105 protein-coding genes, 1 tRNA gene, 2 pseudogenes and 1 riboswitch are annotated in these 106,106 nt (G+C 70.8%); of the genes and pseudogenes, 76 read left to right on the top strand and 32 right to left on the bottom strand.

Features of this window, described 5'->3' with window-relative positions; translation table 11 throughout:
- Positions 1-192: 192 nt before the first annotated feature.
- Positions 193-384: a DUF397 domain-containing protein gene (locus ACFHWS_RS17710; protein WP_416568580.1), complete on the bottom strand. Its 192-nt coding sequence runs from the start codon at positions 382-384 to the stop codon at positions 193-195.
- The gene (locus tag ACFHWS_RS17705) at positions 381-1,163 is read right to left on the bottom strand and encodes a helix-turn-helix domain-containing protein (protein ID WP_416556538.1); all 783 of its coding nucleotides are present in this window, start codon (positions 1,161-1,163) and stop codon (positions 381-383) included. Before ACFHWS_RS17705 ends, ACFHWS_RS17710 begins: the two co-directional genes overlap by 4 nt.
- A gap of 128 nt (positions 1,164-1,291) precedes the next feature.
- Between ACFHWS_RS17705 and ACFHWS_RS17700 the strand changes: the two genes are divergently transcribed.
- The 6 genes from ACFHWS_RS17700 (at position 1,292) to ACFHWS_RS17675 (ending at position 4,273) form a co-directional block, all read left to right on the top strand.
- On the top strand, positions 1,292-1,603 hold the full coding sequence (locus ACFHWS_RS17700) for a hypothetical protein (protein ID WP_416568579.1): 312 nt from the start codon (positions 1,292-1,294) through the stop codon (positions 1,601-1,603).
- Positions 1,604-1,607: 4 nt separating this feature from the next.
- Entirely contained in the window at positions 1,608-1,859 is a 252-nt protein-coding gene (locus tag ACFHWS_RS17695) for a hypothetical protein (protein WP_416568578.1), read from the top strand.
- A gap of 51 nt (positions 1,860-1,910) precedes the next feature.
- The gene (locus ACFHWS_RS17690; protein WP_416568577.1) at positions 1,911-2,234 is read left to right on the top strand and encodes a DivIVA domain-containing protein; all 324 of its coding nucleotides are present in this window, start codon (positions 1,911-1,913) and stop codon (positions 2,232-2,234) included.
- 11 nt (positions 2,235-2,245) lie between these two features.
- Positions 2,246-3,022, top strand: a complete 777-nt coding sequence (locus ACFHWS_RS17685; protein ID WP_416568576.1) for a GOLPH3/VPS74 family protein — start codon at positions 2,246-2,248, stop codon at positions 3,020-3,022.
- Between the two features lie 274 nt (positions 3,023-3,296).
- Positions 3,297-3,680: a helix-turn-helix domain-containing protein gene (locus ACFHWS_RS17680; RefSeq protein ID WP_416556533.1), complete on the top strand. Its 384-nt coding sequence runs from the start codon at positions 3,297-3,299 to the stop codon at positions 3,678-3,680.
- Positions 3,677-4,273 carry a PIN domain-containing protein gene (locus ACFHWS_RS17675; RefSeq protein WP_416556532.1) on the top strand — a complete coding sequence of 199 codons (597 nt, stop codon included), beginning with the start codon at positions 3,677-3,679 and terminating at the stop codon, positions 4,271-4,273. Before ACFHWS_RS17680 ends, ACFHWS_RS17675 begins: the two co-directional genes overlap by 4 nt.
- Before the next feature lie 120 nt (positions 4,274-4,393).
- Here the strand turns inward: ACFHWS_RS17675 and ACFHWS_RS17670 are convergent, their stop codons facing one another.
- The 3 genes from ACFHWS_RS17670 to ACFHWS_RS17660 all read right to left on the bottom strand — a co-directional run bounded on the left by ACFHWS_RS17670 (position 4,394) and on the right by ACFHWS_RS17660 (position 5,475).
- Positions 4,394-4,651 (bottom strand): hypothetical protein, encoded by a 258-nt coding sequence (locus tag ACFHWS_RS17670; RefSeq protein WP_416556531.1) that lies wholly within the window; start codon positions 4,649-4,651, stop codon positions 4,394-4,396.
- A 130-nt stretch (positions 4,652-4,781) separates the two neighbouring features.
- A complete protein-coding gene (locus tag ACFHWS_RS17665) occupies positions 4,782-5,246 on the bottom strand; it encodes a type II toxin-antitoxin system VapC family toxin (protein ID WP_416568575.1) in 465 nt (154 codons plus the stop codon).
- A complete protein-coding gene (locus ACFHWS_RS17660; RefSeq protein WP_282233253.1) occupies positions 5,236-5,475 on the bottom strand; it encodes an AbrB/MazE/SpoVT family DNA-binding domain-containing protein in 240 nt (79 codons plus the stop codon). The genes ACFHWS_RS17665 and ACFHWS_RS17660 overlap by 11 nt, the downstream gene beginning before the upstream one ends.
- Positions 5,476-5,671: 196 nt before the next feature.
- Here ACFHWS_RS17660 and ACFHWS_RS17655 point away from each other — a divergent pair, with 196 nt between their 5' ends.
- Positions 5,672-6,451: a hypothetical protein gene (locus ACFHWS_RS17655; protein WP_416568574.1), complete on the top strand. Its 780-nt coding sequence runs from the start codon at positions 5,672-5,674 to the stop codon at positions 6,449-6,451.
- Complete coding sequence (locus ACFHWS_RS17650) at positions 6,448-6,813, top strand: GntR family transcriptional regulator (RefSeq protein WP_416556528.1); 366 nt, start codon at positions 6,448-6,450, stop codon at positions 6,811-6,813. Before ACFHWS_RS17655 ends, ACFHWS_RS17650 begins: the two co-directional genes overlap by 4 nt.
- Before the next feature lies 1 nt (position 6,814).
- On the opposite strand, the gene ACFHWS_RS17645 is transcribed toward ACFHWS_RS17650, so the two are convergent.
- From ACFHWS_RS17645 to ACFHWS_RS17635, 3 genes are all read right to left on the bottom strand, one after another.
- A complete protein-coding gene (locus tag ACFHWS_RS17645; protein WP_416556527.1) occupies positions 6,815-7,279 on the bottom strand; it encodes a DUF2809 domain-containing protein in 465 nt (154 codons plus the stop codon).
- Positions 7,280-7,313: 34 nt separating this feature from the next.
- Positions 7,314-8,105: a phosphotransferase family protein gene (locus ACFHWS_RS17640; protein ID WP_416568573.1), complete on the bottom strand. Its 792-nt coding sequence runs from the start codon at positions 8,103-8,105 to the stop codon at positions 7,314-7,316.
- 97 nt (positions 8,106-8,202) lie between these two features.
- Positions 8,203-8,412: a hypothetical protein gene (locus tag ACFHWS_RS17635; protein ID WP_416568572.1), complete on the bottom strand. Its 210-nt coding sequence runs from the start codon at positions 8,410-8,412 to the stop codon at positions 8,203-8,205.
- 165 nt (positions 8,413-8,577) lie between these two features.
- Here ACFHWS_RS17635 and ACFHWS_RS17630 point away from each other — a divergent pair, with 165 nt between their 5' ends.
- The 4 genes and pseudogenes from ACFHWS_RS17630 to ACFHWS_RS17615 all read left to right on the top strand — a co-directional run.
- The gene (locus tag ACFHWS_RS17630; protein WP_416568571.1) at positions 8,578-10,479 is read left to right on the top strand and encodes a M14 family zinc carboxypeptidase; all 1,902 of its coding nucleotides are present in this window, start codon (positions 8,578-8,580) and stop codon (positions 10,477-10,479) included.
- A 139-nt stretch (positions 10,480-10,618) separates the two neighbouring features.
- Positions 10,619-10,683, top strand: a riboswitch (cobalamin riboswitch).
- Between the two features lie 123 nt (positions 10,684-10,806).
- A complete protein-coding gene (locus ACFHWS_RS17625) occupies positions 10,807-11,778 on the top strand; it encodes an ABC transporter substrate-binding protein (RefSeq protein ID WP_416568570.1) in 972 nt (323 codons plus the stop codon).
- 16 nt (positions 11,779-11,794) lie between these two features.
- Entirely contained in the window at positions 11,795-12,907 is a 1,113-nt protein-coding gene (locus ACFHWS_RS17620) for a FecCD family ABC transporter permease (RefSeq protein ID WP_416556522.1), read from the top strand.
- A 68-nt stretch (positions 12,908-12,975) separates the two neighbouring features.
- Positions 12,976-13,752 (top strand): annotated as a pseudogene (locus ACFHWS_RS17615) (ABC transporter ATP-binding protein); the annotation flags it as partial.
- Between the two features lie 12 nt (positions 13,753-13,764).
- Here the strand turns inward: ACFHWS_RS17615 and ACFHWS_RS17610 are convergent.
- Positions 13,765-14,532 (bottom strand): VOC family protein, encoded by a 768-nt coding sequence (locus tag ACFHWS_RS17610; RefSeq protein ID WP_416556521.1) that lies wholly within the window; start codon positions 14,530-14,532, stop codon positions 13,765-13,767.
- 224 nt (positions 14,533-14,756) lie between these two features.
- On the opposite strand from ACFHWS_RS17610, the gene ACFHWS_RS17605 reads away from it, so the two are divergent.
- Positions 14,757-16,361 carry an alpha/beta hydrolase fold domain-containing protein gene (locus tag ACFHWS_RS17605; protein ID WP_416568569.1) on the top strand — a complete coding sequence of 535 codons (1,605 nt, stop codon included), beginning with the start codon at positions 14,757-14,759 and terminating at the stop codon, positions 16,359-16,361.
- A gap of 16 nt (positions 16,362-16,377) precedes the next feature.
- On the opposite strand, the gene ACFHWS_RS17600 is transcribed toward ACFHWS_RS17605, so the two are convergent.
- Together ACFHWS_RS17600 and ACFHWS_RS17595 are read right to left on the bottom strand one after the other, a co-directional pair.
- The gene (locus tag ACFHWS_RS17600; RefSeq protein ID WP_416568568.1) at positions 16,378-17,370 is read right to left on the bottom strand and encodes a hypothetical protein; all 993 of its coding nucleotides are present in this window, start codon (positions 17,368-17,370) and stop codon (positions 16,378-16,380) included.
- Positions 17,371-17,462: 92 nt separating this feature from the next.
- The gene (locus ACFHWS_RS17595) at positions 17,463-19,589 is read right to left on the bottom strand and encodes a HelD family protein (RefSeq protein ID WP_416568567.1); all 2,127 of its coding nucleotides are present in this window, start codon (positions 19,587-19,589) and stop codon (positions 17,463-17,465) included.
- Positions 19,590-19,888: 299 nt separating this feature from the next.
- On the opposite strand from ACFHWS_RS17595, the gene ACFHWS_RS17590 reads away from it, so the two are divergent.
- Entirely contained in the window at positions 19,889-20,761 is an 873-nt protein-coding gene (locus ACFHWS_RS17590; RefSeq protein WP_416556517.1) for a menaquinone biosynthetic enzyme MqnA/MqnD family protein, read from the top strand.
- A 17-nt stretch (positions 20,762-20,778) separates the two neighbouring features.
- On the opposite strand, the gene ACFHWS_RS17585 is transcribed toward ACFHWS_RS17590, so the two are convergent.
- Both ACFHWS_RS17585 and ACFHWS_RS17580 read right to left on the bottom strand, forming a co-directional pair.
- The gene (locus tag ACFHWS_RS17585) at positions 20,779-21,714 is read right to left on the bottom strand and encodes a hypothetical protein (RefSeq protein WP_416568566.1); all 936 of its coding nucleotides are present in this window, start codon (positions 21,712-21,714) and stop codon (positions 20,779-20,781) included.
- A 67-nt stretch (positions 21,715-21,781) separates the two neighbouring features.
- Entirely contained in the window at positions 21,782-22,768 is a 987-nt protein-coding gene (locus ACFHWS_RS17580; RefSeq protein WP_416568565.1) for a serine hydrolase, read from the bottom strand.
- 368 nt (positions 22,769-23,136) lie between these two features.
- On the opposite strand from ACFHWS_RS17580, the gene paaA reads away from it, so the two are divergent.
- From paaA to paaE, 5 genes are read left to right on the top strand one after another with little or no spacing between them, the layout of a single operon-like run.
- The gene (paaA, locus tag ACFHWS_RS17575; RefSeq protein ID WP_416556514.1) at positions 23,137-24,270 is read left to right on the top strand and encodes a 1,2-phenylacetyl-CoA epoxidase subunit PaaA; all 1,134 of its coding nucleotides are present in this window, start codon (positions 23,137-23,139) and stop codon (positions 24,268-24,270) included.
- Positions 24,267-24,569 carry a 1,2-phenylacetyl-CoA epoxidase subunit PaaB gene (paaB, locus tag ACFHWS_RS17570; RefSeq protein ID WP_416556513.1) on the top strand — a complete coding sequence of 101 codons (303 nt, stop codon included), beginning with the start codon at positions 24,267-24,269 and terminating at the stop codon, positions 24,567-24,569. Before paaA ends, paaB begins: the two co-directional genes overlap by 4 nt.
- Positions 24,566-25,351: a 1,2-phenylacetyl-CoA epoxidase subunit PaaC gene (paaC, locus tag ACFHWS_RS17565; RefSeq protein WP_416556512.1), complete on the top strand. Its 786-nt coding sequence runs from the start codon at positions 24,566-24,568 to the stop codon at positions 25,349-25,351. Before paaB ends, paaC begins: the two co-directional genes overlap by 4 nt.
- Positions 25,345-25,854 carry a 1,2-phenylacetyl-CoA epoxidase subunit PaaD gene (gene paaD, locus ACFHWS_RS17560; RefSeq protein WP_416568564.1) on the top strand — a complete coding sequence of 170 codons (510 nt, stop codon included), beginning with the start codon at positions 25,345-25,347 and terminating at the stop codon, positions 25,852-25,854. The genes paaC and paaD overlap by 7 nt, the downstream gene beginning before the upstream one ends.
- The gene (gene paaE / locus ACFHWS_RS17555; protein WP_416568563.1) at positions 25,854-27,026 is read left to right on the top strand and encodes a 1,2-phenylacetyl-CoA epoxidase subunit PaaE; all 1,173 of its coding nucleotides are present in this window, start codon (positions 25,854-25,856) and stop codon (positions 27,024-27,026) included. Before paaD ends, paaE begins: the two co-directional genes overlap by 1 nt.
- 26 nt (positions 27,027-27,052) lie before the next feature.
- Here the strand turns inward: paaE and ACFHWS_RS17550 are convergent, their stop codons facing one another.
- From ACFHWS_RS17550 to ACFHWS_RS17535, 4 genes are all read right to left on the bottom strand, one after another.
- A complete protein-coding gene (locus ACFHWS_RS17550) occupies positions 27,053-27,214 on the bottom strand; it encodes an AAA family ATPase (protein ID WP_416556509.1) in 162 nt (53 codons plus the stop codon).
- A 16-nt stretch (positions 27,215-27,230) separates the two neighbouring features.
- A complete protein-coding gene (locus tag ACFHWS_RS17545) occupies positions 27,231-28,550 on the bottom strand; it encodes a glycosyltransferase (RefSeq protein ID WP_416556508.1) in 1,320 nt (439 codons plus the stop codon).
- Positions 28,551-28,648: 98 nt separating this feature from the next.
- Positions 28,649-28,837 (bottom strand): hypothetical protein, encoded by a 189-nt coding sequence (locus tag ACFHWS_RS17540; protein WP_416556507.1) that lies wholly within the window; start codon positions 28,835-28,837, stop codon positions 28,649-28,651.
- A 350-nt stretch (positions 28,838-29,187) separates the two neighbouring features.
- Positions 29,188-30,663, bottom strand: a complete 1,476-nt coding sequence (locus tag ACFHWS_RS17535) for an ArnT family glycosyltransferase (protein WP_416568562.1) — start codon at positions 30,661-30,663, stop codon at positions 29,188-29,190.
- 2 nt (positions 30,664-30,665) lie between these two features.
- Here ACFHWS_RS17535 and mqnC point away from each other — a divergent pair, with 2 nt between their 5' ends.
- The 21 genes from mqnC (at position 30,666) to ACFHWS_RS17430 (ending at position 54,145) form a co-directional block, all read left to right on the top strand.
- Complete coding sequence (gene mqnC / locus ACFHWS_RS17530) at positions 30,666-31,856, top strand: cyclic dehypoxanthinyl futalosine synthase (RefSeq protein ID WP_416556505.1); 1,191 nt, start codon at positions 30,666-30,668, stop codon at positions 31,854-31,856.
- Positions 31,857-32,316: 460 nt separating this feature from the next.
- Positions 32,317-33,030 carry a demethylmenaquinone methyltransferase gene (locus ACFHWS_RS17525; RefSeq protein ID WP_416556504.1) on the top strand — a complete coding sequence of 238 codons (714 nt, stop codon included), beginning with the start codon at positions 32,317-32,319 and terminating at the stop codon, positions 33,028-33,030.
- Between the two features lie 245 nt (positions 33,031-33,275).
- Complete coding sequence (locus ACFHWS_RS17520; protein ID WP_416556503.1) at positions 33,276-34,547, top strand: geranylgeranyl reductase family protein; 1,272 nt, start codon at positions 33,276-33,278, stop codon at positions 34,545-34,547.
- A 136-nt stretch (positions 34,548-34,683) separates the two neighbouring features.
- On the top strand, positions 34,684-35,049 hold the full coding sequence (locus ACFHWS_RS17515; RefSeq protein WP_123607118.1) for an NADH-quinone oxidoreductase subunit A: 366 nt from the start codon (positions 34,684-34,686) through the stop codon (positions 35,047-35,049).
- 10 nt (positions 35,050-35,059) lie between these two features.
- Positions 35,060-35,737, top strand: a complete 678-nt coding sequence (locus ACFHWS_RS17510; protein ID WP_123607119.1) for a NuoB/complex I 20 kDa subunit family protein — start codon at positions 35,060-35,062, stop codon at positions 35,735-35,737.
- 31 nt (positions 35,738-35,768) lie between these two features.
- Positions 35,769-36,515: an NADH-quinone oxidoreductase subunit C gene (locus tag ACFHWS_RS17505; RefSeq protein WP_416556502.1), complete on the top strand. Its 747-nt coding sequence runs from the start codon at positions 35,769-35,771 to the stop codon at positions 36,513-36,515.
- Positions 36,512-37,834, top strand: coding sequence for an NADH-quinone oxidoreductase subunit D (locus ACFHWS_RS17500; RefSeq protein WP_282233277.1), 1,323 nt, complete (start codon positions 36,512-36,514; stop codon positions 37,832-37,834). Before ACFHWS_RS17505 ends, ACFHWS_RS17500 begins: the two co-directional genes overlap by 4 nt.
- Positions 37,831-38,829, top strand: a complete 999-nt coding sequence (gene nuoE, locus ACFHWS_RS17495) for an NADH-quinone oxidoreductase subunit NuoE (protein WP_416556557.1) — start codon at positions 37,831-37,833, stop codon at positions 38,827-38,829. Before ACFHWS_RS17500 ends, nuoE begins: the two co-directional genes overlap by 4 nt.
- Positions 38,826-40,178: an NADH-quinone oxidoreductase subunit NuoF gene (nuoF, locus tag ACFHWS_RS17490; protein ID WP_278173310.1), complete on the top strand. Its 1,353-nt coding sequence runs from the start codon at positions 38,826-38,828 to the stop codon at positions 40,176-40,178. The genes nuoE and nuoF overlap by 4 nt, the downstream gene beginning before the upstream one ends.
- Positions 40,178-42,721, top strand: a complete 2,544-nt coding sequence (locus tag ACFHWS_RS17485) for an NADH-quinone oxidoreductase subunit G (RefSeq protein ID WP_416556501.1) — start codon at positions 40,178-40,180, stop codon at positions 42,719-42,721. Before nuoF ends, ACFHWS_RS17485 begins: the two co-directional genes overlap by 1 nt.
- Complete coding sequence (gene nuoH / locus ACFHWS_RS17480; RefSeq protein ID WP_416556500.1) at positions 42,718-44,067, top strand: NADH-quinone oxidoreductase subunit NuoH; 1,350 nt, start codon at positions 42,718-42,720, stop codon at positions 44,065-44,067. The genes ACFHWS_RS17485 and nuoH overlap by 4 nt, the downstream gene beginning before the upstream one ends.
- A gap of 1 nt (position 44,068) precedes the next feature.
- Positions 44,069-44,662 (top strand): NADH-quinone oxidoreductase subunit NuoI, encoded by a 594-nt coding sequence (nuoI, locus tag ACFHWS_RS17475; protein ID WP_123607126.1) that lies wholly within the window; start codon positions 44,069-44,071, stop codon positions 44,660-44,662.
- Positions 44,659-45,414: an NADH-quinone oxidoreductase subunit J gene (locus ACFHWS_RS17470; protein ID WP_278173315.1), complete on the top strand. Its 756-nt coding sequence runs from the start codon at positions 44,659-44,661 to the stop codon at positions 45,412-45,414. Before nuoI ends, ACFHWS_RS17470 begins: the two co-directional genes overlap by 4 nt.
- Positions 45,411-45,710, top strand: a complete 300-nt coding sequence (gene nuoK, locus ACFHWS_RS17465) for an NADH-quinone oxidoreductase subunit NuoK (RefSeq protein ID WP_123607128.1) — start codon at positions 45,411-45,413, stop codon at positions 45,708-45,710. Before ACFHWS_RS17470 ends, nuoK begins: the two co-directional genes overlap by 4 nt.
- Positions 45,711-45,722: 12 nt before the next feature.
- Positions 45,723-47,642, top strand: a complete 1,920-nt coding sequence (nuoL, locus tag ACFHWS_RS17460) for an NADH-quinone oxidoreductase subunit L (protein ID WP_416556499.1) — start codon at positions 45,723-45,725, stop codon at positions 47,640-47,642.
- Positions 47,639-49,174 carry an NADH-quinone oxidoreductase subunit M gene (locus ACFHWS_RS17455; RefSeq protein ID WP_123607130.1) on the top strand — a complete coding sequence of 512 codons (1,536 nt, stop codon included), beginning with the start codon at positions 47,639-47,641 and terminating at the stop codon, positions 49,172-49,174. The genes nuoL and ACFHWS_RS17455 overlap by 4 nt, the downstream gene beginning before the upstream one ends.
- Complete coding sequence (gene nuoN, locus ACFHWS_RS17450; protein ID WP_416556497.1) at positions 49,171-50,727, top strand: NADH-quinone oxidoreductase subunit NuoN; 1,557 nt, start codon at positions 49,171-49,173, stop codon at positions 50,725-50,727. The genes ACFHWS_RS17455 and nuoN overlap by 4 nt, the downstream gene beginning before the upstream one ends.
- A gap of 45 nt (positions 50,728-50,772) precedes the next feature.
- Positions 50,773-51,831, top strand: coding sequence for a polyprenyl synthetase family protein (locus tag ACFHWS_RS17445; protein ID WP_416556496.1), 1,059 nt, complete (start codon positions 50,773-50,775; stop codon positions 51,829-51,831).
- Between the two features lie 243 nt (positions 51,832-52,074).
- Positions 52,075-52,869 carry an IclR family transcriptional regulator gene (locus tag ACFHWS_RS17440; RefSeq protein ID WP_416556495.1) on the top strand — a complete coding sequence of 265 codons (795 nt, stop codon included), beginning with the start codon at positions 52,075-52,077 and terminating at the stop codon, positions 52,867-52,869.
- Between the two features lie 92 nt (positions 52,870-52,961).
- Positions 52,962-53,456: a sigma-70 family RNA polymerase sigma factor gene (locus ACFHWS_RS17435; protein WP_233606748.1), complete on the top strand. Its 495-nt coding sequence runs from the start codon at positions 52,962-52,964 to the stop codon at positions 53,454-53,456.
- Positions 53,456-54,145 carry an anti-sigma factor family protein gene (locus ACFHWS_RS17430; RefSeq protein WP_416556494.1) on the top strand — a complete coding sequence of 230 codons (690 nt, stop codon included), beginning with the start codon at positions 53,456-53,458 and terminating at the stop codon, positions 54,143-54,145. Before ACFHWS_RS17435 ends, ACFHWS_RS17430 begins: the two co-directional genes overlap by 1 nt.
- Before the next feature lie 72 nt (positions 54,146-54,217).
- Here the strand turns inward: ACFHWS_RS17430 and ACFHWS_RS17425 are convergent, their stop codons facing one another.
- On the bottom strand, positions 54,218-54,604 hold the full coding sequence (locus tag ACFHWS_RS17425) for a phage holin family protein (RefSeq protein ID WP_416556493.1): 387 nt from the start codon (positions 54,602-54,604) through the stop codon (positions 54,218-54,220).
- Between the two features lie 381 nt (positions 54,605-54,985).
- On the opposite strand from ACFHWS_RS17425, the gene ACFHWS_RS17420 reads away from it, so the two are divergent.
- From ACFHWS_RS17420 to ACFHWS_RS17405, 4 genes are all read left to right on the top strand, one after another.
- Complete coding sequence (locus ACFHWS_RS17420) at positions 54,986-55,303, top strand: WXG100 family type VII secretion target (protein ID WP_282233287.1); 318 nt, start codon at positions 54,986-54,988, stop codon at positions 55,301-55,303.
- Positions 55,304-55,387: 84 nt separating this feature from the next.
- On the top strand, positions 55,388-55,681 hold the full coding sequence (locus ACFHWS_RS17415) for a WXG100 family type VII secretion target (RefSeq protein ID WP_278174719.1): 294 nt from the start codon (positions 55,388-55,390) through the stop codon (positions 55,679-55,681).
- 144 nt (positions 55,682-55,825) lie between these two features.
- Entirely contained in the window at positions 55,826-57,622 is a 1,797-nt protein-coding gene (locus ACFHWS_RS17410) for an SseB family protein (RefSeq protein WP_416556492.1), read from the top strand.
- The gene (locus ACFHWS_RS17405; protein WP_416556491.1) at positions 57,619-57,984 is read left to right on the top strand and encodes a hypothetical protein; all 366 of its coding nucleotides are present in this window, start codon (positions 57,619-57,621) and stop codon (positions 57,982-57,984) included. The genes ACFHWS_RS17410 and ACFHWS_RS17405 overlap by 4 nt, the downstream gene beginning before the upstream one ends.
- Positions 57,985-57,997: 13 nt before the next feature.
- On the opposite strand, the gene ACFHWS_RS17400 is transcribed toward ACFHWS_RS17405, so the two are convergent.
- Both ACFHWS_RS17400 and ACFHWS_RS17395 read right to left on the bottom strand, forming a co-directional pair.
- The gene (locus tag ACFHWS_RS17400; protein WP_416556490.1) at positions 57,998-58,936 is read right to left on the bottom strand and encodes an alpha/beta fold hydrolase; all 939 of its coding nucleotides are present in this window, start codon (positions 58,934-58,936) and stop codon (positions 57,998-58,000) included.
- A gap of 124 nt (positions 58,937-59,060) precedes the next feature.
- On the bottom strand, positions 59,061-60,281 hold the full coding sequence (locus ACFHWS_RS17395) for an IS110 family transposase (protein ID WP_416568561.1): 1,221 nt from the start codon (positions 60,279-60,281) through the stop codon (positions 59,061-59,063).
- Positions 60,282-60,562: 281 nt separating this feature from the next.
- Between ACFHWS_RS17395 and ACFHWS_RS17390 the strand changes: the two genes are divergently transcribed.
- Positions 60,563-61,801 (top strand): C45 family autoproteolytic acyltransferase/hydolase, encoded by a 1,239-nt coding sequence (locus tag ACFHWS_RS17390; RefSeq protein ID WP_416568560.1) that lies wholly within the window; start codon positions 60,563-60,565, stop codon positions 61,799-61,801.
- Here ACFHWS_RS17390 and ACFHWS_RS17385 read toward each other — a convergent pair.
- From ACFHWS_RS17385 to acs, 3 genes are all read right to left on the bottom strand, one after another.
- Positions 61,791-62,276, bottom strand: a complete 486-nt coding sequence (locus ACFHWS_RS17385; RefSeq protein WP_416556435.1) for a hypothetical protein — start codon at positions 62,274-62,276, stop codon at positions 61,791-61,793. The genes ACFHWS_RS17390 and ACFHWS_RS17385 overlap by 11 nt on opposite strands.
- A gap of 65 nt (positions 62,277-62,341) precedes the next feature.
- Positions 62,342-64,720, bottom strand: coding sequence for an immune inhibitor A domain-containing protein (locus tag ACFHWS_RS17380; protein ID WP_416556486.1), 2,379 nt, complete (start codon positions 64,718-64,720; stop codon positions 62,342-62,344).
- A gap of 303 nt (positions 64,721-65,023) precedes the next feature.
- Positions 65,024-66,988, bottom strand: a complete 1,965-nt coding sequence (acs, locus tag ACFHWS_RS17375; protein ID WP_416568559.1) for an acetate--CoA ligase — start codon at positions 66,986-66,988, stop codon at positions 65,024-65,026.
- Between the two features lie 157 nt (positions 66,989-67,145).
- Between acs and ACFHWS_RS17370 the strand changes: the two genes are divergently transcribed.
- Entirely contained in the window at positions 67,146-67,913 is a 768-nt protein-coding gene (locus tag ACFHWS_RS17370) for an oxidoreductase (RefSeq protein WP_416568558.1), read from the top strand.
- Between the two features lie 43 nt (positions 67,914-67,956).
- On the opposite strand, the gene ACFHWS_RS17365 is transcribed toward ACFHWS_RS17370, so the two are convergent.
- Positions 67,957-68,757, bottom strand: a complete 801-nt coding sequence (locus ACFHWS_RS17365) for an HAD family hydrolase (protein WP_123604345.1) — start codon at positions 68,755-68,757, stop codon at positions 67,957-67,959.
- Positions 68,758-69,283: 526 nt separating this feature from the next.
- Between ACFHWS_RS17365 and ssd the strand changes: the two genes are divergently transcribed.
- The 3 genes from ssd to ACFHWS_RS17350 all read left to right on the top strand — a co-directional run bounded on the left by ssd (position 69,284) and on the right by ACFHWS_RS17350 (position 71,120).
- Positions 69,284-70,375, top strand: a complete 1,092-nt coding sequence (ssd, locus tag ACFHWS_RS17360; RefSeq protein WP_416556438.1) for a septum site-determining protein Ssd — start codon at positions 69,284-69,286, stop codon at positions 70,373-70,375.
- A gap of 137 nt (positions 70,376-70,512) precedes the next feature.
- Positions 70,513-70,806, top strand: coding sequence for a type II toxin-antitoxin system RelE/ParE family toxin (locus tag ACFHWS_RS17355; RefSeq protein WP_416568557.1), 294 nt, complete (start codon positions 70,513-70,515; stop codon positions 70,804-70,806).
- Positions 70,806-71,120: a helix-turn-helix domain-containing protein gene (locus ACFHWS_RS17350; RefSeq protein WP_416556440.1), complete on the top strand. Its 315-nt coding sequence runs from the start codon at positions 70,806-70,808 to the stop codon at positions 71,118-71,120. Before ACFHWS_RS17355 ends, ACFHWS_RS17350 begins: the two co-directional genes overlap by 1 nt.
- A gap of 69 nt (positions 71,121-71,189) precedes the next feature.
- On the opposite strand, the gene ACFHWS_RS17345 is transcribed toward ACFHWS_RS17350, so the two are convergent.
- The gene (locus ACFHWS_RS17345; protein WP_416556441.1) at positions 71,190-71,378 is read right to left on the bottom strand and encodes a DUF397 domain-containing protein; all 189 of its coding nucleotides are present in this window, start codon (positions 71,376-71,378) and stop codon (positions 71,190-71,192) included.
- Positions 71,375-72,229: a helix-turn-helix domain-containing protein gene (locus tag ACFHWS_RS17340; protein ID WP_416556442.1), complete on the bottom strand. Its 855-nt coding sequence runs from the start codon at positions 72,227-72,229 to the stop codon at positions 71,375-71,377. The genes ACFHWS_RS17345 and ACFHWS_RS17340 overlap by 4 nt, the downstream gene beginning before the upstream one ends.
- Positions 72,230-72,456: 227 nt before the next feature.
- Here ACFHWS_RS17340 and ACFHWS_RS17335 point away from each other — a divergent pair, with 227 nt between their 5' ends.
- The 9 genes and pseudogenes from ACFHWS_RS17335 to ACFHWS_RS17295 all read left to right on the top strand — a co-directional run.
- Positions 72,457-72,642: a hypothetical protein gene (locus ACFHWS_RS17335; protein WP_416568556.1), complete on the top strand. Its 186-nt coding sequence runs from the start codon at positions 72,457-72,459 to the stop codon at positions 72,640-72,642.
- Positions 72,643-72,667: 25 nt separating this feature from the next.
- Complete coding sequence (locus ACFHWS_RS17330; RefSeq protein WP_416568555.1) at positions 72,668-72,847, top strand: hypothetical protein; 180 nt, start codon at positions 72,668-72,670, stop codon at positions 72,845-72,847.
- 5 nt (positions 72,848-72,852) lie between these two features.
- Positions 72,853-73,035, top strand: coding sequence for a hypothetical protein (locus ACFHWS_RS17325; protein WP_281552073.1), 183 nt, complete (start codon positions 72,853-72,855; stop codon positions 73,033-73,035).
- A 280-nt stretch (positions 73,036-73,315) separates the two neighbouring features.
- Positions 73,316-74,566: a TadA family conjugal transfer-associated ATPase gene (locus tag ACFHWS_RS17320; RefSeq protein WP_416568554.1), complete on the top strand. Its 1,251-nt coding sequence runs from the start codon at positions 73,316-73,318 to the stop codon at positions 74,564-74,566.
- The gene (locus ACFHWS_RS17315) at positions 74,563-75,375 is read left to right on the top strand and encodes a type II secretion system F family protein (protein ID WP_416568553.1); all 813 of its coding nucleotides are present in this window, start codon (positions 74,563-74,565) and stop codon (positions 75,373-75,375) included. Before ACFHWS_RS17320 ends, ACFHWS_RS17315 begins: the two co-directional genes overlap by 4 nt.
- Complete coding sequence (locus ACFHWS_RS17310) at positions 75,375-76,076, top strand: type II secretion system F family protein (protein ID WP_416556447.1); 702 nt, start codon at positions 75,375-75,377, stop codon at positions 76,074-76,076. Before ACFHWS_RS17315 ends, ACFHWS_RS17310 begins: the two co-directional genes overlap by 1 nt.
- Before the next feature lie 131 nt (positions 76,077-76,207).
- Entirely contained in the window at positions 76,208-76,336 is a 129-nt protein-coding gene (locus tag ACFHWS_RS17305) for a DUF4244 domain-containing protein (RefSeq protein WP_233606454.1), read from the top strand.
- Positions 76,333-76,773 (top strand): TadE family type IV pilus minor pilin, encoded by a 441-nt coding sequence (locus ACFHWS_RS17300; protein WP_416556448.1) that lies wholly within the window; start codon positions 76,333-76,335, stop codon positions 76,771-76,773. Before ACFHWS_RS17305 ends, ACFHWS_RS17300 begins: the two co-directional genes overlap by 4 nt.
- Positions 76,770-77,108: pseudogene (locus ACFHWS_RS17295) on the top strand (Rv3654c family TadE-like protein); the annotation flags it as partial. The gene ACFHWS_RS17300 and the pseudogene ACFHWS_RS17295, both read left to right, overlap by 4 nt.
- A gap of 108 nt (positions 77,109-77,216) precedes the next feature.
- Here ACFHWS_RS17295 and ACFHWS_RS17290 read toward each other — a convergent pair.
- Positions 77,217-77,429, bottom strand: coding sequence for a hypothetical protein (locus tag ACFHWS_RS17290; RefSeq protein ID WP_416568552.1), 213 nt, complete (start codon positions 77,427-77,429; stop codon positions 77,217-77,219).
- Between the two features lie 100 nt (positions 77,430-77,529).
- Entirely contained in the window at positions 77,530-79,980 is a 2,451-nt protein-coding gene (locus tag ACFHWS_RS17285) for a DEAD/DEAH box helicase (protein ID WP_416568551.1), read from the bottom strand.
- A gap of 153 nt (positions 79,981-80,133) precedes the next feature.
- On the opposite strand from ACFHWS_RS17285, the gene ACFHWS_RS17280 reads away from it, so the two are divergent.
- The 13 genes from ACFHWS_RS17280 to ACFHWS_RS17220 all read left to right on the top strand — a co-directional run bounded on the left by ACFHWS_RS17280 (position 80,134) and on the right by ACFHWS_RS17220 (position 95,178).
- Complete coding sequence (locus ACFHWS_RS17280; RefSeq protein WP_123604332.1) at positions 80,134-80,505, top strand: STAS domain-containing protein; 372 nt, start codon at positions 80,134-80,136, stop codon at positions 80,503-80,505.
- A complete protein-coding gene (locus tag ACFHWS_RS17275) occupies positions 80,502-80,939 on the top strand; it encodes an ATP-binding protein (protein ID WP_278173352.1) in 438 nt (145 codons plus the stop codon). The genes ACFHWS_RS17280 and ACFHWS_RS17275 overlap by 4 nt, the downstream gene beginning before the upstream one ends.
- Before the next feature lie 261 nt (positions 80,940-81,200).
- Complete coding sequence (locus ACFHWS_RS17270; RefSeq protein ID WP_416556451.1) at positions 81,201-83,594, top strand: sodium-translocating pyrophosphatase; 2,394 nt, start codon at positions 81,201-81,203, stop codon at positions 83,592-83,594.
- 114 nt (positions 83,595-83,708) lie between these two features.
- Positions 83,709-84,254: a hypothetical protein gene (locus tag ACFHWS_RS17265; protein ID WP_416556452.1), complete on the top strand. Its 546-nt coding sequence runs from the start codon at positions 83,709-83,711 to the stop codon at positions 84,252-84,254.
- Positions 84,245-84,928 (top strand): hypothetical protein, encoded by a 684-nt coding sequence (locus tag ACFHWS_RS17260; RefSeq protein ID WP_416556453.1) that lies wholly within the window; start codon positions 84,245-84,247, stop codon positions 84,926-84,928. The genes ACFHWS_RS17265 and ACFHWS_RS17260 overlap by 10 nt, the downstream gene beginning before the upstream one ends.
- Before the next feature lie 376 nt (positions 84,929-85,304).
- The gene (gene topA, locus ACFHWS_RS17255; RefSeq protein WP_416568550.1) at positions 85,305-88,196 is read left to right on the top strand and encodes a type I DNA topoisomerase; all 2,892 of its coding nucleotides are present in this window, start codon (positions 85,305-85,307) and stop codon (positions 88,194-88,196) included.
- A gap of 252 nt (positions 88,197-88,448) precedes the next feature.
- Positions 88,449-89,120, top strand: a complete 672-nt coding sequence (locus ACFHWS_RS17250) for a TetR family transcriptional regulator (protein ID WP_416556455.1) — start codon at positions 88,449-88,451, stop codon at positions 89,118-89,120.
- Between the two features lie 202 nt (positions 89,121-89,322).
- Positions 89,323-91,392, top strand: coding sequence for a dTMP kinase (gene tmk / locus ACFHWS_RS17245; protein WP_416556487.1), 2,070 nt, complete (start codon positions 89,323-89,325; stop codon positions 91,390-91,392).
- Positions 91,393-91,403: 11 nt separating this feature from the next.
- Positions 91,404-92,609 carry a DNA polymerase III subunit delta' gene (locus ACFHWS_RS17240; protein ID WP_416556488.1) on the top strand — a complete coding sequence of 402 codons (1,206 nt, stop codon included), beginning with the start codon at positions 91,404-91,406 and terminating at the stop codon, positions 92,607-92,609.
- A gap of 96 nt (positions 92,610-92,705) precedes the next feature.
- Complete coding sequence (locus ACFHWS_RS17235; RefSeq protein WP_416556456.1) at positions 92,706-93,032, top strand: YbaB/EbfC family nucleoid-associated protein; 327 nt, start codon at positions 92,706-92,708, stop codon at positions 93,030-93,032.
- 1 nt (position 93,033) lies between these two features.
- Entirely contained in the window at positions 93,034-93,384 is a 351-nt protein-coding gene (locus ACFHWS_RS17230; protein WP_416556457.1) for a hypothetical protein, read from the top strand.
- Positions 93,384-94,109 (top strand): hypothetical protein, encoded by a 726-nt coding sequence (locus tag ACFHWS_RS17225; protein ID WP_416556458.1) that lies wholly within the window; start codon positions 93,384-93,386, stop codon positions 94,107-94,109. The genes ACFHWS_RS17230 and ACFHWS_RS17225 overlap by 1 nt, the downstream gene beginning before the upstream one ends.
- 235 nt (positions 94,110-94,344) lie before the next feature.
- Positions 94,345-95,178 carry a PSP1 domain-containing protein gene (locus ACFHWS_RS17220; protein ID WP_416568549.1) on the top strand — a complete coding sequence of 278 codons (834 nt, stop codon included), beginning with the start codon at positions 94,345-94,347 and terminating at the stop codon, positions 95,176-95,178.
- A 27-nt stretch (positions 95,179-95,205) separates the two neighbouring features.
- Here the strand turns inward: ACFHWS_RS17220 and ACFHWS_RS17215 are convergent, their stop codons facing one another.
- Positions 95,206-96,972: a metallophosphoesterase gene (locus ACFHWS_RS17215; protein WP_416568548.1), complete on the bottom strand. Its 1,767-nt coding sequence runs from the start codon at positions 96,970-96,972 to the stop codon at positions 95,206-95,208.
- A gap of 123 nt (positions 96,973-97,095) precedes the next feature.
- Between ACFHWS_RS17215 and ACFHWS_RS17210 the strand changes: the two genes are divergently transcribed.
- Positions 97,096-97,171 (top strand) — tRNA-Thr (locus tag ACFHWS_RS17210).
- A gap of 170 nt (positions 97,172-97,341) precedes the next feature.
- Positions 97,342-98,994: a ribosomal protection-like ABC-F family protein gene (abc-f, locus tag ACFHWS_RS17205; RefSeq protein ID WP_416568547.1), complete on the top strand. Its 1,653-nt coding sequence runs from the start codon at positions 97,342-97,344 to the stop codon at positions 98,992-98,994.
- A gap of 21 nt (positions 98,995-99,015) precedes the next feature.
- Here the strand turns inward: abc-f and ACFHWS_RS17200 are convergent, their stop codons facing one another.
- Genes ACFHWS_RS17200 through ACFHWS_RS17190 form a run of 3 tightly spaced genes read right to left on the bottom strand, consistent with a single transcriptional unit; the run spans position 99,016 to position 102,290 of the window.
- Positions 99,016-99,798 (bottom strand): thioesterase II family protein, encoded by a 783-nt coding sequence (locus ACFHWS_RS17200; protein ID WP_416568546.1) that lies wholly within the window; start codon positions 99,796-99,798, stop codon positions 99,016-99,018.
- Positions 99,799-99,837: 39 nt separating this feature from the next.
- Positions 99,838-101,025 carry a DegT/DnrJ/EryC1/StrS family aminotransferase gene (locus ACFHWS_RS17195; protein WP_416568545.1) on the bottom strand — a complete coding sequence of 396 codons (1,188 nt, stop codon included), beginning with the start codon at positions 101,023-101,025 and terminating at the stop codon, positions 99,838-99,840.
- Between the two features lie 47 nt (positions 101,026-101,072).
- Complete coding sequence (locus ACFHWS_RS17190) at positions 101,073-102,290, bottom strand: cytochrome P450 (RefSeq protein WP_416568544.1); 1,218 nt, start codon at positions 102,288-102,290, stop codon at positions 101,073-101,075.
- On the opposite strand from ACFHWS_RS17190, the gene ACFHWS_RS17185 reads away from it, so the two are divergent.
- The 3 genes from ACFHWS_RS17185 to ACFHWS_RS17175 form a co-directional block, all read left to right on the top strand.
- Entirely contained in the window at positions 102,250-103,107 is an 858-nt protein-coding gene (locus ACFHWS_RS17185) for a helix-turn-helix domain-containing protein (protein ID WP_416568543.1), read from the top strand. The genes ACFHWS_RS17190 and ACFHWS_RS17185 overlap by 41 nt on opposite strands.
- A gap of 284 nt (positions 103,108-103,391) precedes the next feature.
- Positions 103,392-104,603 (top strand): cytochrome P450, encoded by a 1,212-nt coding sequence (locus ACFHWS_RS17180; RefSeq protein ID WP_416568542.1) that lies wholly within the window; start codon positions 103,392-103,394, stop codon positions 104,601-104,603.
- 224 nt (positions 104,604-104,827) lie between these two features.
- Positions 104,828-106,106 (top strand): polyketide synthase (locus tag ACFHWS_RS17175; protein WP_416568541.1); only part of this gene is annotated, 1,279 nt, incomplete at its 3' end.

Raw genomic sequence — 106,106 nt, 5'->3', positions numbered from 1 at the left:
GCATTCGCCGCCGTTGCTGTTGCTGCGGCTGGCGGTGCGCCACGCTGGCTGGGTCATAGCTGCCTGCCAATCCTCGCGATCAGGCGACTGGCCCGGGTGACCAGCCGGGAGGGAAATGTCGACCGCCGCTGCGGCCCTGCCCTTGACCCGGCGTAGGTGCGCAGGACGGGGCCGCAGCGTGGTGTCGGGTGGTCAGTGGTGGTGGGTGGCGGCGGCCTGGGTGATGAAGGTTGACCAGGCGGTGGGGGTGAAGGTGAGGGTGCCGCCGGTGCGGTTCTTGCTGTCGCGGACCAGTACCCGGCCGGGCAGGTTGTCGGCGACTTCGACGCATTCGCCGCCGTTGCTGTTGCTGCGGCTGGCGGTGCGCCACGCTGGCTGGGTCATAGCTCCTCTGCCATCCTCGCGATCAGGTCTCGGGACATGTCTTGGGGTAGTGCCACCGAGCGTATCGCCTCCCAGATGTTGACGAGGGCGGCGACCTTCGCCGGCTCCTCGTAGGTGCGGCCGTCCACCGGGTTCTCCGTGTAGGCGACCGTCGCCCCGTCCGGCAGCGTGGCAAGAATGAAGTTGCCGGACTGTCCGGCGTATAGTCCGGCGTCGACCGGCACCACGTGCAGCAGCACCCGGTCGCTCCGCGACATGTTGACCAGGTGCAGCAACTGCTCCTTCATCATCACCGGGTCGCCCCGCCGTAGCGCCGCCTCATCGACGATGAACGAGGTGACCGGCGGCGTTCTGCGGTCGAAGACGGTGGCCTGGCGAGCGAGCCGGTGGGCCAGCCGCTGCTCGGCCACCTCCGGCGGGTGCAGACCGACGGCGAGCACCGCGCGGGCGTACGCCTCGGTCTGCAGCAACCCGGGGACGTAGGTTGGCTCAAACCAGCGCAGCATCTCGGCCTGGGCCTCGTACTCCGGCCACGGCTGGAACCAGTCCGGCGGGACGGCATTGCGGGCGTCCGCGGCGGTCTCCTGCACCAGGGTGCCGCTGCCGAAGACATCGTCGATCTGCTCGGCGGTGTCCGGCAGTGGGATCTGCCGGGCCGTCTCGAACTTGGCGATCAGCGAGGTGGAAACGCTCAGCCGCTGCGCCAACTGCTCCTGGGTCATGCCTCCGTTGAGCGTGCGGAGGAACTTGAGAGTGCGGGGAACCCCGTTGCTGCTCACGAATTACCGGTCCTTCCCGATTCAAGATCGAAGTTTCGGAACGGGTTCTGTTGGTGGGAATCCTTCCACTGTTGGCGTCGCGGGTCCAGGGTGGATCTGCTGACAGCAGAAAAATCGGGAGGGATTCGATGATCAATAAGGTGATGGTCGCCGGGGCGGACCCGGACGACGACCCGGTGTTGCGGCACGCAAGGGAGACCGCCGAGAAGCATCTGCCGAGGCGGATCGGCGAATGCCCGACGTGCGGATCGGTGGCGTTCTGCGCGCCGTTCACCATGGCCCTGGCGATCCTCGACCGGCGGGACGTGCCGCGAGCGCGCCGGATCCGGACCGTCCTCACCGTCGCCGGCCTGTCGCCGCCGGAGTTCCCGCACCCGCCGGAGAGCGGCGACGACGGCCGGAGCGGCAACGACGGCGGGTGGTGCGAAATTGTCCGGTGAACCGTTGATCAAGGTCGGCGACGTGTTGCGTCTGCGCGCCGAAGACTGGGCATTCGGCAACGGCCCGGTGGCGATCCGGGTGTCACATCTGCGGCACGGTCACGATATTCCACACGTGACCATGATCGCGGTGATGGGCACCTTCGTCAGCGGCCCACGCACCGGCCAGATGATGCTGCTGTCGGTGTTCAAACACGCCTTGCGGCGGCCCGGCGTCGTCGAGCGTGACGGCCGTACCCCCGAATCTCGCTCCTGACCAGAAACACCCTGACAGCGATCCCGTCGAAATGCGAAAGGCGGTTCCACCGTGCGCAGGCTTCTCCACCTCGTCCTGTTCCCCCGGCGTACCCGGCGGCAGTCCCGGCCGCACACCCGCAACGCCGGTGCCCGCCACTACCGGGCTGCGGCCCGGCCGTCGATCAGCCCCGGGCTGGTCCGCGACCGCCAGTTCCTGGACCGCACCCGGCGCGGTCTCGACCCGGCCGAGGTACGCGCCTTCCTGCACCTGGTCGCCGACGAACTGGCCGCGGTGCGGGCCGAGCTGGCGATGACCCGCGACGAGAACGTACGGATCAAGCAGGCGCTGCGGGACTGGCAGTCGCGGCAGTTCCAGGCCCGGATGCCGGCGTAGGCCGTCGGCCAATGACCGCGAAGGGAGCCATGATGGTCCACCACACCGGGGCCAGGGCCGGGACCGGGACCGCCGCTTGGGCCGACGCCGCAACGACGCTGCCGTTGCCGGCGGTGCACCTGCGGAGACCGTTGCTGGCCGACGAGTTCTTCCTGCTGGCGCAGGAGACGGCGACCGGTCGGCTGCGGCTGCCGGACCGGGCAGTCGGGTTCGGTCTGGCCGCCGCGCTGCTGGTGGACCTGGTCGACGCCGGGGCGCTGCGGGTGCGCGACGGCCGGCTCTGGCTGGCGGCGCGGCACGTGCCGGTGGACGCGCTCGGCGGCTGGGTCCTGCGTTGGATGGCCGCCGAGCCGGGGTACCGGCGGGTCGGCACCTGGTTGGCGCTGCTGGCGCCCGGCGCTCATCAGCAGGTCGCGCGGCGGCTGGTCGCGGCGGGCGTGGTGCGGCCCCGGACGGTACGCCGTCTGCTGACCACCGCCGTGCGCCAGGTGCCGGTCGACGCGAACCGGGCCGCGTGGGCGTGGGCCCGGCTGACCGTACGGCTACAGCGCGGGGAGCCGTTGCCTGACCTGGAGGCCCGACTCGCCGGATTGTGTCTGGTCACCGGGCTGGACGACGCCCTGCTCGCGGGTCTCCCGGCGGCGGCCCGTCGGCACCTGCACCGGGAGACCGCCGGCCGGCTGCCGATCGAGGTCGGCGAGCTGTTCACCATTGCCCGCAACCGTCTCGACGGCGCATCCCACCGCCGCCGGGGACCGGGCCGGCGCTGGGTGCCAGGCCGGCGCTGAGGGTCAGGCAGGCACCGCCGATCACCGCGATCCCGACGACGCCTTACGGAACGCACCGCCCGACGTACGCAGTGCCGCGTCTCGGGCCGGGGGGTGCCGGTCGAGTTCGATGCCGGAGACGAATCATGATGCACCTGTGGCATCAAGCTCTCGGAACATAATTGGTTCCCGGACCGGGCATCGCTGGCGCCCCGGTTACGGACGTGCCCTGACCTGCCCCATCGGCTGTTACACTCGCTGCAGTTGGAGCAGTTGGAGCAGTTGAGGGGTGGCCGTGACGGATCTACTCATACGCGACGCCGAGGCACTCCACCGTGCCCTGGCCGAGCCTGGCAGCGAGGTGAACGTGGCGTTGTCACGGGAGACGGCCGAGTTGGTGTCGAGATTGGTCGACGCTCGGGCGCGCGGCGAGGAGATAGTTGTTTCGCCAGCGAACTCCGAGGTCAGCCCGACCGAGGCTGCGGTCCTGCTGGCGATGTCACGCCCACAGGTTCGGAAGCTGATGGACCGGGGACTGCTGGAGTCCCGCAAGGTCGGCAGTCACCATCGCATCCGCGTCTCCTCGATCAGGGCGTTCCTTGAGGCAGAGCGTGAGCGGCGGCACGCGGCAATCGCCGAGTTGGTCGCCGTGCAAAACGAGCTCGGTCTGACCGGATGAGCAGCACTGCTGACGAGGTCGATCTGATCCGGGTTGTCCTCGCCGACGCGAACGTGCTTTACTCCCGGATCCTGCGTGACTATCTGCTCTATGCGGCCGATCAGGAGGTCATCACCATCTCCTGGAGTGCCCAGATCCTCGCCGAGGTCACCGAGCACCTTATGGCGAACGTAGAGGGCTTCGACCAGGAGGCAGCCCGGCGGCTGGTCGCCGCGATGAACCGCGCCTTCCCGTTCGCCGAGGTGGAACCGGACGAGGAGCATTGGCGCGTCCTGGCCGAGATGTCGCTACCCGACGAGGACGACCGCCACGTCCTGGCGGCATCTGTCGCCGCAGAGGCGACGGTCCTGTGCACCTCGAACATCAAGGACTTCCCGACGCATCTCGTCGGCGGGCTCGGCATCGAGGTACTTACTCCTGACCAGCTGCTCAGCCGCCTGGTGGTCGACTATGGGCCGCAAATGCTTACTGTCCACCGAACGGCCGTCGACTCGCTGAAAGGTGCCACCGACGATTCGACGGTCGCGGCGTTGCGTAGAGCTGGCGCCCCAACGGCTGCAAGTCTGGTCTCTCGACTGCTCACGTCTGAATAAATCGACCGCGCGGGCCAACCTGCGGCGCTGCGACCCGACTGCCGGCGCGACGGTCGACCGGCATGCCACCTACGGACGTGCCCTGACCTGACCCGGTGGAGCCTCCCCAGGATCCACCTGCTAGTCGAACGTCCAGAAGAAGTAGTAGACGGTGGGCGGGTTGCCGTACGCGCGGTACTGGCAGAGATACGAACTCCACAGGTCGTTCTGGATCCCGTAGTTGCCGTACGAGTGGCAGAAGTTCAGGTCACTGTAGACGTTGCGGAGCGTGCCGCCCGGCGGGTCCGGGTAGTCCGCCGAAGCCGGGGCGGCGGTGGTCGCGAACAGGCCGGCCATGGCGATCATGAACGCCACCAGCAGTGTGGTCAGTCTTCGCATACATCCTCCCATAGGTCGGGGCACTCGCCGATCTTCCGCGTGTCTCCAGGCATCACAAGATCGACGTATAACGATTTCATGATGCCATCGTGGCTGGCCCATGGGAAGGCTTGGGCGCCGCAGACCTCGGCTATGCCTGCGACGAGTCGGGGGCGACCATGGCCAGCCTGGGGAAGTAGCTGCGGTACCGGGCGGAGTCCCGGGTGAGGAGCTGATAGCCGCATACTGCCGCATGGGCGCCGATGTAGAAGTCGGCGATCGGCGAGCTCTTGGTGCCACCTTGCCTGCGGTACTTGACATATGCCTTCCCTGCCAGGAAACCCGCAGGGTAAGGCAGTAGTTCGCGGAGAAAATCCGATGCCGGGACGACCTCGTCCAGATCCTCGATGCGGTCGAACCGTACCGAGATCTCGGCGTACACGATCGGGTTGATCACGAGCACGCCTGCGTCGCGGGAGGCGGCGAGCGCTGAACCCGACCACTGTGACCACGTCGGATCCTCGGTGAGGATGTCGAGCAGGACGTTGGAGTCGACCAGGGTGACGGTCCCGTCCGAATGCCTCTCGGGCGCCGCGCGAAGCCGTTCATTCGCCACGGAGCAACTCCATGAGCTGGTCCGTGGTCATGCCCTCCGTCTCGCGTGCGGTGCCCTGCCCGCGTAGATGCCGCACAAGCCGTTGTCCTCTGGAGAGGGCACCGTCGACCCGCACAATTCGCAGCGCGCCGCCCTCCTCGACAACCTCGATCTCGTCGCCTTCATGCAGGCCGTGTTTGGCGCGCAGCGGCGCAGGGATGGTCACCTGACCCTTGCTGTTTAGCTTCACCGTGCCTCCACGTGTCACGTATTACTTGTACTACGTAATACTAGCGGTTGTGTTTCAGGGCTGCGAGGGGTTTCCTCCCCTCCCCTGGGTTCCAGTCGCAGGGCGGGGTCGAGGCCAACGCCTGACTGACTTGACTTTGTCGCATGTTATGACTCATGGTTGTAAGACAAAGCTTGCGACTATGGAGGTGGTGGCGATGCGCCAGACAGAGCACAGCGAAACCAGGCAGTGGCTGGACCAGCACGGTCTGACCGACACCGATTCGACCCCGCTGCTGGCGACGCGGCTGGCCGTACGACGGCGGGCCAAGTTCGCCGGCGACGTCCTGCTGGCCGCGTTCCTGATCGGCGCGGCGCTCACCCACGCGGCGGTCCGGGTCACCGACGCGGCGTACTCCTGGCTGCCGTTGCTGGTGCTCACCGCGCTGGTGATCGGCATGCTGGTGGCGCAGTGGCTGCTCCGCGACTGGGTCCGCCGCGTCGACCGGCGAGCCGGCGCGCAACTGTCCCGTCGGGTGGCCCATCCGGTCGGGTTCGGCTGGCCGGCGGTGCTCGGCCGGCCGTACGCCGTCTTCACGGTTGCCGCCTACACCGCTGCGCTGGGGCTCGCGGTGAGCGTACTGCCGGTTTCCGACCCGGTGCTACGGGCCGGGGCCGCCGTCGTACTGATCGGTCTCGTCGGTGCCGGTGCCGGCATGATCATGCAGCTGCGTCAGGTGCTGACCAGCCCGGCCGTCGCCGAGGACGAGGCGTCACTCACGGCCGACGTCATCATGCGGGTCGAGGACGCCCGCGCCCTCGTCACCCCCAGCCTGGTCTGGTCGCTGCCGGTCATCTTCCTGTACGGCGAGTCGCTGGGCTGGTGGAACGCGGTCGCTATCGGACTCGTCCTGGCCGGTGTCGTCGCGTTCGGTCTGGTCCAGACCCGGACCAGGGCTGTCGGGGTGACCGCACGGCAGGCCATGATCGTCCGATGATCGCCATCGACGCCGCCTCGCCGACGCCGCCGTACGAGCAGCTCCGGGCCCAGCTCGCCCGGCAGATCCAGGACCGGTCGCTGGCCGTCGGCACCCGGCTGCCGACGGTCCGCCGGCTCGCCGCCGACCTCGGCCTGGCCGTGAACACCGTCGGCCGGGCGTACCGGGAGCTGGAGGAGGCCGGGCTGATCGAGACCCGTGGCCGGGCCGGCTCGTTCGTCACAGCCGCCGGCGATCAGGCTCTCGAACAGGCCCACCGCGCCGCCCGCGACTACGCGACGATCATCACCAGGAGCGGCATCGACCCCGCCGAGGCGATCCGGATCGTGCAGGCGGCGCTGGGCCGACCGGCCACACCGTGACTCACCGGCCACGCCCGCGACCGGCACCGGCGTCAGCCGGCTGCCGGTCCCGGTGGCGCAGTCGCCAGCGATCGACGCCCACATGCAGCAGCACCAACGGCAGTACGCCCATCACGTACCAGGCCAGGTCGGTGAGGTCGAAATGGACGCCCAGGACCAGCCGTGCCAGCAGACTGCGCTCGGACAGCTCCGCCGGTACGCCGGTCAGCTGCAGCAGCTCGACGAGCCAGCAGAAGGCGACGGCACCCGCCCCGGCCGCGATCGGCCCGGCACCCGGTGCCAGGACGAACACCCCGGCGTAGACCATCGACGCGTACAGGGCGGTGCCGGAAGACTGCTGCAGTGCGCCGGAACTGTCCAGCACCCCGTCGCCGCCGGCCAGCACCCGGCTGCCGAGCGCCACGGCGAGAAACCCGCTGGCGGCGGCCAGGCCCGCCAGCCGTACCCGCCACATGAGACCTGCCACGGCGCCCGACCCTATCGCTCACCGGCCTTGTCGGTCACCGGCCGGTCAGCGGGGTCCCGGCGGATCTCAGTACGTCGATCTCGCAGCCCGGCGAGGCCGGGTCGAAGCCGTGCTCGACCAGCCAACGGATCGTCAGCAGGCTGCGCACTGCCCACCAGGCGCGGATCACGTCGACATCGACGTCGGTGCCGTAGCCGGCGAGGACGTCACCAAGGCGCTCCCGGTGCCCCAACGTCAGGGTCGCGAGGTCGAACAGGGCGTCACCCCGGCCCGCCTCGGACCAGTCGAGCATGCCGGTGACCTCGTCGCCGTCGACGAAGACGTGGGCGGCCTGCAGGTCGCCGTGCGTAAAGACCGGTGTCCACGGCCGCAACGCGGCCTCGGCGATCCGGCGGATGCGCACGACGAGGCTGGCGGGGAGCAGGCTGGTCGCGATGAGCCACTGGCACTCGCCGTCGAGTTGCGAGACCAACTCGTCGGGACTGCGACCGGGCCACGGTGGCAGGGGCGCGTCGTGCAGCATCCGTATGGCGGCACCTGTAGCGGTCCAGGCCGCTGCCGACGCCGTCGACGGCTCGCCGAGCCGGCCGAGCGCCGTCCCGGCCAGGGCCGCAAGCGCGAGTACGGGCGGTCTACGCCACAGCACCTGCGGAGTCGGCACCGGTGCTCTCGTCATCGCCTTGACCTCGACGTCGGTGCGCGTCTGGTCGGCGTCGACCTTCAGGAACACGTCGCCGACGCGCAGGGTCGCGCGTTCGTGATGGGCGACGACGACCTCGACCTGCGCCACGTTGGCCATCATCGCGGGGCCGGCAGACGGCGTCACCCGGTTTACCCGGCCCGCATCCGGCGCTCCGGCGGGCGAGATCCATGATCATGTGAGCGCTATGGACCTCACAACCGCGACGAGACGTCCATGGCGCTCACCTGATCTTGAGCGGAGGCTGCGCCCCGAACGCCTCGGCCGCACCTCGACGTCGGATTCGTGCACCAAGGGTCGCCGGCCGATCGCAGAACAGCGCCCGCTCGGCGAGCTTCCACGCCGTCTTGGACTGTCGGTCGCGGACGGCCGTGTCCGCCTGGTGCTCGCGGCGCAGTGGATCGAGGAGTCCGTGGTGGCTGAGATCCGTCATGGACAGGGCTGTCCCTCCCCGCATGGTGTCCGGTACGCGAAGTATCCGCGCCGTGTGATGATCAGCTTGGCATGGAATTGATCGCGAAAGATATTGATATGACCATGTGACAGGTGGTGCAGTTGTGCTCACCAGCGGAGTCCTCCCCACCCCCAGGAGGTCTAGATGCGATTCCGCGCACCAACTGCCAACGCCGGCTCGTGGCGCAGGACCACCGTCCTCGCCGTCGCAACCGTCGTCGGCCTGTTCGCCGTCGTGACCGGCCCGGTATCGGCCGATCCCAAGCCCAGCGGTGTCGACCGGGAGTCGATCGCCGGCCCGTACCGGGTCCTCGGACCGCGTACCTTCGCCGACCGTGACGCGGTCGCCGGGACCGGCGCCGCGATCGACTACATCGAACACGGCATCCTCAACATCACCGCGACCCGAGCCGAGGTCAGCGCGATCCAGGCGCTCGGCTTCGACGTCGAAGCGGTCCGGGCACCTACCAGGACCGACGACTCCGGTGACGTCACCACGCTGGACTTCCCGCCGTCCGACTCGGCGTACCACAACTACGCAGAGTTGACCACGGCGGTCAACCAGGTGGTCTCCAGCCACTCGAACATCGCCCGGAAGATCAGCATCGGGACCTCGTACGAGGGCCGCGACCTGATGGCGGTCAAGATCTCCGACAACGTCGGCACCGACGAGGACGAGCCGGAGATCCTGTTCAACTCGCAGCAGCACGCCCGCGAGCACCTCACCGTCGAGATGGCGGTCTACCTGCTGAACCTGTTCACCGACGGCTACGGCAGCGACTCGCGGATCACCAACATCGTCAACACCCGCGAGATCTGGATCGTGCCGACCGTCAACCCGGACGGCAGCGAGTACGACATCGCCACCGGCTCGTACCGGTCCTGGCGCAAGAACCGGCAGCCGAACAGCGGTGCGCTCGCCGTCGGCACCGACCTGAACCGCAACTGGGACTACCTGTGGGGCTGCTGCGGCGGATCCTCCGGATCCCCGTCGTCGTCGACCTACCGTGGCCCGTACGCCTTCTCCGCTCCGGAAACCCAGGCACTGCGCGACTTCGTCAACAGCCGGGTCGTCGGCGGTGAGCAGCAGATCAAGGCCAACATCGACTTCCACACCTACTCGGAGCTGGTCCTCTGGCCGTATGGCTGGACCACCGCCAACACGCCCTCCGGGATGACCACCGACCAGTACAACACGTTCGCCACCCTCGGTACGCGGATGGCGGCGACCAACGGCTACACCCCGCAACAGTCCTCCGACCTGTACATCACCGACGGCAGCAGCATCGACTGGATGTGGGGCGAGCACGGCATCTGGGCGTACACCTTCGAGCTGTATCCCGGCTCGTCCAGCGGCGGCGGGTTCTACCCGCCGGACGAGGTGATCCCTGTCCAAACCGCCCGCAACCGGGAAGCGGTGCTGATGTTCAGCGAGTACGCCGACTGCCCGTACCGGGTGATCGGCAAGGAATCGCAGTACTGCGGCGGCGGTCCGGTCGACCCGCCGGGCAGCACCGTCTGGGCGGACGACTTCGAGTCGGCGACCGGCTGGACGACCGACCCGAGCGGCACCGACACCGCCAGCACCGGGCAGTGGGAGCGCGGCGTCGCGCAGGCCACCAGCTCCGGCGGGGCCCTGCAGCTGACCGCCTACCAGGGCAGCAACAGCCTGGTCACCGGCCGGCTGGCCGGCTCCTCCGCCGGCTCGTACGACATCGACAGCGGGGCGACCAGCGCCCGCTCGCCGGCTGTCGCGTTGCCGTCGAGTGGCACCCTCACCCTGTCGCTCGCCTGGTACCTGGCCCACCTGAACAACTCGTCGTCGGCCGACTACCTGCGGATCAGCGTGGTGCACAGTGGCGGCACGACGACGCTGCTGAACCAGTCCGGCGCGGGGAGCAACCGGTACGGGTCCTGGTCGACCAGCAGCTACAACCTGACCCCGTACGCGGGTCAGACGGTGCGGATCCTGGTCGAGGCGGCGGACGCCTCCACCGCCAGTCTGGTCGAGGCGGCCATCGACGACGTCCGGATCACCAGGTCCTGACGGCGGGCAGGGCTGCCTGCTCCTGACGGTGGGCAGGGCTGCCGTGCGGTGAACATCACCGTACGGCAGCCCTGCGCTGTCGCGATGTCTGCCGGCCGGCGCCGGTGGGTTACCGTGCTACCGACCGCCCCGCAGCGAAGCCGGTGCGAACCCGGCGCTGTCCCGCAACTGTGATGCCCCGGCCGACAGTCGGGGCTAGCCAGGTCGCCTGCGGAGTGGTCGCGAACCGCGCTCTCGAGGAAGGGCGCCTCGCCACCTGGCCGGGGCCGGCGTCACCACCCCCGACCTGTCGGCGAAGCACCAGCCCTCGACCGACAGGAGGACCAGATGAGCAGACCCCACCCGCTGCGGGCCGCGTTGCTGCGTACCGCTGCGGTCGCCACCGCCGCGACGCTCGCCCTGACCGGCTGCGGCCAGGCCGGCGACGGCTCCGGCGGACCCGACGACGCGCAGCCCGGCGTCAGCCCGGACGCCACCGCCAGCTATCCGGTCACCGTCGGTGACCTGACCCTGGAAGTACGCCCGGAGCGGATCGTCGCGCTGTCGCCGACCGCCACCGAGATGCTCTTCGCGATCGGTGCCGGCGACCAGGTGGCAGCGGTCGACGACAACTCCAACCACCCGGCCGAGGCGCCGACCACCGAGCTGTCCGGGTTCACCCCGAACGTCGAGGCGATCGCCGGCTACGAACCCGACCTGGTGGTGCTCTCCGGCGACACCAACGAGGTGGTGGCCGGGCTGACCCGACTGTCGATCCCGGTCTACCTGGCCGGGGCGGCGGTCACCTTGGACGACACGTACCGCCAGATCACCGAACTTGGCGCGCTCACCGGGCACCCGGAGGCGGCGGCCGACCTGGTCGACACCATGCGGTCCGACATCGACAAGCTGATCGCCGACGTGGCGCAGCCGGCCGAGCCGCTGAGCTACTACTACGAGCTCGACCCGACTCTCTACACGGTGACCAGCGAAACCTTCGTCGGGTCGCTGTTCACCATGGTCGGGCTGACCAATGTGGCCGACCCGGCGGACCCGTCCGGGGAAGCCGGTGGCTACCCGCAGCTGTCCGCCGAGGCGTTGATCGATGCCGACCCGGACCTGATCTTCCTGGCCGACACCAAGTGCTGCCAGCAGGACGCGCAGACGGTGGCGCAGCGGGCCGGCTGGTCCACCATCACCGCAGTACAGGCCGGTCAGGTGGTCGAGCTCGACGACGACGTCGCGTCCCGCTGGGGTCCCCGGGTGGTCGACCTGGTCCGGGCGATCGTCGACGCGGTCGACGCGGCGGCGGCGTCCTGACGTGCTCCGTACGCCGGTGCGACGGCCCGGCCGGCGGACCGACCCGCAACGAGCAGCCGGCTGGTCCGGGCCGACCGGCCGGCGCCGTCCGGGGCTGACCGCCGGCTGGTTCGCCGGTGCGGTGGCCGCCGTCGTGCTGTCGGCCCTGGCCGGGCTGGCGTTCGGCCCGGCCAGCCTGCCGCCGCTGGCGGTCGCCGCCGAACTGCTCAACCTGCTGCCCGGCGTCGACGTGGAGAGTGGACTCAACGAGCGGCAGGTGGCGATCGTCACCCAGCTGCGGTTGCCCCGGGTGGTGCTGGCGCTGCTGGTCGGCGGCATGCTGGCCCTGGCCGGTGGCTGCTACCAGGGGGTGTTCCGCAACCCGCTGGCCGACCCGCATCTGCTCGGCGTCGCCGCCGGGGCCGGGCTGGCGGTGACCGCGGTCATCGCGCTGCGCTCCGGCACCGGGGTGCTGACCGGGCTGCCGGTGACGGTGCCGCTGGCCGCGTTCGTCGGCGCGCTCGGCGCGGTCGCGCTGACCTACCTGCTCGGCACGGGTGCCGCCGGGCCGGACCGGTCCACCGCGACGCTGATTCTGGCCGGGGTGGCGGTATCGGCGTTCCTCGCCGCCGGGCAGACCTACCTGCTGCAGCGCCACGTCGACACCATCCGGGAGGTGTACTCGTGGCTGCTGGGCCGGCTGGCCACCGACGGCTGGCACGAGGTCCGGCTGGTCCTGCCGTACGCGGTGATCGCCGCCGTGGTGGTGTTAACGCACCGCCGCGAGCTGGATGTGCTGTCGGTCGGTGACGAGGAGGCGGCCAGCCTCGGCCTGCACCCGCAACGGTCCCGCTATCTGCTGCTCGCCGCCGCGTCGCTGGGCACCGCGGCGGCGGTGTCGGTGTCCGGGCTGATCGGCTTCGTCGGGTTGATCGTGCCGCACCTGGTCCGGCTGGTCGCCGGCAGCAGCTACCGGGTGATCCTGCCGCTGTCGATGCTGCTCGGTGGCGCGTTCCTGACCGTCACCGACGTGGTGGCCCGGACCGTGGCCGCGCCGGCCGAGATCCCGATCGGTGTGGTCACCGCCTTCTTCGGCGCCCCGTTCTTCGTGCTGGTGCTGCGCACCACCCGCCGGACGGTGGCGCTGTGACCGGGCCGGCGCCCGCGCCCGACACCGGGCCCGGGACCGGGCCGGCGCCCGCGAGCACTGCCGCCGGCATCCCGGTCGTCGGCCGTGATCTGCGGGTACGCCTCGGCGGCGTGCCGGTGCTGGACGGTGTCGACCTGACCGTGGCCGCCGGTGAGTGGGTGGCGGTGATCGGGCCGAACGGGGCCGGCAAGTCGACCCTGCTGCGGGCGGTCGGCGGGCTGCTGCCGGCCGCCGGCAGCCTGGACCTGTTCGGTACGCCGATCACCCGGCTCGGCCGCCGGGCCCGGGCCCGGCTGGTCGCCACCGTCGTACAGTCACCGGTGGTGCCGGCCGGGATCGCCGTCGCCGACTACGTGCTGCTCGGCCGTACGCCGTACGTCCCGCTGCTGGGTCGGGAGTCGGCGGCCGACCTGGCGGTGGTCGACGACGTGCTGGTCCGGCTCGACCTGACCGGGTTCGCGCACCGGCGGCTGGCCACCCTGTCCGGTGGTGAACGCCAGCGGGTGCTGCTGGCCCGCGCGCTGGCCCAGGGCGCCCCGCTGCTGCTGCTCGACGAGCCGACCAGCGCGCTGGACATCGGCCACCAGCAGGAGGTGCTGGAGCTGGTCGACGAGCTGCGCCGGGACCGTCGGCTGACCGTGCTGGCCACCATGCACGACCTGTCGGTGGCCGGCGAGTACGCCGACCGGCTGGTGCTGCTCGCCGCCGGCCGGACGGTCGCCGCCGGCCCGCCGGCCGAGGTGCTCACCGAGGAGAACCTGGCCCGGTACTACCGGGCCCGGGTGCGGGTGCTGCCAGGCGCGCACGGCCCGCTGGTCGTCCCGGTCCGCGACCGGGACGTTCCCCGTCCAGAACCGTCAGTCGCCGGCGATCCGGATCACCGAGAAGAAGGCCCCCTGCGGGTCGTTGAGCACGGCGAACCGGCCGTGCGGCAGGTCGGTGGGCGGGACTGAGACGGTGCCGCCGAGCGCGGCGGCGTGCTCGGCGGTGGCGTCGCAGTCGTTCACCGCGAAGTACACCATCCAGTGGGCCGGCAGGTCAGCCGGCCAGTCGTCGCCGACCATCGGCATCATCCCGGCGACGGGCTGCTGCTCGACCAGCCATTCGGTGTACATGATCGGTGGGAACGGGGTGTCCCGGCACTCCCAGTCGAAGACCGCGCCGTAGAACTCCTTCGCGCCCTCCGGGTCGCGGGTGGTCAGCTCGTTCCAGCACAGTGAGCCGGGCACGTTCGCCAGCTCCGCGCCGGCCATGGACAGCGGCTGCCAGACGGCGAAGCTGGCCCCGGCCGGGTCGGTGAAGACCGCCGCCCGGCCCCGGTCGAGCACGTCGAACGGCGGCATCAGCACGGTGCCGCCGGCCGACTCGACGAGCTTGGCGCTCGCCTGGGCGTCCAGCGTGCCGATGTACGTGGTCCAGGTCGGCGGCTGCCCGCCGGTGGACACCGAGCCGGCCCCGGCGACCAGTTTGTCGTCCTTGCTGAACAGGGTGTATCCCTCGGCGTCCGGATCGTCGGGCGGCTGCGCGGACCAGCCGAACAGTTCGCCGTAGAACCGGATCGCACCGGGCAGGTCGGAGGTACCGAGGTCGACCCAGGCGGGTACCCCGGCCGCGGCGACGGACATGGCGGATTTCCTCCTGCTGATCGGCTGAGTGGACCCTGCTGACCGAATCCTGGCACCCGGTCGACGACGGTCGGGGGAGATTCGCCGAAGCAATCGCCCGTCACGCGGAATCATGGCCCGCGCCGAGGGTAACCGTGCACCGGGCTGACGTCACCGACCGAAGCCAGGCGGGGACGCCGGACAGCGGCCGGGACGTGGAACAGCGGGGGAGAACGATGGTACGGGTGATCGAGGTGTTGCCGGGCGACATCGACCGGGCGATCAACGACGATCACGTCCTGCTGGACCAGCTTTTCCGGCGGCTGGAAACCGGCCAGGGCGACCGGCGGATCCTGGCAGACCAGGTGGTCTACCGGATCTCCATACACCTGGCGGCCGAGGAACAGATCCTCGACCCGGTCTTCGACGAGCCGGCGGTGACCGGCCGGTTGTCCGCCGGGGCGGTGGCGGAGCTGGTCCAGTGGGGGCGGGACACCCGTCAGCGGATCAAGGAGGCGGCGGCCGAGGTCGACCGGTCCAGACCCGGGAACCTGGACTTCGAAGAAGCACTCAACCATTTGATTGCCGACGTTCGCCGGCAGGCCGCCGACCAGGAGGGGGTGCTGTTGCCGGCGCTGCGGGCCGCGGTCGGTCCGCAGCGGATGGCCGAACTCGGGGCGCAGTTCACCGCCGCGAAGTACCGTGCACCCACCCATCCGCATCCGCAGACACCGAACACCTCCCGCAGCAGTCGGCTGCTGGGCGGCCCGGCCGCGCTGGTCGACCGGCTCCGCGACCGGACCTCGGGGCGGCGTGGCTGGTTCGCCACTGACGCGTCCGGGCTGCTGGAACCGCAGTCGCAGGCGCTGCTGGACGCGTTCGCCGCGCTCGGCCCCCGGCCCACCGAGATCCTCGACCCGGCCGAGGCGCGGCGCCAGCCGACCCTGTCCGACGCGGTGGCCCGGATCCGTACCGACCGGGGAGACCCGGCGGAACGGGAGCCGGTCGACTCGGTCTTCGACTTCGCCATCGACGGTCCCGGCGGGGAGCTGACCCTGCGGGTCTACCGGCCGACGTCGGCGTCACCGGCCGGCGGCCTGCCGGTGCTGATCTACCTGTACGCGGGTGGCTGGGTGGTCGGCAGCCTGGACACCTACGACGCCACCCCCCGGGCGCTGTGCAACAAGGAACGGTGTCTGGTGGTGGCGGTGGACTACCGGCACGCCCCGGAGCATCCGTTCCCGGCTGCCCACGACGACGTGCTCGCCGCGACCCGCTGGCTGCTGGACAACGCCGGGGAGATCGGCGGTGACCCGGAGCGGATCGCCATCGCCGGCGAGGCCGCCGGCGGCAACATGGCGGTGGCTACCTGTCTGCAGTTGCGCGACGCCGGTCAGCGGCTGCCACTGCTGCAGGTGCTGATCTACCCGGTGACCAGTATGACGGTCGATGACGGCTCCGGAGTGGACGCCGCCGACGCGGCACCGCTGAACCGCCCGATGCTGAGCTGGTTCGCCCGGCACGCCTTCCCTCGCCCGGAGATGCTCGACGACCCTCGGGTGGCGTTGCTCGACCTGCCGGTGCAACGGCTCGCCGGCCTGCCGCCGGCGGTGGTGCTGACCGTGGAACGGGATCCGCTGCGCGACCAGGGGCAGGCGTTCGTGCAGCGGCTGCGGGGGGCCGGGGTGCCGGTCGAGCACATCCACTACGACGGAGTACCGCACGAGTTCTTCGGGATGGGTGCGGTGCTGGACGTGGCGGAGGCGGCCCAGGACCGGGTGGCGGCGGAGCTGCACACCGTGTACAACCCGTCCGGCCAGTCGTCGAGCGGCTGGCCGACCGGCCTGTGAGCCTACGGGACCGGAATCAGCGGTCGGCGAGGTCCGCGATGGTGTTCACCAGACCGGCTGCGGTCTGCGGCTCCCGGGTGGTCAGCACGAGATAGCGCCCACCGGACAGCTGCACCCGGATGCCCGGACCGGACCGGGTGATCAGGGCACGTCCACGCGTGTCGGGGTGGTAGCGGTAGCCCCAGCCGCCCCAATCGGACACCCGTACCGTCGTCTGGACGGCCCCGACGATCTCCCGCGCCGGTACGCTGATCCGCGGCCACCCGAACGGCCCGAAGCCGATGTGGATGCCCTGCCGGTCGATGGTCAACCGGTTCACCAGCAGCAGCATCACCAACGCCATGGTGAGCAGCACCGGGCTGGCCACCCAGACGTTGATCCAGACCGCCAGGACCCCGGCGAGCAGCAGCAACGGGACCAGGATCCACAGCCCGGTGCGGGACACCGACGTCTGCTCGGTCCACCCGGCACCGTCAGCCGGCAGCGGCACCCGGGGCAGCTCGGCGGCGGGCCGGCCGTCCGCCGCCGGCCGGGCCGGCGGCGGACCACACGCCGCGTACGCCAGCACCGTCCAACCGGTCACCCCGACCATCAGCGCGGGAATGTGCCAGCTCGGAGCCGGTGCCCGGGTCGGGTCCAGTACGTCGACCGACAGTGCCACGGTGGTCAGCCAGATCCCGGCGACGAACCCGGCGACCGCCGCGCCAATGGTGATCAGCCACCGCCGCAGCTGCCACCGCAGCCCGAGCGGCAGCACCCCGACTGCGGCGAGCACCGCCCCGGCGGCTGCGCCGATCGTGTAGCCGGTCACGCTGTTCGTCAGCGAACTGGTCGCGTCGACGACGTCGGCCGTGTTCCAGTGCATCGGTAGCCGGTCCGGCAGCCGGTGCCGCAGCACCTCGGCGGTCAACGGCACCACGGCGACTGGGAGCACAGCGAGCAGGAGACCGAGCAGCCGCCGGCCGCCGCCACCGGCGCGGTCCTGCCCGGCCGTCCCTCCATCGCTCACCTGGCGATTGTTTCCCAGCTGTCGCCGGGCCAACCTGGAGGGGGCGGGCGGTGTGGCGCGCGCCGTTCTGCTAGTGCCGCCGGTCGGTTCTGCTAATGCCGGTGGTCGGTCCGGGCATGGTCGGTCAGCGCGGGTGGCAACGGTTCGGCGTGCAGCACCGTCAACCGGGACACCGCCCGGGTCAGCACCACGTACAGCCGGTGCAGCCCACGCGGCTCGGCCGCCACGATACCGGCCGGCTCGACCACCACCACGTGGTCGTACTCCAGCCCTTTCACCTCGGTCGCGGCGACCACCGACACCCGGATCCCGGGGTCGCCGGCGGCTCCGGTGACCTTGACACCGGCGGCGGTCAGCGCGTCGCGCAAACCGGTCACCGTGGACTCGGCGGTGATCACCCCGACCGAGCCGTCGTGGGTCAGCGCCGCGCGTACCTCGGCCACCGTGGCACCGGTCAGATCGTCGACCGTACGCAGCGACAGCGACCCGTCGCGACGCAGCGACACCGCCGGTGGTACGTCCACTGCGAGCGCCGGCAGCAGCCGGTTGGCCAGCTCGACCACCACCGCCGGCACCCGGAAGCCGACCGTCAGCGGCACCACCGCGGCGTCGGGCCGACCGAGGTGGGTCAGGGTGCGGTGCCAGTCGGTGGCCGCCCACGGGGCGGTGCCCTGCGCCAGGTCGCCGAGCAGGGTGACCGAGCCGTGTTCGCTGCGCCGGGCGATCGCCCGGCACTGCATCGGCGACAGGTCCTGCGCCTCGTCGATGACCACGTGCCCGTACCCGGTGGGCCGGTCGAGCAGCCCGGCGACCTCGTCGATCAGCACCAGGTCGGCCTCGGTCCATCTGGTGGTGCGGACCGACCTGGCCGGTGGCCGCAGCAGCGCCGCCTGTTCGGCCTCGTCGAGCAGCCCGGTGGCGGCCGTCGCCAGCCGCTGCGCATCGGTGAGCAGCGTGGACACCACCCCGGTCGGGGTGAGCGCCGGCCAGACCCGGTCCAGCAGGGCGCGTACCGGTGCCACCCGGGCCATCCGCCGCAACCAGGCGTCGCTCGGTGATTCGGCGCGCCGGGTCTCGGCTTGACGTTGCAGCAGCGCGACGATCCGGGCCTGCACCCGTTCCCGACCGATCCGGTACGGCGGATCCTCGTCGCGGACCGTCCGCACGATGCGGTGCAACGCCTCGACGCCGATTCGCCAGCGGTAGGAGCCGTCCGGCACCACGATCGACTCGTCCGGTTCGCCGAGGTACGCCTCGACGGCGCGGCGCAGCACCTGCGCCATCCTGGGGTCGTTCTTGAGCGCGGCGGCGGTCGGGGCGTCCGCTGCCCGTACCGGCACCGAGTCGATCAGGCCGGCGACCGTGCACTGGGCCACCTCGACCTCACCGAGGGCGGGCAGCACGTTGGCGATGTAGGACAGGAACACCCGGTTCGGCCCGACGATCAGCACTCCGGCCTTGCGTAGCCGCTCCCGGTGCGCGTACAGCAGGTAGGCCGCCCGGTGCAGGCCGACCGCGGTCTTGCCGGTGCCGGGCGCGCCCTGCACGCAGATCGACTCGGCCAGCGCGGCCCGGACCAGCTCGTCCTGTTCGGGCTGAATGGTGGCGACGATGTCCCGCATCGGGCCGACCCGGGGTCGTTCGATCTCGGTGGTCAGGATGCGGGAAGCGGTGCCGAGCTCCTCGCCCCGGTCGAGGTGTTCGTCCTCGAAGCTGGTGAGTTCGCCGCCGGCGAAACCGAACCGGCGGCGGACCCGCACCCGCTGCGGATCGCGGGCGCTGGCCTGGTAAAAGGCCCGGCTGATCGGCGCCCGCCAGTCGAGCACCAGTGGTTCGCCGGTGTCGTCGGCGACATGCCGGCGGCCGATGTGGGGCCGACTGATCCGCAGCCCGCCCGGATCGGGCTCACCGCCTGGCTCAAGGTCGTCGTCGAGGTCGGGATCGTCTTCGACATCGAGCCGGCCGAAGAACAGCGGCGTGTCCGGGTTGTCGGCCAGCTCGGCGACCCGGCGGGCCAGGTGCCGGCCCAGGGTCTCGGCGGCGTACGCATCCCCGGCGACCCGGTCGCCGGTGCCGAACAGGGCCTCGGCCCGGTTGCGCATCCGGGCGAGAGCGGCGCGGGACGCGGTCAGATGGGCGCGTTCGGCGGCGAGTTCGCCGTCCAAATCGGGTGCGGGGCGGCGGTCGGGTGTGGGGCGGTCGAGGTCGGGTGCGGGCATGCTGACTCCTGGCTGGGATCGCCGGCGTGCTCGCTCGCGTGTCCGGAACCGGGTCGGCCGGTGCCCGGCGCGGGGGACGTCCGCTGCGGTGCGACTCACCGCGGCCGTCAAGCGGCCATCGACATTACCCCTGGCCCGTCGCGGGTCAACCAGATTTCCCGCTCTGCCGGCGCGACGGGGTTGCCGGCCGATCTGCTCGGCAGGTGCCCGGGTCTGCTCGGCAGGTGCCCGGTGCGGGGTGCGCCACAGGCTGGGCCGCCGCCGGGCGTGGCGGCCACCCGACGGCTACCGTGGAGATCATGAGTCACGGTGACGGGGGCGAGGGCGGCGTGCTGCGCCGACCACGGGTCGGGCACATCCAGTTCCTGAACTGCCTGCCCATCTACTGGGGGCTGATGCGCTCCGGCGCGCTGCTCGACGTCGACCTGCACAAGGACTCCCCGGAACGGCTCGGTGCCGCCCTGGCCGCCGGCGACCTGGACATCGGCCCGATCTCGTTGGTCGAGTACCTGCGGCACGCCGACCAGTTCCTGCTGCTGCCGGACATCGCGGTAGGTAGCGACGGGCCGGTGCTGTCGGTGAACGTCGTCACCACCCGGCCACTGGGTGAATTGTCCGGCCGCCCGATGGCGCTCGGCTCCACCTCACGTACCGGTGTGCTGTTGGCCCGGATGCTGCTGGCCGAGCGGTACGGCGTCGAACCGGACTACTTCACCTGCCCGCCGGACGTCACCCAGATGCTGCTGGAGGCCGACGCCGCCGTGTTGATCGGCGACGTCGCATTGCGGGCCCACCACGAGGCGCCGGCGCGCGGTCTGGCCGTCATCGATCTGGGGCAGGCGTGGCGGGACTGGACCGGGCTGCCGATGGTCTTCGCCGTCTGGGCGGTCCGCCGGGACTTCGCCGCCGCCCACCCCGGCCAGGTCAAGGAGGTCCACCAGGCGTTCCTGCGGTCGCGTGACCTGTGCCTCGCCGAGCTCGACGAGGTGGCCCGGGCCGCCGCCAGGTGGGAGCCGTTCGACGCGCCGACGCTGGCGTCGTACTTCCGGGCGTTGGACTTTTCGCTCGGTGACCGGCAGGTGGCCGGGCTGCGGGAGTTCGCCCGCCGCGCGGCCCGGTCGGGTGCCGCCCCGGCGCTGCCACCGGCGGGCCCCGAGTTCTTCATGCCCTGACCGGCGCCCTCCTCGGCTCAGCCGCCGGTCGAGGTGGTTGCCGCTGCCCGCAACTGCTGAGCCACCTCACGGCAGGTCTGCCCGCCGTACGTGAAGGGCCGGTCGGCCGGGAACCGGGTCATCACCCCGATGGTCCACCCGTCGCCGATCGCCAGGCAGTTGACGTGCCAATTCCCCTCGTCGTCGCGGATCACCCAGCCGTTCTTGATGGCGATCCCGTCGGCTTCGTCTGCCGGGAATGCCTGGATCACCCCGAAATCGCCTGGACTGCGTACGCTGCGCATCTCGGTCAGCAGCCAGTCGGTCCACTCGGCGCCGGCCGCCCGGCCATCGGTGATGCACGCTCCGAGCCGGGCCACGTCGCGGGGGGAGAGCCGGGTGGTGCTCCACCGGTTCTCGGTCGAGCTGCGGCTGTCGGTGAGCCCGCAGATCCGGATCATCCGCTCGGTCGCCGCGGTTCGGCCGATCTCCTGCCACAGCTCCTCAGCGACCTGGTTGTCGCTGTCCCTGATCATGATTTCGAGCTGCCGCATCCGGAAGTCGCTCGGCGACCGGCCCGCTTCGGCTGAGGAACGCAGGTAGTCGGCGGCGATCCACGCCTTGATCAGCGACGCCGTGGTACTGGTCTCGGCCAGGTTGGCCGATCCGTGGATCTCGCCGGTGCGCTGGTCGAGCATCGCCCACGACCACCAGCCGTCGATGCCGTCCAGCCGTACCGTGGTCGGCGCGACGGCCAGCGGTGACAGCGTGGGGTCGGGCTCCGGGGTTGGGCTCTCGCTCGGGCCGGCCGTCGGCTGACGCCAGCGGGACCGCTGGTCGGCCCGCTGTTCGTCGGCGGCGGCCAACGGCGCGTCGGGAACCAGCCGCAACCCGGCGATACCAGCGGCTGCCAGTGCGACTACGCCGAGCACGATCAACGGCGTACGCCACCCGGCTCGGGCGTGGCGGGCCACGCCGCTCGGTCGGCGGGCCAGGAGCCGGAGTGGGCGGCCGCTCGGAAACCAGGAGGTGGGTGGCATCTCAGCTGGTCGGTGTCGCCGAGGTCGGCAGTACGGCGGCTGGCTGGATGGCGGCACCAGCGTGTGGGGTGACCAGTTGCCGGGCCACCTCACGGCAGATGCCCGCCCCGTACTCGAGGCCGTAAGAGCCCGGGTAACGGGTCATCACCGCGAGGACCCAGTCGTCGTGCACGGCCAGGCAGTTGAGATGCCACATGCCGTCCGCCCAGATCAGCGTCCAGCCGTTCTTGATGCCGACCGGCGACTCCCGCAACAGGCTCTCCGGTAGTCCATCGATGATGCCCCAGCGGCCACCGCCGGAGGTGGGTTCCTGCTCGGACGCGGCGATCCCGCCCCGCACCTTGGACATCTCGTCGAGCACCCAGTCGGTCCACAACGGGCCGGCGGCGGTGCCGTTCTTGACGCACTCGCCCATCAGCACGGCATCGCGGGCGGACATCTGGGTGTAGCTCCACCAGACGTTGTCCTTCTCCGGCGGCACGACCATCCGGGTCTGCTGCAGGCCGCACATCTCGATCATCCGGGCGAGCACGTCTTCGCCGCCGGCCTGGTAGAACAGCAGGTCCGTGGCCCGGTCGTCGCTGTCGCGGATGGCCAGGCTGGCCTGCTGCAGAATCTCCGAATCAGGCTCGGCGTCATCGAGCTGCCGTAGGTAGTCCGCGACGATCCAGATTTTGATCATCGATTCGGTGGAGCTGGTCTCGGTCATGTTGGCCGAGCCGCCGATCTCGCCACTGTCGCGGTCCAGCAGCGCCCAGGTCATGAAACCGTCGACCGGGACCGAGACCGGTACGGCCCGCAACGTCGGAACGGCCGGCGGCTCGGGGGACTCGGCCATGGCGAGGGTCGGATTGATCAGCTCGACGGCGGACCGGTTGGCGTCCGAACCGGTCCCGCCGAAGAACCGGGCCGAGGCGGTGGGGATCACCAGAACGGCACCGACAACCAGGGCTGCCAACACGACAGTGAGTGTCACGCGTGAACTCATGGAAGGCGGCTCCGGGGAGTGATCGGTGATGTCAGCTCGTCGGTGCTCTGGCGGGTTACGGGTTCTTCCGGCAATCGTGCGTCAGGTGGGGCCGGTGCGCGCCTCGACGCCGCCGCGCCATCGGGCAGTTTACGGGGCGAATCTCGGAGTGCCAGCCCTCGCGCGCCGGAGATCTTCGGAACTGAGTGACGAATACAGATGATTTGTCCGAATAGCTGAGTATTTTCTTGATAATAAGTGGATAAAAGTCGTGTTCGTTGCCGCATGTCTAGTCACTCATTGTGTCGGTCCGATCTCTGGCAGTGAAGATTTCGCGAGTGCTGTTACAGGGCTTGGCTGTGACTGGGGTTTCTTGTAACACTGTGTCGGTGGACGGTGACGACCCTCAGGCGGTGAGTGGCGCCCGCGGCGGGATTCTCGACGAGGTCGAGGCCGCCGAAGTTGCCCTGCGCGACGCGGCGCTGCGCGGCCGGATCCCCGGCCCACGCGCCGCCGACAATCCAACCTGTCCCGACAAACCGGTTGATCCCGACCGGGACTTCATCGAGATGATCGACGCCGACCAGAAGGTCGAGCCGCGCGACTGGATGCCGGACGGCTACCGGCGCACACTGATCCGGCAGATCGCGCAACACGCGCACTCCGAGGTCATTGGGATGCAGCCTGAGGGCAACTGGCTGACCCGGGCACCCAGCCTGCACCGCAAGGCGATCCTGCTGGCAAAGGTCCAGGACGAGGCCGGCCACGGGCTGTATCTGTACGCGGCGGCTGAGACCCTCGGCGTCAGTCGGGAAGAGTTGGTCGACCTGCTGCTCGCCGGCCGGCAGAAGTACAGCTCCATCTTCAACTACCCCACGCTGACCTGGGCAGACGTCGGCGCGATCGGTTGGTTGGTGGACGGCGCGGCGATCATCAACCAGGTCCCGCTGTGCCGCTGCTCGTACGGCCCGTACGCCCGCGCCATGATCCGCATCTGCAAGGAGGAGTCGTTCCACCAGCGGCAGGGCTACGAGATCCTGCACACCCTCGCGCACGGCACCCCGGCTCAGCATCAGATGGCCCAGGACGCGGTGGACCGCTGGTGGTACCCGTCGCTGGCGATGTTCGGGCCGCCGGACGCCGACTCAACCCATTCGGGAAAATCGATGCGCTGGAAGATCAAGCGGTTCTCCAACGACGAGTTGCGCCAACGCTTCGTGGACATGTGTGTCCAGCAGGTCGGCCCGCTCGGGCTCGCCCTGCCCGATCCCGGCCTACGGTGGGACGAGCAGCGTCAGGCGCACGACTTCACCCCGCCGGACTACGACGAACTGCTCCGGGTGATCCGTGGCGACGGGCCGTGCAACCGGCAGCGACTTGCCCACCGGCGGGCCGCGCACGCCGCCGGCGGCTGGGTCCGCGAGGCGTCCCGGGCGTACGCGGAGAAGCAGGCCGGCCGGCGGAAAGCCGGCGCCGCGACGGCCGGAGTGGGCGCTGCGCCGGTCGGAGCGGGTGCCGGATGAGCGGCGAACCGGCCCGGACTCCGCCCACCCCGCTGTGGGAGGTCTTCATCCGGTCCCGGCGGGGGCTTGCCCACACCCACGTCGGCAGCCTGCACGCGCCGGACGCGACGCTCGCCCTGCGGCACGCCCGCGACCTGTACACCCGCCGGCAGGAAGGCGTCTCGATCTGGGTGGTACCGGCGGAGTCGATCACCGCGTCCAGCCCCGACGAGAAGGACGCATTCTTCGACCCGGCGGCCGACAAGGTCTACCGGCACCCGACGTTCTACCAGGTGCCGGACGGGGCGCGGCACCTGTGACCACGACACCCCCCGACCAGTTGCTCTGCTGGGCCGACGACGCGTTGATCACCGCCCAGCGGCTGGCCGCGTGGTGCGCCCGCGCCCCCGAGCTGGAGGAGGACGTCGCCCTCACCAACATCGCGCTCGACCAGCTCGGCGTGGCCCGGCTGCTGCTGTCGTACGCCGCCGAGCAGCTCACCCCCGATGCGGTGCCGGCCGCGCCGGCCGACCAGCCGGTCACCGAGGACACCCTGGCCTTCCTCCGCTCCGACCAGGAGTTTCGCAACTGCCTGCTGGTGGAGCTGCCGGACGACGACTACGCGGTGACCATCGGCAAGCTGCTGTTCCTCGCCGCGTACCAGGTCCGGCTCTACGCCGTGCTGAGCGCCGGCGCCGACCAGCGGCTCGCCGCGATCGCCGGCAAGGCGGCCAAGGAGTCCGCCTACCACCTCGACCACGCGCGGCTGTGGACCCTGCGGCTCGGCGACGGCACCGAGGAGTCGCACCGCCGCATGCAGCACGCGGTCGACGAACTCTGGCCGTACACCCACGAGCTGGTCGCCCCGGTGCCCGGTAGCGGAATCGCCGACCTGTGGGCCGGCTGGCTCGCCGTCGTCGGTCCGATCCTTGCCGAAGCCACCCTGACCGTGCCCGCCGACACCGGGTCCACCGCCGCTGGCGGCGACGGTAAGGGCTGGCGGCCCGGTGGCGGTCGGCTGGGTCGGCACACCGAGCACCTGTCCTACCTGCTGGCCGAGATGCAGGTGGTGCACCGGGCCCACCCGGGTGCGCGATGGTGACCGGACGCCCAGCAGCCGTCGGCGGGGCCAGCGCGGTCGCCCAGGCGGCGGTCGAAGCCGTCGTCGATCCGGAGCTCCGCGTACTTACCATCGCCGAGCTCGGCATCCTCCGTACCGTCGAGGTCACCGAGGCCACCGGCGCGGTCCGGGTGACGGTCACCCCCACCTACAGTGGATGCCCGGCGATGGAGCTGATCCGGGCCGAGATCCGGGCGGCGCTGCACCGGTCCGGCTTCACCGACGTCGCGGTCGTCACCGAGCTGGCGCCCGCGTGGAGCACCGACTGGATCACCGAGGCGGGCCGGCACAAGCTCGCCGCCGCCGGGATCGCCCCACCGTCGCCGGCCACTGTCGGGCCAGTGCCAATCCCACTGGCCGTACGCTGCCCGGCCTGCGGCTCGCCGCGCACCGAGCAGCTGAGCCGATTCGGTGCCACTGCCTGCAAGGCGCTGTGGCGCTGCCAGGAGTGCGCCGAGCCGTTCGAGCAGATGAAGGCGTTTTGATGGCAGTGACGATCAGCCGACCGGCGCGCCGGCGCCCGGTGTTTCATCCGCTCCCGGTCACCGGCGTCGACCAGCTCACCGCCGACGCCGTCGCGGTCACCTTCGCCGTACCGCCCGAGCTGCGCGACGCGTACCGGTTCCAGGCCGGACAGCATCTGACGGTACGGCTGGTCGACCCGGCCGGCGGCCCGGAGATTCGCCGCTCGTACTCCATCTGCTCGACCCCGGCGGAGCTCGCCGACCACGGCCGGCTGCGGATCGGCGTGCGGCACGTCGCCGGTGGCGCCTTCTCCGGGTACGCGGTGCGCCAACTCGCCGCCGGGACCACCGTGGAGGTGATGCCGCCGCTCGGGCATTTCACCACCGGGTTCGAGCCGGGCCGGAGCCGGTACTACGGGGCGCTGGCCGCCGGTTCCGGCATCACGCCGGTGCTGTCCCTGCTCGCCACCGGGTTGGCCACCGAGCCGGGCAGCCGGTTCACCCTCGTCTTCGGCAACCGGTCCGCGCACACCGTGATGTTCGCCGACGAGATCGCCGACCTGAAGGACCGGTACCCGGACCGGCTGCAGGTCGTGCACGTACTGTCCCGCGAGACGCAGGACGCGGAGCTGCTCACCGGGCGGATCGACGCCGCCCGGTTCGGTCGGCTGCTGGACACCGTGGTGCCGGGCGATCAAGTAGACGAATGGTTTCTCTGCGGACCATACGGGCTGGTCATGGCGGTCCGGCAGGTGCTCGCCGAGCGGGGCGTGCCGGATGGTGCCGTACACAGCGAACTCTTCCACGCCAGCGACGGGCCGCCGGCCGGTGCCGACGCCGTGGCCGAAGCCGATGCGGTGGCCGAAGCCGATGCGGTGACCGGAGCCGACGCGGTGACCGGAGCCGACGCGGTGGGCGGCACCGAGGTGACCGTACTGCTCGACGGGCGGGCGTCGACGGTGCGGACGCGGCCGGGGGAGCGGGTGCTCGATGCGGCCCTGCGGGTCCGGTCCGAGCTGCCGTACGCCTGCAAGGGTGGTGTCTGCTCGACCTGCCGGGCGAAGATCGTCGATGGCGCGGTGACGATGGCCCGCAACTACGCCCTCGAGCCGGACGAGGTGGCCGCCGGTTACGTGCTGACTTGCCAGTCAACGCCTACCACGCCGACGCTCACCGTCGACTACGACGCCTGACTGTCGACTACGACGCCTGGCGTGAGTCACCGGGATGATCGTCGACCGAGCTGGTCGAGCAGTTGGCGGGCCTGCTGGTGGAACAGGGCGTCCAACTCGATGTGCGGCACACCGAGCCGTACGGCCAATTCGGTGGCCAGGGTGGACTTGCCTGAGCCTGGTGCCCCCATGACCGACACCCGTCGCATGGGATGCAGGCTAGCGTCAGGAGACCACCTCGGCACCGGCTTTGGAGGGCTGCTCGACGTGGGCGGTCCGCTGCTCGGGAATTGACGGGGCGGTCAACGTGACCTCGACCGTCTTTCGGGTGCCCCACCCGGTCTTCCAGCAGGTGACCACGCCGTACCACCGAGCGACGCGCAGTACCAGCATTGCCCAGAGCACTGCGACCGGGGCGAGCATCCAAGTCCCCAACTGGTACGCCGTCGACTGGTCGGACCGGCGGATCGCCAGGTAGCGGAGGCACTGTGCGTAGCCGATTGCCATCGGCACACAGATGAGCCAGGGTAGCGCGGTCAGCGAGGGTTCCCGGATCGGTAGTACCACCGCGATGGTCAGGAACAGTGCGGTGGACAGTAGTGTCGTCGCCCATCGGATCAGGTGTAGCCAGTACGCCCACGACCGCAAGGGCAGGTATCGCATTCGCCACAGTGACCGGATGAACGATCCGCGCATCCAGCGGATGAACATCCGCAGGAAGTGGCCGGTCTGCTCCGGCATCAGCGCGAAGGCGAACGCGCTGGGCTGTTGCACGGTTCGGCCGCGCAGCATGGCGAACAGGGTCAGCATCGAGTCGTCGCTGAACGGCACGCGACGTCCCGCGAACCTTTCATGCAGATAGCTGTCCAGATTGTCGCGGATCACTTGGCCCCGGTAGACGGCGATAGGCCCCGAGTTGACCCAGACCGCCCCAAAAACTGACAGGCTGGACCGATCGGTCAGCTGGCCGGTGACGAACCACAGGTCGGTGAACCGGGTCAGGAACGATGCGTGAACATTGGCTGCCATCACGATCCCGGCGACGGACTGCACCGTCTGGTCAGCGAGGGGTTTGAGTAGCTCGTTGAGAGTTTCCGGGTCGCTGATCGTGTCCGAGTCGACCGTCCAGTACACATCTGCGTCCGGCGCCTGGCCGACCCCGGCCGCCTGCGCGTGTCTCTTGCCGGCATTGTCCTGGCGCAGCCATACCGGACGGATGCCGCTGTCGCTGGCTGCCCGCTTGAACCAGGTGCGGATCTCGGCGTACCCGACGTCGCCGGTGGTGGAACCGTCATCCACCACGACGATCGTCTGCGGCCGTCGTCGTTGACCGATCATGGACTCGAGGCATGCGCGCAGCGCGGCCGGGTCCTCGTTGTACGCGGGGACCAACGCGGCCACCTTTAGCGTGTCGAGGAGCCGCTGCCTGGCCGGGCCAACCTGGTAGGGCTGGTTGAGGTAGGCAAATCCCAACTGCCACACCAGCAGTCCGTACATCAGGACGTAGATCGCGGCGAACTGATGCCCGCTGCCTGCGCTAAGCAAGCCGATTGCTGCAAACGCATGGTGGGCCGCCCATGCCGCTACTGCCGCCAGAAGGAATGCTGCGGCGGTGAGGATCCGACCCCTGACGAGGGTCGCGGTCATCGATGGGCGGCGGAGCGACCTCGACGGAACGACAACCGGACGAGAACCGCTCCGAAGATGATCATTACTACTGCGGTGGCTGCCATCACCAGGGGCAGCGGCAGGCTGAGCTGTCCGAGACCGGCCACACCACCGATGGTGACCGCAGCGTTCGCGCCGGTCCGCGGCAGGGAATCACCAGACATGACGTTGTCTCCTTGACTGCGGGCGGATAGGGGGATTTCGAGCACAATGGTCAGCCGAGATCGGTATTGGCGGCACGTCCGGACGGGGGTCCGGTTGGTGTATGGGGAGTACGGAGGCCGACTGACTGTTGTGGTGCCGGCCGAAGGTGGTGACCGGGCGGCGCCCCGTTCGGCCGCAGCCAAGAGTAGTTGCGTAGACGACAAAGCGCTAGATGTAGCATCGCTTGGAAATCACAAGACAAACGTGAGTTCATCTGCGCCGCGATCGCATTCTTGAATGCTTTTCGTGACTCATTCTCGGGTTTGTTCGAGTTATGCGGCCTGGCCCAGACGAGATGCGAGTCAGCCGCTCAATCGATCGTTCCGCTCTGCTCGGCCGACCCGCCGACAGCGGGAGCACCGGCCAGCGGTCGACGATGTATCAGACCCTGAGCCGCCAGGGCCGCTGCCGCAGCCGCCAGTGGCAGGGCCGGCAACGCGTACCGGGGCTCGTACATGCCGATCGCCACGGTGAACACGGCCAACCCGGGCCCAGCGACCACCAGCAGTACGGTGTCGAGCCGGATCCAGCCGGCGACCCGCCGCCCAGCGGCCAGCGCCGCGACGGTCAGCAGCACCGCCAACGACATCACCACCGGGATGCCCCGGGTCCAGGTGCCGTACTGGTGCAGCGCCCGGGTCAGCGGGGTGGCCGGGTCCGCGACGACCGGCTCGGCGACCGCCGCCTGGAACCCGCTGGACGCCTGGGCCGGCGGACAGTTCTGCTCGACCCGTAGGTCGGCGGAGCGGAACCGGACCGGCGGCACCAGGCGCTGCCGCAGACACTCGTTCATCGGCCCGAGGTACAGGCCGGGGACGAAGTGTGCGGCGCTCTCCCGGCCGACCGCCGCGAGGTAGTCACCGGGCTGCTGGCTGATCACCGACCGGGAGAAGCTGGTCAGCACCTGGGCACCCTCCGGGGTGTACACCCAGTCGCCGAGTCGGGCCGGCCGCCGCCAGAAGAACGCGTCGGCCCGGTCCCACCGCTGGTCCAGCGGCTGGTCCGGGCAGGCGATCCGCTCCTCGGCGGTCAGTTCGATGCGGTCGCAGTCGGCGATCATCGCGGCTCGGCCGTACAGGGCGGTGCCGCTCTGCGCGCTGTAGACGCTCTGCCGGTCGCCGATCCAGACCATCACCATGACGTACGGCACACCGAAGGCGAGCAGGTAGCCCAGCACCGGCCGCCAGCCGACCCGGCGTACCACCAGGTAGCCGGCGAGTAGCAGGGCGACCGGCAGCGCGGTGGGTTTGGTCACCCAGGCGACGGCGATCAGCCCGCCGGAGACGACGGCCGCCACCGGACCGGGGCGGGGCGGCCAGAGCAGCGCCCCGACGGCGGCGGCGAACAGCACCATGAACATCAGGTCGGGCAGCAGGTAGTGCCCCATGGTGAGGACCAGGGAATCGAAGATCAGCGGTACGGCGGCCAGGGTGGCCAGCCAGCGGACCACGCCCCGGCGCAGCAGCAGGGCGTACAGGCCGACGGCGACCAGCAGGCTGAGCAGGTGCTGGACGGCCGCGACGGCGGCGAGCGTCCGGGTCTGCTGTAGCGCGGACAGCAGCAGCACGTAGCCGATCGGCCGGTTCGGGTGCGGCTCCAGCGGCTGCTGCAGCATCAGCAGGTACTCGCCGCTGTCGCCGTGGAACCAGAACGCCGGCTGATACGCGACCAGGTAGGCGATCCGCAGTCCGAGACCGGCGGCGAGCAGGATCACCAGGGGCAGGTGGCGGCGCAGTGGCGTCATCCGGTTGCTCTGCCCCTCCCTCGACATGGCAGTACGCTTCATGCGTGACTACCAGCCGGGAGATCGACAGCATCCTGCAGCGTGGCGCCGACGGTGGGCGGATCTCCGCCGAGGAGGCGCTGCTGATCTACACCGAAGCGCCGTTCCACGCCCTCGGTGAGGCCGCGGACGCGGTCCGCCGTCGCCGGTACCCGGACAACGTCGTGACGTATCTGATCGATCGCAACATCAATTACACCAACGTCTGCGTCACCGCGTGTCGTTTCTGCGCTTTCTACCGGGCGCCCAAGCACACCGAGGGCTGGGCCCACCCGATCGAGGAGATTCTGCGTCGCTGCGGCGAGGCGGTCGAGCTGGGCGCTACCCAGGTGATGCTGCAGGGTGGCCACCACCCCGATTTCGGGGTGGAGTACTACGAGCACTTGTTCGGCGCGGTCAAGGCGGCGTACCCCCGGTTGGTGATCCACTCGATCGGGCCGAGCGAGATCCTGCACATGGCGAAGGTGTCCGGTGTATCACTGGACGAGGCAATCGCCCGGATCAAGGCCGCCGGGCTGGATTCGATCGCCGGCGCCGGCGCCGAGATGCTGCCGGACCGGCCCCGCCGGGCGATCGCCCCGCTCAAGGAGTCCGGGGCGCGCTGGCTGGAGGTCATGGAGCTGGCGCACCGGCACGGCATCGAGTCGACCGCCACGATGATGATGGGCACCGGGGAGACCAACGCGGAGCGGATCGAGCATCTGCGGATGATCCGGGACGTCCAGGACTCCACCGGTGGTTTCCGGGCGTTCATCCCCTGGACCTACCAGCCGGAGAACAACCATCTCAAGGGCCGCACCCAGGCAACGACCCTGGAGTACCTACGGATGATCGCGGTCTCCCGGCTCTTCTTCGACCAGGTGGCGCATCTGCAGGCGTCCTGGCTGACCACCGGCAAGGACGTCGGGCAGTTGGCGCTGCACATGGGGGTCGACGATCTCGGTTCGATCATGTTGGAGGAGAACGTGATCTCCTCGGCCGGTGCCCGGCACCGGTCGAACCTGCACGAGCTGATCTGGATGATCCGTTCGGCGGGCCGGATCCCCGCCCAGCGGGACACCGAGTACCACCACCTCGCTGTGCACCGTGATCCGGCGGACGACCCGACCGACGAGCGGGTGGTGTCGCACTTCTCGTCGATCGCGTTGCCCAATGGCGGGGCCCGTCGCGATCTGCCGCTGGTCGACGCGCGCTGACCGACCGGACGCGCACTGACCGGTCCGGATTCGTCCGATCGGGTGGCTGGTGAGGCCGATCAGTCAGCCCTTCTCGGCTGGCGGGTGGGCCGGTGGTCGGCCGGTCGTGGCGGGCAGCGCTGTCGATGCGGCGAGGTGGCGCGAACCTTAGGCCAAGGGGCCATAACGTGTTGATCACGAGGGGCGCGAAGCTTTCCGCCGGCCGCTAACGTCCTTGTCAACAACGTTCCGGCAGCCGCCCGCGCCGCGACGCCGTCCCTTGGTCGTCGCAGGTCACGTCCCCCAGGGCGGTGGTCGCCGGAGCCGTACTCCAGCGGTCCGAGGGGGCCGTCTACATAACGCACGGCACTACGGGCGAGGTGGTTCAACCCACCTCGCCCGTAGTGTGTGTAACCTCGGTCACCCTCGTCGCCGGCCCCGCGCCGCAGGTCGGGACGCGCGGCTGGCAAAGTGGTCGGGCGTGACTGACAACCCGCCGCCGGTCTTGCGCGCCGGCCTGGACAAGCAGCCGGCCGAGGTCGCCGCGATGTTCGACGGCGTGGCCGGCCGGTACGACCTGACCAACACGGTGATCTCCTTCGGCCAGGACCGCCGGTGGCGCCGGGCCACCCGGGCGGCGCTCGACCTGCTTCCCGGCGACCGGGTGCTCGACGTCGGCGCCGGCACCGGCGTCTCCACCGCCGAACTCGGCCGGGGTGGCGTGTGGGCGGTCGGCTCGGACATCTCGCTCGGTATGCTGCGGGCCGGCCGGCGGGCCCGTCCGCAGGTGCCACTGCTCGCCGGGGACGCCCTGGCGTTGCCGTTCCGGGACGCCACCTTCGACGCGGTGACCATCTCGTTCGCGCTGCGCAACGTGGTCGACACCGACGCCGCGTTGGCCGAGCTGGCCCGGGTGACCCGGCCCGGCGGACGGCTGGTGGTGTGCGAGTTCAGTCAGCCGACCAGTCCCGCCTTCCGGACGCTCTACCTGTCCTATCTGATGCGGTCGCTGCCGGCGGTGACCCGTGCGGTGGCGAGCAACCCGGACGCGTACGTCTATCTGGCCGAGTCCATCCGGCAGTGGCCGGACCAGGCAGCGCTCGCCGGGCGGATCACGGCGGCGGGGTGGCGGTCGGCGCAGTGGCGCAATCTCACCGGTGGAATCGTGGCGCTGCACCGCGCCACCCGGCGGTAGCGCCGTGCCACCTGGAAGTAGCGCCGTGCTGCCGTACGCCGGATCCGGGTGTTCGGGCGACGGGTCGGTTACTCCTCGGTGTCCGTCGATGGGTGATTCCGGGTCGTCGGTCACCCGCCGAGGTCGCTACCTCGCAGGGTTAGGGTCGCCTAACCGATTGCCGCCCTGTTAACGGTTCTAGACTCACCTGCGAGACGGCTTGTGAAGCATTTCACGAGCGACTGGGAGGCGAACGGGAGGTGGCTGTGAGCGAGACCGAAGCCGATGTGATCGTCGTCGGGGCGGGCCCTGGCGGTTCCGCGACCGCCTTCCACCTTGCCCGGCACGGCGTACGGGTGCTCCTGCTGGAGAAGACCACCTTCCCACGGGAGAAGGTCTGTGGTGACGGGCTCACGCCGCGTGCCGTCAAACAGTTGATCAAGTTGGGTGTCGACACCTCGCCCGAGGCCGGCTGGCTGCGCAACCGTGGCCTGCGGGTGATCGGCGGCGGCATCCGGCTCGAGCTCGACTGGCCGGACCTGGCCAGCTTCCCCAACTACGGCCTGGTCCGGACCCGACTGGACTTCGATGACCTGCTGGCCAGACAGGCGGTCGAGGCGGGCGCGGTGCTGCACACCGGCACCAACGTGGTGGCTCCGGTGCTGGACGCCACCGGGCGGGCGGTCGGCGTGACCGCCGAGGTCGGCCCGGACAAGCAGCCGGTCACCTTCCATGCCCCGTTGATCGTCGCCGCGGACGGGGTGTCCGGCCGGTTCCCGCTCGCCATGGGGCTGGCCAAGCGCGAGGACCGGCCGATCGGGGTCGCGGTCCGGCGGTACTACCGGTCGCCGGTGCGGCATCGGGACGAGTATCTGGAGTCCTGGCTGGAGCTGCGCAGCCGGGAGGGCGGCGAGAAGCTGCTGCCCGGCTACGGCTGGATCTTCGGCATGGGCGACGGTCGGGTCAACGTCGGTCTGGGCGTGCTCAACTCGTCCAGCGCCTTCGGTAAGACGAACTACCGGCGGATGCTGACCGACTGGCTGGGCAGCACGCCACCGGACTGGGGGCTGGCCGACGAGACCAACGCCGACGGCCCGATTCTCGGCGCGGCCCTGCCGATGGGCTTCAACCGGGTTCCGCACTACGCCCGGGGAGTCCTGCTGGTCGGTGACTCCGGCGGTATGGTCAACCCGTTCAACGGTGAAGGCATCGCGTACGCGATGGAGTCCGGTGAGCTGGCCGCCGAGGTGGCGGTGCAGGCGTTGGCCCGGCCGGCCGGCGTCGACCGGGAGCGGGCGCTGGCGCACTACCCGAACGAGCTGAAGGCTCGCTACGGCGGCTACTACCGGCTCGGGAACATCTTCGTGAAGTTGATCGGCAACCCACAAATCATGCGAATCGCTACCAAGCACGGCATGCCGCACCCGACACTGATGCGGTTCGTGCTGAAGCTGCTGGCGAACCTGACCGATCCGCGTGGCGGGGACGCGATGGACCGGATGATCAACGCGATGACCAAGGTGGCTCCGGCCGTGTGAGGCCGCCGGCAGCACCCCGGGCCGTCGGCCCACCGCAGTAGTCGCCAGGATGGGGCAACGACGCCCGGTCCCGGCGGGAGACATCACAGATCGCTGAAACTGACCGCGGGCAGGGAAGGACGAGCAGGAGAAACCCATGTCGCTCTCGCCTTACATACCCATCGTCGGGGTGTTCGCCCTCGCCTCGGCCTTCGCGTTGTTCTCGGTGGCGGCCGCCCGGCTGGCCGGGCCGCTGCGCTACAACCGGGCCAAGCTCGAAGCGTACGAGTGTGGGATCGAGCCCAGCCCGGAGCCGGTCGGCGGCGGTCGGATCCCGATCAAGTTCTATCTGACCGCGATGATGTTCATCATCTTCGACATCGAGATCATCTTTCTGATCCCGTGGGCGGTCTCGCTGGACCCGCTCGGCGCGTTCGGCTACGTCGCGGTCTCGCTGTTCATCGTCGCCGTCTCGGTCGCCTATGTGTACGAGTGGCGGCGCGGCGGGCTCGACTGGGACTGACGGAGGAACCATGGGAATCGAGGAGAAACTCCCCGCCGGCGTACTGCTCACCTCGGTGGAGAAGCTGGTCAACTGGTCCCGCAAGACCTCCGTCTGGGGGGCGACCTTCGGCCTGGCCTGCTGCGCGATCGAGATGATGGCGGCCGGTGCCCCGCACTACGACATGGGTCGCTGGGGCATGGAGGTGTTCCGGGCCTCGCCCCGGCAGGCCGACCTGATGATCGTCGCCGGCCGGGTCAGCCAGAAGATGGCCCCGGTGCTGCGGCAGATCTACGACCAGATGGCCGAGCCCCGCTGGGTGCTGTCGATGGGGGTCTGCGCCTCCAGCGGCGGCATGTTCAACAACTACGCCATCGTGCAGGGCGTGGACCACGTGGTGCCGGTCGACATGTACCTGCCCGGCTGCCCGCCCCGTCCGGAGATGCTCATCGACGCGGTTCTCAAGCTGCGCGAGAAGATCGGCCACGAGCCGCTCGGCCCGAACGGCCGCAAGATGCTGGAGGCCCGCCGGGCCCGCGGTGACGTGCCGGTGGTCGCGCCCGGGGCGATGCCGTCGTCGTACCGCTCCGACAAGGCCCGCCGGGCCGAGTGGGAGCAGGCCGTCCGGGAAGGCCGCGAGGAGCAGTTGCGGATCGAGAACTGGATGAAGGCCCAGAACCACCTGCACGCCCGGGAGCGGCTGAAGTGATTCCCGCCTCGACCAGCGAAAGGACGATCCAGTGACCGGGCCGACCAACGCGCCCAGTGAGCAGCCGGGCGGTGGCGTACCTGCCGCCGCCCCGCCGGTCGGGGCGACCAGCGGCGCGCCGGCCGAGTTCCCACCGGCCAGCGGGGCCGGCCGGGGAATGTTCGGCATCCAGGGCTCCGGCGACACGTCCGGCTTCGGCGGCCTGGTCCGCCGCCGGTCCAGCGTGGCCGGCACCGAGCGGCCGTACGGCGGCTACTTCGACGAGGTGTGCGACGCCCTCGAGGAGGCGTACCCGGCCTTCGCCGATGCGATCGAGAAGGTCGTGGTCGACCGGGGTGAGCTGACCCTGCACATCAAGCCGGAGCGGATCGCCGAGGTCTGCCGGGTGATGCGTGACGACGAGGCGCTGCGTTTCGAGCTCTGCTCCTCGGTGTCCGGGGCGGACTACCTGGGTGCCGACGAGCGTCGGCTGCACGTCGTCTACCAGCTGACCTCGATGACCTACCGGCGCCGGGTCCGGCTGGAGGCGGCGGTCACCGCCGAGGATCCGCACCTGCCGAGCGTCACCGCCGTCTACCCGACCGCCGACTGGCAGGAGCGGGAGACGTACGACATGTTCGGCGTCGTCTTCGACGGCCACCCGGCGCTGACCCGGATCCTGATGCCGGACGACTGGGAGGGTCACCCGCAGCGCAAGGACTACCCGCTGGGCGGCGTCCCGGTGGAGTACAAGGGCGCCGAGATCCCACCGCCGGACAAGCGGAGGAGCTACCAATGACGGCCGGATACGCAACCGAACGCGAGACCGACGAGGGCAAGGTCTTCACCGTCACCGGTGGCGACTGGGACACCGTGGTCGGCGGTACGGACCCGCTCACCGACGAGCGGATCATCGTCAACATGGGGCCGCAGCACCCGTCCACGCACGGGGTGCTGCGCCTGGTGCTGGAGCTGGAGGGGGAGACTGTCCGGGAGGCCCGGACGGTCGTCGGCTACCTGCACACCGGGATCGAGAAGAACCTCGAGTACCGCAACTGGGTGCAGGGCACCACGTTCGTCACCCGGATGGACTACCTGGCGCCGATCTTCAACGAGACGGCGTACAGCCTGGCGGTGGAGAAGCTGCTCGGGATCACCGACGACGTCACCGAGCGGGCGAACACCATCCGGGTGCTGATGATGGAGCTCAACCGGATCTCCTCGCACCTGATCTGGCTGGGCACCACCGGCCTGGAGCTCGGCGCGATCTCGATCATGCTGTACTGCTTCCGGGAGCGCGAGTACATCCTGGAGATTTTCGAGCTGGTCTCCGGGCTGCGGATGAACATGGCCTACGTGCGGCCCGGCGGGGTCGCCCAGGACGTGCCGGACGAGGCGATCGCCAAGATCCGCGAGTTCCTCAAGGTGATGCCGAAGCGGCTCAAGGAGTACGAGGACCTGCTCTCCGGGCAGCCGATCTGGTTGGAGCGGACGCAGAACGTCGCGGTGCTCGACGTCACCGGTTGCCTCGCGCTGGGCGTCACCGGGCCGGTGCTGCGCTCCGCCGGCCTGGCCTGGGACCTGCGCAAGACCATGCCGTACTGCGGCTACGAGGACTACGAGTTCGACGTGCCGACCACGCCGACCGCCGACGTCTGGGGCCGTTACCTGGTCCGGATGGCGGAGATGCGCGAGTCGCTGAAAATCATCGAGCAGGCGTTGGACCGGCTGAAGCCCGGTCCGATCATGGTCGCCGACAAGAAGATCGCCTGGCCGGCGCAGCTGGCCATCGGCGTGGACGGCATGGGCAACTCGCTGGAGCACGTCGCCAAGATCATGGGTCAGTCGATGGAGTCGCTGATCCACCACTTCAAGCTGGTGACCGAGGGCTTCCGGGTGCCGCCCGGCCAGGTGTACGTCGGCATCGAGTCGCCCCGCGGCGAGTTGGGCGTGCACGCCGTCTCCGACGGCGGCACCAGGCCGTACCGGGTGCACTACCGAGAACCGAGCTTCGTCAATCTCCAGGCGATCCCGGCCATGGCCGAGGGCGGGCTGCTCGCCGACGTGATCGCCGGAGGCGCCTCGTTGGACCCCGTGATGGGTGGGTGTGACCGCTGATGGGCTTCAGTCAGGAAACGCACGACCGGGCCCGGGAGATCATCGCCCGCTACCCGGCGGATCGCTCCCGGTCGGCACTGCTGCCCCTGCTGCACCTGGTGCAGTCCGAGGAGGGCTACGTCTCGCCGGCCGGCGTCGAGTTCTGCGCTGAAGCGCTGGGCATCAACAAGGCCCAGGTCAGCGCGGTCGCCACCTTCTACACCATGTACAAGCGCCGGCCCACCGGCGACTGGCTGGTCAGCGTCTGCACCAACACCATGTGCGACGTGCTCGGTGGCCAGCGGGTGTACGACGCGCTCAGCGAGCACCTCGGGGTCGGGCACGAGGAGACCACCGCCGACGGCACCATCACCCTGGAGCACGCCGAGTGCCTGGCCGCCTGCGACTACGGCCCGGTGATGACGGTCAACTACGACTTCTTCGACAAGGTCGACCCGGACGTCGCGCTCGGCGTCGTCGAGGAGTTGCGCGCCGGCGGCCGCCCGGCACCCACCCGAGGTGCCCGGCTGTGCCCGCTGAAGGAGATGTCGCTGCAGCTGGCCGGCTTCTCCGACACCCGTGAGGGCGCGGTCGCCGACGGACCGGCCGGCGACCCAACGCTGCGCGGCCTGCGGCTGGCCCAGCAGCACGGCGTCTCGGTCGCCGGCTTCGACCCGAACACGCCGATCAGCGGCGACGCCCCTGCCCCGGCACCCAGCCGGCCGGCGCCGGCAGCGACCGGCAGCACCGCACCGGACGTCAAGGCACCACAGGCCAAGTCGCCGGAGATTCGGGCCGCCGAGACCCGCGCCCCGGACGCGAAGACCCCGGCCCCGGACGCCCCCGGCACCACGGTGCCGACCGACCGGGCCGAACCGGACAGCGACGCCGAGGCCGCCGAGTCGGCCGGCGCCGCCGCCAACCCGCCCGCCGGTGACGCCAAACCGGCCGGCGACAACTCGCAGCCACAGCGCGGGTCGCTGCGGGACGCGCGCAGCGAGGAGGGCACCCGATGACCCAGCCGCGACCGGAAACCCTGCAGAAGCTGACCCCGGTGCTGACTAAGCGTTGGCTGTCACCGGATGCCTGGAAGATCGATGTTTACCAGCAGCTCGACGGCTACGCCGCGCTGCGCAAGGTGCTGACCGGTACGCCGGACGGCCGAGGCCGCGACGCCGACCCGGTGCACCCGGACGACCTGATCAAGCTAATCAAGGACTCCGGGCTGCGCGGCCGGGGCGGGGCCGGCTTCCCCACCGGCCTCAAGTGGGGGTTCATCCCACAGGGTGACGGCAAGCCGCACTACCTGGTGGTCAACGCCGACGAGGGCGAGCCGGGCACCTGCAAGGACCTGCCGCTGATGATGTATGACCCGCACTCGCTGGTCGAAGGCGTCATCATCGCCTCGTACGCGATCCGGGCCAGCCGCGCCTACATCTACATCCGGGGTGAGGCGGTGCACGCCGCCCGCCGGCTGCGCAACGCGGTCGACGAGGCGTACCGGGCCGGCTATCTCGGCAAGGACATCCTCGGCTCCGGGTTCGACCTGGACCTGGTGGTGCACAGCGGGGCGGGTGCCTACATCTGCGGCGAGGAGACGGCACTGCTGGACTCCCTCGAAGGGTTCCGTGGCCAGCCCCGGCTGCGTCCGCCGTTCCCGGCCACCCACGGCCTGTACGCCTGCCCGACGGTGGTCAACAACGTCGGCACCATCTCCAGCGTGCCGTACATCGTGCTCGGTGGCGCCGCCTGGTGGAAGAGCATGGGTACGGAGAAGTCGTCCGGCCCGATGATCTATTCGCTGTCCGGCCGGATCGCCAACCCGGGGCAGTACGAGTGCTCGATGGGCATCACCCTGCGCGAGCTGATCGAGCTGGCCGGCGGGATGCAGCCCGGTCACGAGCTGCGGTTCTGGACGCCGGGCGGGTCGTCGACCCCGCTGCTCACCGCCGAGCACCTGGACGTACCGCTGGACTTCGAAGGGGTGGCCGGCGCCGGCTCGATCCTCGGCACCACCGCCACCCAGATCTTCTCCGACCAGGACTGCCCGGTGTACGCCACCTACCGGTGGCTGGAGTTCTACCACCACGAGTCGTGCGGCAAGTGCACCCCGTGCCGGGAGGGCAACTACTGGATGGTGCGGGTCTTTCGGCGGATCCTCGCCGGTCAGGGCACCCACGAGGACCTGGACACCCTGCTCGACACCTGCGACAACATCCTCGGCCGCTCGTTCTGCGGCCTCGGCGACGGCGCGACCAGCTCGGTGACGTCCTCGCTGAAGTACTTCAAGCAGGACTACCTCGACTACATCGAGGGCCGCACGGCACCGAAGCTGTCGGAGAAAGCATTGGTAGGTGCGCACTAATGGCAGAGGTAGCCAAGACCACCGAGACGGTGACGTTGACCATCGACGGCGTCGAGGTCACCGCGCCCAAGGGTGCACTGCTGATCCGGGTCGCCGAGAAGCTGGGCATCGAAATCCCCCGGTTCTGCGACCATCCGCTGCTCGCCCCGGCCGGCGCCTGCCGGCAGTGCCTGGTCGACGTGGAGGGGCAGCGTAAGCCGGTTGCCTCCTGCACCCAGACCGTCGCCGACGGCATGGTGGTCCGCACCCAGCTCACCTCCGAGGTGGCCAAGAAGGCCCAGCAGGGGATCATGGAGCTGCTGCTGGTCAACCACCCGCTCGACTGCCCGATGTGCGACAAGGGCGGCGAGTGCCCGCTGCAGAACCAGGCGATGTCGACCGGCCGGCCGGACTCCCGCTTCCACGAACACAAGCGGGAGTACCCGAAGCCCGTCGAGATCTCCAGCCAGGTGCTGCTGGATCGCGAGCGCTGCGTGCTCTGCCAGCGCTGCACCCGGTTCTCCGAGGAGATCGCCGGTGACGCCTTCATCGACCTGATGGACCGTTCCTCCGGCGAGCAGATCAACGTCTACCGGGACGAGGCGTTCGGCGCGGAACCGACACCGGACGGTGAGGGCGACGGCGACGTGCCGTTCAACTCCTACTTCTCCGGCAACACGGTGCAGATCTGCCCGGTCGGGGCGCTCACCGGTGCCCAGTACCGGTTCCGGGCCCGCCCGTTCGACCTGGTCTCCTCGCCGAGCGTCTGCGAGCACTGTTCGGCCGGCTGCGCGCAGCGCACCGACCACCGGCGCGGCAAGGTGATGCGCCGGCTGGCCGGCGACGACCCGGCGGTCAACGAGGAGTGGAACTGCGACAAGGGCCGGTGGGGGTTCCGCTACGCCACCGCCACCGACCGGCTCACCACCCCGCTGGTCCGCGACGCCGACACCGGTGAGCTGAGGGAGGCGTCCTGGAGCGAGGCCCTGGCGGTCGCCGCCGACGGGCTGCGCAACGCCCGCGACGGGGCGTACGGCGTCGGGGTGCTCACCGGTGGTCGGCTCACCGTCGAGGACGCCTACGCGTACGCCAAGTTCGCCCGGGTGGCGCTGCGCACCAACGACATCGACTTCCGGGCCCGACCGGTCACCGGTACCGCCGGCTCCACCGAGGAGGCCGACTTCCTGGCCGCCCGGGTGGCCGGCGGGTCCGACGTCACCTACGCCGACATCGAGCGGGCCCCGGTGGTGGTGATCGCCGGGCTGGAGCCGGAGGAGGAGTGCCCGATCCTCTTCCTGCGGCTGCGCAAGGCGTACACCAAGAAGGGGCTGCGGGTGATCGCCCTGGCCCCGTACCTGAGCCGGGGCCTGGAGAAGCTGGGCGCCACGTTGGTGCCGACCGTGCCCGGCGACGAGGCGCGGCTGCTCACCGACGACCGCGCGGTCACCGAGGCGCTCGGCCGGTCCGGCGCGATCCTGTTCGTCGGCGAGCGGCTGGCCACCGTGCCCGGTGGGTTGTCGACCGCTGGCGCGGTCGCCGAGCGGGCCGGCGCAAAGCTGGCCTGGGTGCCACGCCGGGCCGGCGACCGGGGCGCGGTCGACGCCGGCTGCCTGCCGAACCTGCTGCCCGGCGGCCGTCCGGTCGCCGACGCGGCCGCGCGGGCGGAGCTGACCGGGGCCTGGGACATCGGCGCCGGGACCATCCCGTCCGAGCCGGGCCGCGACGTCGACGCGATCGTCGCGGCGACCGCCGCCGGCAAGATCGGCGCACTGGTCGTCGGCGGGGTCGATCCGGCCGACCTGGCCGACCCGCGGCTGGCCGAGCAGGCGCTCGACGCGGTGCCGTTCCTGGTCAGTCTGGAGATCCGACACAGCGCGGTGACCCGCCGCGCGGACGTCGTCCTGCCGGTGGCACCGGCGGTGGAGAAGGCCGGCAGCTACCTCGACTGGGAGGGCCGGCTGCGCACCTTCGAGGCAGTGCTGACCACCACCGCGATGGCCGACTCCCGGGTGCTCGACGCGATCGCCGCCCAGCTCGGTGTCGCACTCGGCACCGGCGAGGTCAACCTGATCCGCCGGGAGCTCGGCGCGCTGCCGGCCACCAAGGCGCAGCGTCCCGGGCTGCCGCTGGTCGACCCGACGGCACCGGCCAGCCCGGGTGCCGGCGAGGCGGTGCTGGCGACCTGGCACCACCTGATCGACCTCGGCACCCTCACCGACGGTGACCCCTACCTGGGTGGCACCGCACGGCCGCCGGTGGTCCGGCTGGCCAAGTCGCTGGCCGGGGCGCTCGGGGTGGCCGACGGGGACCCGGTCACCGTCGGCACCGACCGGGGCGCGGTCACCCTGCCGGCGGCGGTCACCGATCTGCTGCCCGACGGGGTGGTCTGGCTACCGACGAACTCACCCGGCTCGACGGTGCGCCGCAGCCTCGGCGCGGTCTCCGGCGCACTGGTCAAGGTCAGCGCCGCCACCGGCTCGGACGGCACGGTCGCCGGATCGGACGGCAACGGGCGGATCAGCCACAACGGCGCGACGAACCCGAACCTAGGGGGTCTGCGGTGAACCCACTGGCACAGGAACCGACGCTGTCCGACTTCGGGCTGGACCCCTGGTGGCTGATCCTGATCAAGGTGGTCTTCGCCTTCGTCTTCGGGCTGCTGGGCACCCTGCTCGGGGTCTGGTTCGAGCGGCGGGTGGTCGGCCGGATGCAGGTCCGTCCCGGCCCCAACCAGGCCGGCCCGTTCGGCCTGCTGCAGACCCTGGCCGACGGGCTGAAGATGGCCTTCAAGGAGGACATCCTCCCCAAGGCGTCGGACAAGGTGGTCTACTTCTTCGCCCCGACGATCTCGGTGATCTGTGCGGTCACCGCGCTGTCGGTGATCCCGTTCGGGCCGATGGTGAGCATCTTCGGCACCCGGACCCCACTTCAGGTCACCGACGTGCCGGTGGCGGTGCTGGTGCTGCTGGCCTGCTCGTCGATGGGTGTGTACGGGCTGGTGCTCGGCGGCTGGGCGTCCGGGTCGACGTACCCGCTGCTCGGTGGCCTGCGCTCGACGGCGCAGGTGATCTCGTACGAGATCGCGCTCGGGTTGTCGGTGGTCGGCGTCTTCATGACCGCCGGCACCATGTCGACCAGCGGGATCGTCGCCGCCCAGTCCGGCGGTGACCTGTTCACCTCGATCGCCGGGTTCGACCTGTACGCCCCGGGCTGGTACGCGATCCTGCTGCTGCCCAGTTTCATCATCTTCTTCATCGCCGCGGTGGCGGAGACCAACCGGGCACCGTTCGACCTGCCCGAGGCGGAGTCCGAGCTGGTCGCCGGCTACATGACCGAGTACAGCTCGCTGAAGTTCGCGCTGTTCATGCTCTCCGAGTACGTCGCCATGGTGACCATGTCGGCGGTGACGGTGACGCTGTTCCTCGGCGGCTGGCGGGCCCCCTGGCCGATCAGCATCTGGGACGGGGCGAACAGCGGCTGGTGGCCGATGCTCTGGTTCATGGGCAAGGTGATCGCGCTGATCTTTGTCTTCGTCTGGCTCCGTGGCACCCTGCCCCGGCTGCGCTACGACCAGTTCATGCGGTTCGGCTGGAAGGTGCTGCTGCCGATCAACCTGGCCTGGATCCTGGCCCTCGGCGGGATCCGGGTGACCAGCGGCTGGGAGCGCAACGACCGGCTGATCGCGATCGGTATCCCGGTCGCCATCCTGCTCGCCGTGGTGATCTTCTGGCCGACGCGCAAGGAGCGGCCGGCGCCGACCCTGCAGGAGCAGGTCGACTCCCGGCCGCCGGGCAGCTTCCCGCTGCCCCCGATGGACCTGCAGGTCCCGCCCAGCCCGCGGGCCAAGCGGGCGGTAGCCGAACGGGAGCCGGCCCAGGTCGGTCCCGCCACCGACGACAAGGAGGTGTGACGTGGGCGCGATCACGGGAACGTTCAAGGGCTTCGGGGTCACCTTCTCCCACATGTTCCGCAAGGTGGTCACCACCGACTACCCGTTCAAGCCGCCGGTGTCCGCGCCGCGCTACCACGGCCGGCACATCCTCAACCGGCACCCGGACGGGCTGGAGAAGTGCATCGGCTGTGAGCTGTGCGCCTGGGCCTGCCCGGCCGACGCGATCTACGTCGAGGGCGGCGACAACACCGAGGAGCAGCGGTTCTCCCCGGGTGAGCGGTACGCCAGCACGTACCAGATCAACTACGCCCGGTGCATCTTCTGCGGGCTGTGCATCGAGGCCTGCCCGACCCGTTCGTTGACCATGAGCAACGAGTACGAGTTGGCCCGCGACTCCCGGCAGGACCTGATCTTCACCAAGGAGCAGCTGCTGGCGCCGCTGCTGCCGGGGATGGAGCAGCCGCCGCACCCGATGCGGTTGGGCGACAGCGAGAAGGACTACTACGTCGGCGCGCTGACCAACCCGGGCACCTCGGCGGGTGCCGAACGGGCGCCCTGGTCGGAGCAGGGCACCCAGGACGGCTCGGGGACGACGGGAGAGGGCAAGCCATGACCGAGCTCGCAGCGGAGGTCTCCACCGGGGAGGCGGTGACCTTCTGGATTCTGGCTCCGCTCGCGCTGCTCGGCGCGATCGGCATGGTGTGGGCCCGCAACGCGGTGCACTCCGCGCTCTGGCTGGTGCTGACCATGCTCTGCCTCGGCGTGTTCTACGTCGTGCAGGGTGGGCCGTTCATCGGCCTGGTGCAGATCATCGTCTACACCGGCGCGATCATGATGCTCTTCCTGTTCGTGCTGATGCTGGTCGGCCGGGACGCCTCCGACTCGCTGATCGAGACGCTGCGCGGGCAGCGGATCGCTGCGGTCGCCCTCGGCGTCGGCTTCGCCGCGCTGGTCGGCACCGGGCTGTACCGGGGCCTCGGCGGGGTACAGGCGGTCGGCCTGGAGCAGGCCAACGCGGACGGCAACGTGCAGGGCATCGCCGCCCTGCTGTTCGGCCGGTACCTGGTCGCGTTCGAGGTGACCGCAGCCCTGCTGACCACCGCCGCGATCGGCGCGCTGATCCTGGCGCACATCGAGAAGCGCAAGGAACAGCGGCGCGGCCAACCGGAGATGATGCGGGCCCGGTTCGCCCCCGGCAACTATCCCGGCCCGAAGCCAGGTCCGGGTGTCTACGCCACCTCCACCTCGGTGGCCACGCCCGGCCGGCTGCCGGACGGCACGCTCACCGACCGGAGCATCCCGGCGATCCTGCCGACGCGCGAACTCTCGCCCAGCGAGGCCGCCCCGAAGGGGACTGACAAATGACTCCGGACAACTACCTGATCCTGTCGGCGGTGCTGTTCACCATCGGCGCGGTCGGCGTGCTGGTCCGCCGCAACGCGATCGTGCTGTTCATGTGCATCGAATTGATGCTCAACTCCGCGAACCTGGCGCTGGTCACGTTCAGCCGGATCAACGGTGACCTCAACGGTCAGATCATCGCCTTCTTCGTGATGGTCGTGGCGGCAGCCGAGGTGGTCGTGGGGCTCGCCATCATCATGACCATCTTCCGGACTCGGCGCTCGGCGAGCGTCGACGACGCCAACCTGCTGAAGTACTAAAGGGGCCCACACGTGGAATCGACTGTGGAGTACGCCCAGGCCACGGGGCTGCTGAGTAGCGTGTGGCTGCTGGTGGCCATCCCGCTGGCCAGCGCGGCGATCCTGCTGCTGCTCGGCAAGCGCGCCGACAAGTGGGGACACTGGCTCGGGGTGGTCAGCGTCGGGGCGATCTTCGCCCTCGGCCTGACCTACTTCTTCCAGCTACGCGGCCTGGACAACCGGGCGGTCGAGCTAAGCCTGTGGGAGTTCATCGAGGTCGGTGGCCTGTCGGTGGACTTCGGGCTGCTGTTCGACCCGCTGTCGGCGGTCTTCGTGCTGCTGATCACCGGCGTGGGTTTCCTGATCCACGTGTACGCGGTCGAGTACATGTCGCACGACCCGGGACGACGGCGCTTCTTCGCGTACTTCAACCTGTTCGTCGCCGCGATGCTGGTGCTGGTGCTGGGCAACAACTACGTGATGCTGTTCCTCGGCTGGGAGGGCGTCGGTCTGGCGTCGTACCTGCTGATCTCGTTCTGGTACCACCTGCCGGCCGCGGCGACCGCCGGTAAGAAGGCATTCCTGATGAACCGGGTCGGCGACGCCGGCCTGGTGCTGGCGATCTTCCTGATGTTCGCCACGCTCGGGACCACCCAGTTCGAGGCGGTGTTCACCGGTGCCGGCGCGTTGGCCTCCGGCACCATCCTGGCGATGGGCCTGTTGCTGCTGCTCGGCGCCACCGGGAAGTCCGGCCAGTTCCCGCTGCAGGCGTGGTTGCCGGACGCGATGGAGGGCCCGACCCCGGTGTCGGCGCTGATCCACGCCGCCACGATGGTCACCGCCGGCGTCTACCTGATCGCCCGGTCCAACCCGATCTTCTCGGCCAACCCGACGCTGCAGACCGTGGTGGTCAGCGTGGGCGCGCTCACCCTGCTGATCGGCGCGGTCATCGGCTGCGCCAAGGACGACATCAAGCGGGTGCTGGCCTGGTCGACGGTCTCCCAGATCGGCTACATGTTCCTCGGGGTCGGGCTGGGCGGCGGCGCGTACGCGCTGGCGATCGTGCACCTGCTGGCGCACGGCTTCTTCAAGGCCGGGCTGTTCCTCGGTGCCGGCTCGGTGATGCACGGGATGAAGGACCAGACCGACATCCGGCGGTTCGGCGGCCTGTGGCGGCACATGAAGATCACCTGGGCGACCTTCGGGTTGGCCTGGCTGGCGATCATCGGCATCTGGCCGTTGTCCGGCTACTTCTCCAAGGAACCGATCATCGCGGCCGCCTTCGAGCGGGAGGACTGGACCGCCTGGCTGTTCGGCGGGGCCGCCCTGCTCGGTGCCGGGCTGACCGCCTTCTACATGACCCGGCTGTTCATTCTCACCTTCCACGGCCCGAAGCGGTGGACCGAAGACATCGACCACCCGCACGAGTCGCCGGCGCTGATGTGGGTGCCGCTGGTCCTGCTGGCGGTCGGGTCGGTGGCCGCCGGCTGGCTGATGTCCACCTCGGTGCCCGAGTGGCTGACCCCGGTGCTGGGCGCCGAGGAGGGCCACCACGAGGCGGTGCTGTCGCACGGCGTGGTCACCATCCTGGCGCTGGTGATCACGGTGCTCGGCGCGCTGCTCGGCTGGCTGCTGTTCCGCACCGGCACCGCCGAGCAGGAGCAGCCGGCCGGGGTGCTGGTCACCGCCGCCCGGCACAACCTCTACACCGACGCGGTCAACCGGGTGGTGTTCGAAAAGCCGGGCATCTTCCTCACCCGGGCGCTGGTCTTCCTCGACAACCGGGGAGTCGACGGCCTGGTCAACGGCCTCGCCGCCGTGATCGGTGGCAGCTCCGGGCGGCTACGGCGGCTGCAGACCGGCTTCGTGCGCTCGTACGCGATGTCCGTGCTCGCCGGTGCCTTCGTGGTGGTCGCGGCGTTCCTCGCCCTGCAGATGGGATGGCTGGCGTGAACGACTTTCCGTTCCTCTCGGTGCTGACCGTGGCGCCGCTGGTCGGCGCGCTCGTGGTGGCGCTCGTCCCGCGCCGCCAGGGGGAGCTGGCCAAGTGGCTGGCGCTCGGCTGGTCGGTGGCGGTACTGGTGCTGTCACTGGTGATGTGGTTCGCCTTCACCGTCGGCGGCGACCGGTTCCAGTTCCGTGAGTCCTACCCGTGGATCCCCAACTGGGGGGTGAACTTCACCTTCGCGGCCGACGGCATCGCGCTGGTCATGCTGATGCTGATCGCGGTGCTGGTGCCGCTGGTGATCCTCGCCTCCTGGCACGACGCGGAGGCGTCGAAGCGGTCGGTGCCGGTCTACTTCGGCCTGCTGCTGCTGCTCGAAGGCACGATGATCGGCGTCTTCGCCGCCGCCGACATCTTCCTGTTCTACGTGTTCTTCGAGGTCATGCTGGTGCCGATGTACTTCCTGATCGGCAGCTACGGCGGCCACCAGCGGCAGTACGCGGCGGTGAAGTTCTTCCTCTACTCGCTGGTCGGCGGTCTGTTCATGCTGGCCGCGGTGATCGGGCTGTGGGTGGTCGGCGGGCAGACCTTCGACTGGCAGGCGCTCAGCGAGATCGACATGTCCACCGGCGTGGAACGCTGGCTGTTCCTCGGCTTCTTCGTGGCGTTCGCGATCAAGGCGCCGTTCTTCCCGTTCCATACCTGGCTGCCGGACGCCGGTGGTGCCGCGCCGGCCGGATCGGCCGCGCTGCTGGTCGGCGTGATGGACAAGGTCGGTACGTTCGGCATCCTGCGCTACTGCCTGGGGCTGTTCCCGGAGGCGTCGCAGTGGTTCGCCCCGTGGGCGCTGGCTCTGGCCGTGATCGGCATCATCTACGCGGCCCTGCTGGCGGTCGGTCAGAACGACCTGAAGCGGCTGGTGTCGTACACCTCGATCTCACACTTCGGTTTCATCGGGGTCGGCATCTTCGCGTTCACCACCCAGGCCGGCACCGGCGCGGTGCTCTACATGGTCAACCACGGGCTCGCCACCGGCCTGCTCTTCCTGGTCGTCGGGATGTTCGTGGCCCGGCGCGGCTCCGCACTGATCAGCGACTTCGGCGGGGCCGGCAAAATGGTCCCGGTGCTCGCCGGGGTGTTCTTCTTCGCCGGTCTGGCGTCGCTGGCGCTGCCCGGCACCGCTCCGTTCATCTCCGAGTTCCTGGTGCTGATCGGCACCTTCTCGGTGAACAAACCGGTCGCGGTGATCGCCACCCTCGGCATCATTCTGGCTGCGGCGTACGTGCTGTGGATGGTGCAGCGCACCACCCAGGGCACGTTGAACCCGGCGCTGACCACGGTCGACGGCATGAAGCGGGACATCACCCTGCGGGAGAAGGTCGTGGTGGCTCCGCTGATCGCCCTGATCCTGCTGTTCGGCTTCTACCCGAAGCCGTTGACCGACGTCATCAACCCGGCCATCGAGGCGACGTTGTTCGACGACGTCGGCACGTCCGACCCCGCCCCGACCGAGGGCGTAATCCAGGAGGCGGCCCGGTGAGCGAGTTCTCATCCCCCGCGATCGACTACGCGGCTATCTCGCCGATGCTGATCCTGTTCGGCGCGGCGATGATCGGCGTCCTCGTCGAGGCGTTCGTGCCCCGCTCACTGCGCAACCCGGTACAGCTGGTGCTGGCCCTGGCCAGCATGGTCGGCGCGCTGGTGGCGGTGGTCCTGCAGGGCAGTACCCGGACGGTGACGGCCGGTGAGGCGATCGCGGTCGACGGCCCCACGCTGTTCCTGCAGGGCGCGATCCTGGTGCTCGGCGTGATGGCGATGCTACTGATCGGCGAGCGGTCGCTGGAGACCGGCGGCGCCTTCGTCGCCCAGGCTGCGGTCGTGGTCAACTCGGCCGAGGACCGCAAGCAGGCGACCGGCCGGTCCGGTGCGACCGAGGTCTACCCGTTGGCGCTGTTCGCCCTCGCCGGCATGTTGCTGTTCGTCGCGGCCAACGACCTGCTGACCATGTTCATCGCCCTGGAGGCGTTCTCGCTGCCGCTGTACCTGCTCTGCGCGCTGGCCCGGCGGCGGCGGCTGCTCAGCCAGGAGGCCGCGCTCAAGTACTTCATGCTGGGCGCCTACTCGTCGGCGTTCTTCCTGTTCGGGCTGGCGCTGACCTACGGCTTCACCTCCGGGGTGGACAGCCCGACCGGGCCCGGGGTCGACTTCGCCACCATCCGGGCGGCGGTGGAGACCTCGCAGTCCAGCCCGGTGCTGTTGTTCGCCGGCATCGCGCTGATCTCGGTCGGCCTGCTGTTCAAGGCGACCGCCGCCCCGTTCCACGTCTGGGCCCCGGACGTCTACCAGGGGGCACCGACGCCGGTGACCGGCTTCATGGCTGCCTGCACCAAGGTCGCCGCGTTCGGCGCGCTGCTGCGGGTGCTGCACGTGGCCTTCTACGGGGCCGCCTGGGACTTCACCCCGGTGCTGGGCACGGTGGCCATCCTGACCATGCTGGTCGGGGCGATCCTGGCGGTCACCCAGACCGACATCAAGCGGCTGCTGGCGTACTCCTCGGTGGCCAACGCCGGATACCTGCTGGTCGGTGTGCTGTCGCTGTCCGCCGAGGGCCTGGCCAGCACGATGTTCTACCTGGTGGCGTACGGCTTCATCGTGCTCGCCGCGTTCGCGGTGGTCACCCTGGTCCGCGACGCCGACGGCGAGGCCACCCACCTGTCCCGCTGGGCGGGGCTGGGCCGACGGTCTCCGGTGTTCGCCGGCATCTTCACCTTCATCCTGCTGGCGTTCGCCGGCATCCCGTTGACCAGCGGCTTCACCAGCAAGTTCGCCGTCTTCGGGGCGGCGGTCGGGGACGGCCAGATCTGGCTGGTGATCGCCGGTGTGGTGACCAGCATGATCCTCGCCTTCCCGTACCTGCGGGTGGTGGTGATGATGTGGCTGAGCGAGCCGAGCGACGCCACCCCGACGGTGGTGATCCCCGGTGCGCTGACCTCGGCGGCGCTGATGATCGGGGTTCTGGCCACCCTGCTGCTCGGGGTCGCACCGGGAGCGCTGCTGGATCTGACCAGCAACGCCGCCGAGTTTGTCCGATGAACCACCTCACCCGCCCCCAACCTGGGCTGCCACCGCCGCTGTGGCATGGTTGGGGGTGTGGTGAGGACGGCTGACGGCAGCTCCTTCGCGTCCGGCGCGGGAGCGGTGACCTCGATCGGGATCGACATCGTCGACCCGCAGCTGCAGGCGTCCGTCGCCGGGATCCTGGCCGGAGTCGAGGTCGAGCTGCGCGACAGCGTGTTCAGCGCCGACCCGTTCGTCACCGAGGCGGCCCGACATCTGGTCGAGGCCGGCGGCAAACGGTTCCGCCCGTTGCTGGTGGCGCTCGGTGCGCACTTCGGCGACCCGGCGGCACCACTGGTGGTGCCGGCGGCGGTGGTGATGGAGCTGACCCACCTGGCGACGCTCTACCACGACGACGTGATGGATGAGGCGTTGGTGCGTCGCGGCGCACCGAGCGCCAACTCGCGGTGGACCAACTCGGTGGCGATCCTGGTCGGGGACTACCTGTTTGCCCGGGCCGCCGACCTCGCAGCGGACCTCGGTATCGAGGCGGTACGGCTGCAGGCCCGCACGTTCGCCCGGCTGGTGCACGGTCAGATCGCCGAGACGGTCGGCCCGCATGGCGGCGAGCCTTCGGTCGACCACTACCTGCAGGTGATCGGGGACAAGACCGGGTCGTTGATCGCGACGTCCGCACGGTTCGGCGGGATGTTCGGTGGCGCGGCAGCGGAGCACGTCGAGGCCCTGGCCGGGTACGGCGAGACCATCGGGGTGGCGTTCCAGCTATCCGACGATCTGCTCGACATCGCGTCGGACTCCGCCCAGTCGGGCAAGACACCCGGCACCGACCTGCGCGAAGGGGTGCATACGCTTCCGGTGCTCTACGCGCTCGGCTCGGACGACGGTGACGCCGCCTCCCGACGGTTGCGGGAGATCCTGGCCGCCGGTCCGGTCACCGACGACGACCTGCACGCCGAGGCGCTGGGCCTGCTGCGCGAGTCACCGGCGCTGAAGCGGGCCCGGGAGACGGTACGCGGCTACGCTGAGGAGGCCCGGTCCCGGCTCGCGCCGCTGCCACCCGGCCCGGCGCGGCAGGCGATGCAGTCGCTGTGCGACTTCATCGCCGACCGGACGAACTAGCCGGGTGGCCGGGGTCCGGTCCTGGTCCGGTCCGGTTGCCCGGGCGGATCTCCGCCGGCCGGCGACGGTACGGGGGCGACGAGCGGCACCGCCATTTGCGATGATGTCGCGTTAGCCAATAGCATGAACCGTACGTGTCGGGCGCCACACCGATAGTCGCCACCTGGTGCCCCTGATTCGAAAGGGCGTTCCACAGGCGGCTGTCTCTTCATATGGTGTAAGTCCCCGGCGGCGGAGGTGGTTGTGCGCGACCCCTTGGCGGAACCTTCGGACCTCATCCGGAGCGTTTCACGGGCACTGCGTGTGCTCGAAGCGGTCGGACGTGCCCCGCGCGGACTGACCGTCAAACAGATTGCCCGGCGCTGCGAGCTGACCGTGGCGACCACGTACCACCTGGTGCGCACCCTGGCGTACGAGGGCTACGTGATCCGTCGCGAGGACGGCACCTACATCGTCGGCCTCGAGGTGGCGGACCGCTACCGCGAGCTGGTCGCCGCGTTCCGCGGCCCGCCAGCGGTCGGTGAGGCGCTGCGCCGCGCAGCGGCGGAGACCGGCTACAGCCACTACCTCGGCCGCTTCGTCGGGTCCCAGGTGGCGGTGACCGCGTCGGCCGACGGGCTGCGCTCGCCGTACCTGGAGGACCTGGTGCCCGGGTTCGACGAGGGGGCACACGCCACCGCACTGGGCAAGGCGCTGCTCGCCACCCTCACCCCCGACCAGCGGTTCCGCTACCTCAAAGAGTTCGGCATGCGGCCGTTCACCTCGGCCACGATTACCACCATCGAGGGCTTCGAAGCCGATCTCGCGGTAGGCGACCGGCGCGGCATGCACCTGGAGATCGGCCAGTACCGGCAGGGACTCGCCTGCGCCGCGGTAATGGTCAACGCGGACAAGGACGTCGAGCGGCGGGTGGCGATCGCCTGCGCGTTGCCGGCGGCCGAGATGATGACTTCGGCCCGGGTGGTCCGCGCGAAGCTGCTCACCGCCGCCCGGGCGGTCGCCGAGGCGATGACCGGCCCGGAGTATCCGGGCAGCTGAACAGTTTCTCCAGGACCTTGAACCGCCCGGCCGGCAGCTACGTGTCATGAGGCGGAAGGGAAGGGCGCCTCTTGACCGACCAGGATTCACAATTGATGCGCGCGTTGCACGAAGAGCATGGTGACGCGCTCTTCGCCCATGCGCTGCGGCTGGCCGGTGGCGACCGGCAGCGAGCCGAGGACCTGGTCCAGGAGACGCTGCTGCGGGCCTGGCGACATCCCGAGTCGCTGGACCCGGAGCGGGGATCCGTACGCGCCTGGCTGTTCACCACGGCCCGGAATCTCGCGATCGACGCCTGGCGCCGACGCAGTGTCCGGGTCGGCGAGGTGGTCACCGACGAACTGCCGGAACCACCTCCAGCGGTGGACGAGGCGGACCGCGCCGTGGAGGCGTGGACCGTGGCCGAAGCCCTCGGCCGGCTCTCCCAGCCACACCGGGAAGTGCTGATCGAGTGCTTTTACCGGGGGCGTTCGGTCTCCGAAGCGGCGGCCAGGCTCGGTGTTCCGCCGGGTACCGTGAAGTCACGGACACACTACGCATTGCGCTCGCTGCGGCTGGTGCTGGAGGAGATGGGGGTGACCCAGTAGTGAAATGTGACTACGCGCACGACGACGGCGCGTACGTCCTGGGTGCCCTGTCACCCACCGAGCGAGCGGCGTACGAGCACCATCTCGCCGGCTGCCCCAACTGCCGGCAGGCCGTCGCCGACATCGCGGTGCTGCCCGGTCTCCTCGGCCGGCTGGATCCGGCCGGCTTCGAGCAGATCAGCGACCCGCCGTCGACCGAGCCCCGGTTGGCCACCCTGGCCGACGCTGCGGGCCGGGCCCGGCGCCGGGGCCGGCGGATGCGCCGCTGGCAGACCGCTGGGGCGGCGCTGGCCGCCGCCGGTCTCGCGATCGTGGTCGGCTTCGGGGTCGGCTGGGTGGGGACCGGCGGTACGCCGGAGCCCACGCCCGGCTCCCAGCTCGTCGCGATGCAGCCGGTGGCCTCGCAGTTGCCAATTCACGCCGAGGTGGGTCTGCAGGCGGCGGCCAACGGCACCGAGGTCACCATGCGCTGCTGGTGGGAGCCGACCAACCCGGACGGCCGACCGATGGATTTCGAGTTGGTCGCCTACGACCGGAACGGGGCCAAGCAGCAGGTCGGCTCGTGGGCGGTCAGTCCCGGAGCCGAAATTGTCTTCACCGGGGCGACCCGGTTCGAGCACGACCAGTTGGAACGGGTCGAACTGGTCCGTTCCGACGGCGCGGCGGTCCTGGCATACCAGGTCGGCTGACCTGGTCGGTCGCCGGTCGGTTCCGGCCCGGCCTGGTCGGCCGGTCAGTCCCGGTTCAGCCTGGTTGGCCGGTCAGTCCCGGTCCAGGATCAGACCCAGCAGCCAGGTGACCACGCCGACCAGCAGCGCCCCGAGCACGGCGGCCGGCCAGAAACCATCCACCTCGAACGGCAGGTCGAGCTGTCCGGCGATAAATCCGGTCAACAGGAACAGCAGTCCGTTGACGACCACCGCGATCAGCCCGAGGGTCAGCAGGTACAGGCCACACCCGACGGTCTTGACGATCGGCTGCAGCACCGCGTTCACCACGCCGAAGATGACCGACACGAGCAGCAGCGTGACGACCGCCTCGCCGATCGCGTCGGTCTGCAACGCGATGCCCGGAATGATCAGGGTGGCCAGCCAGAACGCCAACGCCGTACTACCCAGGCGGATGAGGAGGCTTTTGAGGAAACCCATCCGGGAATCTTGCCATGCCGACCGCCGGTTGCGCCCCATCGGTCTCGCAGCTGCGCCGTCGACGTCCCGGCAGCACCGGTTGCAGTCCCACCAGTTGCAGTCCTACCGGTACACGGCGCGACGGTTGGTCGACCCTGCTGACTGTCTCCCCGGTTTGACCGCTCGCTGGCTGATTCGTCGCCGGTGCCACCGCAACCGAGCCGTTATCCACAGCGGACGAGGTGGGGCTGCGGCGGCGGGTCGACCCTACTACGGTCGGCGAGGTGACGTTCACCGCCGTCGCGGCGGGGGTGACTGGCCACGGTCCGGCGCGGGAGGCGTCGGCCGGTAGGCGCCGGGGTGGTGGGCACCCGGCTTGACCGGGACCGAGAGGGGCACAGCGTGTCGCAGACGCAAGCCGAGTTGGCGATCATGCAGCGGGCGGCCAGCCGTTTCGACCAGGTCGACGAGGAGCTCGACGCGATGCTGCGCGGTCTGCTGCAGCGTTTGGAGGTGCTTCAGCACGCCTGGCGTGGTGCCGGTGGTCGATCCTTCGAACAGGTCACAGCCGGGTGGGCCAGGGAGCAGGCGGTGTTGCACCGGGCGTTGCGCGAGACGGCCGGAGCGATTCGTACCGCCGGGACGCAGTACCAGGCAACTGACGCTGCGGCGGCGGACCGGGTGACCCGGGCGGGGCGACGGATCGAGCTGCCGCTCTGAGACGCACTGGCAGCTTGCCGGCCGGCTGCTCCGGGGCGCTGCCTGGCGGGCGGCACGATGGCACGACGCGGAGGAGGTAACCAGGTGGCCGATGGCGAGCTGGTGGTGGATTTCCGCGCACTGCAACAGGCCAGCGCCGACATCGGGCAGGCGCTGCGTACTCTCGGGTCGCAGTTGCACCAGGTGGAACGGGAGGCTGCGCCACTGGTAGCGACCTGGGAGGGTGCGGCCCGTCAGGCGTACGAGCAACGGCAGGCCCGGTGGCGCGGCGCGGCGCAGAATCTCCAGGCCCTGCTGCGGGAGATCAAGGTCGCGGTCGACGAGTCGGCCGCCGACTATCTGAGCACCGAACGGCGCAACGCGGACCTGTTCCGATGAGTCGAACGGTGTTCCTTCGACTACGCGAAGTGTTTTCTCGCATCAGTTGATCTGCAAGGCGTCCGCCGGCCGTTGTGATCGTGGCACCACCTTGTAGGTTGTACCGGACGCGTGTGGCCTGTCCGGTGGAAAGGGGGGTCGGCCGTGACCGATTGGCAACCGGCCACCGAGATCGAGGCCGCGATGCGTGACGCCCTGCTCCGTCAGGACCAGGAGCTCTACTTCCAACTGCTTGCCGGCACCGAGCTGCTGCTCCCGGTTTCGGCTCAGGCCCTGGCCGGTCAGGCCCCGATGGGCTGGGGCACCTGGACGACGAACGGGCGGACCCACGTCCTTGCGTTCACGTCGCCGGTCACCCTGCACGCCTGCCTAGGTGACAGCGGCAGTTCCGCCCGTCGGGTGACGTTCGCCGAGCTGGCCGCCACCTGGCCGAACCTGGAGTGGTGGCTGGCGGTCAACCCGGGTCTGCCGATCGAAGGCTGGCTGCCGGCCTGGTTCGTCGCTCAGCTGGCCCGCGGAGACGCGCGACTGCCGAACCGTGGCGGCCACTCCGAGGGCCGCGCCGATGCCGCCGCCCGAGCCCGCGCCACCGCCACCGCCACCGTCCCCGGACCGGCCGGCCATCCCGGCGGTGCCTGGCCGGTCGACGGTGGGCCCGTTGACGGCGGGCCCGATCTACTGCCGGACCACGGCCGGCATCCCACCCGGTACGCCGCCGAAGCTTCCGCCGCTGCCAGCCCACCGCCGGCACCGGCCGCTCCGGCTCCGGAAGGTCAGTGGCCGCACCCCGACAACGCGGCCGCCGACCCGGCGCCGCCGACCGTCAGTCCGGTGCCGCCCACTGAAGACCCGGCACCAGCGGCGGAACAGCGCGGTGCGGCCGGCGGCACGGTCGTCGGGCCGGTCCCCGAGGCGCCGTCCGGTCCGGCGCTCGAGCCAGACGTCGAGCCACCGTCCGGTCCGGCCTTCGAGCCGGCCAACGACGTGGAGCGGGACCTGGTCGCGGCGGCGGGCGGCGGTGGCAGCAACTCGTTCCTGTCCACCCTCCTGCTCGCCAAGGTGCTGCTGCCCGTCTCCGAATCGTCCGTGGCCGGGTCCAGACCCGGCGACGAGGGCTTCACCTGGCGGACTGAGACCGCCGCCGACGGCACGTTCGTCGTGGTGTTCACCTCGCCGGAGCGGATCGCCGAGCACTTCGACACCCCGGTCGAGACCGTCGAAGTGAAGTTCGTCCAGCTGATCCGCCGCTGGCCGGACCCGCAGTGGTCGTTCGTCATCAACCCCGGCACCCCGGTCGGCGCGAAGCTGCCCGGTACGGAGATCGTCGGCCTGGCCAGCTGGGCGGCCGAAGTCGGGCTGGGAGTCGAGGAAGTCGACGTCGAACAGCCGGCTGAACCCCAACCCGGCGCGTCGGCCGCGCCGAAGCCGGCCGTGTCCAGCGGGCCGGACGTCCCGGGGCAGCCGACCACGATGCAGAAGACCGTCGCCGCCAGCCAGGTCGGCTACTACCTGGACCGTGGCTACGACCGGGTGTCGGGGTTCGTGCACCGCGCCGCCGAGGTCGCCCACCTGGACACCCCAGCCAAGCTGTACGCGGCACTCGGGCTCGGCTACGCCGGGTCACCCTTCGCCCCGGATGCCGACGAGATCTTCGTGTTGCGGTGGCCGGCCTACCGGCCGAGCCTCTACCGGATTCCCTACGGCGGTCAGAACGAGAACGCCATGCGGGCGATGGAAGGCTGGGTGATCGAGCGCCCGCCGTTCCGTGGCAACGGCTTCGCCCCCGGGGAGAGCAGCGACGTCGTGGCCGAATTCAAGGTCGACGGGATCCGGCTGCCGCACGGCTCGCAGCTGTGGCGGCTCGGCGCGGACGGCACCGGGACGCTCGTCGCCCGGCTGGACGCCGACGAGACCGCCTGGCAGCGGGTCAAGGAGGAATGATGCGCGACGGCTACGTCGCCCGCTGGCAGGGGCAGGAGTACGACGCCAGCCCGGCCGGTGACGAGGTGCGGATCTACCAGCCGGCGGAGGGCGACGGCTTCTCCGCGATCCGCTCCGGCCGGTACGTCCGGGTGGTGCCGATGTCCGAGGTCGACGACTTGGCGTACGTCCGTACCACCTGCACCTGGCACGGCCAGCCGTTCGTCGTGCTCGCCAAGCACGACGGCTGGCTGCGGGTCGAGTACACCGGCGGTCGGGCACCGGTCGCGCAGTCGCTCGGGCTGGAGGAGTTCGACTTCGGCGTCTACCAGGGCTGGGCGGCGGCCAACGAGGTGACCGAGCTGCGCGAGCACCGGGTCTGACCCGGGTCGCGGATCAGCTCTTGGCCCAGCGCAGTACCTCGCCGAGCACCACCTCCGGCGACTCGACGTGCGGGAAGTGACCCACCTCGTCCAGTAGCCGCCACTCGTACGGGGCGATCACGTACCGCCCGGAGCCTTGCGCCGTCCGGGGCAGCACCGCCGGGTCCAACGCTCCGTGCAGCTGCAACGTCGGTGTCACCAGCGGCTCCTGCAACAGCTTGACGAAGCGGTAGCCGTGCAGCCGCAGCAGCGACCGGAACGCCCAGCGGTATCCCTCCAGCGCGCAGAACGACGCCTGAGGAATCCGCATCGCGGTCCGGCACAGCTGTTCGTACTCGGTGAACCGGGCTCCGCCCGTCCACGCCGACCCACCCCACTGGCGGAGGAACCCACCGACCATCGCCGCGTCGTCGCGGGTCAGCACGTGTTCGTAGCGGGGTAGCTGGAAGCGCAGCGACGGGGTGGAGGCGGCGGCCTGCCCACGCGGGTCGGTGAAGATCGCCGAGCGTAGCCGCAGCGGGTGGGCGGCCCCGATGACAATCAGCCGGCGCACCATCCTCGGGTGGAACGCGGCGGCGGTCCACCCGATCATGCCGCCGAAGCCGGCGCCGACGATGGTCGCCGAGCGCTCGCCGAGCGCCCTGATCATGCCGGTGACGTCGGCGGCCAGCGTGTATCCGTCGTACCCGCGCGGCGGCTTGTCGCTCGCGCCGAAACCGCGCATGTCGACCGCGACGGCACGGTAACCGGCGTCGGCCACCGCCGGCAGCATCTCGTGCCAGGCCCACCAGAACTCGGGAAATCCGTGCAGGAAAAGGACCAGCGGGCCGGTGCCGGCCTCGACCACATGGAACCGGCTGCCGTTGGCACCGACGTACCGGTGCTCCCAGGGGCCCTTGATGAGTACACAGGACTCGTCGACCGGGCCCGCTGTACTGCCACGTTCTCCCATGGCGACAGCGTAGGCCGGCCCCGCACCACCGTATCCGGCCTGGGCAAACAATAGAGGTTGGTTCAGGGCGATCACCGGCGTGGGCTCAGGGTGGTCCACCGGGGGGGTGTCCCTATGGGTTGTGTCAAGCGGCGAGGCGGGGTTCGTCCGCCGGTTTGGGCTGGTATGGGCGTTGGGTGCGGAGCATGGCGTGGAGGACGTCGACGCGGCGGCGGGCGAGGCAGATGAGGGCGGCGTTGTGCTTCTTGCCCTCAGCGCGTTTGCGGTCGTAGTAGGCGCGGCTGAGCGGGTCGGCGAGCGCGGCGAACGCGGACAGGAAGAACGCGCGTTTCAGCTGCTTGTTGCCGCCCTTGGGTGGGTGTTCACCCCGGATGCTGGTGCCGGAGCGGCGGGTGACCGGGGCCAGGCCAGCGTAGGCGGCCAGGTGGCCGGGGGTAGGGAACGAGGTGCCGTCGCCGACTTCGAGCAGGATGCGGGCCGCGGTCCTGACGCCGATGCCGGGCATCGAGGTCAGGACCGGGGCAAGAGGGTGCGCATCAAGCATCCCTTCGACCTGTTCGGCGACCTGGTCGCGTTGGCGCAGCAGGTCACGCAGGCTGTCGGCGAGTCGGGGAAGGACGGTCTCGGCGGCGGTGGTGCCGGGGACCACGACGGTCTGCGCGTCGAGCGCGGTGAGGATCTGGTCGACCAGGCGGGCGCCCATGCGTGGCGCGCGGGCCTTGACGATCTCGGTGAGTTTCGCCCGTCCGGCCCTGCGCAGCCCGGTGGGGCCGCCGCACCGCGAGATGGCTTCCAGGACGGCGGGGTGCTGCAGTTTCGGGCCGAGGACGCGTTCCAGGGGTGGGTGGATCTGGGTGAGCAGGCCCCGGATGCGGTTGGCGACGCGGGTGACCTCGCCGGCGAGGTCGTCGTCGTAGCCGACCATCACCTCCAGTTCGGCCAGGGCGTCGTCGCCGGTGTCGACCCTGCGCAGGGTGTGGGGCAGGGTGCGGGCGGCGTCGGCGATGACGTACGCGTCGCGGGCGTCGGTCTTCGCGGTGCCGGGGTGCAGGTCGGCCAGCCGGCGCATGACCAGACCGGGCAGGTAGGCCACCTGGTGGCCGCAGGCGCGGGCGACCGCGACGGGCAACGCGCCGATCGAGGCGGGCTGGTCGACCACGGCCAGGATCCGGCCGTGCCGGCCCAGCTTGTCGAACAGTTTCCGCAGCCCGGCTTCGGTGTTGGGCAGGGTCGCGTCGTGCAGCCGCCTGCCGTCGCGGTTCAACGCGACCGCGTGGTGTCCTTCCTTGCCGACGTCGAGTCCGATGAAGACGCCGAACCCGTCGTGCACAGCTTGCCTCCTCACCGCGTTGGCGTGGCTCGGCCGCTGGTCACGGCGCCGGACTGCCGGCATCCACGTTACGGAGAGACCTACCCCACGACGGGGTGGCCGGGTCCCTATCAGCGGTCCGCCGACGCCACCCGGCCCGGCGACAACACCCCCCGGATCATGCATACGACAGGGGCATTCAGTCATACCGAGCCGGGCGACCGAGCAGTCCCCGGCTGGGGACGATCAAAAAGGTAACGGGGGCGGACTTCCGCCGCTGGCGGCGGGACCCGGTCGGGCGGCGCTACGGTTGCCGGATGGCCGACGATGCTGCCGGACCCGCGCCGGGCAACCCCCAACCGCCACCCGTCCCGTTGATCAGCGTCGCCGGGCCGCCGGCCGAGTACGGCGCCGGCTACGGTGCGGCGGCAGCATCGGTGATCGCCCGCAACATCGAGCACTACCTGCGGCGGTTTCGCGACGAGGCCGGGTTGAGCAGGTCGGCGGTACGGATCGCCGGCGGGACCTTCCGCAACGCCAGCCGGGCCGCCCACCCGAGGATCGTCGAGGCGCTCGACGCGGTGGCCGGCGGAGCCGGGGTGCACGTCGACGAGGTCTACGCGCTGAACGCCCGTACCGAGCTGCTGTACGGCACCGGGCGGACGGCGGCCGACCCGCCGCCCAGCGACCCCACGGAGCCGGAACCCGCCGATCCCGGCCCCGGCCGCGACGCCGGCCCGGACGGGTCGGCCGGCGGCTGTACGGCGGCCGGGGTGCTCGGCTCGCGGACCGCCGACGGCCACCTGCTGCTCGGGCAGAACTGGGACTGGCATCCCGGCCAGCGGGACACCATGGTGCTGCTGCGGACCACGGACGAGCGAGGGCTGACCGTGCTCACCCTCACCGAGGCGGGCATGCTCGCCAAGGCCGGGCTGAACTCGGCAGGGCTGGGGGTCTGCATCAACATGCTCGGCAGCGACCGGGACGGGCTGGCGCCGGGCCGATCGCCCGGGGTGCCGTACCACGTGCTGCTGCGCGCCGTGCTGGAAGCCGGCAGCCTCGGCCAGGCGACCCGGGTGGCCTGCCGTACCCCCCGGAACGCGTCGATCAACCTGCTGCTCGGCCAGGCCGGCCCGGCCGGTGGGGAACTGCTCGACCTGGAGGTGGTCCCCGGCGACGTCGGGTGGACCCACCCGGTGGACGGGGTGCTCACCCATGCAAACCACCTGGAGACGGCCCTGCCGGTGCGGGACACGACGAAGAACCTCGGCGGCTCGTCGATGTTCCGGGCGGCCCGGGCCCGTCGGCTACTGGCCGAACGGGCGGCCGGTGCGCCGTTGACCCTGGCCGACCTGGCCGACGTGTTCCATGATCATCTGGGTCTGCCGTTGGCGATCTGTCGGCATCTCGACGAGCGGGACGCGCCGGCGGACCAGGCGGAAACGGTCTACTCGGTGCTGATCGACCTGGACGCCCGCCGGCTGGGGCTGGCCGCCGGCCCGCCGTGCCGGCACGAATACCACTGGCTGGAGCTGGCCGACGCCGTCACCGGATGACCTCCGTCCGGATCAGCTGCCAGTGCTGGCCCGGCCCGCAGTGGATCCGGATCCGCAGCGGAGCCACCTTCACCCGGATCCGGGTGTGCTGGGTAAGCGTGGTGCCGTCGTCGCCGTACAGCGCGTGTTCGGTCCCGTCGTCGGTGACCAGCCCGTAGCAGGGTCCGGTGCCACCCCGGGTCACCGTGCCGACCAGCCAGTCGCCGGTGATCAGGTCGGACGGGGTCTTCGGGGGCGTCCCGGGTCGGGGCAGCGTCGGCGGTTCGGTCCGGGACAGGCCCGGCGTTTCGGTCGGCGTCGGGGTCGGTTTCGCCGCTCCGTCGGAACCGCTCTGCGAGGCGTCCGGGGTCGCCGGCATCGGTGCTCCTGAGGTGGGGCCGCCGCCGCAACCAGCGACGGCGATCAGCACCACGCCGGTCAGCATGGCGGCGACGGCCCGGGAGGCTGACTGTCGGATCAGTTTCGGCACTGCCATGCCGGTTGGACGCCGCCCGGCCGGCCGGAGTTCCACCGGCCGGCCGGGACCGCGTCACCGCCGGGTCAGGAGATCCGGATCTTCATCGTGGTGCCGTCCACCGACACCACCCGGATCTTTACGCCGACCGCGGGCAGCTTCACCCCGTGGTTGGGCAGTTCCTCGTAGAAGTACTTCCGGGTGTCGTCGAACAGCGGCTGGGCCGCCTGGCCGCGTACCCAGTGCGGTTCGCCATTGATGTGCAGAGTGAACCCGTCGGCCTTCTTGAGGCTGAACGGCGCGTCGTACACCTGGACCCGGGCCCGCCATGGCGCGCCGGTCAGGTTGTACATCGGCCGCGGCCGCGAGTCGATGTACAGGTTGCGCCCCGCACCCGGGTGCACGTTGGTGTTGTTGTCGACCTGGGAGGTGTCCCAGTACGAAATCAGCAGACCCTCCTGGTACGCGTAGTGGTCCACCATGTCGGGCTTGGTGTCGGCGTACCCGAAGTAGTACGGGCCGGTCTCCAGGTAACGGTCGTACGATACGTACGAGCGGTGCCCGGCGATGTAGTAGTTGTCGTAGTCAGCGGTCACGCTGGCCCCGACCGTGGTCCAACCGTCGAGCGCCCAACCGCCGTCGCCCTCGGCACCGTCGGTGAAGATCGGCGAGCCGTCGGCGGTCACGGTCATCTCGTCACCGAAGAAGCCGCCGTACGCCACCGCGCCGTCGGTGCGGTAGAGCAGCCGGACCAGTGCGGCATCCCCGGCGTACGCGTCCAGCGGCACGTTGATGTCGACCCACTGGCCACCGGTCGAGCTGTCGATCGCCGGGGTGCCGCTGCCGTCGGTGCCGTACGGGACACCGTTGACGGTGCCTTCGAGCGAGGTCCAGCTCGCCCCACCGTCGGCCGATGCCTGGAAGTACAGGTAGTCGTAGTCGTCCTCGATGTCGTAACGCGCCTTCATCGACAGTGCGGCGGTCGAGGCACCGGCGAGGTCGAACTCACGGGTCATCGTGTTGCTCATGTCGTCTCCGTTGCCGGAGAAGTACTGCAGCTCACCGGCGTACGGCTCGCCGAGCTCGGTGGTGACCTCCTTCTTCGGCAGCACGACGACGACCGCCTGGGCCCGCTTGGTGTTGTACTCCTGCGGACCCAGGTGCAGGGTGCGTTTCTGCCCGGCCACCACCACTTCGTAGTCCAGCCAGCCCAGCTGGAGCTTGTTCCATGCGCCGAGGTCACCGGGGCGCTCGCCGATCCCGCCGTCGGTGGCGGCACCGAGGCGGCTCTGCGCCATCAGCGTCCAGTGCTCGTTGTTGTTGTCACCGCCGCCGGAGGTGTCGTAGTCGTCCGGCAGGCCCAGGTCGTGGCCGTACTCGTGGACGAAGACGCTCAGTCCACCGTTCTCCGGCTGGATGGTGTAGTCGCCGATCCACAGCCCGCTGTCGCCGATCTGGGTGCCACCGGCCGGGTTCTGCGCCGGGCCGGTCAGCCCGATGTCGGTGGCGAAGGCGTACCAGCGGTGGCTCCAGATCGCGTCCTCACCCTGCCACGGGTCACGGTCGGCCTGGTCGCCACCGGCGTGCACGATCTGGAAGTGGTCGATGTAGCCGTCGGCCTCGTTGAAGTCGCCGTCGCCGTCGTAGTCGTACCGGTCCCACTTGTCGAACTCACGCAGCTCGGCGGCGATCTCCTCGTCGGTGCGGCCGAGCGCCTGCTGGTCGGCGACCCACTGGTTGGCGGCATCGCGCAGCAGCTGCCAGACGTTGCTGCAGACGTTGCCGCCGCACAGGTCGCGACCGTACCGGGCCTCGTTGTAGCGGACCTTCACCCAGTCGGTGACGGTGCCCTCGACGCTGTACCGCCCGGAGGACTGGGTCTCGTAGTAGGTCTTGACCGACTCGACGCCTTCACCGGCGCCGAAGTACAGCTCCCGGTAGTGGTCGGCGGAGTAGTCGGCCTGCCAGATGGTGGTGTTGTCGACCGTCCGGTCCGGCTCGGGGATCTCGTTGTGCAGCGGTCCGTCGAACCGGGCCGGGCCGTCCCAGTCCGGGTTGCTGTCCACGTCCGGGTAGCTGGGGTGCCGCTCGTTGCCGAACTCGGCCAGGATCACGAAGATCCGGTCGGTGGTCTCCCGCTCCAGCTCGACGTACTGGTCCTTGCCGGACCCGGCGCCGCCACGGGCGGCCCGGCCGGCGATGCCGGTGCCCGACGTCTCACCGACCTTCGCGACGGTGCTCGCGCCGCGCCGTTCCGGGGTGAGCCGGCCACTGACCACTTCGCTCACTGCGCGTTCGCGCAGCTCACGTCGCTTTTCGCCGAGCGGGTTGGGCAGGTCGTCGAGGCTCGGGGTTTCGGCCCGGGAAGGAGCCGCCACCGGTGTGTCCACCGATGGTGCGGCCATCGCCGTCGCGGGTAGAGCAAAGCCCATGCCCGAGGCGAGCGACACGGTGAGCATCCCCACCATGACTTTGCGCACCTGGATACCTCCGGTTCGGGGGAATCAACGCCGCCACTTGGGTGAGGGCGGCACGATGTCCGGATGATGTGGCCACCGTTGTTGGGGCCACCGTGAACCTAGTCACCCGAGGGAACCCCTGTGAAGGTCAATGCGTCGATTTGTTTCACGCTCCCGGCTGGATCGCCCTGATATGTCACAACGATCACGGGGTGAAAATGGCCGGCCCGGCCGCCGAAGCGACCGGGCCGGCCTCGAGTCGTCCACGTCGGCGGCCCGCCGGGACCGCGCCACCACCGGCGGCGGACGTCAGTCGCCGTCGGACTTGCCGCCCTGCATGCCGGAGGAGATCAGCTCCATCACGGTGGAGTCCTGCAGCGTGGTCACGTCGCCGAGCGACCGGTTCTCGGCGACGTCCCGCAGCAACCGGCGCATGATCTTGCCGGAGCGGGTCTTCGGCAGCTCCGGCACCAGCATGATCTGGCGGGGCTTGGCGATCGGCCCGAGTGTACGCGCGACATGGTTGCGCAGCTCCTGGATCAGCGCCTCGCCGGCCTCACCCGCGATGTCCGCGCTGCCGCGCGGGATGGTGAACGCGACGATGGCCTGACCGGTGGTCGGGTCGGTGGCGCCCACCACGGCGGCCTCCGCCACCGACGGGTGCGACACCAGCGCCGACTCCACCTCGGTGGTGGAAATGTTGTGCCCGGAGACCAGCATCACGTCGTCCACCCGGCCAAGCAGCCAGATGTGCCCGTCGGCGTCCTTCTTGGCCCCGTCACCGGCGAAGTACATCTTGTCGAACCGGGACCAGTAGGTGTCAATGAACCGCTGGTCGTCGCCCCAGATGGTGCGCAGCATCGACGGCCACGGCTCGCGCAGCACCAGGTAGCCGCCACCACCGTCGGGCACCGACTCGGCCTGGTCGTCGACCACGTCGGCGCTGATCCCGGGCAGCGGGGTCATCGCGCTGCCCGGCTTGGTGGCGGTCACCCCGGGCAACGGCGAGATCATGATCGAGCCCGTCTCGGTCTGCCACCAGGTGTCCACGACCGGGCACCGGCCCCCGCCGATGTGTTGCCGGTACCACATCCAGGCCTCCGGGTTGATCGGCTCACCGACGCTGCCGAGCAGCCGCAGCGAACTGAGGTCGTACCCGGCCGGGATGTCCTCGCCCCACTTCATCATGGTGCGGATCAGCGTCGGCGCGGTGTAGAGGATGCTCACCTTGTACTTCTGCACCAGCTCCCAGAACCGGCCCTGGTGCGGGGTGTCCGGGGTGCCCTCGTACATCAGCTGGGTGGCACCGTTGGACAGCGGACCGTACACGATGTACGAATGCCCGGTGACCCAGCCGATGTCGGCGGTGCACCAGTAGACGTCGGTCTCCGGCTTGAGGTCGAAGACCGCGTGCTGGGTGTAGGACGCCTGGGTCAGGTAGCCGCCGCTGGTGTGCAGGATGCCCTTCGGCTTGGCCGTGGTGCCGCTGGTGTAGAGGATGAACAGCGGCTGCTCGGCGTCGAACGGCTGCGCCTCGTGCTCGGTGTTCGCCTTCTCCACTGTCTCGTGCCACCAGTGGTCCTTGTCGGTCCAGGTGACCTCCTCGCCGGTCCGCCGGACCACCAGAACGTGCTCCACCGACGGGCACCGGGCCACCGCCTCGTCGACGGTCGGCTTCAGGGCCGAGGGCTTGCCGCGCCGGTAGCCGCCGTCGGCGGTGATGATCACCTTGGCGCTGGCGTCCTGTACCCGGCCGGAGAGCGCGTCGACCGAGAAGCCGCCGAACACGACGTTGTGCGTCGCGCCGATCCGGGCGCAGGCCAGCATGGCGACCGCGGCCTCCGGGATCATCGGCAGGTAGATCGCCACCCGGTCACCCGCCGTCACACCGAGGTCGGTCAGCGCGTTCGCCGCCTGGCAGGTCATCCGGTGCAGGTCGGCGTAGGTGATGGTGCGGGTGTCGCCCGGCTCGCCCTCCCAGTGGATGGCGACCCGGTCGCCGGCCCCGGCGGCGACGTGCCGGTCCAGACAGTTGTACGCGACGTTGAGCTGACCGCCGACGAACCACTTGGCGAACGGCGGGTTGGACCAGTCCAGCACCTGGTCCCACTCCTTGGCCCAGTGCAGCCGGCGGGCCTGGCCCGCCCAGAAGCCAAGTCGGTCGGCGGCTGCCTGGTCGTACCCGGCCGCGGTGACGTTGGCCGCCCCGGCCAGCTCGGCGGGCGGCTCGAACCGGCGATTCTCCTGAAGCAGATTCTCCAGCGTTTCGCTCATGCGTGGGGCTCCTCACACGTCGCTTGACTTGCTCCGAGGTTAGTGTCGCCGTCCCGCCGGCACGAGACTTGGCGGATACCCGGGTACCCATCGCGCGCCGAGCGGCCACACCGGCGCGGCGGGCGGTTCGGCTGGCCAAGCTTGTACCGTGTCGTTGGTGACCGAGACCGACCCGCTGGCCCCGCTGCTCGACCTCGCCGACGTGGCACCCGCGCTGGACCGCGCCCGCGAGCAGGTCGACGGCGCGTTGCGGCACCGGGCGCTGCGTCGGCACGGCGGGGCGGTGGCGGCCGAGATCAGCCTCCGCTCGGCGGTGGCCAGTGCCGCGTTGGACGGGCACGATCATCCGGTCGCCGACGTACGCGCCGGGACGGTGACCGATCCGGTGGTGCAGGGGGCCCTGCGGGTGGCCGAGGCGGTTCCCACGCTGGCCGACCGCTGGCCCCGTACCCCCCGTCAGGTGCTGGCCCGGTTGCACGTGCTCGCCGCGCGCGGACTGGTGCCGGCCGACCAGCTGGGGCGTCCAGCCGCCGGGCCGGGCGTGACGGTGGGGCCGGATGCGGCGCCGCGGCTGGACGGGGTCTGCGCGCTGGTCGGCGGCGGCACCTCGGTGCCGGCGCTGCTGCTGGCCGCCGTGGTGCACGCCGAGCTGCTCGCGTTGCGGCCGTTCGCCGGGCCGGGCGGGGTGGTGGCCCGGTCCGCCGCGCGGCTCACCCTGGTCGCGGCCGGCACGGACCCGCGTGGCCTGCTCGCCGTCGAGGTCGGCCACCACGAACGGCAACCCGAGTACGTGGGTTCAGCGGGCGCCTTCGCGACGGGTACGCCGGACGGTGTCCGCTCCTGGCTGCGGCACTATCTGACCGCGGTCGAGCTGGGCGCGCAGGAGCTGACCCGGGTCGCCGACGAGGTGCTGGCCAACGCCTGAGCCGCGCGACCGGGTCGGCTGGACGACCGGTTCAGGTGCGGGGTCAGGCCGAGGCTGTCTTTGTCCGGCGGTGCCGGCCGTACCAGGCGATGCCGATCGCGACCCCGACCCCGACGCTCAACGCGGCGGCTGCCACCGGGACCGCCGGCCGCTCCCGCAACCTGCGGCCGAGCGGGATCGGGTGGCGGAAGGCGAGGACCGGCCAGCCCTGCTCGGTGGCGAGCTTGCGGAGCTGGCGGTCCGGGTTGACCACCGTCGGGTGCCCGACGCATTCGAGCATCGGTACGTCGGTGACCGAGTCGGAGTAGGCGTAGCACTCGGCGAGGTCGTATCCGCGCTGCTCAGCGAGCTCGGTGACGCCGGTGACCTTGGCTGCCCCAGCCGCGTAGAACTCGATTTCTCCGCTGTACCGGCCGTTCTCCACGGCCATCCGGGTGGCGATCACGTCGGTGACGCCGAGCAGTTCGCCGATCGGGCGTACCATCTCCTCGCCCGACGCGGAGACCAGCACCACGTCCCGCCCGGCGTTCTGGTGCTCCTCGATCAGCGCCGCCGCCTCGGCGTAGACGTACGGGTTGATCAGCTCATGCAACGTCTCCGCGACGATCTGGCGGACCTGCTCCACCTGCCAGCCCTTGCACAGCGCGGCCAGGTAGTCGCGGGTGCGGGCCATGGTCTGCTCGTCGGAGCCGCCGAGCCGAAACATCAGCTGGGCGTACGCCGACTTGACCACGTCCCGCCTGGTGATCAGCCCGTCGCGGTAGAACGGCCGGCCGAACGCCAAGGCGCTGGACTTGGCGATGACAGTCTTGTCGAGATCAAAAAAAGCGGCGCTGCGGCCCACGACGGTGCAGTCTAGCCGGAGCGGGACGTCGGCGACGGCCGGTGCGTCGTCGCCGGTCGGCGACGGGGATCCCCCGGGATCTGATCCGACGATCAGGAAGCTGAGTGGCCCAACCTGCGTCCCGTGCCGGCAGCGGTGCGACTGCCGGTGAGAACGCCACTCGACGGGTGGCGGTCTGCTCAGGCATGCTTGTCATGACACAGTTATCTTTCCGTCCCAGGCTTCATCCGGAAGACACTCGGCGGTTGCACCCCCCCGTGACCGCTGAGCGGGTTCGGCTCGACCCCCCCCGGAGCCGAACCCCAGGCGACCCCCGTCTCCCCCCGGCGGGGGTCGTCGCTATTCCTGGCATGTTCCGGCTCCCGGCGTCCTGCGCGTCCGGTCGTCCTGCCTAACAGATCAGCTGACCGGCGTCGGCGTTGTCCACAGGCGGTCCCGTTGTCCACAGGCAGCCCCGCCGAGGGCACGCCGGCACCGGGTCGGCACCCACAGTTGCGGCATCCCTCACCGACCGCAGGAGGTCCGGATGCCGCCGCGCACCAGCATCGCCGTACCCCGTCGGCTGCCACTGGTCGTCACCGCAGACGAACGGCTGCTCGACGACCTGCTGCGCCTTGCGGCGCTCGCCGGCACCGACGTCGACCTGGCGGCCGACCCAGCCGCCGCCCGGTCCCGGCAGGCCGCCGCCCCGCTCGTCCTGGTCGGTGCCGACCAGGCGGACGCCTACCTGCGGGCCAGAATGCCCCGCCGACCCCGGCTGGTCCTGGTCGGCCGGGCCGACCAGGACCAGCCATGGCAGGTCGCCGAACTGCTCGGCGCCGAGCACGTCGCGATCCTGCCGGCGGCGGAGCCGTGGCTGGTCGACCGCCTCACCGACAACGGCGGCACCGACAAACCAGCCGCAGCTGTCATCGGGGTGATCGGCGGCCGGGGCGGGGCCGGCGCCAGCGTGCTGGCCGGTGCCCTGTCGGTCACCGCCGCCCGGCTCGGGCTGCGTAGCTTGCTGGTTGACGCCGACCCGCTCGGTGGCGGCCTCGATCTGGTCCTCGGCTGGGAGCAGATCGACGGGTTGCGCTGGCCGGCGCTTGCCGACAGCGACGGCCGGATCGACCCGTCGGCGCTGGCCGGCGCGCTGCCCTGCCGGGGCGACCTCGGGCTGCTCTCCTGGGACCGGGGCGAACCGTTGCCCCTGCCCGCCGCCACGATGACCGCCGCCCTGGACGCGGCCCGGCGGGAGCGCGACGTGGTCGTCGTCGACCTGCCCCGCCGGCCCGACGACGCCGCGATCGCCGCGATGCACGCCACCGACCGGGTCCTGGTGCTGGTTCCGGCCGAGTTGCGGGCCACGGCGGCGACCGCCCGGGTGATCACCGACATCCAACCGCACTGCACCGACCTGTCGCTGGTCGTGCGCGGGCCGGCCCCGGGTCGGCTGCGGGCCCGGGAGATCGGGCGGACCCTGGGGCTGCCGGTGACCGGGGTGCTGCAACCTGAGCCACGAGTCAGCCGAGGGCTGGAGCGCGGTGACGCTCCAGGTTCGTCGGGCCGGGGTCCGTTGGCGGAGTTGTGCCAGCGGGTCGTCGCCGGCCTGGTCGACCGTACGGCGGCAGCGTCGTGACAGCGGGTTCGGCCCGTTCGGGCGCGGGTGACCGACGTTCTGGTGAAACGGCCTCCAAGCACCCGCCGCTATCGCAGTTCTGCTATAATTCTCAGGTATCATGGCCGGTCTACTACCACCCCGGGGCGGAAGCTGAGTTGCGCGAGTTGCCCGCTGTCGAGCGGGTAGCGATCGGCCATGCAGTAGACAAATTGGTAGCAATCGGGCCAAACCTGGGGTACCCGCACTCGAGCGACATCAAGACAGCTACCAGCCTCCGGGAGCTACGCCCACGAGCCGGCAGTAGTCGCTGGCGAGCCCTTTATCGCCAGGTCGGCAACGCCTACGTCCTCGGAGCCATCGCCCCCGAGGCCAGTGTCAACCCACGAGCCTTCTGGAAGGCAATCGCCGCAGCAGAGAAGCGCATCGACGAAGTGAAGGGCGACGAGTGATGAACCTGTCTGATCTGAAGGCCTCGGCCCAAGTCCACGGCGAGCAGCGCCACGACCCAGAGTTTCGCTCGGAGTGGGACCGCACAGCGTTCGCCAACGACGTCGCGCTGCGAATCTTGCGCTACCGCCAGGAACATGGCCTCACCCAGGCGGGGCTTGCCCGCGAGGTCGGGATGACTCAGTCGGTGATCGCGCGCCTTGAGTCGGGCGATCAGCCTCCGTCGATCGCGACCCTGGTCAAGCTGTCGAAGGGCACAGGCATGGATTTCAATATCAAGGTCAGCGGCGGTGCTGTCGAGTTCATCGCAGCCTGACTACCTGCCCTGACGCCAGGGTCTGGCCCTGGTCCTGGTTGTGGGATCAGGGGCAGACAGTCGTCTAGGTCATTGGTCGAACTGGCCGATCTTGATCCCCTTGACGAAGCCGGTCCAGGTGTCGGCGGTGAACGACAGCGCCGGTCCGGCCTGGTCCTTGCTGTCGCGGACCAGGACGGCTCGGCTGGGGTTGGCGACCTCGACACAGTCCCCGCCGGCGTTGCTGCGGGTGCTCTTCTTCCACGCGAGTTCGGTCATGACGGTTCCTCCGCGATCGATGCGATGAGTTTGCGAGACTGCGCCTCGCTGAGTGCCGTGGACTCGACGGCTGACCAGACCTCCTCGTACGCCGCCGCCTCGGCGGGCTTGTCGAGGTAGAGGGCGCCGGTCAGTCCGTCGGCGTAGATGATCGTCGGTTCGTCGGAGCCGTCGAAATCCAGGATGGTGAACGCGCCGTTCGCCAACGTGGCGCGGTGCAGGCCTGCGCTGAACGGCACCACCCGGACGGAGACGTTGGGCTGGCGGCTGACGGTGACGATCAGGTTGAGCTGCTCGGCGTCGATGTCGCGCCGGAGCACAGCCTCGTCGAGGATGATGTCGACCTGCGGCGCGGGTGGGGTGGCTCGGGTCAGCAGTGCCTGACGGTCGAGCCGCAAGGCGACCCCTCGGTCGATGTCCTCGCGCTTCATATCGGGGCGTCCGGCCTCGTATACCCGGGTCGCGTACGCCTTGGTCTGCAGAAGGCCGGGGACCAGGTGCGCCTCGTACTTGCGCAGCCGGGTCGCGCCTGACTCAAGGCCGACGTACAGCTCGAACCACTCGGGGATGGCGTCGCCGTACGAGTGCCACCAGCCACGGGCCCTGGTCTCCTTGGCGAGCCCCATCAACGCCTCGGTGATTTCTGGTGACGCTCCGTAGACCTTGCACATGGCTTCGACGTCGAGGGACCGCATCGACGTGGCACCGGTTTCGATGCGCCAGATCTTGGGCGTGGACCATTCCAGTGCGGTGGCCGCAGCCTTCACGGTCATGCGGGCCTCCTCGCGGAGCTGCCGTAGATGCCTGCCGAGCTGTCGTCTCGGGACGGTCGAGCCGGTGTCGGTCGTCACTGGATTCTCCTCTCCGTGACTACACACCGGGCGACATTCGCACTCGATGTGTAGCACCCATCGACCACGCTCGGCAATGAAACATCACTAGGTGAAGTATCGTCAAGCGTTTCATCTAAAATGTAATATTGCATTGACGGTGGTTCGTGGGAACCATGGTTGCTGGGTGTGGCGGTCGGATGACCGATAGGCCCGGCCGTCAAATCCCCTCACTGAAGGAGGGGCGGATGACCCAGCGTGTCAGCTACGAGGCGTACGTCGTCGCAGTCGCACGGACTCTGGCCAGGCGACACCGGCCGGTGTGGTCCTGGAGCAAGTGGCAGCAGGTCTGTCGGTGCGGGGCGGCGCTGCCCTGCCGGGCGGGGCACCGGATACCGATCAACCGGGGTCACTGGCCAGGGGAGGGCGCGTGAGCTTCCACATCCCGATCCAGCCGGCGTGGACCTGCGCGGGATGCGCGGATCCGTGGCCCTCACCCGTCGTGAGGAGCTGCTCGCGGAGTACGCGGGGGCGACGGTGTCGCTGTCGGGCTATATGGCGACCTGTCTGCTTGACGCGATGATCGACCTGGCGGACAACCGCAGCGAATACCTGTACTGGCGATTCATGGGGTGGTGACGCTGATGTCGGTCATCCGGCCCGGTGACGAGGACATGCACTTCGAGGACGGTTCGCACCGCTGGTACCCGTTCGATCCCGCCGACGACGACCAGCAGGCGTGGGAGGACCGGGTGCACGAGCACAAGCGTCAGCACCGTGAGGAGGAGCCGCGCCCCCGCAAGCGCTGGCCACGCCGCTCGATCTGACCCTGCCGGTTCATTGCCTACGCGGCCGCCGTAGCAGATCACCTCCGGCCGGGAGGAGTTATCCACAGGCAGGTCGGTTGTCCACAGCCTGCCTGATCGTCCAGGCATGAACGCCGCGTCAGCGTCCACAGTTTCGGCATCGCTTCCCGAGCCGTAGGAGGGCTCAGATGCCGCCGCTGTACCCCGTCACGGTTCGCCGCACCTGTACGCCGCTCGTCACCGCCGAGGGAAGACCTCGGCGTAACGTCGCGGGCCTGGTCGATCGTGCGGTGGTGGCGTCATGACGGCCGGGTCGGCCCGTACGGGCGGTTTCGCCGCGCCGGCCGGGTGGCCGGGTGGTGCGAATGTCGACGAGGCGGCGGTGGCGGCCCGCGTACGGGAGCGGTTCGTCGCGGACGGCACGTCGGTGACGCCGGCGTCGGTGGTCGGTGCGGTCCGGGCCGAGCCGGGGGCGGCGTTGCGAGGTGACGTCGGGTTGTTGCGGCTGGCCGACCGGGTGCACGGTGAGTTGGCCGGGGCGGGGCCGTTGGCGCCGTTGCTGGCCGATGTGCGGGTGACCGACGTTCTGGTGAACGGCACCCAGGTGTGGGTGGACCGGGGTGCCGGGTTGGAGCGGGCGGCGGTGGGCGTCGGTTCGGTGGACGAGGTACGCCGGTTGGCGCAGCGGTTGGCGGCTGCCTGTGGGCGTCGGCTCGATGACGGTTGCCCGTACGTCGATGCCCGGTTGCCCGACGGTACCCGGTTGCACGCGGTGTTGCCGCCGGTGGCGGCGACGGGGCCGTACCTGTCGTTGCGGACCTTCCGGCAGCGTCCGTTCCAGCTGGCCGAGCTGGTGGGCAACGGCATGGTCGATCCGCCGGTGGCGGAGCTGCTGCAGGCGGTGGTGGCGGGGCGGCTGGCGTACCTGATCGCGGGCGGCACGGGGTCGGGCAAGACGACGCTGTTGAACACGCTGCTCGGGTTGGTGCCGGCCGACGAGCGGATCGTGATGGTGGAGGACGCGGCCGAGTTGCGGCCGGAGCATCCGCACGTGGTGACGTTGCAGGCCCGGACAGCCAACGTCGAGGGGGTCGGGTCGGTCGGGCTCGGTGCGTTGGTCCGGCAGGCGTTGCGGATGCGGCCGGACCGGCTGGTCGTCGGTGAGTGCCGGGGCGCCGAGGTCGTCGACCTGCTGGCCGCGCTCAACACCGGCCACGACGGCGGCGCCGGAACCCTGCACGCGAACGCGGCCAGCGACGTGCCGGCCCGGCTGGAGGCGTTGGGGCTGCTCGGTGGGCTGCCCCGCGCCGCCTTGCATGCGCAGATCGCGGCCGCCATCCAGGTGGTCGTCCAGTTGCGCCGGTTCGCCGGGCGGCGATTCGTTGACGCGATCTGTCTGCTCACCCCGCACGGGCCGGAGCGGCTCATCACGGTCACCCCGGCCTGGCGGCGCGGGGCCGGGCCGCAACCGGCCGGCCCGATCCTGGCCAGGTTGCTCGCCGAACGCGGCGTACCGGTGCCGGCGGTGCTCGACAGCCGGGGGCCGCGATGAGCCTGCGACCCGGCACGTCGCACCGGCGTTGGCCGCTTCGGCTGCGCCGCCCGTGGGGACACCGTCGTCGGCTGCTGGCCGTGACCGGTCCGACCCCGGTCCGGTCCAGTGGCGGTCCGAACTCGCCACCACCAACCACCGTTCCGTTCAGCGTCCGGCTGCGGTCCCGGGCGCTGTGGCTCGGCAGCGCCGCGTGCCGCCATCCGCGCCGGGCGCTCGTGGCCGTCGCCGGCACCGGCGGGCTCGCCGCCGGCTGGCTGGGCGGGCCGGTGGCGGCGACGATCGCCGCCGCGTACCTGGGGCTCGGCCTGCGAACGGCAGCGAACCGGGCCGCCGCCAAGGCCCGGCGGGACCGGCGGGTACGGCAGTTGGACGCACTGGCCGCGCACGCCGCCGACCTGCGGGCGGGCCTGCCAGCGGGGCCGATGACGTTGCGGGACCCGGGCCCAACGACGGGCACCGCCGCCACCCGGCTCGCCGGCCTGTCGACCGCCGCCGTACGGCTGGCGGAGCGCACCGGCGCGCCACTGGCCGACCTGATCGAACGGATCGAAGCCGACGCCCGTGCGCTGGACCGGTCGCGGGACGCTGCCGCCGCGCAGGCCGCCGGTGCGCAGATGACCGCCTGGCTACTGGCCGGCCTGCCCGCCGGCGGCCTGGCCCTCGGCTACAGCATCGGGGTGGATCCGGTAGCGGTGCTGTTGCGGACTCCGATCGGCGCGGCCTGCGCGCTCGCCGCCGTGGCGCTGCAGGTCGCCGGGCTGGCCTGGACCGAGCGGCTGAACCGGGCACCGGAGGCGACCAGCTGATGGCCGGTACCCGCGTGATGCTGCCGCCGGCGGTCCGCCCGGTCACGGCACTCGCCACCCGTCGCCGGCTCGCCCGGCTCAGTGACAGTCCGCCACCGGAGCCCGACCTGTCGCGGCTCGTCCGCCCGGTCGCGGTGCTGTCCGGCCTGGCGGTGCTGGTGATCGGCGGCGGTTGGCTCTCCGTGCCGCTGGCCATCGCGGCCGCTGCCGGTGTCGACCGGGCGCTGCGCCGGATCGAGCCGCCGTCGGTACGCCGTCGGCGGCTGCGCGCGGCAGCCGACCTGCCGCTGGCCGCCGATCTGCTGGCGGCGGCGCTGCGCGCCGGAGCGCCGGTGGATCGGGCAATGGTCGCGGTGGCCGACGCGCTGGCCGGGCCGCTCGGTGCCCGGCTGAGCCGGGTGGCTCGGGCGTTGCGGCTCGGTGCCGAGCCGGCCGAGGCGTGGCGGCATCTTGACGCGGTCCCGGGCGGCGAGCGCCTGGCCGCCGCCGCGATCCGCTCCGCGGCCAGCGGCGCCGCCCTCGCCGGTGCGGCGACCAGGCTCGCCGACGATCTGCGGGCCGGTCGTTCGGCGGCGGCCGAGGCGGCGGCCCGCCGCGCCGGAGTGCTGATCGTGCTTCCCCTCGGGCTGTGTTTTCTGCCCGCCTTCATTCTCGCCGGTCTGGTGCCGGTGATCGTCGCCGTCCTCGGCGACGTCCTCTGAGGAAAGGAGTCATCATGCGGTCGACGAAGGTTCCGCCCGACGCGGCGGCGGACCCGGCAGCGGCAGCGGCCACGGCGGTGCCCGGTCGGTGGCGCGGCCAGCTGGCCGGCCGGTTGCGCGACGACGCCGGGATGAACACCGCCGAGTACGCCGTCGGCACCCTGGCCGCCGTCGCCTTCGCCGGGATTCTGCTCAAGGTGTTGACCAGCGAGGGCGTGCAGGCTGCCCTCGCCTCGGTCATCGATCGGGCGCTCGGATGAGGCCGCGCCGGCAGGCCGGCGGTGACCGGGGCTCGTTCACCGCCGAGTTGGCCGCCGGCCTGCCGGCGCTGGTGCTGCTGCTGGCGGTGGGGCTGTCCGCCGTCAGCGCCGTGGTCACCAAGTCCGAGTGTCTCGACATGGCACGGTCGGTCGCGCTGGCCACCGCCCGGGGCGACCGCGATGCGGCGGCCCTGGCCGGACCGCCGGGAGCCGAGGTCTCCGTGGCCGTCGACGGTGACCTGGTCACCGTCACGGTCCGGGCACCGCTGCGGGCGTTGGGTGCCCGGCTCGGGCCGGCGTCGGTCACCGCGTCCGTGACCGCTGCGGTCGAGCCGGGCGTCACTGGGACCGCAGCCGGTGTATCTGGGAGCGCAGTAAGCAGCGGTGCCGTCGGCGGTGGTGACGGCGCGGGATCGCTGCCGGAGCGTCACCGGTGACCGGCCGACGATGTCGGCGTGGGCCGCGTGACCCAGGCCGCCCACGCCGGCCCGGGGTCGACGCCGGGCAGCGCGGCAGCGCCAGCCTGTGGCTGCTCGCTGTCGGGTTGACGCTGGTCGCCGCCGGCATCGCCGGTGCACTGATCGGTGCGGTCCGCCTCGCCCGCCAGCAGGCCTCGGTGGCCGCCGACCTGGCCGCGCTCGCCGGTGCCGCCCGGGTGTTCGCCGGCCCCGGCGCGGTCTGCGACCGGGCGGCCGAGGTTGCCGGACGCAACGGCGGACGGTTGCGTGCCTGCACCGTCGACGGGCTGGAGGTGGTGGTCACCGTCGAGGTGACGCCACTTCCGGCCACCGGCGTCGGCCGGCCGGTGAGGGTGACCGCCCGAGCCGGTCCGCTGCGGGCCGACCCGTGGGAGGGTGCCGCCGCGCGGGCCGATCCCGGGTCAGCGCGGCGGGCCGTCGGCGGTGGTGGCGTGCATGGCCCAGCGGGAAATCACCTGGTGGATGTTGTAGAGCCGCTGCTGAATCAGTTCGAGGCGTTCCGCCTGGGCCAGGGCCGCGTACCCCTGGGCCAGGGCGATCTGCTGGTCGACGGTGAGGTTCTGCGGGTCGATCGAGTAGAGCAGTTCGACGGTGTCGGCCACGGTGTCGGCCACGGCGTTCTCCTCCGGTGGCGTGGTGGAAGCGCTCCCACGTCTAATCTATCCAGATCAGGAGAAATTCATGCCAGTAGATCGCACATGGTCTGGTGCCGGATCAGTCAGCGCTTTCCGGCAGGCTGGCCAGCACCACGTCGAGCACCCGGACCGCGTCGGCCTTGCCCAGCGGGTTGTTGCCGTTGCCGCACTTCGGCGACTGCACGCAGGACGGGCAGCCGGTCTCGCAGCCACACGCGGCGATCAGATCGCGGGTGGCCCCCAACCAGGTCCGGGCCGCCTGGTAGGCGCGTTCGGCGAACCCGGCGCCCCCGGGGTGGCCGTCGTAGACGAACACCGTCGGCGCCTCGGTGTCAGCGTGCCCGGCGGTGGAGAGTCCGCCGATGTCCCACCGGTCGCAGGTGGCGATCAGCGGCAGCAGGCCGATCGCCGCGTGCTCGGCGGCGTGCAGCGCGCCGGGCACGTCCGCCGGCTCGACCCCGGCGGCGGCGAGCGCGGCCGGCGAGACGGTGAACCACACGGCGACGGTGCGCAACTGTCGGGCCGGCAGGTCCAGTGGTCGGGTGTCCAGCACCTCGCCCGACCCGATCCGGCGCCGCTGGTAGGAGACGACCTGGCTGGTCACGTCGACGTCGCCGACGAACAGGCCGACCGGGCCGGCGTCGCGGTACTCGCGTACCGCCGCCACCGACAGCGAGGTGACCTCCCGGGCGTGGGTGGACCAGTCCGGCTCCTCGGCGTGCACCAGCGCGCACGCCCCGTCCAGGTCGAGGTCGTCCACCACGTACGACCCGCCCTGGTGCAGGTAGACCGCGCCCGGATGGATGAGGAAGTGTGACGAGCCGGGGTCGACCGTGCCGAGCAGCCGACCGGTCGAGGTCTCCACGACGTCGACCGGGGTGCCGCCCTCGCCGCGCAGGTCGACCTCGGGACGGCCGGCGGCGGTCCAGTACCACCCGGTGGGGCGTCGCCGCAGCAGCCCGGCGGCGACCAGCTCGTCCAGCGTCTGCTTGACCGACGCGCCACCGAACAGTTCGATGTCGGCCGAGGTCAGCGCACCCTCGGCGGCCGCGCAGCACAGTTGCGGCCCGAGCACGTAAGGATTGGTCGGGTCGAGCACCGTCGCCTCCACCGGCCGGCCGAAGACCGCCTCCGGATGGTGCACCAGGTAGGTGTCGAGCGGGTCGTCCCGGGCGATCAGCACCGCCAGCGCCTCGCGTCCGGCGCGTCCGGCCCGCCCGGCCTGCTGCCACAGCGACGCCCGGGTGCCGGGGTACCCGCAGATCAGCACCGCGTCCAGACCGACCAGGTCCACCCCGAGCTCGAGGGCGTTCGTCGAGGCCAGCCCGAGCAGTTCGCCGGAGGTGAGCGCACGCTCCAACGCCCGTCGCTCCTCGGCCAGGAAACCCGCCCGGTACGCCGCCACCCGGTCGCCGAGCCCGGGAGCCACCTCGTCAAGTGCCCGGCGCGCGTTGCTGGCCACCACCTCCGCCCCGCGCCGGGACCGGACGAACGCGAGCGTGCGGACCCCGGCGGCGACCGCGTCGGCGAGCAGATCGGCGCTTTCCCGCAGCGCCGACCGCCGTACCGGGGTGAGATCGTCGGTGTCGGCGCGGGCACCGGGCAGCAGCGGCGGCTCCCACAGCGCGAAGGTCACCGCCCCGCGCGGGGCGCTGTCCTCGGTGACCGGCTCCACCGGCAGCCCGGTCAGCTGGCTGCCCGCCCGCGCCGGCTCTCCCGAGGTCGCCGACGCCAGGATGAACACCGGCGTGCCGGGCCCGGTGGTGGGCCGGGCTCCGGACCCGAGGGCGGGTCGGGCGCTGGGCACGGTACCGGGCCGGACCCGCTGGTACCGCTCGGTCTGGCGACGCAGCCGACGCAGTACGTGGGCCACGTGCGAGCCGAACACGCCCCGGTAGCTGTGGCACTCGTCGACGATGACGTAGGTCAGCCGGCGGAGGAAGTTCGACCAGGCCCCGTGCCGGGGCAGGATTCCTCGATGCAGCATGTCCGGATTCGTCAGCACAAAGCGGGCGTGCTGCCGAATCCAGGCCCGCTCCGGCTGCGGGGTGTCGCCGTCGTAGCAGGCCGGCCGTACTCCGTCGAGTCCCAGCTCGGCGACGGCGCGCAACTGGTCGGCGGCGAGTGCCTTCGTCGGCGCCAGGTACAGCACGGTGGCCCGAGGGTCGGCCAGCAGCTTCGCCAACGCCGGCAGCAGGTACGCCAGCGACTTGCCGGACCCGGTGCCGGTGGCGACGATGACGTGCCGGCCGGAGTGGGCCAGCTCGGCTGCGTACGCCTGGTGCCGCCAAGGCTGCTGGACCCCGCGTGCGGTCAACACGTCCCGCAGGTCGGCGGGTACCCAGTCGGGCCACGGCGCGGTGGCACCGGGGCGCACCGGCAACCGCTCGACATGGGTGACCGTGGGTGCTGCCTGGTGCGTCGGGGCGGCCCCGGACTGGCGTGGCAGTTCCCCGGCGGCGCCCCACCGACGCAGCAACCCCGCCGGGTCCGAACCCGGTCCGGGCGTTACGGTGGCGGGTGAGGTCACGTCTGCACTCTCGCACCGGGGTGCCGACGTCGGCATCCCGGGGTAGGTATGCGGGGTGCAGGGAGATCATCGACCGTGCGGAGTCGCGCGGCGCAACCGCGCCGCGCGGTGGTTAGATGCCATAGGCGTGCATCGCAGCCGAGGAGGGGACCGATGGAGCTGTCGCTGTCGACTCGCACCGTTGGCGAGTACACGGTGCTGGAGGTCGGCGGCGAAGTGGACGTCTATACCGCTCCCCGGCTGCGGGAGCGGTTGATCGAGCTGATCGACGCCGGCAACCACAAGATCGTCGTTGATCTCCACCGGGTCGACTTCCTCGACTCCACCGGGCTCGGCGTGCTGGTCGGCGCGCTGAAGCGACTCCGCCCGGCCGGCGGCACCTTTGGGCTGGTCTGCGACAAGGAGTCCCTGCTGAAGATCTTCCGGATCACCGCGCTGGACCAGGTCTTCCCGATCTTCCCGACCGTACAGGCCGCCACCGGTGGGGAACCGGATGGCTCAGCTGGCGCAGCGCCGACGGCGTGATGGCCACCGTCCGCCTCTCGTTCTCCCCGGCGCCGGTGCACGTGCGCACCGCCCGCCTGGTCGGCGTCGCCGTCGCCCGCCGGGCCGGGGTGGCCGAGGAGTTGCTCGACGAGGTCCGGCTGGCGATCGGCGAGGCCTGTACCCGGGCCGTCGCCCTGCACCGCCAGTACGGGCTGGCCGACCTGGTTCAGGTGGAGATGTCCGATGAGGAGACCTACACCGTACGGGTCATCGACCGGGCCCCGATCGAAGCCGGGCTCGGTCTGAGCGCGTTGCCGCCCGACGAACTGGCCGACGAGTCGTTGACCGACGAGGCCCTGACGGTCGGTGTCGGTTTCGCCCTGCTGGCCGGTTTCGTCGAGGACCTCCAGGTGCGGCCGGTCGACGAAGGTGTCGGGACCGAGGTGCGGATGGTCTGGCCGGTCGGCCGGTGAGACCCGCGTCGGCCCCGCCCACCAGCTGAAGATCAACCTCCGTCGTCACAACTGTCCGTTCCGCCTGCAGGAATGGTCCACAACTCGGTGGGTGGACGGTGTGACCTGCCTTACCCGGTCCGGCTAGAGTACGCGGGTTATCACCAACTGTCCTGGCCCCACAAACCTGTGGGTGCCAGCAGACCTCGTTGCTCCCCGCGTGGAGTCGCCCCGCCGGTTCGTCCACCGACCGGGGCGAGCGTTCGGTACAGGAGGACACTGATGTCCGGGACCACCTTGGCCGCCGAAGGCGGCGGGCTGTCCCTTACCGGCACACACCTGACGTACGTCGTCATCGCCGCGGTCATCGCGCTGGTGGCGCTGGGTTTCGCCGCCGCCCTGGTACGGGCGGTGCTGGCGACCGGTAAGGGCACCACGAACATGCAGGAAATCGCCGGCGCCGTGCAGGAAGGCGCGTCGGCGTACCTGTTCCGCCAGTTCAAAACCCTCGGCGTGTTCGTCGTACTCGCCGTCATACTGCTCTTCCTGCTCCCTGTGCACGAGACACAGGGCAGCGAGATGATGGTGAAGGTCGGTCGATCCGTCTTCTTCGTGGTGGGCGCGGTGTTCAGCGCGTTCATCGGCGGTGCCGGGATGGCGCTGGCCACCCGGGCGAACCTGCGGGTCGCCGCGGCGGCCGGCACCGGCACCGGTGGCCGGGAGAACGCGATGAAGATCGCCTTCCGGACCGGCGGCGTGGTCGGCTTCCTCACGGTGGGCCTCGGCCTGTTCGGCGCGGCCCTGGTGGTCGTCCTCTACCGGGTCGACGCACCGACCGTGCTGGAGGGCTTCGGCTTCGGCGCGGCCCTGCTGGCCATGTTCATGCGGGTCGGCGGCGGCATCTTCACCAAGGCCGCCGACGTCGGCGCCGACCTGGTCGGCAAGGTCGAGCAGGGCATCCCGGAGGACGACGCCCGTAACCCGGCGACCATCGCCGACAACGTGGGCGACAACGTCGGTGACTGCGCCGGCATGGCCGCCGACCTGTTCGAGTCGTACGCGGTGACCCTGGTCGCCGCGCTGATCCTGGGCCGGGCCGCGTTCGGCGAGGAAGGCCTGGTCTTCCCGTTGATCGTCTCCACCATCGGTGCGGTGATCGCGCTGTTCGGCGTACTGATCACCCGGCTGCGTCCATCGGACCGCAACGGCATGGTGGCGATCAACCGGGCGTTCTTCACCTCGGCGGTGCTGGCCGCGGTGCTGGTCGCCGTCGCCGCCCTCCTCTACCTGCCGGGCAGCTGGACCGAGTTGCTCGGCGACGACTGGCGTGCGCAGCTCGGTGTCGACGACGGGGCCGACCTGCCGCTGTCCCCGGCCGGCCTGGCCGTCGGCGCGGTGCTCATCGGCATCGTGCTGGCCGCCGCGATCCAGCTGCTCACCGGCTACTTCACCGAAGTGCACCGCCGCCCGGTGCAGGACATCGGCAAGAGTTCGCAGACCGGCGCGGCCACCGTCATCCTGGCCGGCATCAGCGTCGGCCTGGAATCGGCGGTCTACTCGGCGCTGCTGGTCGGCGCCGGGGTGTTCGGGGCGTACCTGCTCGGTGGCGGCTCCATCACCCTGTCGCTGTTCGCCGTGGCGCTGGCCGGTACCGGCCTGCTCACCACGGTCGGCGTGATCGTGGCGATGGACACCTTCGGCCCGATCTCCGACAACGCGCAGGGCATCGCCGAGATGTCCGGTGACATCGACGAGGCCGGCGCCCGTACCCTCACCGAGCTGGACGCGGTCGGCAACACCACCAAGGCGATCACCAAGGGCATCGCGATCGCCACCGCCGTGCTCGCCGCGACGGCGCTGTTCGGCTCCTACACCGACACGGTCAGCATCGCGCTGAACGACGCCGGGATCGACGACGTGCCGGGCTACCTGGCCGACTCGCTCAACGTCGCCAACCCGGGCAACCTGGTCGGACTGATCATCGGTGCCGCAGTGGTCTTCCTCTTCTCCGGGCTGGCCATCAACGCGGTGTCCCGCTCGGCCGGCGCCGTCGTGCTGGAGGTCCGCCGCCAGTTCCGCGACAACCCCGGAATCATGGAGCGGACCCAACGGCCGGAGTACGGCAAGGTGGTCGACATCTGCACCCGTGACGCCCAGCGGGAGCTGCTCACCCCGGGTCTGCTGGCGGTGCTCGCGCCGATCGCGGTCGGTTTCGGCCTCGGTGCCGGTGCGCTCGCCGCGTACCTGGCCGGCGCGATCGGCACCGGTGTGCTGATGGCGGTGTTCCTGGCCAACTCGGGCGGTGCCTGGGACAACGCCAAGAAGCTGGTGGAGGACGGCGCGCACGGCGGCAAGGGTTCCGAGGCGCATGCCGCCACGGTCATCGGCGACACCGTCGGCGACCCGTTCAAGGACACCGCAGGTCCGGCGATCAACCCGCTGCTCAAGGTGATGAATCTGGTGGCGCTGCTGATCGCCCCCGCAGTGATCATGTGGGGCGTGGGCACCGACCAGAACGACCCGCTGCGCATCGCCATCGCGGTGGTGGCGACCCTGGTCGTGGTGGCCGCGGTGGTGTTCACCAAGCGCAAGCCGATGGCGATGGGGGAGAACATCGACGGCGGCCCGGCCGGTGGCGGCAGCGCCGGGTCCGAATCGGAGCGGGTGAGCGTCTGACCGACCGGTGGCTCCACCCGATCCTTGTGGACCGGGTGGAGCCACCGGCTTCGACGTACCGCCGACCGGCGGCGGGCCGTAGGGCTGTCGTCGCCGGTGCGTACGCTGCACAGCATGGGAGCGCGCCGCGTGGTGTCAACTGCTCGGATCGCAGTGGTGCTCACCGCCGTGGCGTTGACGCTGTCGGGCTGCGGCGGAGGGCCCAGCCCGGTCGTCTGGGCGGCCGAGGTGTGCACCGCGCTGCGCCCGTGGCGGGCGGAGATCAGCAATCTGACCAGCAGCACCCAGCAGCAGATGACCGCGCAGACGACGCCGGCGCAGGCGCAGGAGAACCTGATCCGGCTGCTGTCCGGCGCGGCCGCCGCGACCGAGACCGCCCGGGTCCGGGTGGTGGAGGCCGGGGTGCCCGACGCGGACCAGGGTGAGCAGGTGGCCACCGGGTTCGCCGACTCGCTCGGCGCGGTGCGCGACGCGTACGGCAAGGCCGAAGAGGGCATCGCCGGGCTGGACGCCACCGGACCGGCGGACAGCTTCTACGACGGGGTCGAGGCGGTGCTTGCCACCCTCACCGACGACTACCAGCGCAGCGCGCTGGACACCAGCTCACTGGGTTCCGCGGAGCTCAATAGGGCCTTCTACGAGGTCCCGGAGTGTCGCTGACGCCGCCGACCGACTCCTCCGCCGGTGTCCCGACGGCCCGGCAGTTGTCGCTGTTCGGCGTGGCGGCGGCGGATCCGACGCCCGGCGACCTGGCGGGTCTGCTCGCCGGTCCGGGCCGGATCAGCCGGATGGGCGGCACGGTACGGGTGTCGGTGGACGTCGAGCCGGCCTGGCGAGTGCACGTGCTGGTGGCCGAGTTCCGGCGGCGCGGGCTGGCGCCGAGTTGGCGTCAGCTGCCGGACGGCCGGCTGACGGTGCGGACGGCGTACACGGCGGTGCTGGCCCGGCTCGGCGCGGCCTGGCTGCATCCGCCGACGCCGGACCAACCGGACGCCGACCTGCCGGCGGCCGAGCCGGTGCACGGCGGCGAGGACGACCGGCTGGTCAAGCGGCCGCCGACCGGATTCCACCTGGCCGGTCAGCGGCTGCGGTTGTGGGCGGCGGCGGCCGGCGCCAGGGATCCGCTCGGCTACCGGTTGCGGCTGGTCGAGTCGGACGCGGACAACTGGCCCCAGGTGGGTGCCGCGCTCGCCGCGATCGGGTTGCCGGCGGTGCTGCTCGATGCCCGGTCCGGCGGTCCGGCGTACCGGATCGTGGGCCGACGCCGGCTGACCAGACTGGCCGAGCTGCTCGGCGACCGGCCCGCCGCCGCCCCCGAGGACGGCTGGGCGTGATGGCGCGGCTGCTCTCCGACCCGGTCCCGATCGCTGTCTGATCGCTGACAGAACAGCCGGGACATCGACCGACGCCAGCGGCTGTTGCGGTGCGGTGCGCCACGTCACGCCGGTCGGTGGGTGTACCGTGTCGCCGTTGGTGCGGTAGGAACGAGCTGGGTCGGCATCGGGTGGGCTGCTGACCGGCTGCGGTGAACCAACCGGACGACCGACGCAAATCGGGCCGAAGGCTTGGGTGCGTGTGCTCCACCGGCCCCGGGTTCGCGTTACGTTGGACATCGTGACCGTCGCCCGCCCGCTTGTCGTGGCGGGCGCCGGTCGATCTGGGCCGCCGCCTGTCGCCGGGCGGTCCGAGTGGGTCGAGGTCAGGAGAGACGTGCCGAGCAACACCTCAACCAGCCGTCTGGTCATCGTCGAGTCGCCGGCGAAGGCCAAGACGATCTCGGGCTACCTGGGCCCGGGGTACGTCGTCGAGGCGAGCCTCGGGCATGTCCGGGACCTGCCGCGCAACGCCGCCGACGTGCCGGCCCGCTACAAGAAGGAGCCGTGGGCCCGGCTCGGCGTCGACGTCGACAACGGCTTCGCCGCGCTGTACGTCGTCTCGGCCGACCGTAAGCAGCAGATCGCCAAGCTGACCAAGCTGGCCAAGGAGGTCGACGAGGTCCTGCTCGCCACTGACGAGGACCGCGAGGGCGAAGCGATCGCCTGGCACCTGGTGGAGACTCTCAAACCCAGGGTGCCGGTGCGTCGGATGGTCTTCCACGAGATCACCCGGGCCGCCATCCGGGCCGCGGTGGCCAATCCCCGGGAGATCGACCGCAACCTGGTCGACGCCCAGGAGGCGCGGCGGATCCTGGACCGGCTGTACGGCTACGAGGTCTCGCCGGTGCTGTGGAAGAAGGTGATGCCCCGGCTGTCCGCCGGCCGGGTGCAGTCGGTGGCCACCCGGATCGTAGTGGAGCGCGAGCGGCAGCGGATGGCGTTCCGTACCGCCGAGTATTGGGACATCCAGGCCACCCTGGCAGTGACCGGCCAGTCGGCGGCCGACGCCGACGGACCCCGCTCGTTCACCGCCAACCTGATCGCGCTCGGCGGCGACCGGATCGCCACCGGCAAGGATTTCGAGCCGAGCACCGGGCGGGTCCGCCCGGAGGCGTCGGTGGTGCATCTGGACAGCGACGGGGCGCGGGGCCTGGCGGCCCGGCTCGACGGTCGGCCGTTCACCGTCACCCGGGTCGAGGAGAAGCCGTACCGCCGCCGGCCGTACGCCCCGTTCATCACCTCCACCCTGCAGCAGGAAGCGGCCCGCAAGCTGCGGTTCTCGTCGCAGCAGACGATGCGCACCGCGCAGCGCCTGTACGAGAACGGTTACATCACCTACATGCGGACCGACTCGGTCAACCTGTCGGAGACGGCGATCGCCGCCGCCCGCAGCCAGGTCGCCGAGCTGTACGGCGACCGTTTCGTCCCGCCGGAGCCGCGTCGCTACACCGGCAAGGTCAAGAACGCCCAGGAGGCGCACGAGGCCATCCGCCCCGCCGGTGACCACTTCCGCACCCCTGGGGAGCTGGCCAACGAGCTGTCCGCCGAGGAGTTCAAGCTCTACGAGCTGATCTGGCGGCGGACCATCGCGTCCCAGATGACCGACGCGGTGGGTTCCAGCGTGTCGGTGCGGATCCGGGCCGTCTCGACCGTCGGCGAGGAATGCGACTTCGGCGCGACCGGCAAGACGATCACCGACCCGGGCTTTCTGCGCGCCTACGTCGAGTCGTCCGACGACGAGTCGGCCGAGGCGGAGGACGCTGAGCGCCGGCTGCCGAACCTGGCCAAGGACCAACCGCTCACCGCGCGGGAGTTGGCGGCGGTCGGGCACAGCACCCAGCCGCCGGCCCGCTACACCGAGGCTTCCCTGGTCAAGGCGTTGGAGGAGCTGGGCATCGGGCGCCCGTCCACCTACGCGTCGATCATGCAGACCATCCAGGACCGGGGGTACGTGGCCAAACGCGGCCAGGCGCTGATCCCGTCGTTCCTGGCCTTCGCGGTGATCGGGCTGCTGGAGCGACACTATCCGCGACTGGTCGACTACAACTTCACCGCCAGCATGGAGAACGAGCTGGACGAGATCGCGTCCGGCGACCACCAGGCAGTGGACTTCCTCACCTCGTTCTACTTCGGCAGCGACACCGCGGGGGACGAGTCGGTCGCCCGCTCCGGTGGCCTCAAGCGGTTGGTCACCGAGAAGCTCGCCGAGATTGACGCCCGCAGCGTCAATTCGATCCCGCTCGGTGTCGACGACGAGGGCCGTCAGGTCGTCGTCCGGGTCGGCCGCTACGGTCCGTACCTGCAGCGGTTCCTGCCCGACACGGAGGGTGCCGACCACGCGGCGGCCGGGCCGACCGGAGATGGCTCAGCGGCCGCGCCCACAGCGGGTGCTGCCAGCGGTGCCGAGCCGGCGGCCGGTGGCGGTGACGAGGCGGAGGGGGCGGCAGCCGGAGCCGGCGGGGACCGCGTTTCGCTGCCGGAGGGGATCGCGCCGGACGAGCTGACCCCGGAAAAGATCAACGAACTGTTTCTCGGCGGTGGTGGCGAGCGCAAGCTCGGCGAACACCCGGAGACCGGCGAGCCGATCGTGCTCAAGTCCGGCCGGTTCGGCCCGTACGTCGCCAGTGGCGAGCGCCGCTCCTCATTGCTGCGCTCCCAGTCACCGGAGACGCTGAGCATCGCCGAGGCGCTGCGGCTGCTGTCGCTGCCCCGGGTGGTCGGGGTGGCACCGGACGGTGCCGAGGTGCTCGCCGCCGCCGGCCGGTACGGCCCGTACGTCAAGAAGGGCGACGAGTTTCGGTCGCTGGAGTCCGAGGAGCAGTTGTTCACCGTCTCGCTGGACGAGGCGCTGACGTTGCTCGCCGCGCCGAAGACCCGGCAGCGGCGGGCCGCCGCGCCGCCGTTGCGGGAGATGGGCGCGGATCCGCTCACCGAGCGTCCGCTGGTGATCAAGGACGGCCGGTTCGGCCCGTACGTCACCGACGGCGAGAGCAACGCCTCGCTGCGGCGTGGCCAGACGCCCGAGTCGTTGACGATCGAGCAGGCGTCGGAGATGTTGGCCGAGAAGCGGGCGAAGGGCCCGGCGCCGCGTAAGAAGGCGGCGAAGAAAGCGCCGGCGAAGAAGGCCACCGCCAAGGCGACCGGTGCGAAGAAGGCTACGGCCAAGAAGACCGCGCCGAAGAAGGCCACCGCCAGCCGGGCCGCAGACCGGTCCGACGACTCCTGACCGCACCGCAGACCACGCCGCAGACCACGCGCCAGGTGGATGACTCCTGGCCGTGCTCCTGGCCGGCGGTGGCCCGCCGAGGGCCAGATTGTCATGAATGATCTTCTCAAATGATCTTCATGGTCAGGATGATGTGGGACAGGTGAATACCGATATCCGTTTCGCTCGTTAATCCGAGTAACGTTTTTGATCTCACTGCTGCCGACGGTGGTTCCGACGCGCGGGGGATCTTTCTCGGAAGGAGTGGGACGAGTGTCGACACCAGCCGTCACCAGTGGCCCGCTGCGGCGGGTGCCGGTCCAGGGGCGCAGTCTCGCCCGGGTCCAGCGCATGCTCGACGCGTGCGCCGAGATCGTGGACGAGGTTGGCTACGAGGGTCTGACGACGACCCTGCTCGCTGAACGAGCCGAGGTGGCCATCGGTTCCGTCTATCAGTTCTTTCCGGACAAGCGGGCGATCGTGCAGGCACTGACGCTGCGCAACATCGAGGCGTACGTGCAGCGGCTCAACGAACGGTTCACCGGCGGCGAGTTCGACCACTGGTGGGACGGCGTCGCCGCCGGCATCGACGAGTACATCTGCATGCACCGTACGGTGCCCGGATTCCGCACCCTGCACTTCGGCGACGTGGTCGACGTACGGCTGCTGGACGAGAGCAGGGACAACAACGCGGTGATCGCCAGTGAGCTGTCCAAGGTACTGGTGGGGCGGTTCGGTATCCCGGACGAACCCCGGCTGCGGTTCGCGCTGCAGATCGCGGTGGAGGCCGCCGACGCGCTGATCAAACTGGCGTTCCGGCGCACCGCCGAGGGCGATGAGAGCGTACTGCGCGAAGCGAAGGCCCTGATTCGCGAATACCTGCACCGCCACGTCGACCCCGCCGCGACCGGTGACCGCGACGGTGACCGTGACCGACCGGGCTGAGCGCCAGGATTAGAGTGTGACCGGGGCCCGGCCGCCGGGCCGACGGGGAGGAACGGTCATCGACGACAACGCCACCAGGCCGCAGCGCGGTGGTGCGCCCGACACACCGCCGGCCGACCAGGCTGCCGCCCCGGTCGACCTGTCCGGTCTGCCGGCGCTGCGTTCGGTGCTGCGCATCCGTCCGTTCCGGCGGCTGTGGATCGTGCTCGGGGTCGCCTCGTTCAGCGACTGGCTGGGCCTGCTCGCCACCTCGATCTTCGCGGCCGGGCAGGTCTCCGGCGGTGCGGCGCAGGGCGCGGCGTTCGGCGGTGTCATCGCCGTACGGCTGCTGCCGGCGTTGGTCCTCGGCCCGGTCGCCGGGGTGCTCGCCGACCGGTTCGACCGCCGCTACACGATGGTCATTTGCGACCTGCTCCGGTTCGTGCTGTTCGCCTCCATCCCGCTGCTGCCGATGTTCGGCGCGAGCGGCGCCCTCACGGTCGCCTGGGCGGCGATCGCGATCTTCCTGATCGAGACGATCACGTTGATCTGGATCCCGGCGAAGGAGGCGGCGGTCCCCAACCTGATCCCCAAGGCCCGGTTGGAGATCGCCAACCAACTCACCCTGATCGCCACGTACGGGTTCACCCCGGTGCTCGCCGCGATCAGCCTGGCTGTCCTCGACGCCGCCGTCCGGGCGGCGGCGGTGACCGATCTGCCGGCCTGGGCGGAGCCGGCGCAGTTGGCGCTGTTCTTCAACGCCGCCTCCCGGCTGGCCACGGCGATCGTGGTCTTCTACGGCATCAAGGAGATCAGCGGACGGGCCGGCGCCGCCGGGCGCGCCGACCAGAGCCTGATCCGGCAGTTCGTCGAGGGGTGGCGGTTCATCGGCCAGACCCCGCTGGTCCGGGGTCTGGTGCTGGGCATCTTCGGCGCGTTCGCCGGTGGTGGCATCGTGATCGGCACCGCGAAGTTCTTCACCGCCTCGCTGAGCGCCGGTGACGCCGCGTTCTACCTGCTCTTCGCGGCGATCTTCGTCGGTCTGGGCGCCGGGATCGGGCTGGGCCCGACGGTGGTGCGTGACCTGTCCCGGCGGCGCTGGTTCGGGCTGAGCATCATGCTGGCCAGCGGCTCGGTGCTGATCCTCGCCCTGTCCATCCATCTGTCCATGGCCATCCTCGGCGCGGTGCTGGTCGGCGCGGCGGCCGGGATGGCGTTCCTGGCCGGGATCACCCTGCTCGGCGGGGAGATCGCCGACGACGTCCGGGGCCGGGTCTTCGCCGTGGTACAGACCGGCACCCGGGTGGTGCTGATGCTGGCCATCTCGGTCAGCAGCGTGCTGGTCGGTGTGGGCGGCTCCCGCCAGCTGCAGATCGCCAACCTGGGCGTCTCGTTCTCCTCGACCCGGTTGTTGCTGCTGCTCGCCGGGGTGTTCGGCATCTTCGCCGGGCTCAGCGCCTTCCGCCAGATGGATGACAAACCAGGCGTTCCGGTCCTGGCCGACCTGTGGGGGTCGATCCGGGGGCGGCCGTTGGCGTCGGCGGAGCCGTTCACCGCGAACGGGGTCTTCGTCGTCTTCGAAGGCGGCGAGGGCGCCGGCAAGTCGACCCAGGTGACGGCGTTGGCGCAGGCGCTGCGCGAGCGGGGCCGGGAGGTGGTGGTGACCCGCGAACCGGGGGCCAGCGGGCTCGGCGAGAAGATCCGCCGGCTGGTGCTCGACGGCGGACCCGACGCGCCGTCGCCCCGCGCGGAGGCCCTGCTGTACGCCGCCGACCGGGCCCACCATGTGGCGACCGTGGTCCGGCCGGCGCTGGCCCGGGGCGCGGTCGTGGTCAGCGACCGCTACGTCGATTCGTCGTTGGCGTACCAGGGTGCCGGGCGGACCCTGCCGGTCGATGAGGTCTCCTGGCTCTCCTCCTGGGCCACCGGGGGTCTCAAACCCGACCTGGTGGTGCTGCTGGACATCGAGCCACGGGCGGGCCTGGACCGGGCGCAGCGGCGCGGGGCCGGTGCCGACCGGCTGGAGAGCGAGTCGCTGGCGTTCCACGAACGGGTCCGGTACGCGTTCCTCGACCTGGCCGCCGCCGACCCGAAACGCTACCTGGTGCTGGACGCCACCCGTGGCGTCGACGAGGTACGCGGCGCGGTGCTCGACCGGGTCGAGGTGCTGACCGGCCGGGCCGACCCGGCGGCGCCCGCCGAGCCGAACGCCGACGCGGAGCCGAACGCCGACGCCGAGCCGAACGCCGACGCGGAGCCGAGGGCCGACGCCGAAGCGGGGCGACCGACGTGACGACCGTGAGCATGCCCGCTGACGTCTTCGCCGACCTGGTCGGTCAAAACGAGGCGGTGCAGACCCTGCGCCGGGCCGCTGCGGCGGCTGGCGAGCTGCTAGCCGCCGGCGACGGCGACCCGCCGCCGTCGGCCGGGGCGATGACCCACGCCTGGATTTTCACCGGGCCACCCGGCTCCGGGCGGTCGGTGGCCGCCCGCGCGCTGGCCGCCGCGCTGCAGTGCCTGCACGGGCAGGGCTGCGGCCGGTGCGCCGGCTGCCACACCACCCGGGCCGGTACCCACGCCGACGTCCGGTTCGTCGTGCCGGACGGCCTGTCGATCAGCGTCGGCGAGATGCGCGCGCTGGTGCTGCGGGCGGCCAGCACGCCGTCCGCCGGACGCTGGCAGGTGCTGGTGATCGAGGATGCCGACCGGCTCACCGAGGCGGCCGGCAACGCGCTGCTCAAGGCGATCGAGGAACCGCCGCCCAGGACGGTGTTCCTGCTCTGTACGCCGTCCACCCACCCGGACGACATTTCGGTGACCATCCGGTCCCGCTGCCGAGTGGTCAGCCTGCGGCAGCCGCCGGCCGAGGCGGTCGCCCAGGTGCTGGCCGAGCGGGACGGCGTACCGGCGGAGACCGCCACCTGGGCGGCGGCGGCCGCGCAGGGGCACGTCGGCCGGGCCCGGCGGCTGGCCCAGGACCAGCAGGCGCGGGAGCGCCGGGACGCCGTTCTGGCGGTGCCGCGTCGGCTGACCACGGTCGGGGCCTGCTTCGACGCCGCGTCGGCGTTGATCGCCGCCGCCGAGGCGGAGGCCGAGGCAGCGGTCGCCGATGTTGACGCGGCGGAACGTACGGCGCTGCAGACCGCGCTGGGTGCCGGCGGCACCGGGCGCGGTGCCGCCAGCGCTGCCCGGGGGACCGCCGGGCAGATCAAGGAGCTGGAACGGCGGCAGAAGTCCCGGGCCACCCGGGCGCAGCGGGACGCGTTGGACCGGGCGCTGGTTGATCTGGCCGGCTTCTACCGCGACGTACTGGTTTCCGCGCTGCGGGCCCCGGTGGCCCCGGTGCACACCGACATCGCCGGGCTCACCGGCGCAGCTGCCGAAAAGTGGACAGCGGAGTCGGCGCTGCGCCGGCTGGAAGCAGTGCTGAGCTGCCGAGAAGCGATCACCGGCAACGTCAAGCCACGGATCGCCGTCGAAGCGATGATGCTCAGCCTCTGGCGCGGCTAGGTCGCTGCCGGTACGGTTCGGTGCCGTAGCGCAGCCCCATCCGTACGTAGGGTGCAGACCGGTCTGTGCCCGTTTGCCGACGATGGTGAGGACCCCGTGGTACGGCAGATCGACGAAGCGTGGATCGAGGACGCGGTCGAGCGGTACCGCCAAATCGAGGCCCGGCAGGTCGAGTTCGACAAGGCGGTGCACACCGTCGAGGTGACGGTGCGCTCGCCGGACGGGTCGGTCGAGATCGTGGTCAACGCCGCCGGCACCGTGACCGACGTACGGATCCTCGGTCCCCTGCACACCCGGAGCAACACCGAACTGGCCGCCGCCGTGCGGTCCACGGTGGCGGCGGCAGCCGACGCCGCCCGCTGGGCGCGCGAGAAACTGTGGGCCGAGACGTTCGGTGCCCACCCGTCGCTGCGGGAGGTCTGACATGGACGCCACCGTGCAGCTGATCGCCGCCGAGCTGACGCGCTGCGCCGACCAGTTGGCTGGCACCGCGAGCCAGCTGACCGGGCTGCGCGACAACGCAGACCGTGGACTGGGCGGCGAGTTGAGCGGCGCCGCCGTCGGCGGGCCGCAGGCGGTGTCGGCCGGCCGGTTGGGCGCGCTCACCGCAGCGCTGGGCCGGCAGTGGCGGGACACGATGGCGCAGCGGGCGGCTGAAGCGGACGACGCCGGCCGGCGGCTCGCCGACACCGCAGCCGGGTTGCGGTCCGTGGTCGGCGCGTACCGCGACGTCGACCTGACGGCCCGCCGCCGGCAGTCGACGGAGGGCAGCTGATGGACGTGTTGGACCGGGTCGCCGCCCCGGCCCGGGATCTGCTGGCCCGAGTGGACGCGCTGCTCATCGGCACCGGCGCGCCGCCGGGGCATCCGGTCTGGCCGCTGCTGCGCCAGGTGCGGGCGTTGCCCGGTGACGCGGTGGCCGCGTTCGTCGCGGTGCGCCCGGAGCCGCTGGCCGCCGCCGGCGCCGCGCTCCGCCCGCAACTGGACGGGTACGCCGAAGCGGTCGATGTGCTGTCCGGCCGGCTGGACTGGTCCGGCCCGGCGGCTCAGGCGTACGACGCGGCACGCCGTACCCTCGCCACCCGGCTGACCGGTGGTGGTGGCGGTGGCGCTGCCGACCCGGACAGCCTGGCCGGGCGGTTGACGGCCACCGCCGGGTACGCCGAGGCGGTCGCCGGCTGGGCGGCGCTGAGCCGGGCCGGCCTGGCCGCCGTGCTGGCCGAGGCACTGGGCTCGGCCGAGGCGGTCACCGTACGGACCGTCGACGCCGAACCCGGATGGTCGGCGGTTCCGGGTTCCGGGCCGCCGGGGTCGGCAGCGGCCGACGCCGCCGCCACGATCGCGGCGGCGGTGCTGACCGCGATCCTGGAGATCGCCGAGCGGGGCGAGGACCTGCTGGAGCGCTGGCGGCCCCGGTTGGCGCCGGCCGGCGGGCACCGGCCGGCCGATGTCGCCAGCCCTGGTGCCGGTGCCGACGGGACGATCCGGCTGCGCTACTGACCCGGAACAGGCAACGGCGCCGCGCTCAGGAGCACGGCTATTCGCCTGTTGCTCCGGCTGCGACGCCGTGACCCTTCCTGCACCCCCCGCAGGCTCTTGACACCGAAGGGAACGCGGCCGGCCCGGACAGGTTGCGGGCCGCCCGGCACATTCAGCCGTTCAGCCGGCTCCATCCGGCGGATCGGCTGCCGCCGGCTGCCTTCTCGATGCCGCGAGGTCGACGTAGGGTAGGGCCATGGGGATGCTCTGCGCGGTCAGCTTCAACCGGTACGGGCGCCTCTTCTACCTCGACCCCGGTGATCTGCGGCCGGCGGTCGGCGACAAGGTGCTGGTGCCCACCGACGACGGCACCGAGGTCGCCGAGTGCGTCTGGGCCCCGCAGTGGGTCGACGATCCCACCGACGGCTTTCCCCGGCTGGCCGGGCTGGCCACCGAGCAGGATCTGCACCGTGACGAGGTGCAACGCAAACGCAAGGCGGAGGCGAAGGTCGCGGCGAAGCGGCTGATCCGCGAGCACGGGCTGCCGATGAAGGTGGTCGCCGTTGACCACGTGCTGGGACCGGGGTCGCTGCACAGCGCCCGGGCCACCATCTACTTCACCGCGCCGCACCGGGTCGACTTTCGGTCGCTGGTGCGCGACCTCGGCGCGACCCTGCACTGCCGGGTGGAGCTGCGGCAGTTGGCGGCCCGCGACTCGGCCCGGGTGCAGGGCGGCATCGGCTCCTGCGGCCGGGACCTGTGCTGCGCGACCTTCCTCACCGACTTTGAGCCGGTGACCATCCGGATGGCCAAGGACCAGGATCTGCCGCTCAACCCGCTGCGCATCTCCGGCGCCTGCGGCCGACTGATGTGCTGCCTCAAGTACGAACATCCACTGTACGCGGACAGCAGCAGTTACCCCACCTCGGGCCAGCGGGTCGAGACCCCGGACGGTCCGGCCAAGGTGGTGTCGCGGCATCCGCCGAGCGAGTCGGTCACCGTACGGCAGATTGCCGACGGGGCGGTGCAACGCTGTGCCCTGGCCGACGTCTGCGGCCCGCGCCGGGCCCACGACCAGGCGTACGGCTGACCTCGCGGCTCACCGGACGTCGCCGGCTCAGCGGATGGTGATCGGTTCCTCGGCGAGTCGGGTGGTCAGCGGCTGCTCCGGCACGATCCACGGGGCGTGCGCGGGCGCCTGCGGGTCGGCCCGCCAGCGCTGGCACACCCGGTCGACGGCCACCGGGTAGAGGGTCAGCGACCCGTCGGCGGCGATCCGCATCCGGATGAAGCACTTCGAGTCCTCGATGCCCTGCCCGGCGAACAGCTCGTTGAGGTTGACGTCGAACGCGCCGGCCAGCACCAGGTAACCGGCGGTCAGCTGGCTTGCGACCAGCCCGGCGACCGGGCCGTAGACGACTGCGGCGGCGACCACCGGCAATGGCCAGGGCCAGTCGACGAACGGTAGCTCCAGCCAGATCAGCGCACCGACCCAGGCCAGCGCGATGTGCGCGACACCGTGCCCGAGCCCGAGCAGCCAGTGCCGGGAATGTCGGGCGCCGCTGGCGCTCGGCGGTTTGGCGAAGACCACCGACGCGGCGAGGGTGAGCACCACCATCGCGACCAGCGGGATGCTGAACAGTCGCTGGTTGTCGGGATCGGCCCAGGAGACGATGACCCCGGCGACGGCCAGCATCAGCAGCGTCTGCAGGGTGCCGAGCAGGGTGGCGAAGCCCGGGTTGCGGCGCGGCAGCCGGTGGAAGATCCCCCAACTGTAGCGGCGGGACCGGGCCGCCTCCGGGTAGCGGCCGGCCAGCTCGTAGTCGCGTTGCGGGCTGGCGTTGCGGGAAAGGGTGTCGACCGGCGGTACGGTGATCCGCTCGGGCAACTTGTGCGTCGCCGACAGGTAGGCGCCGCCGCCGCCACAGGTGATCAACTGCCGGTCCGGGTTGGCGTACCGGGCGTAGTGGTGCTGGTCGCCGGAGATCATCAGCGGCACCCGGGCACCGGCCGGCTTGACCACCGTACGCAGGAAGTAGTCGACCGCGTCGTAGGCCTGCGGGTCGCCGACCGCCTTGACCCAGGTCGGTTCCGGCACCGCCAGGATCACCCGGTCACCCGGCTTGAGCTGCTCGGCCGCCTTCTCGAAGTAGATCAGCTGCGGGTCGTCCAGGTACGCGCCGAACTGCTCGTCGATGGCGAACAGCCACCAGTCGTTCGGCAGCCGGGTGGCGAAGTACGACCGTTTCTGCTCGGTCCGCCAGCCGCCGATGGTGGCGTCGCGTCGGCGGGCGAACAGCCGCAGGAACGCGGTGAGCCCGTCGTACCAGTCGTGGTTGCCGGGGATGGCGTACAGCGTGGGTCGCGGCTGCCCGGCCGGCGGCTTCGGGAAGGCCGCCTGGTACGGCCCCTTGCTCCGGTCCTCGTACGCCTCGCCGCTGGCCGCCGGGTAGACCTGGTCGCCGCCCATCACCAGCAGGTCGCCGCGGCGCAGCCGGCCGACGCCGTCGACGTCCAGCTCCGGCTGTGCCAGCAGGTACGCCAGCGAGTAGGTGGCCGGGAAGCCGTCACCCAGGTCGGCCACGTAGTCGATCCACAGCTCCCCGTCGACGGCGTCGTGGTGGTGCACGTCGTCGGGGAGCGCGCCCTGCAGTTCCCGCTTGTCGAGGTACGCGCCGAACAGCATCGCCAGCAGGGTGCGTAGCCCGGTGCTGAGCAGCAGCATCGGGGCCAGCCAGGGCACCGGTGGTCGCGGGGCGAAGCCGAGCTCCCTCGGGTCCAGCGACCGGGGCCGGTGATGTTCGGCGGCGGCTGGGTCCGGATCGATCGGCCCGGGGCCGGCCGGGTCGGCGGCTGGGGCAGGCGTGCTCGGTTCGTCCGTCACACGTCCGGAGCCTACTGTCGGTCATTGACGCCTGTCACCCGTGGCCGGCCCTCGGCCGTCCCGTCGGTGCCTCTCGGCCGCCCGGCGTGATCTCCGCCCGGTGCCGTACACTGGTTCACCGTTGCCGCCTTAGCTCAGTCGGCAGAGCGACGCACTCGTAATGCGTAGGTCGACGGTTCGATTCCGTCAGGCGGCTCCAACAGATGCCCTGACCAGCAGGCCTGCTGGTCAGGGCATCTCTTCGCCGGTCAGGTTTCCAGGGACGCGGTGGCCGCGACCGCGCGGCAGAGCCTTCCACGACGCGTGGCGGACGGCCGCGTGGTTGACTAAGGCTGGATGTTCGGCCCAGCCCGAAGCAGGAGTTCCCTCGTGCGGACTTGCCCGTCGTCACCCGACTCGCAACTCGTCCTTGACGAGGTCACCAAGCGCTACCCCGAACGGGTCGTCCTGGAGCGGGTGTCGCTCACCGTCAAGCCGGGGGAGCGGGTCGGTGTCATCGGCGAGAACGGGTCGGGCAAGTCGACCCTGCTCCGGCTCATCGCCGGGCTGGAGACGCCGAACAGCGGGCACCTGACGGTCTCCGCGCCCGGCGGCACCGGATACCTGGCGCAGCGGCTGCGGCTGCCACCCGGCGGCACCGTGCGGGACGTGGTGGACCACGCACTGGCCGACCTACGGCACATGGAGGCGCGGCTGCGGGCCGCCGAGGCGGCCCTCGCCGCCGCGACCGCTGAGCAGCTGGACGAGTACGGCACGCTGCTCACCGAGTTCGAAGCCCGCGGCGGCTACGCGGCCGACGCCCGGGTGGACGCAGCCCTGCACGGCCTCGGCCTGCCCGATCTCGACCGGGACCGGGCGGTCGACACCCTCTCCGGCGGGGAACGGTCCCGGCTCGCCCTCGCGGCCACCCTGGCCGCCGCGCCGGAGCTGTTGCTACTCGACGAGCCCACCAACGACCTCGACACCGAGGCCGTCGAGTGGCTGGAGGAGCACCTGCGCACGCACCGGGGCACGGTGTTGGTGGTCACCCACGACCGGATGTTCCTCGAGGCGGTCACTCCCACCATCCTGGAGGTCGACGCCGACACCCTGACCGTGCGCCGGTACGGGGACGGCTACGCCAACTACCTGCGGGCAAAGGCCGCCTCCCGGGCCGCCTGGGAGCGCGCGTACGCGGACTGGCTGGCCGAGGTCGACCGGCAGACCGACCTCGCGGAGCGGGCCGGCGAGATGCTCCGGTCCATCTCCCGCAAGGGTCCGGCGGCGTTCAGCGGGGCCGGCGCGCACCGGTCCCGGTCCTCGTCAACGGCGACCTCCCGCAAGGCCCGCAACGCCAACGAACGGCTGCGCCGCCTCCGGGAGGAGCCGGTTCCGCGCCCCGCCGACCCGTTGCGGTTCACCGCGTCCGTCACGGCGGGCCCGGTGGACGCCGACACCCTCTGCGCCCAGTTGACCGACGTTCGGGTCGGCGACCGGCTCCACGTTCCCGACCTGGTCGTCGGCCGGTCCGAGCGACTGCTGGTCACCGGTCGCAACGGGGCGGGCAAGAGCACGCTGATGCGGGTGCTCGCCGGTGAACTCGTTCCGGACGGTGGGCAGGTGCGGCTCCCGGCCCGGGTCGGTCACCTGCGCCAGGACGTGGCGGCGGAGCAGCCGGGGCGCACCCTGCTGGAGGCGTTCGCGGCGGGCCGCCCGGGGCACCCCGACGAGCACGCCGAGGACCTTCTCGCGCTCGGCCTCTTCCGCCCGGACGATCTGGGGATGCCAGTCGGGACGCTCTCCGTCGGGCAGCGCCGCCGGATCGACCTGGCCCGCCTGGTCACCCGCCCGGCCGACCTGCTACTACTGGACGAGCCCACCAACCACTTCGCCCCGCTGCTGGTCGAGGAGCTGGAGCGGGCGCTGGACGGCTACGCCGGGGCCCTGGTCGTGGTGACGCACGACCGCCGGATGCGCAGCACCTTCACCGGGACCCGGCTGGAGCTGCGCGAGGGCGCGGTCGCCGGCTCCACGCGGGTGTGACGGCCGGGCGGGAGGAGTACCTCAGCCGCCGACGCCGCCGGTCCCCGCCGGGGTCAGCGCCTTGAGCGCGGCGGTGACCCGCCCGCAGACCGCGTCGATCTGGCCGTTGAGGTAGAAATGCCCGCCGGAGTAGGTGTGGACCACCGTCGTTGCCGTCGTCACCTCGGCCCACGCCGCCGCCTCCTCGGCCGTGACGTTGGGGTCGCTGTCGCCGGTGAGCACGGTGACCGGGCAGCGCAGCAGTGGCCCAGGGCGGTAGTCGTAGGTCGCCGCCGCCCGGTAGTCGTTGCGAATCGCCGGGAGGACCATCTGCAGCAGTTCCTCGTCGGCCAACAGGCTGGAGTCGGTGCCCTCCAGCCGGCGGATCTCCGCGATCAGCTCGTCGTCTGCGTGGTAGTACCGGTCGCGGCGGGGGGTGGCCGGGCCCCGCCGGCCGGAGGCGAAGAGGTGGACCAGCCGGTCGGCGGCGGCGGGTGGGAGCCGCCGACCGACCTCGAAGGCGACCGTGGCGCCCATACTGTGTCCGAAGAAGGCGATCGGCCGGTCCGCTGCGGCGAGCAGGATGGGCAGCAGCCGCTCCACGAGGGCGTCGATGGAGTCGACGAAGGGCTCGTCCCGGCGGTCCTGCCGGCCCGGGTACTGGACCGCCGCCACGTCCAACGTGGCCGGCAGCCGGCGCGCGAACGGCAGGTACGCGCTGGCTGCGCCGCCAGCGTGCGGGAAGCAGAACAGCCGGACGGCGGGGTCGTCGTCCGGCTGGTAACGACGCAGCCAGAGCTCGGGTGAATCGGCGGCCCGGGACATGAGGGTGGACGCTCCTCGGTTTCCTCGATGATGCGGTGCTCAGGTGGTCGGTGGCCTGGTGGGCGCGGCCCGGCGCACCGACCGGGACGATGCGGCCCCGACCTGCGCCGCCATGTCGGTCAGGGCGGCGCGGACCACGGAGACCACCATCTCGACGCTCTCGTCGGACAGGTGGGGGCCGATGGGCAGGCTTAGGACCTCCTCGGCGAGGCGTTCAATGAGTGGTAACGGGCCGGCCCGGCGGACCGTCTCGGTGTCCCGGTACGCGCCGGACCGGTGCACCGGGGTCGGGTAGTGCACCAGCGTCTCCACCCCGGCCTCGGCCAGCCGACCCCGCAGCAGCTCACGATGCCGGGTCCGGACCACGTACAGGTGCCACGCGGACGTGGCCCAGGGCGCGACGGTGGGCAGGACGAGATCGGGCACCTCGCTCAGCGCCTCCGTGTACCGCCGGGCCACCCGGTCCCGTCGCGCGGTCCACTCGTCCAGGTACGGCAGCTTGGCCCGCAGTACCGCCGCCTGGAACTCGTCCAGCCGCGAGTTGCCGCCCTGCACCTGGTGTTCGTACTTGCGTGCGGAGCCGTAGTTGCGCAACAGCCGGACCCGCTCGGCGAGCCGCGCATCGTCGGTGACCACGGCTCCGCCGTCGCCCAGCGCGCCGAGGTTCTTCGCCGGGTAGAAGCTGAACGCGACCACCCCGCCGGCACCGATCGGCCGCCCCCGGTAGGTGGCGGCGTGGGCCTGCGCCGCGTCCTCCACCACCGGTACGCCGTACCGGTCGGCGACCGCCCGCACCGCGTCCAGGTCGACAGGGTGCCCGTAGAGATGTACGACGAGCACCGCCTTGACCCGCGGGGTGAGCGCGTCCGCCAACCGCTCCGGGCAGATGCCGAAACTGGACCCGCCCGGCTCCACCGGCACCGGGCGGGCACCGGTGGCCGACACCGCCAGCCACGTCGCGATGAACGTGTGCGCCGGCACGATCACCTCGTCACCCGGCCCGACGCCGAGCGCCCGCAGGGCCAGCACCAGCGCGTCCAGCCCGCTGCCCACCCCGACGCAGTGCCGCGCCGCGCAGTACGCCGCGAACTCCCTCTCGAACGCCGTCAGCTCCGGACCGAGCAGGTAGCGGCCCGACGCGGACACCCGCGTGTACGCCGCGTCCAGGTCGGCCCGTACCTCGTCGTTGGCCGCAACCAGGTCGAGGAAGGGAACCTCCACTGTCACCTCGGGTCCGTGCGTGGGGTCGGGGCAGGTCAGCGGGTCGACGGCGATCAGCCGCGGACCACCTGGACGGGCAGGTGTCGCGCGGTGAGCTGGTCCGGGTCGTAGAACTCGACCTCGTCGTGGTCGATGCTGAACTCGCTGAACTCGTCGAGGACGTGGTTGAGGAAGACCTTGGCCTCCTGTCGGGCCAGGAACGCGCCCAGGCAGTGGTGGATGCCGTAGCCGAAGGCCAGGTGCTTGTTCGGCTCGCGCCGGATATCGAAGATGTCCGGGTCCGTGAACACCTCGGTGTCGCGGTTCGCGGAGGCGATCCAGGCAATCACCATCTGCCCCTTGCGCATCGGCTGGCCGAAGATCTCGGTGTCCTCGGCGAGCAACCGGAAGATGCAGTTGAAGGGGGACCGCCAGCGAAGGGTCTCCTCGACCACACCGGGGACGAGGTTGCGGTCGGCGCGGACGGCCGCCAGCGCCTCCGGGTGCTCCTCCAGTACCAGGAAGAGGTTGCTGAGCAGCGTGGCGCTGGAGATGTGCCCGGCGGTGAGCAGGAGCGCCACGATGTTGACCACCTCCTCGTCGGTCAGCTTGCGGCCCTCGACCTCTACCGCCAGCAGCCCGCTCATCAGGTCGTCCTGCGGCCGGGCCCGCTTCTCAGCGATCTGGGCGTAGAGGAACTCCGACCACTCCGCGATGGCCGGGCCGACCGTCTCGGTGAAGTCGTCCGGGAGGTTCGGATACTCCAGGCCCTCGTTGCTGAGGATGATGTCGACCCACTCGCGGAACTTCTCGTGGTCCTCGTTCGGGATGCCCAGCATGTCGGCGATGACCGCCACCGGCAGCGGGTACGCGAGTTCGGCGGCGATGTCGATTCGCTCCTGGCCGCGAACCTGCTCGAGGATGTCGGCGGTGATCGTCTCGATCCGCGCCTCCATCTGGGCGATCCGCCGGGGAGTGAACGCCTGGCTCACCAGTTTACGCATCGGACCGTGTCGGGGCGGGTCGATGCCGCCGATGGTGCCTGGCCCCATGAGCAGGGCCAGCTCCGGCGGAACCGGGAAGACCGGGCTGAAGTCCGAGGAGAAGATCAGCGGGTTGGCGGTGACGGTCAGGTAGTCCCGGTAGTTGAACACGTGCCAGGCCTGCCGGGTCTCGTCCCAGGAGACGGGACTGTGCTCCCGCATGTAGGCGAACCAGTCCAGCAGCCCCCGGGCGTCCGCGCCCTTGGGCATGTCGAGCGGTGGCGCGGCTGCGTTGTCCGTCTGCGTCATCGGAGCCCTTCCGTGGATACGTCGGCGTTCAGGCCGGGGAGGAAACGGAACTCCTGCGGAGCAGGACAGGGAAAGCCGATCTGCCGCCAGGGCGGATCGGCGTCCATCCACACGCCACCCCAGGTTTCCCGACCGGATTGCGAGATTGTGGACTGTTCCCGAAACCGTGAAGTGGGCGTTCCGGTACCGCCTCTACCCCACCCCGGGGCAGGCGGCCGAGCTTGCCCGGACGTTCGGTTGTGTCCGGCCGGTCTACCACATGGCGCTGGCCGTCCGCACCGAGGCGACCGACGAGTTCGCCTTCCTCACCGAGGTCTCGTCGGTGCCGTTGCAGCAGGCGCTGCGGCAGTTCCGGACCATGCTGGCGGACAAGGCCGACTGGTACGGCCGAGACCTGGCGGTCGTGGACCGCTGGTTCCCGTCGACCCGGCTGCGCTCCGCATGCGGTGCCCTGGGGAGGCTCTCCGTGATTGCCTGTGGAGGCGGTGTCAGACCTCAACGGGAGTTCTCCTCTCGGACGGGCGGTCGTCGACGAAACAGGAAACCCCGAGGGCGACCAAGGGGATTTCCGTCTTTTAGGGCGGGGAGGAACTCAACCTTGCCAGGATTCGGCGGTCTGACAGTAGCGGTCGCCGGATCCGCAGGTGTACCGGTTATGGCGACTTTTTTCGGGCGTTGGTGGGCGCGAAACGAATCGAAACCAGCTACGGCAAAACGTGGTCTGCAATGTGTGCCATTGTGGTCGATGTGCTGGCGTCGAACCGTGCACCGGACTGAGCTGTCGGGGGGCATGCCGAGAACCGTTCCGTGGCATTGAAAGTTACGGCCCGGTGCCTGCGGTCGCAAGGCCGGACCTGACATAGTGCCGTCTCCAACGCTGAGAGCACGCCCGGAGGAGATCGACTGTAGCGATTGTCACAGACGGTTCGGTCAGTTAAACTACGGGACCTGACATAGTCCTCTGTGATTTCGTGACAGCGTGTCGCCGGCTCCTGTTGGGTGAATCGGGAAAGGGTGGGCTGTCGGGAAAGGGCGGGCTCTCAGGGAGGGAACTTGTCAAGATCGGTACAGGACGGCCCCCTTTCTGGAGGAGAAGCAGCCATGAAGTGTCCCGTAACAGCCGGATCCTTACGGCTCTACCCCTTCAGCGACCGCGCCGACCTCACTGTCGACCCGACCTACGGGGACCTGCGCTCAAAGGAGCCGGTCGCCCGCGTCCGCATGCCCTACGGCGGTGGGGACGCCTGGCTGGTCACCCGGCACGCCGATGCCAGGAAGGCGCTCTCCGACCCGCGGCTCAGCATCGCCGCCGGCGCCGGCCGGGACGTGCCCCGCGCCTCCCCCCGCATTCAGGAGGCGGACGGGCTGATGGGTATGCCCCCCGAGGCGCACGCCCGGCTGCGCCGCCTCGTCGCCACCGCGTTCACCCCGAAACGCGTCCGGGACATCGCCCCCCGGGTCGCCGAGATCGCCGACCGGCTCGTCGACGACGTGATCGAGACCGGCCCGCCAGCGGACCTCGTACGCCAGATCGCCCTCCCCGTCCCGGTCACGATCATCTGCGAGATGATGGGGGTCGCCACCGAGGAGCAGCCCATCTTCCGGGCCTTCAGCGATGCCCTGATGTCCAGCACCCGCTACTCGGACGACGAGGTCGAACAGGCCGTCCAGGAGTTCATCGCGTACCTCGGCGGCCTGCTCGCGCACCGCCGCGCGAACCGTACCGACGACCTCATCGGTGCGCTGATCGAGGCCCGCGACGATGGCGACCGGCTCAGCGAGGAAGAGCTGATCATGCTCACCGGCGGCCTCCTCGTCGGCGGCCATGAGACCACCGCCAGCCAGATCGCCTCGCACCTGTTCGTCCTGCTGCGCGACCGGACCCGGTACGAGACCCTGTGCGCCCGGCCCGAGCTGATCCCGACAGCCGTCGAGGAACTGCTCCGCATCGCCCCGATGTGGGCCACAGTGGGGCCCACCCGCATCGCCACCGAGGACCTGGAACTCAACGGGGCCACCATCCGTGCCGGTGACGCCGTGATCTTCTCCTTGACCTCCGCCAACCTCGACGATGACGCCTTCCCGGACGCCGCCGACGTCGTCCTCGACCGTGAACCCAATCCGCACATCGCGTTTGGATACGGCCCGCATTTCTGCATTGGTGCCAGCCTCGCCCGACTGGAGATCCAGGCCACCATCGGAGCTCTGGTCAGACGACTCCCCAACCTTCGCCTCGCGGTCAAGGAGAACGAACTCGAATGGCACCGGGGGATGATGGTACGGAGCCTCGTGACCCTACCGGTGAGGTGGTGATCCAGCTCCACGACCAGTTCGGATGAGGGGCCGAGTAAGCACCGGATGATCCGCCACGGCCCAATCTAAAACGCGGGCTGGTGATGCCACCCTGTCGGCCATCATCGTTACGTATTCTCGCCGGGAGAATGATCGAGCTGCGCGCGGACGCGCAGCGCGCCAGAGCCCTCCTTCGGATAGTCGGTGAGTCTCCCGAGCGCGTTCTTCTCGACCCAGGAGACCTCATGACCGTGAAGAGCAGCGTGCTGCACACCAGCGATATTGCCGTGGTCGGAATGGCGTGCCGGCTGCCCGGCGCGCCCGGCATCGAGGAATTCTGGGAACTGCTACGTACCGGTCGGAGTGCGGTCGAACGCCAACCCGACGGCAGTTGGCGGGCCGTGGTGGAGGGTAAGGCGGAATTCGACGACACATTTTTCGGGATGTCCCCGCGGCAGGCTGCCGCGGTGGACCCGCAGCAGCGCCTGATGCTCGAACTCGGCTGGGAGGCACTGGAGCATGCCCGGATCCGACCCGCCGACCTCAAGGGCACCGACACCGGTGTCTTCGTCGGCATCGCCGCCGACGACTACGCCACCCTGCTGCACCGCTCCGGCGCTGCCATCAACGGCCACACTGCCACCGGCCTGCACCGCAGCCTTACCGCAAACCGCCTGTCGTACCTGCTCGGCCTGCGCGGGCCCAGCCTCACCGTCGACTCTGCGCAGTCGTCGTCCCTGGTCGCCGTCCACCTGGCGTGCGAGAGCCTGCGCCGGGGCGAGAGCACGGTCGCGCTCGTCGGCGGCGTGAGCCTCGTCCTGGCAGAGGAGAGCAGCGTCGGCATGGCGCTGATGGGCGCACTGTCTCCCGACGGACGGTGCTTCACCTTCGACGCCCGCGCCAACGGCTACGTCCGTGGTGAGGGCGGCGTAGCGCTCGTCCTCAAGCCCCTCGACCAGGCGATCGACGACGGCGACCGGGTGCACTGCGTGATCCGTGGCGGCGCGGTCAACAACGACGGTGGTGGCCCGAGCCTTACCCACCCCGACCGGGCGGCCCAGGAGGCGCTGCTGCGTCGGGCGTACGAGCGGGCCATGGTCGCGCCGGAGCAGATCACCTACGTCGAACTGCACGGCACCGGAACGAAGGCCGGCGACCCCGTAGAGGCGGCTGCCCTCGGGGCGGTACTCGGCGCGGCCCGTACCCCCGACACCAGACTCGCCGTCGGATCTGTCAAGACAAATATCGGCCATCTTGAGGGAACCGCCGGCATCGCCGGCCTGCTCAAGGCGGTGCTCGCCGTCCGGGAGGGAATGCTGCCCCCGAGCCTCAACTTCCAGACGCCGAACCCGGACATCCCGCTCGACGACCTCAACCTGCGGGTGCAGACGGACCTCCAGCGGTGGCCGGGCCGCGAGGTCGGCCTGCCACGCCTCGCCGGAGTCAGTTCCTTCGGAATGGGCGGTACGAATGCTCATTTGATTTTGGAGGAGGCTCCTGTGGTGGGGGAGTCTGTTTCTGTTG

Origin of the sequence: Micromonospora sp. LOL_013 (assembly GCF_048060315.1) — a bacterium.
GTDB lineage: Bacteria > Actinomycetota > Actinomycetes > Mycobacteriales > Micromonosporaceae > Micromonospora_E.
The sequence above is the reverse complement of the archived record's forward strand: the minus strand, read 5'-3'. Positions and strand labels throughout refer to the sequence as shown.

What these genes read in the sequence shown, in the direction of transcription:
- ACFHWS_RS17710 (WP_416568580.1), bottom strand. Translation starts at nt 384, where the DNA reads ATGACCCAGCCAGCGTGGCGCACCGCCAGCCGCAGCAACAGCAACGGC.
- ACFHWS_RS17700 (WP_416568579.1), top strand. Translation starts at nt 1,292, where the DNA reads ATGATCAATAAGGTGATGGTCGCCGGGGCGGACCCGGACGACGACCCG.
- ACFHWS_RS17685 (WP_416568576.1), top strand. Translation starts at nt 2,246, where the DNA reads ATGACCGCGAAGGGAGCCATGATGGTCCACCACACCGGGGCCAGGGCC.
- ACFHWS_RS17675 (WP_416556532.1), top strand. Translation starts at nt 3,677, where the DNA reads ATGAGCAGCACTGCTGACGAGGTCGATCTGATCCGGGTTGTCCTCGCC.
- ACFHWS_RS17670 (WP_416556531.1), bottom strand. Translation starts at nt 4,651, where the DNA reads ATGCGAAGACTGACCACACTGCTGGTGGCGTTCATGATCGCCATGGCC.
- ACFHWS_RS17655 (WP_416568574.1), top strand. Translation starts at nt 5,672, where the DNA reads ATGCGCCAGACAGAGCACAGCGAAACCAGGCAGTGGCTGGACCAGCAC.
- ACFHWS_RS17650 (WP_416556528.1), top strand. Translation starts at nt 6,448, where the DNA reads ATGATCGCCATCGACGCCGCCTCGCCGACGCCGCCGTACGAGCAGCTC.
- ACFHWS_RS17635 (WP_416568572.1), bottom strand. Translation starts at nt 8,412, where the DNA reads ATGACGGATCTCAGCCACCACGGACTCCTCGATCCACTGCGCCGCGAG.
- ACFHWS_RS17630 (WP_416568571.1), top strand. Translation starts at nt 8,578, where the DNA reads ATGCGATTCCGCGCACCAACTGCCAACGCCGGCTCGTGGCGCAGGACC.
- ACFHWS_RS17625 (WP_416568570.1), top strand. Translation starts at nt 10,807, where the DNA reads ATGAGCAGACCCCACCCGCTGCGGGCCGCGTTGCTGCGTACCGCTGCG.
- ACFHWS_RS17610 (WP_416556521.1), bottom strand. Translation starts at nt 14,532, where the DNA reads ATGTCCGTCGCCGCGGCCGGGGTACCCGCCTGGGTCGACCTCGGTACC.
- ACFHWS_RS17595 (WP_416568567.1), bottom strand. Translation starts at nt 19,589, where the DNA reads ATGCCCGCACCCGACCTCGACCGCCCCACACCCGACCGCCGCCCCGCA.
- ACFHWS_RS17590 (WP_416556517.1), top strand. Translation starts at nt 19,889, where the DNA reads ATGAGTCACGGTGACGGGGGCGAGGGCGGCGTGCTGCGCCGACCACGG.
- ACFHWS_RS17580 (WP_416568565.1), bottom strand. Translation starts at nt 22,768, where the DNA reads ATGAGTTCACGCGTGACACTCACTGTCGTGTTGGCAGCCCTGGTTGTC.
- paaB (WP_416556513.1), top strand. Translation starts at nt 24,267, where the DNA reads ATGAGCGGCGAACCGGCCCGGACTCCGCCCACCCCGCTGTGGGAGGTC.
- paaD (WP_416568564.1), top strand. Translation starts at nt 25,345, where the DNA reads ATGGTGACCGGACGCCCAGCAGCCGTCGGCGGGGCCAGCGCGGTCGCC.
- paaE (WP_416568563.1), top strand. Translation starts at nt 25,854, where the DNA reads ATGGCAGTGACGATCAGCCGACCGGCGCGCCGGCGCCCGGTGTTTCAT.
- ACFHWS_RS17550 (WP_416556509.1), bottom strand. Translation starts at nt 27,214, where the DNA reads ATGCGACGGGTGTCGGTCATGGGGGCACCAGGCTCAGGCAAGTCCACC.
- ACFHWS_RS17540 (WP_416556507.1), bottom strand. Translation starts at nt 28,837, where the DNA reads ATGTCTGGTGATTCCCTGCCGCGGACCGGCGCGAACGCTGCGGTCACC.
- ACFHWS_RS17535 (WP_416568562.1), bottom strand. Translation starts at nt 30,663, where the DNA reads ATGAAGCGTACTGCCATGTCGAGGGAGGGGCAGAGCAACCGGATGACG.
- ACFHWS_RS17515 (WP_123607118.1), top strand. Translation starts at nt 34,684, where the DNA reads ATGTCGCTCTCGCCTTACATACCCATCGTCGGGGTGTTCGCCCTCGCC.
- ACFHWS_RS17510 (WP_123607119.1), top strand. Translation starts at nt 35,060, where the DNA reads ATGGGAATCGAGGAGAAACTCCCCGCCGGCGTACTGCTCACCTCGGTG.
- ACFHWS_RS17500 (WP_282233277.1), top strand. Translation starts at nt 36,512, where the DNA reads ATGACGGCCGGATACGCAACCGAACGCGAGACCGACGAGGGCAAGGTC.
- nuoF (WP_278173310.1), top strand. Translation starts at nt 38,826, where the DNA reads ATGACCCAGCCGCGACCGGAAACCCTGCAGAAGCTGACCCCGGTGCTG.
- ACFHWS_RS17485 (WP_416556501.1), top strand. Translation starts at nt 40,178, where the DNA reads ATGGCAGAGGTAGCCAAGACCACCGAGACGGTGACGTTGACCATCGAC.
- ACFHWS_RS17470 (WP_278173315.1), top strand. Translation starts at nt 44,659, where the DNA reads ATGACCGAGCTCGCAGCGGAGGTCTCCACCGGGGAGGCGGTGACCTTC.
- nuoK (WP_123607128.1), top strand. Translation starts at nt 45,411, where the DNA reads ATGACTCCGGACAACTACCTGATCCTGTCGGCGGTGCTGTTCACCATC.
- ACFHWS_RS17445 (WP_416556496.1), top strand. Translation starts at nt 50,773, where the DNA reads ATGGTTGGGGGTGTGGTGAGGACGGCTGACGGCAGCTCCTTCGCGTCC.
- ACFHWS_RS17425 (WP_416556493.1), bottom strand. Translation starts at nt 54,604, where the DNA reads ATGGGTTTCCTCAAAAGCCTCCTCATCCGCCTGGGTAGTACGGCGTTG.
- ACFHWS_RS17405 (WP_416556491.1), top strand. Translation starts at nt 57,619, where the DNA reads ATGATGCGCGACGGCTACGTCGCCCGCTGGCAGGGGCAGGAGTACGAC.
- ACFHWS_RS17400 (WP_416556490.1), bottom strand. Translation starts at nt 58,936, where the DNA reads ATGGGAGAACGTGGCAGTACAGCGGGCCCGGTCGACGAGTCCTGTGTA.
- ACFHWS_RS17390 (WP_416568560.1), top strand. Translation starts at nt 60,563, where the DNA reads ATGGCCGACGATGCTGCCGGACCCGCGCCGGGCAACCCCCAACCGCCA.
- ACFHWS_RS17385 (WP_416556435.1), bottom strand. Translation starts at nt 62,276, where the DNA reads ATGGCAGTGCCGAAACTGATCCGACAGTCAGCCTCCCGGGCCGTCGCC.
- acs (WP_416568559.1), bottom strand. Translation starts at nt 66,988, where the DNA reads ATGAGCGAAACGCTGGAGAATCTGCTTCAGGAGAATCGCCGGTTCGAG.
- ssd (WP_416556438.1), top strand. Translation starts at nt 69,284, where the DNA reads ATGCCGCCGCGCACCAGCATCGCCGTACCCCGTCGGCTGCCACTGGTC.
- ACFHWS_RS17350 (WP_416556440.1), top strand. Translation starts at nt 70,806, where the DNA reads ATGAACCTGTCTGATCTGAAGGCCTCGGCCCAAGTCCACGGCGAGCAG.
- ACFHWS_RS17345 (WP_416556441.1), bottom strand. Translation starts at nt 71,378, where the DNA reads ATGACCGAACTCGCGTGGAAGAAGAGCACCCGCAGCAACGCCGGCGGG.
- ACFHWS_RS17335 (WP_416568556.1), top strand. Translation starts at nt 72,457, where the DNA reads ATGACCCAGCGTGTCAGCTACGAGGCGTACGTCGTCGCAGTCGCACGG.
- ACFHWS_RS17325 (WP_281552073.1), top strand. Translation starts at nt 72,853, where the DNA reads ATGTCGGTCATCCGGCCCGGTGACGAGGACATGCACTTCGAGGACGGT.
- ACFHWS_RS17320 (WP_416568554.1), top strand. Translation starts at nt 73,316, where the DNA reads ATGACGGCCGGGTCGGCCCGTACGGGCGGTTTCGCCGCGCCGGCCGGG.
- ACFHWS_RS17315 (WP_416568553.1), top strand. Translation starts at nt 74,563, where the DNA reads ATGAGCCTGCGACCCGGCACGTCGCACCGGCGTTGGCCGCTTCGGCTG.
- ACFHWS_RS17310 (WP_416556447.1), top strand. Translation starts at nt 75,375, where the DNA reads ATGGCCGGTACCCGCGTGATGCTGCCGCCGGCGGTCCGCCCGGTCACG.
- ACFHWS_RS17305 (WP_233606454.1), top strand. Translation starts at nt 76,208, where the DNA reads ATGAACACCGCCGAGTACGCCGTCGGCACCCTGGCCGCCGTCGCCTTC.
- ACFHWS_RS17300 (WP_416556448.1), top strand. Translation starts at nt 76,333, where the DNA reads ATGAGGCCGCGCCGGCAGGCCGGCGGTGACCGGGGCTCGTTCACCGCC.
- ACFHWS_RS17280 (WP_123604332.1), top strand. Translation starts at nt 80,134, where the DNA reads ATGGAGCTGTCGCTGTCGACTCGCACCGTTGGCGAGTACACGGTGCTG.
- ACFHWS_RS17270 (WP_416556451.1), top strand. Translation starts at nt 81,201, where the DNA reads ATGTCCGGGACCACCTTGGCCGCCGAAGGCGGCGGGCTGTCCCTTACC.
- ACFHWS_RS17265 (WP_416556452.1), top strand. Translation starts at nt 83,709, where the DNA reads ATGGGAGCGCGCCGCGTGGTGTCAACTGCTCGGATCGCAGTGGTGCTC.
- ACFHWS_RS17240 (WP_416556488.1), top strand. Translation starts at nt 91,404, where the DNA reads ATGCCCGCTGACGTCTTCGCCGACCTGGTCGGTCAAAACGAGGCGGTG.
- ACFHWS_RS17230 (WP_416556457.1), top strand. Translation starts at nt 93,034, where the DNA reads ATGGACGCCACCGTGCAGCTGATCGCCGCCGAGCTGACGCGCTGCGCC.
- ACFHWS_RS17225 (WP_416556458.1), top strand. Translation starts at nt 93,384, where the DNA reads ATGGACGTGTTGGACCGGGTCGCCGCCCCGGCCCGGGATCTGCTGGCC.
- ACFHWS_RS17220 (WP_416568549.1), top strand. Translation starts at nt 94,345, where the DNA reads ATGGGGATGCTCTGCGCGGTCAGCTTCAACCGGTACGGGCGCCTCTTC.
- ACFHWS_RS17200 (WP_416568546.1), bottom strand. Translation starts at nt 99,798, where the DNA reads ATGTCCCGGGCCGCCGATTCACCCGAGCTCTGGCTGCGTCGTTACCAG.
- ACFHWS_RS17185 (WP_416568543.1), top strand. Translation starts at nt 102,250, where the DNA reads ATGTCGAGCGGTGGCGCGGCTGCGTTGTCCGTCTGCGTCATCGGAGCC.
- ACFHWS_RS17190 (WP_416568544.1), bottom strand. Translation starts at nt 102,290, where the DNA reads ATGACGCAGACGGACAACGCAGCCGCGCCACCGCTCGACATGCCCAAG.
- ACFHWS_RS17180 (WP_416568542.1), top strand. Translation starts at nt 103,392, where the DNA reads ATGAAGTGTCCCGTAACAGCCGGATCCTTACGGCTCTACCCCTTCAGC.